The sequence below is a fragment of the Rossellomorea orangium genome, from assembly GCF_019334305.1.
Taxonomy (GTDB): domain Bacteria; phylum Bacillota; class Bacilli; order Bacillales; family Bacillaceae_B; genus Rossellomorea.
In genome coordinates this window covers 115,343-209,757 of sequence record NZ_JAHWGH010000015.1, presented here as the reverse complement: position 1 = coordinate 209,757, position 94,415 = coordinate 115,343, and the positions used below count along the sequence as shown (strand labels likewise).

General features: G+C 44.9%; 90 protein-coding genes and 2 riboswitches. Of the genes, 72 read left to right on the top strand and 18 right to left on the bottom strand.

Going from position 1 to position 94,415, the window contains the following annotated elements:
- The first annotated feature begins 979 nt into the window (after positions 1–979).
- From KYJ26_RS14285 to purD, 15 genes are all read left to right on the top strand, one after another.
- Complete coding sequence (locus KYJ26_RS14285; RefSeq protein ID WP_219168056.1) at positions 980–1,630, top strand: peroxiredoxin-like family protein; 651 nt, start codon at positions 980–982, stop codon at positions 1,628–1,630.
- A gap of 258 nt (positions 1,631–1,888) precedes the next feature.
- Complete coding sequence (locus tag KYJ26_RS14280) at positions 1,889–2,419, top strand: DUF2179 domain-containing protein (RefSeq protein ID WP_257475055.1); 531 nt, start codon at positions 1,889–1,891, stop codon at positions 2,417–2,419.
- A complete protein-coding gene (locus tag KYJ26_RS14275) occupies positions 2,416–2,616 on the top strand; it encodes an NETI motif-containing protein (RefSeq protein ID WP_219168054.1) in 201 nt (66 codons plus the stop codon). Before KYJ26_RS14280 ends, KYJ26_RS14275 begins: the two co-directional genes overlap by 4 nt.
- Positions 2,617–2,703: 87 nt before the next feature.
- Positions 2,704–2,805: riboswitch (purine riboswitch) on the top strand.
- Positions 2,806–2,966: 161 nt separating this feature from the next.
- On the top strand, positions 2,967–3,446 hold the full coding sequence (gene purE, locus KYJ26_RS14270) for a 5-(carboxyamino)imidazole ribonucleotide mutase (protein ID WP_219168053.1): 480 nt from the start codon (positions 2,967–2,969) through the stop codon (positions 3,444–3,446).
- Positions 3,433–4,593: a 5-(carboxyamino)imidazole ribonucleotide synthase gene (gene purK / locus KYJ26_RS14265; RefSeq protein WP_219168052.1), complete on the top strand. Its 1,161-nt coding sequence runs from the start codon at positions 3,433–3,435 to the stop codon at positions 4,591–4,593. Before purE ends, purK begins: the two co-directional genes overlap by 14 nt.
- A complete protein-coding gene (gene purB / locus KYJ26_RS14260) occupies positions 4,590–5,885 on the top strand; it encodes an adenylosuccinate lyase (RefSeq protein WP_219168051.1) in 1,296 nt (431 codons plus the stop codon). Before purK ends, purB begins: the two co-directional genes overlap by 4 nt.
- Before the next feature lie 108 nt (positions 5,886–5,993).
- Positions 5,994–6,719, top strand: a complete 726-nt coding sequence (gene purC / locus KYJ26_RS14255; RefSeq protein WP_219168050.1) for a phosphoribosylaminoimidazolesuccinocarboxamide synthase — start codon at positions 5,994–5,996, stop codon at positions 6,717–6,719.
- Positions 6,707–6,961, top strand: a complete 255-nt coding sequence (purS, locus tag KYJ26_RS14250) for a phosphoribosylformylglycinamidine synthase subunit PurS (protein ID WP_034760827.1) — start codon at positions 6,707–6,709, stop codon at positions 6,959–6,961. Before purC ends, purS begins: the two co-directional genes overlap by 13 nt.
- On the top strand, positions 6,958–7,644 hold the full coding sequence (purQ, locus tag KYJ26_RS14245; protein ID WP_219168049.1) for a phosphoribosylformylglycinamidine synthase subunit PurQ: 687 nt from the start codon (positions 6,958–6,960) through the stop codon (positions 7,642–7,644). Before purS ends, purQ begins: the two co-directional genes overlap by 4 nt.
- Positions 7,628–9,862, top strand: a complete 2,235-nt coding sequence (purL, locus tag KYJ26_RS14240; protein ID WP_219168048.1) for a phosphoribosylformylglycinamidine synthase subunit PurL — start codon at positions 7,628–7,630, stop codon at positions 9,860–9,862. Before purQ ends, purL begins: the two co-directional genes overlap by 17 nt.
- Positions 9,838–11,259 (top strand): amidophosphoribosyltransferase, encoded by a 1,422-nt coding sequence (purF, locus tag KYJ26_RS14235; protein ID WP_219168047.1) that lies wholly within the window; start codon positions 9,838–9,840, stop codon positions 11,257–11,259. The genes purL and purF overlap by 25 nt, the downstream gene beginning before the upstream one ends.
- A gap of 11 nt (positions 11,260–11,270) precedes the next feature.
- Complete coding sequence (gene purM / locus KYJ26_RS14230) at positions 11,271–12,299, top strand: phosphoribosylformylglycinamidine cyclo-ligase (protein ID WP_219168076.1); 1,029 nt, start codon at positions 11,271–11,273, stop codon at positions 12,297–12,299.
- A gap of 36 nt (positions 12,300–12,335) precedes the next feature.
- On the top strand, positions 12,336–12,911 hold the full coding sequence (gene purN, locus KYJ26_RS14225) for a phosphoribosylglycinamide formyltransferase (RefSeq protein WP_219168046.1): 576 nt from the start codon (positions 12,336–12,338) through the stop codon (positions 12,909–12,911).
- A gap of 421 nt (positions 12,912–13,332) precedes the next feature.
- A complete protein-coding gene (purH, locus tag KYJ26_RS14220) occupies positions 13,333–14,868 on the top strand; it encodes a bifunctional phosphoribosylaminoimidazolecarboxamide formyltransferase/IMP cyclohydrolase (RefSeq protein ID WP_219168045.1) in 1,536 nt (511 codons plus the stop codon).
- Between the two features lie 234 nt (positions 14,869–15,102).
- Positions 15,103–16,377: a phosphoribosylamine--glycine ligase gene (purD, locus tag KYJ26_RS14215; protein ID WP_219168044.1), complete on the top strand. Its 1,275-nt coding sequence runs from the start codon at positions 15,103–15,105 to the stop codon at positions 16,375–16,377.
- On the opposite strand, the gene KYJ26_RS24380 is transcribed toward purD, so the two are convergent.
- Together KYJ26_RS24380 and KYJ26_RS24235 are read right to left on the bottom strand one after the other, a co-directional pair.
- The gene (locus tag KYJ26_RS24380) at positions 16,355–16,468 is read right to left on the bottom strand and encodes an EYxxD motif small membrane protein (protein WP_324295670.1); all 114 of its coding nucleotides are present in this window, start codon (positions 16,466–16,468) and stop codon (positions 16,355–16,357) included. The genes purD and KYJ26_RS24380 overlap by 23 nt on opposite strands.
- A gap of 157 nt (positions 16,469–16,625) precedes the next feature.
- Positions 16,626–17,093, bottom strand: a complete 468-nt coding sequence (locus KYJ26_RS24235) for a YgaP family membrane protein (RefSeq protein ID WP_219168043.1) — start codon at positions 17,091–17,093, stop codon at positions 16,626–16,628.
- A gap of 125 nt (positions 17,094–17,218) precedes the next feature.
- Here KYJ26_RS24235 and KYJ26_RS14205 point away from each other — a divergent pair, with 125 nt between their 5' ends.
- The 18 genes from KYJ26_RS14205 to KYJ26_RS14120 all read left to right on the top strand — a co-directional run bounded on the left by KYJ26_RS14205 (position 17,219) and on the right by KYJ26_RS14120 (position 40,885).
- Positions 17,219–18,958 carry an adenine deaminase C-terminal domain-containing protein gene (locus tag KYJ26_RS14205; RefSeq protein WP_219168042.1) on the top strand — a complete coding sequence of 580 codons (1,740 nt, stop codon included), beginning with the start codon at positions 17,219–17,221 and terminating at the stop codon, positions 18,956–18,958.
- Positions 18,959–18,997: 39 nt separating this feature from the next.
- On the top strand, positions 18,998–20,032 hold the full coding sequence (locus KYJ26_RS14200) for a DUF3048 domain-containing protein (RefSeq protein WP_219168075.1): 1,035 nt from the start codon (positions 18,998–19,000) through the stop codon (positions 20,030–20,032).
- Between the two features lie 21 nt (positions 20,033–20,053).
- Positions 20,054–20,353 (top strand): YerC/YecD family TrpR-related protein, encoded by a 300-nt coding sequence (locus KYJ26_RS14195; RefSeq protein ID WP_034760840.1) that lies wholly within the window; start codon positions 20,054–20,056, stop codon positions 20,351–20,353.
- Positions 20,354–20,719: 366 nt separating this feature from the next.
- Positions 20,720–21,406, top strand: a complete 687-nt coding sequence (gene pcrB, locus KYJ26_RS14190; protein ID WP_219168041.1) for a heptaprenylglyceryl phosphate synthase — start codon at positions 20,720–20,722, stop codon at positions 21,404–21,406.
- Between the two features lie 83 nt (positions 21,407–21,489).
- The gene (pcrA, locus tag KYJ26_RS14185) at positions 21,490–23,715 is read left to right on the top strand and encodes a DNA helicase PcrA (RefSeq protein WP_219168040.1); all 2,226 of its coding nucleotides are present in this window, start codon (positions 21,490–21,492) and stop codon (positions 23,713–23,715) included.
- Between the two features lie 61 nt (positions 23,716–23,776).
- On the top strand, positions 23,777–25,783 hold the full coding sequence (ligA, locus tag KYJ26_RS14180) for an NAD-dependent DNA ligase LigA (protein WP_219168039.1): 2,007 nt from the start codon (positions 23,777–23,779) through the stop codon (positions 25,781–25,783).
- A 15-nt stretch (positions 25,784–25,798) separates the two neighbouring features.
- Positions 25,799–26,950 carry a CamS family sex pheromone protein gene (locus tag KYJ26_RS14175; protein WP_219168038.1) on the top strand — a complete coding sequence of 384 codons (1,152 nt, stop codon included), beginning with the start codon at positions 25,799–25,801 and terminating at the stop codon, positions 26,948–26,950.
- A gap of 132 nt (positions 26,951–27,082) precedes the next feature.
- Complete coding sequence (locus tag KYJ26_RS14170; RefSeq protein ID WP_219168037.1) at positions 27,083–27,358, top strand: DUF3949 domain-containing protein; 276 nt, start codon at positions 27,083–27,085, stop codon at positions 27,356–27,358.
- 351 nt (positions 27,359–27,709) lie between these two features.
- Positions 27,710–29,299, top strand: a complete 1,590-nt coding sequence (aceB, locus tag KYJ26_RS14165) for a malate synthase A (protein ID WP_219168036.1) — start codon at positions 27,710–27,712, stop codon at positions 29,297–29,299.
- A gap of 151 nt (positions 29,300–29,450) precedes the next feature.
- Positions 29,451–30,731 carry an isocitrate lyase gene (gene aceA, locus KYJ26_RS14160; protein ID WP_219168035.1) on the top strand — a complete coding sequence of 427 codons (1,281 nt, stop codon included), beginning with the start codon at positions 29,451–29,453 and terminating at the stop codon, positions 30,729–30,731.
- 200 nt (positions 30,732–30,931) lie between these two features.
- Positions 30,932–31,966, top strand: coding sequence for an N-acetyl-gamma-glutamyl-phosphate reductase (gene argC / locus KYJ26_RS14155; RefSeq protein ID WP_219168034.1), 1,035 nt, complete (start codon positions 30,932–30,934; stop codon positions 31,964–31,966).
- Between the two features lie 14 nt (positions 31,967–31,980).
- Positions 31,981–33,210: a bifunctional ornithine acetyltransferase/N-acetylglutamate synthase gene (gene argJ, locus KYJ26_RS14150; RefSeq protein WP_307513939.1), complete on the top strand. Its 1,230-nt coding sequence runs from the start codon at positions 31,981–31,983 to the stop codon at positions 33,208–33,210.
- Positions 33,173–33,982 carry an acetylglutamate kinase gene (gene argB / locus KYJ26_RS14145; RefSeq protein ID WP_257475047.1) on the top strand — a complete coding sequence of 270 codons (810 nt, stop codon included), beginning with the start codon at positions 33,173–33,175 and terminating at the stop codon, positions 33,980–33,982. Before argJ ends, argB begins: the two co-directional genes overlap by 38 nt.
- Positions 33,979–35,139, top strand: coding sequence for an acetylornithine transaminase (locus tag KYJ26_RS14140; RefSeq protein ID WP_219168033.1), 1,161 nt, complete (start codon positions 33,979–33,981; stop codon positions 35,137–35,139). The genes argB and KYJ26_RS14140 overlap by 4 nt, the downstream gene beginning before the upstream one ends.
- Positions 35,140–35,207: 68 nt before the next feature.
- The gene (locus KYJ26_RS14135; protein WP_219168032.1) at positions 35,208–36,272 is read left to right on the top strand and encodes a carbamoyl phosphate synthase small subunit; all 1,065 of its coding nucleotides are present in this window, start codon (positions 35,208–35,210) and stop codon (positions 36,270–36,272) included.
- Complete coding sequence (locus tag KYJ26_RS14130; protein ID WP_219168031.1) at positions 36,265–39,342, top strand: carbamoyl phosphate synthase large subunit; 3,078 nt, start codon at positions 36,265–36,267, stop codon at positions 39,340–39,342. The genes KYJ26_RS14135 and KYJ26_RS14130 overlap by 8 nt, the downstream gene beginning before the upstream one ends.
- Positions 39,342–40,292 carry an ornithine carbamoyltransferase gene (gene argF, locus KYJ26_RS14125; RefSeq protein WP_219168072.1) on the top strand — a complete coding sequence of 317 codons (951 nt, stop codon included), beginning with the start codon at positions 39,342–39,344 and terminating at the stop codon, positions 40,290–40,292. Before KYJ26_RS14130 ends, argF begins: the two co-directional genes overlap by 1 nt.
- Before the next feature lie 143 nt (positions 40,293–40,435).
- The gene (locus tag KYJ26_RS14120; protein WP_374939766.1) at positions 40,436–40,885 is read left to right on the top strand and encodes a YueI family protein; all 450 of its coding nucleotides are present in this window, start codon (positions 40,436–40,438) and stop codon (positions 40,883–40,885) included.
- On the opposite strand, the gene KYJ26_RS14115 is transcribed toward KYJ26_RS14120, so the two are convergent.
- Both KYJ26_RS14115 and KYJ26_RS14110 read right to left on the bottom strand, forming a co-directional pair.
- On the bottom strand, positions 40,882–41,946 hold the full coding sequence (locus KYJ26_RS14115; protein ID WP_219168029.1) for an AbrB family transcriptional regulator: 1,065 nt from the start codon (positions 41,944–41,946) through the stop codon (positions 40,882–40,884). The genes KYJ26_RS14120 and KYJ26_RS14115 overlap by 4 nt on opposite strands.
- A gap of 72 nt (positions 41,947–42,018) precedes the next feature.
- Positions 42,019–42,375 (bottom strand): cupin domain-containing protein, encoded by a 357-nt coding sequence (locus KYJ26_RS14110; protein WP_219168028.1) that lies wholly within the window; start codon positions 42,373–42,375, stop codon positions 42,019–42,021.
- 635 nt (positions 42,376–43,010) lie between these two features.
- Here KYJ26_RS14110 and gatC point away from each other — a divergent pair.
- The 4 genes from gatC to KYJ26_RS14090 all read left to right on the top strand — a co-directional run bounded on the left by gatC (position 43,011) and on the right by KYJ26_RS14090 (position 48,154).
- Entirely contained in the window at positions 43,011–43,301 is a 291-nt protein-coding gene (gene gatC / locus KYJ26_RS14105; protein WP_219168027.1) for an Asp-tRNA(Asn)/Glu-tRNA(Gln) amidotransferase subunit GatC, read from the top strand.
- 12 nt (positions 43,302–43,313) lie between these two features.
- Positions 43,314–44,774 (top strand): Asp-tRNA(Asn)/Glu-tRNA(Gln) amidotransferase subunit GatA, encoded by a 1,461-nt coding sequence (gene gatA, locus KYJ26_RS14100; RefSeq protein ID WP_219168026.1) that lies wholly within the window; start codon positions 43,314–43,316, stop codon positions 44,772–44,774.
- A gap of 12 nt (positions 44,775–44,786) precedes the next feature.
- Positions 44,787–46,217: an Asp-tRNA(Asn)/Glu-tRNA(Gln) amidotransferase subunit GatB gene (gene gatB, locus KYJ26_RS14095; RefSeq protein WP_219168025.1), complete on the top strand. Its 1,431-nt coding sequence runs from the start codon at positions 44,787–44,789 to the stop codon at positions 46,215–46,217.
- 308 nt (positions 46,218–46,525) lie between these two features.
- Entirely contained in the window at positions 46,526–48,154 is a 1,629-nt protein-coding gene (locus KYJ26_RS14090) for a M4 family metallopeptidase (protein ID WP_374939767.1), read from the top strand.
- Positions 48,155–48,227: 73 nt separating this feature from the next.
- Here KYJ26_RS14090 and KYJ26_RS14085 read toward each other — a convergent pair whose 3' ends face one another.
- On the bottom strand, positions 48,228–48,383 hold the full coding sequence (locus KYJ26_RS14085) for a hypothetical protein (RefSeq protein ID WP_206852436.1): 156 nt from the start codon (positions 48,381–48,383) through the stop codon (positions 48,228–48,230).
- Positions 48,384–48,484: 101 nt separating this feature from the next.
- Between KYJ26_RS14085 and KYJ26_RS14080 the strand changes: the two genes are divergently transcribed.
- The 7 genes from KYJ26_RS14080 (at position 48,485) to KYJ26_RS14050 (ending at position 53,811) form a co-directional block, all read left to right on the top strand.
- Entirely contained in the window at positions 48,485–48,913 is a 429-nt protein-coding gene (locus tag KYJ26_RS14080) for a DUF4257 domain-containing protein (protein ID WP_219168023.1), read from the top strand.
- Positions 48,879–49,043: a hypothetical protein gene (locus KYJ26_RS14075; protein ID WP_179884839.1), complete on the top strand. Its 165-nt coding sequence runs from the start codon at positions 48,879–48,881 to the stop codon at positions 49,041–49,043. Before KYJ26_RS14080 ends, KYJ26_RS14075 begins: the two co-directional genes overlap by 35 nt.
- A 393-nt stretch (positions 49,044–49,436) precedes the next feature.
- Positions 49,437–50,003, top strand: a complete 567-nt coding sequence (locus tag KYJ26_RS14070) for a thioredoxin family protein (protein WP_219168022.1) — start codon at positions 49,437–49,439, stop codon at positions 50,001–50,003.
- 181 nt (positions 50,004–50,184) lie between these two features.
- Entirely contained in the window at positions 50,185–50,565 is a 381-nt protein-coding gene (locus KYJ26_RS14065; RefSeq protein ID WP_219168021.1) for a helix-turn-helix domain-containing protein, read from the top strand.
- A 373-nt stretch (positions 50,566–50,938) separates the two neighbouring features.
- Positions 50,939–51,718: a class I SAM-dependent methyltransferase gene (locus tag KYJ26_RS14060; RefSeq protein WP_219168020.1), complete on the top strand. Its 780-nt coding sequence runs from the start codon at positions 50,939–50,941 to the stop codon at positions 51,716–51,718.
- Positions 51,719–51,732: 14 nt separating this feature from the next.
- A complete protein-coding gene (locus tag KYJ26_RS14055) occupies positions 51,733–52,530 on the top strand; it encodes an arylamine N-acetyltransferase (RefSeq protein ID WP_257475046.1) in 798 nt (265 codons plus the stop codon).
- A 366-nt stretch (positions 52,531–52,896) separates the two neighbouring features.
- Positions 52,897–53,811: a diacylglycerol kinase gene (locus tag KYJ26_RS14050; RefSeq protein ID WP_219168019.1), complete on the top strand. Its 915-nt coding sequence runs from the start codon at positions 52,897–52,899 to the stop codon at positions 53,809–53,811.
- A 556-nt stretch (positions 53,812–54,367) separates the two neighbouring features.
- On the opposite strand, the gene KYJ26_RS14045 is transcribed toward KYJ26_RS14050, so the two are convergent.
- The gene (locus KYJ26_RS14045) at positions 54,368–54,718 is read right to left on the bottom strand and encodes a hypothetical protein (protein WP_219168018.1); all 351 of its coding nucleotides are present in this window, start codon (positions 54,716–54,718) and stop codon (positions 54,368–54,370) included.
- A gap of 257 nt (positions 54,719–54,975) precedes the next feature.
- Between KYJ26_RS14045 and KYJ26_RS14040 the strand changes: the two genes are divergently transcribed.
- The 5 genes from KYJ26_RS14040 (at position 54,976) to KYJ26_RS14020 (ending at position 57,658) form a co-directional block, all read left to right on the top strand.
- Positions 54,976–55,281, top strand: coding sequence for an antibiotic biosynthesis monooxygenase family protein (locus tag KYJ26_RS14040; RefSeq protein ID WP_219168017.1), 306 nt, complete (start codon positions 54,976–54,978; stop codon positions 55,279–55,281).
- Positions 55,281–55,652 carry a hypothetical protein gene (locus KYJ26_RS14035; RefSeq protein ID WP_219168016.1) on the top strand — a complete coding sequence of 124 codons (372 nt, stop codon included), beginning with the start codon at positions 55,281–55,283 and terminating at the stop codon, positions 55,650–55,652. Before KYJ26_RS14040 ends, KYJ26_RS14035 begins: the two co-directional genes overlap by 1 nt.
- Positions 55,653–55,789: 137 nt before the next feature.
- Positions 55,790–57,166 carry a 23S rRNA (uracil(1939)-C(5))-methyltransferase RlmD gene (gene rlmD / locus KYJ26_RS14030; protein WP_219168015.1) on the top strand — a complete coding sequence of 459 codons (1,377 nt, stop codon included), beginning with the start codon at positions 55,790–55,792 and terminating at the stop codon, positions 57,164–57,166.
- 20 nt (positions 57,167–57,186) lie between these two features.
- Positions 57,187–57,417: an excisionase family DNA-binding protein gene (locus KYJ26_RS14025; RefSeq protein ID WP_034760887.1), complete on the top strand. Its 231-nt coding sequence runs from the start codon at positions 57,187–57,189 to the stop codon at positions 57,415–57,417.
- 43 nt (positions 57,418–57,460) lie between these two features.
- Positions 57,461–57,658, top strand: coding sequence for a YwbE family protein (locus KYJ26_RS14020; protein WP_206852419.1), 198 nt, complete (start codon positions 57,461–57,463; stop codon positions 57,656–57,658).
- 144 nt (positions 57,659–57,802) lie between these two features.
- Here the strand turns inward: KYJ26_RS14020 and KYJ26_RS14015 are convergent, their stop codons facing one another.
- The 3 genes from KYJ26_RS14015 to pxpB all read right to left on the bottom strand — a co-directional run bounded on the left by KYJ26_RS14015 (position 57,803) and on the right by pxpB (position 60,744).
- A complete protein-coding gene (locus tag KYJ26_RS14015; RefSeq protein WP_219168070.1) occupies positions 57,803–58,945 on the bottom strand; it encodes an NRAMP family divalent metal transporter in 1,143 nt (380 codons plus the stop codon).
- Between the two features lie 78 nt (positions 58,946–59,023).
- The gene (locus KYJ26_RS14010) at positions 59,024–60,028 is read right to left on the bottom strand and encodes a 5-oxoprolinase subunit C family protein (protein ID WP_219168014.1); all 1,005 of its coding nucleotides are present in this window, start codon (positions 60,026–60,028) and stop codon (positions 59,024–59,026) included.
- Positions 60,025–60,744 carry a 5-oxoprolinase subunit PxpB gene (pxpB, locus tag KYJ26_RS14005; RefSeq protein ID WP_219168013.1) on the bottom strand — a complete coding sequence of 240 codons (720 nt, stop codon included), beginning with the start codon at positions 60,742–60,744 and terminating at the stop codon, positions 60,025–60,027. The genes KYJ26_RS14010 and pxpB overlap by 4 nt, the downstream gene beginning before the upstream one ends.
- A gap of 544 nt (positions 60,745–61,288) precedes the next feature.
- Here pxpB and KYJ26_RS14000 point away from each other — a divergent pair.
- Positions 61,289–62,479, top strand: coding sequence for an MFS transporter (locus tag KYJ26_RS14000; protein WP_219168012.1), 1,191 nt, complete (start codon positions 61,289–61,291; stop codon positions 62,477–62,479).
- Between the two features lie 247 nt (positions 62,480–62,726).
- Positions 62,727–65,474: a GTP-binding protein gene (locus KYJ26_RS13995; protein ID WP_219168011.1), complete on the top strand. Its 2,748-nt coding sequence runs from the start codon at positions 62,727–62,729 to the stop codon at positions 65,472–65,474.
- Between the two features lie 60 nt (positions 65,475–65,534).
- Here KYJ26_RS13995 and KYJ26_RS13990 read toward each other — a convergent pair whose 3' ends face one another.
- A complete protein-coding gene (locus tag KYJ26_RS13990) occupies positions 65,535–66,401 on the bottom strand; it encodes an STAS domain-containing protein (RefSeq protein WP_219168010.1) in 867 nt (288 codons plus the stop codon).
- A 190-nt stretch (positions 66,402–66,591) separates the two neighbouring features.
- Between KYJ26_RS13990 and KYJ26_RS13985 the strand changes: the two genes are divergently transcribed.
- The 3 genes from KYJ26_RS13985 to KYJ26_RS13975 all read left to right on the top strand — a co-directional run bounded on the left by KYJ26_RS13985 (position 66,592) and on the right by KYJ26_RS13975 (position 68,955).
- The gene (locus KYJ26_RS13985; RefSeq protein ID WP_219168009.1) at positions 66,592–67,419 is read left to right on the top strand and encodes a basic amino acid ABC transporter substrate-binding protein; all 828 of its coding nucleotides are present in this window, start codon (positions 66,592–66,594) and stop codon (positions 67,417–67,419) included.
- A 160-nt stretch (positions 67,420–67,579) separates the two neighbouring features.
- The gene (locus tag KYJ26_RS13980) at positions 67,580–68,236 is read left to right on the top strand and encodes an amino acid ABC transporter permease (RefSeq protein ID WP_219168069.1); all 657 of its coding nucleotides are present in this window, start codon (positions 67,580–67,582) and stop codon (positions 68,234–68,236) included.
- Complete coding sequence (locus KYJ26_RS13975) at positions 68,233–68,955, top strand: amino acid ABC transporter ATP-binding protein (RefSeq protein WP_219168008.1); 723 nt, start codon at positions 68,233–68,235, stop codon at positions 68,953–68,955. The genes KYJ26_RS13980 and KYJ26_RS13975 overlap by 4 nt, the downstream gene beginning before the upstream one ends.
- A gap of 175 nt (positions 68,956–69,130) precedes the next feature.
- Here KYJ26_RS13975 and KYJ26_RS13970 read toward each other — a convergent pair whose 3' ends face one another.
- From KYJ26_RS13970 to KYJ26_RS13950, 5 genes are read right to left on the bottom strand one after another with little or no spacing between them, the layout of a single operon-like run.
- On the bottom strand, positions 69,131–69,661 hold the full coding sequence (locus KYJ26_RS13970) for an RNA polymerase sigma factor (protein WP_219168007.1): 531 nt from the start codon (positions 69,659–69,661) through the stop codon (positions 69,131–69,133).
- A gap of 17 nt (positions 69,662–69,678) precedes the next feature.
- On the bottom strand, positions 69,679–69,936 hold the full coding sequence (locus tag KYJ26_RS13965; RefSeq protein ID WP_219168006.1) for a hypothetical protein: 258 nt from the start codon (positions 69,934–69,936) through the stop codon (positions 69,679–69,681).
- A 51-nt stretch (positions 69,937–69,987) separates the two neighbouring features.
- Positions 69,988–71,634 (bottom strand): DUF6449 domain-containing protein, encoded by a 1,647-nt coding sequence (locus KYJ26_RS13960; protein WP_219168005.1) that lies wholly within the window; start codon positions 71,632–71,634, stop codon positions 69,988–69,990.
- Positions 71,606–72,508 carry an ABC transporter ATP-binding protein gene (locus tag KYJ26_RS13955; protein ID WP_219168004.1) on the bottom strand — a complete coding sequence of 301 codons (903 nt, stop codon included), beginning with the start codon at positions 72,506–72,508 and terminating at the stop codon, positions 71,606–71,608. The genes KYJ26_RS13960 and KYJ26_RS13955 overlap by 29 nt, the downstream gene beginning before the upstream one ends.
- Positions 72,495–72,890 carry a GntR family transcriptional regulator gene (locus tag KYJ26_RS13950; protein ID WP_219168003.1) on the bottom strand — a complete coding sequence of 132 codons (396 nt, stop codon included), beginning with the start codon at positions 72,888–72,890 and terminating at the stop codon, positions 72,495–72,497. Before KYJ26_RS13950 ends, KYJ26_RS13955 begins: the two co-directional genes overlap by 14 nt.
- Positions 72,891–73,087: 197 nt before the next feature.
- Between KYJ26_RS13950 and KYJ26_RS13945 the strand changes: the two genes are divergently transcribed.
- From KYJ26_RS13945 to KYJ26_RS13875, 15 genes are all read left to right on the top strand, one after another.
- Positions 73,088–73,873 (top strand): ABC transporter ATP-binding protein, encoded by a 786-nt coding sequence (locus KYJ26_RS13945; protein ID WP_219168002.1) that lies wholly within the window; start codon positions 73,088–73,090, stop codon positions 73,871–73,873.
- Positions 73,874–73,876: 3 nt separating this feature from the next.
- Entirely contained in the window at positions 73,877–75,496 is a 1,620-nt protein-coding gene (locus tag KYJ26_RS13940) for a hypothetical protein (protein WP_219168001.1), read from the top strand.
- 226 nt (positions 75,497–75,722) lie between these two features.
- Entirely contained in the window at positions 75,723–76,538 is an 816-nt protein-coding gene (locus tag KYJ26_RS13935) for a ZIP family metal transporter (protein ID WP_219168000.1), read from the top strand.
- 82 nt (positions 76,539–76,620) lie between these two features.
- On the top strand, positions 76,621–77,163 hold the full coding sequence (locus KYJ26_RS13930; RefSeq protein WP_219167999.1) for a histidine phosphatase family protein: 543 nt from the start codon (positions 76,621–76,623) through the stop codon (positions 77,161–77,163).
- 32 nt (positions 77,164–77,195) lie between these two features.
- Positions 77,196–77,522 carry a thioredoxin family protein gene (locus tag KYJ26_RS13925; RefSeq protein WP_219167998.1) on the top strand — a complete coding sequence of 109 codons (327 nt, stop codon included), beginning with the start codon at positions 77,196–77,198 and terminating at the stop codon, positions 77,520–77,522.
- 213 nt (positions 77,523–77,735) lie between these two features.
- Positions 77,736–78,278, top strand: coding sequence for an RNA polymerase sigma factor (locus tag KYJ26_RS13920; protein WP_257475043.1), 543 nt, complete (start codon positions 77,736–77,738; stop codon positions 78,276–78,278).
- Complete coding sequence (locus KYJ26_RS13915) at positions 78,259–79,413, top strand: IseA DL-endopeptidase inhibitor family protein (RefSeq protein WP_219167997.1); 1,155 nt, start codon at positions 78,259–78,261, stop codon at positions 79,411–79,413. Before KYJ26_RS13920 ends, KYJ26_RS13915 begins: the two co-directional genes overlap by 20 nt.
- Positions 79,414–79,599: 186 nt before the next feature.
- Positions 79,600–79,899 carry a hypothetical protein gene (locus KYJ26_RS13910; protein ID WP_219167996.1) on the top strand — a complete coding sequence of 100 codons (300 nt, stop codon included), beginning with the start codon at positions 79,600–79,602 and terminating at the stop codon, positions 79,897–79,899.
- A gap of 67 nt (positions 79,900–79,966) precedes the next feature.
- A riboswitch (TPP riboswitch) is annotated at positions 79,967–80,065 on the top strand.
- A 72-nt stretch (positions 80,066–80,137) separates the two neighbouring features.
- Positions 80,138–80,734, top strand: a complete 597-nt coding sequence (gene thiT, locus KYJ26_RS13905) for an energy-coupled thiamine transporter ThiT (protein WP_219167995.1) — start codon at positions 80,138–80,140, stop codon at positions 80,732–80,734.
- 144 nt (positions 80,735–80,878) lie between these two features.
- Positions 80,879–81,481: a DedA family protein gene (locus tag KYJ26_RS13900; protein ID WP_219167994.1), complete on the top strand. Its 603-nt coding sequence runs from the start codon at positions 80,879–80,881 to the stop codon at positions 81,479–81,481.
- Between the two features lie 177 nt (positions 81,482–81,658).
- Complete coding sequence (locus KYJ26_RS13895; protein WP_219167993.1) at positions 81,659–82,420, top strand: threonine/serine exporter family protein; 762 nt, start codon at positions 81,659–81,661, stop codon at positions 82,418–82,420.
- Between the two features lie 39 nt (positions 82,421–82,459).
- The gene (locus tag KYJ26_RS13890) at positions 82,460–82,915 is read left to right on the top strand and encodes a threonine/serine exporter family protein (RefSeq protein ID WP_219167992.1); all 456 of its coding nucleotides are present in this window, start codon (positions 82,460–82,462) and stop codon (positions 82,913–82,915) included.
- A 103-nt stretch (positions 82,916–83,018) separates the two neighbouring features.
- Positions 83,019–85,190, top strand: coding sequence for a beta-propeller domain-containing protein (locus KYJ26_RS13885; protein WP_219167991.1), 2,172 nt, complete (start codon positions 83,019–83,021; stop codon positions 85,188–85,190).
- A gap of 195 nt (positions 85,191–85,385) precedes the next feature.
- Complete coding sequence (locus KYJ26_RS13880; RefSeq protein ID WP_257475053.1) at positions 85,386–87,074, top strand: ABC transporter ATP-binding protein; 1,689 nt, start codon at positions 85,386–85,388, stop codon at positions 87,072–87,074.
- A complete protein-coding gene (locus KYJ26_RS13875; protein ID WP_219167989.1) occupies positions 87,067–88,848 on the top strand; it encodes an ABC transporter ATP-binding protein in 1,782 nt (593 codons plus the stop codon). Before KYJ26_RS13880 ends, KYJ26_RS13875 begins: the two co-directional genes overlap by 8 nt.
- 449 nt (positions 88,849–89,297) lie before the next feature.
- Here KYJ26_RS13875 and KYJ26_RS13870 read toward each other — a convergent pair whose 3' ends face one another.
- Entirely contained in the window at positions 89,298–89,720 is a 423-nt protein-coding gene (locus KYJ26_RS13870) for a pyridoxamine 5'-phosphate oxidase family protein (protein WP_219167988.1), read from the bottom strand.
- Between the two features lie 124 nt (positions 89,721–89,844).
- Between KYJ26_RS13870 and KYJ26_RS13865 the strand changes: the two genes are divergently transcribed.
- Positions 89,845–90,498: a uracil-DNA glycosylase gene (locus KYJ26_RS13865; protein ID WP_219167987.1), complete on the top strand. Its 654-nt coding sequence runs from the start codon at positions 89,845–89,847 to the stop codon at positions 90,496–90,498.
- A 27-nt stretch (positions 90,499–90,525) separates the two neighbouring features.
- Here KYJ26_RS13865 and KYJ26_RS13860 read toward each other — a convergent pair whose 3' ends face one another.
- The gene (locus KYJ26_RS13860) at positions 90,526–90,774 is read right to left on the bottom strand and encodes a small, acid-soluble spore protein, alpha/beta type (protein ID WP_219167986.1); all 249 of its coding nucleotides are present in this window, start codon (positions 90,772–90,774) and stop codon (positions 90,526–90,528) included.
- A gap of 179 nt (positions 90,775–90,953) precedes the next feature.
- On the opposite strand from KYJ26_RS13860, the gene KYJ26_RS13855 reads away from it, so the two are divergent.
- Positions 90,954–92,411, top strand: coding sequence for an alanine/glycine:cation symporter family protein (locus tag KYJ26_RS13855; RefSeq protein ID WP_219167985.1), 1,458 nt, complete (start codon positions 90,954–90,956; stop codon positions 92,409–92,411).
- 88 nt (positions 92,412–92,499) lie between these two features.
- On the opposite strand, the gene KYJ26_RS13850 is transcribed toward KYJ26_RS13855, so the two are convergent.
- The gene (locus KYJ26_RS13850) at positions 92,500–92,976 is read right to left on the bottom strand and encodes a hypothetical protein (protein WP_257475042.1); all 477 of its coding nucleotides are present in this window, start codon (positions 92,974–92,976) and stop codon (positions 92,500–92,502) included.
- A 181-nt stretch (positions 92,977–93,157) separates the two neighbouring features.
- Between KYJ26_RS13850 and KYJ26_RS13845 the strand changes: the two genes are divergently transcribed.
- Positions 93,158–94,318 (top strand): acyl-CoA dehydrogenase family protein, encoded by a 1,161-nt coding sequence (locus tag KYJ26_RS13845; RefSeq protein ID WP_374939765.1) that lies wholly within the window; start codon positions 93,158–93,160, stop codon positions 94,316–94,318.
- Positions 94,319–94,415: the final 97 nt, after the last annotated feature.

Here is a 94,415-nt window from a genome sequence, read left to right as displayed (position 1 = left end):
AGTTAAGCTCTTCAGCGCCGATGGTAGTTGGGGGATCTCCCCCTGTGAGAGTAGGACGTCGCCAGGCAAATAGATGAAAGAGTAGCTCATTGGGAGTTGCTCTTTTTTTTGTTTAAAAATGTTTCTAAGTTAAAGGCGAAACTACTGCCTGTTGCAGAATATGGACTTATTTGGATGAGAAGTGTGATGCCCCTTTTCAACATAAAGAAAATTCGACATCTTGGCATGATTATCTGATATCTCGCATGATAAATCACAATAGGGCCTTTAAAAAAAGAATTCCCGCACGATAATCAGGAATTCGGCATGATTTCATTCATATCCCGCACGATTCTTTTTCAGAAGCAATCTAAACAGAAGCACCAGGTGCTATCTAGGACGACTATACTCATCCAAACCATCAATTCTTCTAAAAGCGGAGTGGAGCCAGGAAAATGGTCAATACACTATCATTTATATCAGGGAAATACACAAATAAATTAGCCGCTCACTATTAATAGAATATGGTTGATTTAATAATGATTGACCAAGTGGACGAAAGGTACTAATTGGAAAAATACGCATAAAACAAAAAAATGACGCAATTATCTCTGGAAATGACGCAATAAATAAAAAAATGACGCGATCAAGCCTAAAAATGACGCAATTCTTCCAACACAACTGGCCTTTTCTATAAATATAGTCGCCCTTCCTGCCAATCTCTTCCCTCCATCCAAGACTTTCATCCAAAATGGTCTCAAATGTAACAAATCTAAAAGAAAAATAGACTCATTTTATAAAAACAGAATAGCAATCTAGCAATTATACAATATTACGTCTCATGGTAATGAAATTTGTTCAATGATTCACAATCATATCCATATCTAAATCCATACCCAAACGCACCAAACCAATCAAACCCACTCCCGAAGCACATCCCTTTCCTCCTCACCCACAACCCCTATATACTAAACCCAAACCCCAAAAGGAGGTCATCTAAATGACAACAACAAACATGCGCGAACAATACAACGAATACATCGCTAAATTCAAAGAGAAAACCCCTCAGGAAACGCAGAACAAAATGACAGAAGCCATCACGGAGCTCGAGAACTCAGAAGAAGGCAAAGGTCTCCGCGTAGGAGACAAAGCACCAGACTTCACATTACCCGATGCTTCAGGCAAAGAGGTGAAACTAAGTGAGATCCTAGGCCAAGGTCCAGTCATCCTGACGTTCTACCGTGGCGGTTGGTGCCCATATTGCAACATGGAGCTACGTGCCTACCAACAGCTGATGGAAGACATCAAAGCCACTGGCGCCGAACTTGTAGCAATCAGTCCACAAACGCCAGATGCTTCCCTTTCGACTAAGGAAAAAAATGAGCTCGATTACTTTGTGCTGAGTGATGAAGGTAATCAAGTGGCTGATGAATACAAGCTTGTTTACAAACTGCCTCCTTACCTCGTAGACATCTATAAGGAAAAGGGGCTCGATCTTGAGAAAGCGAACGACAGTGATTCCTGGACGCTTCCTGTTTCCACGACGTATATCATCCAGCAGGATGGAACGATCGCATACGAATATACGAAAGCCGATTACAAAGATCGTGTAGAACCTTCTGAAGTGGTTGAGAAGTTAAAAACTCTTTAAGTTTTGAAACGCAAGACGGCTTTATGGCTGCTTTTAATAAGCGGCCATAAAGCTTTTTTTGTTTTAACTCTTCCAAAATAGGAAAGACAATAAGTAGAACTTTTAATTTTCTAGAAATTGTCATCTAATATTCACTTATAATTCTTCCTGAAGTGGTTCATATTCTCGATTTTTTCTAGTAAAATAGGAACTTAATTTGAGCATACTACAGGTAGTAGTGAAGAGAGGAGCATCCAGGTGTTAGAGAACAGTGTGATGATGGTCATCATTATTTTATTGATTAATATCGTGTATGTATCATTTTTTACGATAAGAATGATTCTGACGTTGAAGGGGTATCGTTATTTTGCGGCATTTGTGAGTACGTTTGAGGTGGTCATTTATGTTGTGGGTCTTGGGCTTGTGTTGGACAATCTGAATGAGATCCAGAACTTGATTGCGTATGCAGTCGGATATGGTATTGGTGTCATTGTCGGAATGAAGATCGAGGAGAAGCTTGCTCTTGGTTATATTACGGTGAATGTGATTACGAAGGAGTATGATAAGGCGCTTCCGAATGAGCTTCGTACCCGTGGGTACGGGGTGACGAACTGGGAGGCGAATGGTCTTGAGGGGAACCGGATGGCTCTGCAGATCCTGACGCCTCGGAAGTATGAGATGAAGCTGTATGATACAATTAAGGAGCTTGATCCGAAAGCATTTATCATTGCCTATGAACCGAAAGCGATTCACGGCGGGTTCTGGGTGAAGACGGTGCGAAATATACGCAAAGGAAAATTAAAAGAATGAGTAAAAAGAAGTTATTATTCGAAGTGCAGGAAAATGAGAGTATTGCAGATTGCCTTGATCGTATGAAGGAAATGGGCTATATGCCGGTCAGGCGGATGGAAAAGCCGGTTTTTGAAGAACAGAAAGAAGGAAATAAAACGGAGTATGTCCCTATAAGGCAGACAATTGTCTTTGAAGGGAAGAGGATCGAGGAGTGAAGCGCTTCAAATCCGAACATTAATTTTCAGACTTTTATTATCGTTCGATTATTCGTTGACAGGGTCTTCATATCACGTTATGATGGAGACAAATAAACCGAATACCCTCATATAATAATGGGAATATGGCCCATGAGTCTCTACCTGACTACCGTAAATGGTCGGACTATGAGGGAAAGTAGATGTCTGGATGCAGATCTCATGGTGTGGACCTTACCCTGATCGATAGGACCATTCTCTGTAAAATACCCAGATCAATTGCTTTCTCTCAAGTAAAGTAGAGAACAATTGATCTGGGTATTTTTTGTTAGCGGGGATTCGGTAGACTACGGGAGGTGCCTGTCACCATTATGATTTCAGTGATCATGGGAAGTACATCGGACTGGGAAACAATGAAGCATGCGTGTGAGGTATTGGAGGAGCTTGAGGTTCCGTTTGAGAAACAGGTGGTATCGGCTCACAGGACACCTGATTATATGTTTGAATTTGCAGAAGGTGCAAGAGCCCGCGGAGTGAAAGTGATCATAGCAGGTGCAGGAGGAGCTGCCCATTTACCGGGAATGGTGGCAGCGAAAACCACATTGCCTGTGATCGGGGTTCCGGTACAATCGAAGGCATTGAATGGAATGGATTCACTGTTATCGATCGTGCAAATGCCGGGCGGAGTGCCCGTTGCGACGGTAGCAATCGGGAAAGCAGGAGCAACCAATGCCGGACTCCTTGCCGCACAGATCCTTTCAGTTGAAGATCAAGAATTGGCTGAGACGCTTGAAATTAGAAGGAACGCACTAAGGGAAAAAGTGATGGAAAGCAGTGATGACCTTGAATAAGAAGACGATTTTACCAGGACAGATGATCGGGATCATTGGAGGCGGACAGCTTGGCAGGATGATGGCTCTGGATGCGAAAGCAAGAGGCTTTCGAGTAGCTGTATTGGATCCTTCACCGGACTCACCATGTGCACAGGTGGCAGATCTTGTGATCACGGCAGGCTTCGATCAGTATGACGCTTTGTACAGGCTGGCGGAAGAGTGTGATGTGATTACATATGAATTCGAAAATATTGATTATGAAGCGCTGAAATGGTTGTCTGAGCGTGCCTATTTACCTCAAGGTGCAGAGCTGATCCGTATTACTCAGGACCGCATCATGGAAAAGGAAGCCCTTACGTTTGCAGGGGTGGAAGTGGCTCCTTATGCTGTGATTAAACAACAGAGGGACATCTATGATAATATAGAAAAGCTTGGCTATCCAGTAGTATTAAAAACAGCAAGAGGCGGTTATGACGGGAAGGGACAATATGTGATCCGGGAAGCGGTCGAGATAGAAGAAGCGGCTGCTTTATTGGAGAATGGCCCATGCGTGCTGGAGAAATGGATTCCTTTTGAAAAAGAGCTATCCGTGATCATGACGCGAAACCCCGATGGACAACAGACGAACTTTCCGGTAGTGGAAAACATTCATGTTGATAATATCCTTCATGAAACCATTGCACCAGCGAGGGTAAGTGAAGAAACAGCAGGTAAAGCGATCGAGATGGCAAAGAGAATCAGTGAGACGCTTGACCTTGTCGGGACGCTTGCGATTGAAATGTTTCTGACAGCAGACGGAGATATCTACATCAATGAACTGGCTCCAAGGCCTCATAATTCAGGTCACTACTCAATCGAAGCATGTGATTTCTCTCAATTCGCCCAGCATATCAAAGCTGTTTGCAACTGGCCGCTTGTTCAACCGACCTTATTAAAGGACGCTGTGATGGTTAATCTATTAGGAGAGCATATCGAGCCTATTATGAAGGCTGTTCCAAAGCACCCTGACTGGTTTATTCATCTGTACGGTAAGGATGTACCGAAGCCGAAACGCAAGATGGGGCATGTCACCCTATTATCCAACGATATCGAAGAGACATTGTCTAACATAAATGAAGCAGGGATTTGGAAGGTGCAAGAAAAGATCGGAGGACGACTGGTATGATAGAACGTTATACACGCCCTGAAATGGGAGCAATTTGGACAGAGGAAAATCGTTTTCAAGCTTGGCTTGAAGTAGAAATCCTGGCTTGTGAAGCTTGGGCTGAAATAGGGGACATTCCGAAAGAGGATGTTGCAAAGATCCGTGAGAACGCTGGATTCAATGTTGATCGCATTAAAGAAATCGAAGAAGAAACGCGTCACGATGTAGTAGCCTTCACACGAGCGGTTTCTGAAACGCTTGGGGAAGAAAGAAAATGGGTTCATTACGGACTGACATCAACAGACGTTGTGGACACCGCCCTTTCGTATCAATTAAAGCAGGCGAACGAGATCATTCTTAAAGACTTGGAACGCTTCGTAGAAATCTTAAAGAACAAGGCGATCGAGCATAAGCATACGGTCATGATGGGACGTACGCACGGTGTTCACGCTGAGCCTACAACGTTCGGTTTGAAGCTTGCCCTGTGGTATGAAGAGATGAAGCGTAACGTAGAACGATTCAAAGCGGCTGCTGATGGAGTGGAATTTGGTAAGATCTCAGGAGCGGTTGGAACGTATGCGAATATCGATCCTTTTGTTGAGTCTTACGTGTGTGAAAAGCTTGGTATCAAGCCTGCGCCGGTTTCTACACAAACACTTCAGCGTGATCGCCATGCTCATTACATGGGGACACTTGCCCTGATTGCGACGTCTATCGAGAAGTTCGCCGTTGAGGTCCGTGGTCTTCAGAAGAGTGAAACACGTGAAGTGGAAGAGTTCTTCGCAAAGGGTCAAAAAGGATCGTCAGCGATGCCACATAAGCGTAACCCAATCGGTTCTGAGAACATGACGGGAATGGCACGCGTGATCAGAGGATACATGATGACAGCGTATGAAAATGTGCCGCTATGGCATGAGCGTGATATCTCTCACTCATCCGCAGAGCGTGTAATCCTGCCGGATGCGACGATCGCCCTTAATTATATGCTGAACCGTTTCGGCAATATTATCAAGAATCTAACGGTCTTCCCTGAGAATATGCAGCGCAATATGGATCGTACACTTGGCTTGATCTACTCGCAACGTGTCCTTCTCGCTCTTATCGATAAAGGTATGACCCGTGAGGAAGCGTATGATACGGTTCAACCGAAAGCAATGGAAGCGTGGGAGAAGCAAGTGGCCTTCCGTTCACTTATCGAGGAGGATGAAACCATCACGTCCAAGCTGTCGCCGGCTGACATTGATGACTGCTTCGATTACAACTATCACTTAAAACATGTGGATACAATCTTTGAACGTTGCGGCTTGGTATAAGTCCTTCTGACAAATGAATAAGGCAGGGGTTTTTAACGGAATCCCTTCCTTTTTTTATGAAAATATAGACTGAAGATTGGCAATTTTCAACGAACAGGGGGATTTCATATGGAAAAAGGAACACTTTTATATGAAGGAAAAGCTAAGCAGATCTTCGAAACGAACGATGAAGAAGTTGTTTGGATTCAGTATAAGAATTCTGCCACTGCTTTCAATGGGGAGAAGAAAGCGGATATCGATGGCAAAGGGGTTTTAAATAATAAGATTTCAAGCTTGCTATTTTCGAAGCTTGCTGAAAAAGGGATACAGAGTCACTTTATTAAACAGATTTCAGAGGATGAGCAGCTGGTCAAACGTGTAAGGATCATTCCACTTGAAGTCGTGGTTCGGAATGTGATTGCAGGAAGTCTGTCAAAACGGCTTGGAAAAGAAGAGGGGACACCCCTTCAAAAGCCGATCATCGAATTTTACTATAAAGACGATGATTTGGGAGATCCACTGATCACCGATGATCATATTGATTTCCTGGAGATCGCGTCACGGGAAGAACGTGCCGAGATCAGAGAGATGGCACTCGGAGTGAATGAAGTCCTTCAAGGGATTTTCAAGGAAGCGGGAGTCACGCTTGTCGATTTCAAATTGGAGTTTGGTAAAGACCGTCATGGAGCGATTCTATTAGGGGATGAAATCTCACCAGACACATGCCGATTATGGGATGCAGAAACGAACCAGAAGCTTGATAAAGATGTTTTCAGAAGAGATATTGGCAGTTTAACAGAAGTATACTCAATCATTTTAGAACGCTTAGGAGGAAACAAACTATGTACAAAGTAAAGGTTTATATCACATTAAGAGAAAGTGTATTAGATCCTCAAGGAAGTGTTGTGAAACAGGCGCTGCATTCAATGGAATTCAAAAGTGTTGAAGATGTGCGCGTAGGGAAGTATATGGAGTTGACTCTTCCATCATCAGTTGAAAACGTGGAAGCGACGGTTGAAGAGATGTGTCATCGATTACTTGCCAACCCTGTCATCGAGGATTACCGATATGAAATCGAGGAGAGTGTCGCTCAATGAAGTTTGCAGTAATTGTATTCCCAGGCTCTAACTGTGACATCGATATGTACCATGCGATAAAGGATGAAATCGGTGAAGAAGTGGACTACGTTTGGCACGATGCTGATAATCTGGAAGACTATGATGCGATTCTATTACCAGGAGGATTCTCGTACGGGGATTACCTTCGTTCAGGGGCAATTGCCCGTTTCTCGAACGTGATGAAAGAGGTCGTGAAGGCGGCAGAGCAAGGAAAGCCGGTTCTTGGTGTGTGCAACGGATTTCAGGTTCTACTTGAAACAGGACTACTGCCAGGGGCCATGCGCCGGAATGACAGCTTGAAATTCATTTGTAAAACCGTGCCGTTAACCGTTGAGAATAATGAAACGATGTTCACCAATGGTTATGAGAAAAATGATGTGATTCAAATTCCGATTGCACATGGCGAAGGAAATTACTTCTGTGATGAAGAAACCATGAACACACTGAAGGAAAACAATCAAATTGTCTTCACGTATACGGATGAAAACCCGAACGGAAGCGTGGAAAATATTGCAGGAATCACCAATAAAGCAGGAAATGTCCTTGGAATGATGCCTCATCCGGAACGCGCCATGGACACTTTACTAGGTAGTGAAGACGGGAAGAAACTATTTCAATCGATTGTGAAACACTGGAGGGAAAAACATGTCGTTAATGCTTGAACCAACTTCAACACAAGTGAAAGAAGAGCAGCTTTATCGTGAGATGGGTTTAACAGACGAAGAATTTTCAATGGTGGAAAACATCCTCGGAAGAACGCCGAACTACACAGAGACCGGTCTTTTCTCTGTTATGTGGTCAGAGCATTGCAGCTATAAAAATTCGAAGCCTGTACTGATGAAGTTCCCAACGACAGGTGAACGCGTTCTTCAAGGGCCTGGAGAAGGAGCTGGGATTGTTGATATTGGCGATGATCAAGCAGTGGTGTTCAAAATCGAGAGTCACAATCATCCGTCAGCCATCGAGCCTTATCAAGGAGCGGCAACGGGTGTCGGGGGTATTATACGAGACGTATTCTCGATGGGGGCAAGACCTGTCGCACTCCTCAACTCTTTACGCTTTGGAGAGTTGGATTCTCCTCGTGTTCAGTATCTATTTAAAGAAGTCGTAGCGGGTATCGCGGGATACGGTAACTGTATCGGGATCCCGACGGTCGGCGGGGAAGTTCAATTTGATGCTTCCTACGAAGGAAATCCCCTTGTAAACGCCATGTGTGTAGGGTTGATCGACCATAAGGATATTAAGAAGGGTCAGGCACACGGTGTCGGCAATACCGTCATGTACGTCGGAGCGAAAACTGGTCGTGACGGTATTCACGGAGCCACCTTTGCATCCGAGGAGTTAAATGAAGGATCAGAAGAGAAGCGCCCTGCGGTTCAGGTGGGAGATCCATTCATGGAAAAATTACTACTTGAAGCATGTCTGGAGCTTGTTCAGAACGATGCCCTTGTCGGCATTCAGGATATGGGAGCGGCTGGTCTTACAAGTTCATCAGCGGAGATGGCAAGTAAAGCGGGATCTGGGATCGAAATGGACCTTGATCTTGTACCACAGCGTGAAAGGGGCATGACGGCGTATGAAATGATGCTGTCAGAATCTCAGGAACGTATGTTGATCGTGGTGGAAAAGGGTCGTGAACAGGAAATCGTTGATCTTTTTTCAAAATATGATTTAGAAGCGGTTTCCATCGGGAAGGTAACAGATGATAAACGCCTTCGACTTCTTCACAAAGGTGAAGTTGTCGCAGATGTGCCGGTCGATGCACTGGCTGAAGAGGCGCCTGTTTATCACAAGCCTTCTCAAGAAGCGGCTTACTATAAAGAATTTCAAGCAATGGAAACGCCTGCTCCAAAGGTGGAAGATTATAAAGAAACGCTTAAGGCATTGTTACAGCAGCCAACGATCGCAAGTAAGGAATGGGTATATGATCAATATGATCATCAGGTGAGAACGAGTACGGTTGTCAGTCCTGGTTCTGATGCAGCGGTCGTACGTGTACGCGGTACGAGAAAAGCACTTGCCATGACAACGGATTGTAATTCCCGTTACTTGTACCTGGATCCCGAGGTCGGAGGAAAGATCGCTGTAGCAGAAGCGGCCCGTAACATTGTGTGTTCAGGAGCGATCCCACTTGCAATTACAGACTGCTTAAACTTCGGAAATCCGGAGAAACCGGAAATCTTCTGGCAGATCGAGAAGTCGGTTGACGGGATGAGTGAAGCTTGTCGTGAGCTGTCGACTCCAGTCATCGGGGGAAATGTGTCCTTATACAATGAATCAATGGGGACGGCGGTTTATCCAACACCTGTAGTGGGGATGGTCGGCCTGATTGAGGACATCGATCATATTACGACTCAAAGCTTCAAGGAAGCCGGAGATTCTATTTATGTCATCGGTGAAACCCGTGAAGAATTTGGCGGAAGCGAGCTTCAAAAACTGACGGAAGGAAAAATCTTCGGTCAGGCACCTACGATTGATTTGCAGACAGAGCTTCGCCGCCAAATGCAGCTGTTAGAAGCGATTCAAAAAGGTCTAGTGGCATCTGCACATGATATCGCTGAAGGTGGGGTCGCCGTTGCTCTTGCAGAATCGACTTTTGGAACAAAAGGATTGGGAGCAAACGTTATGGTTTCTGGAGATCATTCTGTGGCTGACCTTTTCAGTGAAACTCAATCGAGATTCATCGTATCAGTTAAAGCGGAACACAAGACTGAGTTTGAGAAATTGGTTCCAGAAGCGAAAGTCATTGGTAATGTAAGTGATCTTGGAGCAATCAAGGTGACATCAGAAAATGGAGACGTCATTTTACATGCATCTGTAGAAGAATTGGAGTCAGCTTGGAAAGGAGCGATCCCATGCCTGCTGAAATCAAAGGTTTAAACGAAGAATGTGGCGTATTCGGGATCTGGGGACATCCCAATGCCGCACAAATTACGTATTACGGACTTCATAGTCTGCAGCATAGAGGTCAAGAGGGAACGGGAATTGTCGTTTCTGACGGTGATACGTTACGTTGCTTAAAAGGGGAAGGCCTCGTAACGGAAGTGTTCCAGGAAGGGACGATCGAGAAGCTTGAGGGGGATTCGGCCATTGGTCACGTGCGCTATGCGACGGCTGGAGGTGGAGGTTACGAGAATGTTCAGCCTCTTCTCTTCAATTCCCAGAGCGGAAGTCTTGCTCTTGCCCATAACGGGAATCTCGTCAATGCGAACGCCTTGAAGCATCAGCTTGAAGGTCAGGGGAGTATTTTTCAAACGAGCTCGGATACAGAAGTGCTGGCTCACTTAATCAAAAGAAGCGGGTACTTTAATCTGAAAGATCGCGTGAAAAACGCGCTGACGATGTTGAAAGGCGCATATGCGTTTGTCGTCATGACAGAAACAGAGATGATGGTGGCGCTTGATCCACACGGTCTTCGTCCATTATCTCTCGGTAAGCTTGGGGATGCTTACTGTGTTGCGTCAGAGACATGTGCCTTTGATATCGTTGGAGCTGAATTTGTACGTGATATAGAGCCAGGGGAGCTTGTGATCATCAATGATGAGGGATTGACCTCAGAACGGTTTAGTTTTTCAGGCGGGAATGCGATGTGTACGATGGAATACGTATACTTCTCAAGACCGGACAGCAATATCCAGGGAATCAACGTACATTCCGCGAGAAAGCGGATGGGGATGGAACTGGCGAATGAAGCACCAATCGAAGCGGACGTTGTAACGGGTGTTCCGGATTCCAGCATTTCAAGTGCCATCGGCTATGCGGAAGCTTCAGGGATCCCGTATGAAATGGGATTGATCAAGAATCGTTACGTAGGTCGCACATTCATTCAGCCTTCTCAATCTCTTCGCGAGCAGGGTGTGAAGATGAAGCTTTCTCCTGTAAGGGGAGTGGTTGAAGGCAAGCGCGTCGTTATGGTCGACGATTCCATCGTCCGGGGAACAACGTCGAAGCGGATCGTCACCATGCTGAAGGAAGCGGGAGCGAAGGAAGTGCATGTGTGCATCAGCTCACCGCCGATCAAGAACCCTTGCTTCTATGGCATTGATACTTCGACTCATGAAGAACTGATCGCCTCTTCCAACTCAGTGGAGGAAATGCGTCAGATCATCGGAGCGGACTCCCTGACATTCTTGAGTCCGGAAGGCGTGATCAAAGCCATCGGCCGTGAGGATTCATCGGAAAACCGCGGGCAATGCATGGCTTGCTTTACAGGAAAGTATCCTACTGAGATCTACCCGGATACACTTCATCCACATGAAAAAGAGTTAGTGAAATAGGGGGAATCATGATGGCAAATGCGTATCGTCAGGCAGGAGTAGATATCGAAGCAGGATACGAATCCGTCGACCGGATCAAAAAGCATGTAAAACGAACGGCCCGTGAAGGTGTTCTCGGCCAGCTGGGCAGCTTTGGAGGAATGTTCGATTTATCTTCCTTGAACTTGAGTGAACCGGTTCTCGTCTCTGGTACAGATGGAGTTGGAACGAAGCTGAAGCTTGCCTTCATGGCAGACAAACACGATACGATCGGGATCGATTGTGTGGCCATGTGCGTGAATGACATTGTCGTTCAAGGAGCGGAACCACTGTATTTCTTAGACTATATAGCGACCGGGAAAGCTCTCCCGGAGAAGATAGAAGGTATTGTAAAAGGAATTGCGGACGGATGTGAAACAGCGGGCTGTGCACTGATCGGCGGAGAAACTGCCGAGATGCCGGGTATGTACTCAGATGAAGAATATGATATCGCCGGCTTCGCTGTAGGTGCCTGTGAAAAAAAAGAGATCATCACAGGCGAACAAATTTCTGAAGGAAATGTGTTAGTCGGACTGGGGTCCAGTGGTATACACAGTAATGGGTACTCCTTGGTGAGGAAAGTATTCTTCGAAGATCAGTCGTTTTCTTTGGAAGAATCACTCCCTGAAATCGGGACCACATTAGGTGAGGCCCTGCTTACACCGACAAAAATTTATGTGAAGCCGGTATTAGCGGCGCTTAAACAATTCTCTATTAAGGGGATGTCCCATATTACGGGCGGAGGTTTCATCGAGAATATCCCACGGATGCTGCCCGATGGGTTGCAAGCAGAGATAAAGGAAGGCAGCTGGGATATTCCAAGCATTTTCCCTGCCCTTGAGCATTATGGCGACATTCCGCGCAGTGAAATGTACAACATTTTCAACATGGGGATTGGATTTGTGTTAGCTGTAGAGGAAGACCAAGCAGAAGACATTCTTCGATTCTTCAATGAACAGGGAGAAGACGCCTTTATCATTGGACGCGTTTCGAAAGGAACAGGGGTTAGCTTTGTTCGTTGAGAATAAGGATGAGCATGTCAATAACGGGGGCGAGTCATGAGACAGATTGCCATTTTTGCATCAGGAAGCGGAAGTAATTTTCAAGCACTAGTAGACGCTGTACAAAGCGGAACCCTGAAAGCGAATATCAGGCTTCTTGTATGTGATCAGCCGGGCGCGTTTGTCATTCACCGCGCCCAAACTGCAGGAATCCCGACCTTCGTCTTTCGGGCAAAGGACTATGAGAACAAGCAGGCTTTTGAACAGGAAATCCTAAATGAGCTTGCTCATTTGGGTGTTGATTTTATTGTATTAGCAGGGTATATGAGATTGATCGGTCCAACTCTTCTCGAAAGCTTCGGTGGGAGGATCGTGAATATCCATCCGTCACTCCTTCCTTCTTTTCCAGGGACGGATGCCATCGGACAAGCCATCGAAGGAGGGGTGAAAATCACCGGTGTCACGGTTCACTTCGTAGACGCAGGCATGGACACAGGTGAAATCATCGCACAGGAGATTGTCCGTGTCACAACGGGTGAAACCAGGCAGTCGCTGCAGGACAAAATCCAGCATGTCGAACACCATCTATACCCAAACACCCTGAACCACCTCTTCCTCACCACGGGTCACTAAACCCGGTGGGGAGAGGTTGGTTCTCGGTTGCTTTATCTTGGTAGTGTGGTAAAGTGATGAGGGACGGACCTTGGATTTGGGCAGGGTATGTGTAGAGATGCGGTATGAATTGGTGTGTAGCAGGGGTGTGATTGGGAGTAGAGGTTGGGAGTTGTACAAGTTTGTTCGAAAATGGCACGAGTTCGGGTGAAAGTGGCACAAGTCTGTCCGTAAGTGGCACGAGTTCGCCTTAAAGTGGTACAAGTTCACTCCAAAACGGCATAACAGCTACCAAACTGCCTATCAAAACACCATCAGATCAGGTGGAAAATCAAAACTACTAACCACCACCCAAACACTTTTACACCATAAAACCCTCAAATCCATCTCCAAACATAATGAAATAAAATCAGCATTACAACAGGCAGAGGAGGATCAGACATTGAAAAAGAGAGCATTGATCAGTGTTTCAGATAAAAGCGGAGTCATCGAATTTGCGAAGGAATTAAAGACATTAGGGTATGAGATCATCTCGACTGGCGGGACGAAGAAGCTTCTTTTAGAAAATGATGTAGAGGTCATGGGAGTGGAAGAAGTAACCGGGTTTCCAGAAATTCTTGAAGGGCGCGTAAAGACCCTGCACCCTAACATCCATGGTGGATTACTCGCAAAGCGTGGCGAAGAAAGTCATCGCAAGCAGCTTCAGGAACAAGGGATCGAAGGAATCGACCTCGTTTGTGTCAACCTTTATCCGTTCCAACAAACGATTGCAAAGCCGAATGTCGGTGTAGAAGAAGCGATTGAGAACATCGATATCGGCGGACCGACGATGCTGCGTGCGGCTGCGAAAAATCATCAATATGTGACGGTCGTTGTTGACTCATTGGACTACGATGATGTGATTGCCGAGTTAAAGCTTCAAGGTGAATTACCTCTTGAAAAACGCCGTAAATTGGCTGCAAAAGTATTCCGCCATACAGCTGCTTACGATGCGTTTATCGCTGAATATATGACAGACGTTTCAGGTGAAGAGAATCCTGAGCGCTTTACAAGAACGTATGAATTGAAGCAGACGCTCCGTTATGGGGAGAATCCACATCAGCAGGCTTCATTCTACCGCGCGCCACTTGGATCTGAATTTTCAGTGGCGATGGCTCGACAGCTGCACGGAAAGGAGCTTTCGTATAATAATATCAATGATGCGAATGCTGCTCTTCAAATCGTCAAAGAGTTTACGGAACCTGCGGCCGTTGCAGTGAAACATATGAATCCTTGTGGGGTGGGTGTCGGCTCTACAATCAATGAGGCATTCTCGAAAGCCTATGAAGCGGATTCCACTTCCATCTTCGGTGGGATCGTTGCCCTGAATCGTATAGTGGATGAGGAAACAGCTAGACAGCTTCATGAAATCTTCCTTGAGATCGTCATAGCTCCAGCATTCAGTGATGAAGCATTTGAAATCCTTTCAGGCAAGAAGAACATCCGATTACTGACGGTCCCATTTGAATCCACGAACAAAATCGAGCGTAAGTTAACAACGGTTGAAGGTGGATTATTAGTTCAGGCTGATGACACGTTCACCCTTGATGATGCAGACCTCCGGGTCGTGACAAAGCGTGAACCGACAGAAGCGGAATGGGACAGCATGAAACTTGGCTGGAAAGTCGTGAAGCATGTGAAGTCCAATGCGATCGTTGTGACAAATGCTCAAATGACCGTTGGAGTCGGAGCAGGTCAGATGAACCGCGTAGGCGCCGCCAACATTGCACTTGAGCAGGCAGGAGTGAAAGCCAAAGGAGCCGCCATGGCGTCCGATGCGTTCTTCCCGATGGATGACACCGTAGAAGCTGCTGCCAAAGCAGGCATCACCGCCATCATCCAACCCGGAGGCTCCATCCGTGACGAAGACTCCATCAAAAAAGCAGACCAATACGGCATCACCATGGTCATGACCGGCATCCGTCACTTCAAACATTAATAGGAGGGACGGACCTCAAGTTTTGACTATGTTCCAATGCGATAAACGGCAAAATCCTTATAGGTAAAGGATTTACAAGGGAGCTTAGCCGGTTCGGGAGAAGATATATGAGGGACGGACCTTCATTCCGATTCTCCTTTAAGTGAGAATCCTGTCCAATCAATCCATTTCACAACTAAACCTCTCCTCATCTGCACAACAGGAGAGGTTTTCTTTAAAGGGGGCTTTCTCAAGATGAAAGTATTAGTGATCGGCCGTGGTGGTCGCGAGCATGCTATATGCAAGAAATTAGCGGAAAGTGAAAGTGTGACAGAAGTATTCTGTGCACCGGGGAATGCCGGCATCGCTGGCGTTGCGACAAATCTTCCCTACGCTGAATCCGACGTAAGTGACCTCATTGAATTTGCCAAAACAGAGGACATCGCGTATACGTTTGTAGGTCCAGAGAATCCTTTGCTGGATGGGATCGTCAACCGTTTCCAGGAGGAAGGACTGCACATATTCGGTCCTACGAAGGAAGCGGCGATCATTGAAGGAAGTAAATCTTTCTCGAAAGAGTTAATGAAGAAGTACGCCATTCCTACTGCTGCGTATGAAGTATTCACAAGCGTAGAGCAGGCGATTGAATACGTGAAGGAAGTCGGCGCACCAATCGTCGTAAAGGCAGATGGTCTGGCGGCGGGTAAGGGCGTCGTAGTGGCTGAAACAGAGGAAGAGGCCATCAGCGCATTAGAAGAAATGCTCCTGAATGAGAAATTCGGGGATGCCTCATCAAAAGTCGTTGTCGAAGAATGCTTATTTGGGGAAGAGTTTTCACTCATGGCTTTCGTAAATGGTGAGTCGGTTTATCCAATGGTCATCGCACAGGATCATAAGCGTGCCTTCGATGGTGATCAAGGTCCGAATACAGGCGGGATGGGGGCTTATTCCCCGGTACCTCATATTCCAGACGAAGTTGTGCAAGAAGCGATTTCAACTGTGCTTCATCCGACGGCAAAAGCGATGGTCCAGGAGAATCGTTCGTTTACTGGGATATTGTATGCCGGCCTGATGCTGACAAACGAGGGTCCCAAAGTAATCGAATTCAACGCCCGATTCGGAGATCCGGAAACGCAGGTTGTACTGCCGCGTCTGGCGTCTGATTTCGGTCTTGTAGTGAAAGACATCATTGATGGAAAACCGGTAGAATTGGCCTGGTCTGATGATGCAGTACTAGGGGTCGTTCTGGCAGCAGAAGGATATCCGGGTGAATACGGAAAAGGCATTCCGCTTCCTGATCTTGAAAGCGTACTTGATCAAAAGACGCTGGTTTATCATGCAGGAACTGAATTAACAGAAGATGGTTCCCTTGTCTCAAATGGTGGAAGAGTGCTATTGGTCGCTTCCTCTGCGTCGACTGTAGAAAAAGCACAGTCCGAAGTGTACAAGGAATTAGGAAAGGCAGACTTCAAAGGCTTGTTCTATAGAAGAGATATCGGCCGGAAAGCTATCGAACACGTCTCTTCCTAGATTTGCGGACATACACATAAGCGATGGCAACGATTCCGCCGATAAGCGAAAACAGGACATACGACATATCCGTTAAATATTCCCAAAACATAACAAACAGCTCCTTTTTATCAATAGAGATACAAGATTGCCGAGGAATGTCCAACAGAGAGGGACGGACCTCGGCAATCTTGCTATTTCGCGGGTGCATAGTCAATAGAAATCCCGACGTTACGGCGTTTTAAGGGTCTACCAAGACTTCTGGAACCTTAAGAATGAAGGTCCGTCCCTCCAGAATTACCCCCATTTGAACCGCCTAGTGCTTCTTGGACTTCTTGGTTGGTGAGTTCTTCTGGGTTGAAGTTGGCTTCTTTTTTGGTGTTTTTCATTGGGTCTTGTTGGTGTTCGTTTGTTTGTTGGTGCTGGTGTCCGTGTTCAGTGTGATCTTTCTTGTCGGATTTCAGCATGTCTTTGAAGTTCATCATATCCTTCGCTTTAAAACCGCCGAAGCCGCCGTTTCCATTCCCGCCGTCTCCGCTTTTTTCAAACAGGGCAGTGACAGGACAATAGCGAAGAATCCCTTCCCCTACTTTCATGGCACCGATTACTGCCATGACGAGATAGGAATCTCTCCAAGGGCGTCGTGCAAGCTTTGACGTACTCCAGGCAAGGATTGTAAAACCAACCGTGATGCGAATCAATGCATTGATAATCCCGATATTCGATGATACTTTCATTTGTAAATTCCTCCTTAATCGAAAATTCACATAATTGTTGTAAACCTTTAATGCGTTAAATAGTAAAATATGTTAACATAAAATGAAACTTATACTAATACCATTCCACTAGAGGAGTGTTCACTTTGGAGCAGCGCTACAGATGGAAGAACAAACAACTGCGAGAACATGTACAAGTACTGAACGGAGAGTTGTCTCCCAGTCTTCTTTTAAAGAATGCAACATACCTTCACTCGACTTTGAAGAAGTGGGTGCAGGGCCATATTTGGGTTTACGGTGACCGTATTGTCTATACCGGCGACCAACTCCCGGAAAATCTTGAGCAATGTGAAATCGTGGACTGCGGGTCACAGTACCTCGTCCCTGGATATATAGAACCGCATGTACATCCGTTTCAGCTTTATAATCCCCAATCTTTTTCCAAGTATGCATCCCAAACCGGTACAACGACATTCGTAAATGATAACCTTATGATGTTTTTACAATTGGAAAAAAAGAAAGCGTTTACTTTATTGAAGGAATTTAACAAAATGCCGGTGACGATGTACTGGTGGACACGCTTTGATTCTCAAACCGAAATGATGAATGAAGAGGTCACTTTCTCCAATGGGGAAGTGAAATCATGGCTCGAACATGACTCCGTATTACAAGGCGGCGAATTGACTGCGTGGCCTAGACTTCTGGAGGGGGATGACTTGATCCTTCACTGGATGCAGGAAGCCAAACGGATGGGGAAAATTGTCGAAGGACATCTCCCTGGGGCATCTGACAAAACGATCGCCAAACTGGGCTTATTAGGTATCGATGGCGACCATGAAGCGATGACGGGAGAGGACGTTTACAAACGTCTGATCCAAGGGCTGACAGTCACTCTGCGTCATTCCTCGATCCGGCCTGATTTACCGGTCCTGTTAGATGGGCTAAACGAAAAAGGCATCGATTCCTATGACTCCCTGTTGTTCACGACGGATGGATCGACTCCTGGATTCTATGAAAAAGGTGTACTGGATTTCATGATCAAAATGGCGATCGATAAAGGCATCCCGCCTATCGAAGCGTATAATATGGCGAGTTACAACGTTGCCAATTATTACAATATCACCCATCTGCATGGGATGATTGCGACAGGCAGAGTGGCAAATATCAACTTCCTTTCGTCAAAAGATGATCCGACGCCACTTTCAGTGCTATCAAAGGGAACCTGGGTTCGTAAAAACGGCGAACAGATGGAGGAACACACAGAAATCAATTGGGGAGAAAACGGATTTACCCCATTAAATCTGGATTGGGAAGTAGGGTATGACGACTTGCAATTCTCCATGCCGTTTGGAATCGAAATGGTAAATGATGTTATCACCAAACCATATTCCATCTCGATCAATCCGTCAGAAGAATTACTCGATCCCGATCATGATCAATCATTTCTCATGCTCTTGGACCGGAATGGCAAGTGGAGGATCAGCACCATGATTAAAGGCTTCGCGAGAGGAGTCATGGGCTTTGCGTCTTCTTATTCCAATACAGGGGACATTATCCTGATCGGAAAAAGCAAAGCTGATATGATAGCAGCTTTCAATCGTATGAAGGAAATCGGAGGAGGGATCGCCCTTGCAGAAAATGGTGAAATCCTGCACGACATTCCCCTTCCTTTAAGCGGATTGCTCTCAATGAAAGAGATGCCAGAACTGATAGAAGAGGAAAAAACACTAAAAGGATTATTAAAAGAGAGAGGCTATCGCTTCTCGGATCCAATCTATACATTACTGTTTCTTCAGTCCACTCATCTCCCTTATATCCGGATGACACAAAAGGGAATCTATGATGTAATGAAGAAAACGGTACTCTTTCCAACAATAATGCGTTAAAATAGTAAAGTAAATAGGGGTGTCAAAAACATGCTGAAAATGAAAAGAGCTTTCATCATTGCGCTAAGCTCGTTTACACTTGTCGCATGTAGTTCAGATAAAGAGATAAAGAAAGAATCTGATAAAGAAGCCGCAACTCCAGTGGTGAAAGAAGAGACAGGCGTAGAAACAGAAGAAATGTATCAATCACCTTTGACTGGGGTAGGAGAAGAAAAGGAGTCAACGGCCCGTCCGGTGGCTGTGATGGTGAATAACCATCCGAAAGCCCGTCCTCAATCAGGTCTATCCAAGGCGGATATTGTATATGAAGTATTGGCAGAGGGTGACATCACCCGCTTCCTGGCCATCTTCCAAAGCCATATGCCGGAAGAAGTCGGCCCTGTAAGAAGCGCGAGAGATTACTATATAGAGCTTGCGAAAGGCTACGACAGTTTGTATGTCGCACACGGCTACAGCCCTGAGGCGAAGGAAATGCTGACGAATGGCTATATCGATGATCTGAACGGAATTCAATATGACGGGACGCTGTTTAAGCGTGCATCCTTCCGTAAAGCTCCGCATAATTCGTATATCACCTACGAACATATTAAAGAGGGAGCGGATAAGAACGGCTTTGAAATGAACCGGCCGCCTGAGGCACTTCATTTTAGTGATAAAGAAACGATAAACGGTGAAGATGCCAATTCCGTGATGATCTCCTATAATCAAAATCCCCTGTTCAACGTCGTGTATGAGTATAACGAAAAAGAGGGACGATACGAGCGTTATTCAGATGGTGAACAGACCATCGATTATGACTCGAAAGATCCCGTGTTGATCGAAAATCTTTTCATCGTAGAAGCTTCACATAAGATTGTCGATGATGCAGGAAGGCGCGACATAGATTTTGAATCGGGAGGGAATGCTTACTTGATACAAGACGGTAAGCTCCGTACGGTTCAATGGAAGAATGTAAATGGCAGAATACTTCCTTATGATAATGAAAAACCTGTAAGCCTGCGAAAAGGATCGACGTGGATCAATGTCATTCCAAGTTCACCGGGCTTGACCGGTTCCGTATCATATCAAGAATAGAAGGAAAAAGGAGTCTTTTTAATGCAAATAAATAAACTAAGAGGCAAGGAGCTGGATCAGTTATTCAACGCTGTTCTTTCTCTCCAGGATCTTGAAGAATGCTATCGTTTCTTTGATGATCTTTGTACCATTAACGAAATTCAATCGCTTGCCCAGCGCCTTGAAGTTGCACGCATGCTTCAGGATGGGAAGACCTATCATAAGATCGAAACAGAAACAGGCGCAAGTACCGCAACGATCTCTCGCGTGAAGCGCTGTTTGAATTACGGAAATGATGCATATCAGTTAGTATTGGATCGTGTACATCAGGAAGAAAAATAATAGAAGGACCGCTGTCTATGACGAGCGGTCTTTGTTTTTGTCCGGGTGTCATCCAGCTCCGGCGGCTAGCCCCTCGAGGTCATAAGTCAACCTGTCCAAAAAGGCAAAAAGCGCCTTTCCGGCCAGTTCGCCATATGCTTGTCGGGTCTGAGCAAGCCGCCTCCGCTTTCGGTGTCATCCAGCTCTGGCGGCTAGAGGCTCGAGGTCATAAGCTAAACCTGCCAAAAAGGCAAAGAACGCCTTTCCGGCAGGTTCATCTTATGCTCGTCGCCTCTGGGCGAGCCGCCTCCGCTTTTGTAGGTAATGCGACAGCCTTCCACAAATGATATAATACGTTAGATGGATGTATGAATGGAGGAACAGCATATGTATGATGTCCAAGAGTGGCGCCATGTATTTAAACTAGATCCGAATAAGACAATAGATGATGAAGATTTAGAAGCAGTATGTGAATCGGGAACAGATGCGATCATCGTAGGGGGTACGGACGGTGTAACCCTTGAAAAGGTTCTTGATTTGATGGCACGAGTGAGACGATATACGGTTCCTTGTATTCTGGAAGTATCAAATCTGGAGTCGATCACTCCGGGCTTCGATCTGTATTTCATTCCAATGGTGATGAACAGCTCGGATATGAACTGGGTGACGGGTTTGCATCACCAGGCGGTCAAGGAATATGGAGAAATCATGAATTGGGATGAAATCCTTGTAGAAGGATATTGTATATTGAACCGTGAATGCAAAGCGGCTCAGGTAACGAAAGCAAACACAGATATTTCAAGTGAAGACGCGGCAGCTTATGCCATGATGGCAGAGAAGATGTTCAACCTGCCGATTTTTTACCTTGAGTACAGTGGTACATATGGGGACATCGGAACGGTTAAAGAAGTGAAGGATTCGTTGGAGAACACGACTTTATTCTATGGCGGGGGTATCAAATCCGCACAGCAGGCGAAGGAGATGTCCGGGGTTTCAGATGTGGTCGTCGTTGGAAATGCTGTGTATGAGAATTTGAAAGAAGCGTTAAAAACGGTAAAAGCAGTTAAGGGGTAAAGATCCTGCTGGAGGTCAGTCCCTGAATAAGATATAATGGTAACACAAAATAGAACAAACGTTCGTTATGGTGGTGAGAGAGTATGCAATTTTTGACTGATCGATTGTTGAATGGAATGAATCCCGAGCAGGCGGAAGCGGTAAAGGCAACGGAGGGACCTCTGTTGATCATGGCAGGGGCAGGCTCAGGGAAGACGAGAGTATTGACACACCGTATTGCGTATTTGATGGTGGAAAAAGGGGTCAATCCTTATAATATTTTAGCGATTACCTTTACAAATAAAGCAGCGAGAGAGATGAAGGATCGTATCCATAACATCCTTGGAGGGGCGTCGGAGAACATTTGGATCTCTACTTTCCACAGCATGTGTGTACGGATCCTTCGCCGTGATATCGACCGGATCGGATTAAGCCGAAACTTCACGATCCTGGACTCGACGGATCAGCAGTCTGTCATTAAATCGATTTTAAAAGAAAAAAATATAGACCCAAAGAAATTTGATCCTCGTTCCCTTCTTGGATCAATCAGCTCTGCGAAAAATGAGCTGACCACACCAGAAGAATTATCAAAGCAGGTGGGGGGATATTACGACCAGGTCGTTTCGGACGTGTACACAGAGTATCAGAAGCGATTACGAAAGAATCAGGCGCTCGATTTCGATGATCTGATCATGACGACAATTCAATTGTTTCAACGTGTACCGGAAGTGCTGGAATTTTATCAGCGCAAGTTTCAATATATCCACGTGGATGAGTATCAGGATACGAACAGAGCGCAATATATGCTCGTGAAACTGCTCGCATCCCGTTTTCAGAACCTCTGTGTGGTAGGTGATTCGGATCAGTCGATATACAAATGGCGCGGTGCGGACATTGCCAATATCCTTTCTTTCGAGAAGGATTACCCAAGAGCTACAGTCATTTTCCTTGAACAGAATTATCGTTCAACGAAAAGAATCCTTCAGGCGGCGAATGAAGTCATACAGAAGAATTCAAACCGTAAACCGAAGAATCTTTGGACAGAAAATGATGACGGTGAGAAGATCTCTTATTTCAGGGCAGATACTGAGCAGACGGAAGCTCAATTCGTCACGGGTAAAATTAAAGAAATGATGGAGGGCGGCAAGAAAAAGTATTCTGATTTTGCCATCCTGTACCGTACAAATGCCCAGTCCCGTGTCATGGAGGAAGTTCTGCTTAAATCGAACATCGAATACTCCATTGTGGGAGGCATCAAGTTCTATGATCGTAAAGAGATCAAGGATATTTTAGCGTATTTAAGACTCATTTCGAATCCTGATGATGACATCAGCCTGCAGCGGGTCATCAATGTACCGAAGAGGGGTGTAGGGGCCACGTCTATTGATAAAATTGCCCGTTACGCTCAGGACCATGATATATCCATGTTCAGAGCGCTTGCAGAAGCGGACTTCATCGGACTCAGCCCTAAAATTACCAAGGCCGTGATTGAATTCATGGAGATGGTGAAAGGCTATACCAGTATGCAGGAGTATCTATCTGTAACCGAACTGGTAGAAGAAATCCTCGAGAAATCAGGCTACACAGACATGCTGAAAGCGGAAAAGTCCATCGAGTCTCAATCAAGACTCGAGAACTTGGACGAGTTCCTGTCAGTAACGAAGAGCTTCGAGGAAACCAATGATGATAAGAGCCTCGTGGCATTTCTGACAGATCTTGCCCTGGTCGCCGACATCGATAAGCTTGATGAAGATGACCAGCCGAAAGATTCCGTCATCTTAATGACCCTACACGCAGCCAAAGGTCTTGAATTTCCTGTCGTATTCCTTATGGGGATGGAGGAAGGGGTATTTCCTCACAGCCGTTCCCTTATGGAAGAGGATGAAATGGAAGAAGAGCGCCGTTTGGCGTACGTAGGGATCACCCGTGCAGAAGAACAGCTCTTCTTGACAAATGCGCAGATGAGGACACTCTTCGGTCAAACGAAGATGAACCCTGTTTCCCGATTCATCAACGAGATTCCGGCGGACCTGCTGGATGACGTCATGGCAGAGAAGAAGACTGCCTTTACGCCGTTCGGGAAGTCAGCTTCGAAATCACCGTCACGCCCTGCACCGAGAAAGCCGGTTGCACGTCCGGTCCAAACCACGACAGGTGGAGAATCCGTTGCGTGGCAGGTCGGGGATAAGGCCCAGCATAAGAAATGGGGAACGGGAACGGTTGTCAGTGTGAAAGGGTCTGGAGACAGTGTCGAGCTTGATATTGCTTTCCCTAGTCCAATGGGAATCAAGCGTCTCCTGGCTAAATTTGCCCCAATCGAAAAAGCATGACGTGTCGGGAGGGTAATTCCTTCCGGCTTACTGAATATATAAGCAAGAAAGGATTGTGGAAATGGATCGACAATCAGCCGAAAAGCGTATCAATGAACTGCATGAATTGTTAAACCAATATAATTATGAATACCATGTACTCGACAAGCCTTCTGTTCCTGATTCCGAGTACGATCAGCTTCTCAGGGAACTGATCGGGCTCGAGGATCAATATCCGGAATTGAAATCTGCGGATTCTCCTTCTCAGCGAGTAGGGGGCACGATTCTAGAATCTTTCGATAAAGTAGAGCACAGAACTCCGATGTTGAGTCTTGGGAATGCCTTCAATGAAGAAGATCTTCGTGACTTTGATCGCCGTGTCCGCCAAGCGGTGGGAGATGACTTCTCCTATGTTTGCGAGCTGAAGATCGATGGTTTGGCCGTCTCCCTCAGATATGAAGAGGGCGCGTTCGTCCAGGGGGCAACAAGGGGTGATGGTTCCATTGGTGAAGATATCACATCGAATCTGAAGACGATCCGTTCCATACCTCTAAAGATCTCAGAGAAGATGTCCTTTGAGGTACGGGGCGAGGCCTTCATGCCGAAAGGATCATTCGAAGCACTGAATAAAATCAAAGAAGAAAAAGGGGAAGAACCCTTTGCCAATCCGCGCAATGCGGCAGCAGGTTCCCTGCGCCAGCTTGATCCGAAGATCGCAGCTTCAAGGAATCTCGATGTTTTCCTATATGCATTAGCTGATATAGGAAATACAGGGATCGACTCTCACAGTGAGGGACTGGATACGTTAGACAAACTCGGTTTTAAAACGAATCCTGAACGGAAACGTTGTGCGACGATCGAAGAAGTCCTTGATTTTGTCGGAAAATGGACAGAAGAGCGCCCCAATCTTCCATATGACATAGACGGAATCGTTATTAAAGTCGACTCCCTTGATCAGCAAGAGGAGCTTGGAACGACAGCCAAGAGCCCGAGGTGGGCCATTGCCTTCAAGTTCCCGGCAGAAGAAGTCGTCACGGTGCTGAAGGACATTGAATTGAGTGTAGGACGTACGGGAGTCGTCACGCCAACGGCCATTCTGGAGCCGGTCCGTGTAGCGGGAACGACCGTACAACGTGCCTCGCTTCATAATGAAGATCTAATCCGCGAAAAAGATATCAAAATCGGTGACCATGTCGTCATTAAAAAAGCGGGTGACATCATCCCTGAAGTCGTCAACGTACTGGAAGATAAGAGAACAGGAAGCGAACAGGAATTCCTAATGCCGACTCATTGTCCGGAATGTGAAAGTGAGCTGGTGAGACTTGAAGGGGAAGTGGCTCTTCGCTGTATCAACCCGAAATGTCCTGCGCAAATTCGTGAAGGTCTCATTCACTTTGTATCCCGGAATGCCATGAATATCGATGGACTGGGTGAAAAAGTGATCAGCCAGTTATTCAGGGAGAAACTGATCGAAGATGTCGCCGACTTATACAGATTAGAGCGGGATCAGCTTCTCAAGCTTGAGCGGATGGGTGAGAAATCCGTTGATAACCTTTTGGAAGCCATTCAAACGTCGAAGAAGAATTCCTTGGAGAAACTGTTATTCGGTCTTGGTATCCGTCATGTGGGTGCCAAAGCGGCAAAGACCCTCGCACAGGAGTTCGGCTCGATGGACAGACTGATGGAAGTGGGGAAAGAAGAGCTGACGAATGTCAATGAGATCGGGGATAAAATGGCCGATGCTATCGTTGCTTACTTTGAAAATGATGAAGTAAAGGAACTCATTCAGGAGCTGAAAGATGCTGGTGTGAACCTTGAATACAAAGGACCAAAGCCTGTAGCTCTGAGTGACGTCGACTCGTATTTTGCAGGGAAGACCATTGTCCTCACGGGGAAAATCGAGCGTTTGAGCCGGAATGAAGCGAAAGAAAAGATCGAGATGCTCGGCGGGAAAGTAACCGGCAGTGTCAGTAAGAAAACCGATCTTGTCATCGCAGGGGAAGATGCGGGATCGAAGCTTGCAAAAGCAAATGAGTTAAATATAGAAGTCTGGGATGAGGACAAGCTGATGGAAGAACTTAACCGATAAGAGGTGTAACGAGGAATGAAAAAAGGGATTTCGGTCGCTCTCTCCGCGCTGTTGTTATTGGGAGGCTGTGCTCCGACATTTGAGAAACAGGATCAGGTCGTTCAGGAAAATCAGGATAGCGAAGCAAAGAAAGCCATCATACCAAGCTTCCAAATATCGAAAGAATACTACAAGACGATGCTTCCCTATGAAACGAGCAATACCCGGGGTGTCGTCGTGAATGATCTTGGATCAAGATACGATATCAATGAAATCGAAAAAGGTTTATTAAGAGTGGCTCAAAATCGGTTTTCAACCGATGATTACTACTTCAAAGAAGGACAATTCTTGAATAAGAAAACGGTGGACAGCTGGCTGCAGCGAAAGTATACAAGTGAACAGCTGAAGGAAAAGGGCCTTCAGGAGTCTCAGAATGTGGGTCTGAATCCCATGCAGTCAAGCGGTGAGAATGCACCGATCTACTTGGCCCATGTGATTGAACATAATTACTTGATGAAGAAAGAAGACAATAAGGTGCGACTGGGTGGGGTGGCCATCGCCTTATCCCTGAATTCTGTTCAATATGAGACCAATATGTCTAATGGGACAAGAACAGTAAAAAAGATCAGCAATGAGGTTCTGAAAGAGCAGGGAGCGAAAATCGCCGGTGAAGTTCTGAACCGCCTTCGTCAGAATAAAGAACTTCAAAACGTTCCGATTATGATCTCTCTATATAAACAGGCTCCGAAAGATCAAGTCGTGCCCGGGCACTTTTTTGCCTATACGTCGGTGGAGCCTGATGAAAATGGTATTCAGGATTGGAAAGGAATCAATGAAGATTATTATCTATTCCCTTCCCCTGAAGCCCAGGAGAACCATCCGAACGATTATAAAGTCTTTAATGAATTCAAAACAGATATCGAAAAGTATTTTCCAGTCTACACAGGACTGACAGGACAGGCACTCTATCAAGATCAGAAACTGTCCAAAATGGAATTCGAAGTGGCTCTTTCCTTCCAGGGAAAAGCTGAAACGATCGGATTCGCCCAGCACCTCACCAACATGATCGGCAAACAGACCCCGGAAAGCTGGGACGTAGAACTCCTCGTCTCCTCTTCCTACGGTCCGGAAGCCCTCATCGTGAAGAAAAAGGGCAGTAAAGAAACATACTTACACATCTATGAATAACGAGAGAAAGAACTAATCCACACAGTGATTAGTTCTTTTTTTTGAGGGACGGACCTTGCTTTTTCCAGGAAAATGAAACCATCACGCCTTTGCACTCGTAGAAAGGGTAAAGACTAATTGAGGTGATACAGTATGAACGGATATTATCTATTCGGACTCATCGTGGCTCTTGTATTATTCGTTGTCACGCTCAACATGATCCCGATACAGTATCGTTATATTAAAGCGATGGATGAGGAAAGAAGAAAGAATGTGTCCCAGGGGAAGATGTTTGAGGATATGCCTGTGCAGGAGCAGGTGCTTCATCACAATGCCCAGTCCAACCCTCTCTTCATCCCTGCCAACATCATTGCCCATATCCTCTACAAGATGAAAAAGATGCAAAACAAGGGAGGTGGAAAAGGATGATGAGTTTTATTGCCCTTGCAGTGGCGGGAACCTCTCTAGTTTTTGCCTCCTCAGTCCTCGAGCAGAACAAAAAGTTAGAGAAGAGAATTAGCGAATTGGAGCACAAACGTTAACCCATTCAGGTTCCTGGATTGAATTGAAGGTCCGTCCCTCACCGCTTTAACGCGATGAGGGACGGACCTTCGTTTTTATTTAGGGAGCGATTTAGTAAACTTGCGAAAATTGTCGAATGAAAATTCTGAAAAAAGTGTTCCAAAACAGATGCTTCTGTTATACAATACAAACATGTTAAATAATCTGTATTATAACAATAAAGATTTGTTAAGTACAATTAAGGAGTGAATGGGTTCTATGTCTACTCAGATGGTTGGTATCAAGGTAACCGGGGAAATACGACCGGGCTTTGCTGACATTTTATCTCCGGAATCTTTACAGTTTTTAGAGCAGTTGGAACGGAGATTCGGAGACAAACGCAAGGAGCTGTTACACAACAGGGACGAAAAGCAGGAACGGATCAATGGAGGAGAGCTTCCCCATTTCCTGCCTGAAACAGAATCGATTCGACAAAGTGATTGGAAGGTGCGCCCGATACCAAAAGCGTTACAAGATCGCAGGGTGGAAATTACAGGTCCTGTCGATCGGAAGATGGTCATCAATGCTCTGAACTCTGGAGCGAAATGTTTCATGGCATGTTTTGAAGATGCCACCTCACCAACATGGAAGAACCTCATAGAAGGACAGATCAACCTCAGAGATGCTGTTCACCACAAGATAGACTTCGAGACGAACGGGAAGCGTTATGAATTAAAAGAAGAACATGCCGTACTTATCGTGCGACCAAGGGGGCTTCATCTGGAAGAGAAACATATCGAACTGGATGGAAAACCACTATCGGGAAGCCTTGTAGATTTTGGCTTATTCTTTATCCATAATGCAACTCAATTAACTTCTTCAGATAAAGGCCCTTATTTTTACTTACCTAAATTAGAAAGTCACCAGGAAGCACGGTTTTGGAATGATGTATTCGTCTTTGCGCAGGAGTATGTCGGGATTCCCCAAGGGACGATCAAAGCAACGGTACTGATCGAAACAATTACAGCTGCGTTTGAAATGGATGAGATCCTTTATGAATTAAAAGATCATTCAGCAGGATTGAACTGTGGAAGATGGGATTATATTTTCAGCTATATCAAAAAGCTTCGGGAGCAGGATGATGTGATTCTCCCGGATCGTTCGTCGGTCACGATGACAGCGCCATTCATGAGAGCGTACTCACTGCTTACGATTAAAACTTGTCACAGAAGGGGAGCTCCTGCGATAGGCGGGATGGCGGCACAGATTCCTGTAAAGAACGATCCTGTAAAGAATGAAGAAGCGTTCAATAAAGTAAAAACAGACAAAGAAAGGGAAGCTCGTGATGGTCATGACGGTACATGGGTCGCGCATCCGGGATTAGTACCGGTTGCCATGGACGTATTCAATCATGAAATGAAGATGGCGAATCAGATCGAAGTGAAGACATTGGATAGTCTGGACGTGTCTGAACGGGATCTGCTAGAAGTCCCTCAAGGAGCGATAACGGAAGAGGGTGTCCGCTTGAACATCAATGTGGGCATTCAATACATTTCTTCCTGGCTGAGCGGCCAGGGCGCGGCGCCGATCCACAACCTGATGGAAGATGTGGCGACAGCAGAAATCTCACGTGCCCAGCTATGGCAGTGGATCCGTCATCCGAAGGGAATCCTTGACGATGGCCGGAACATCAGCATGGAACTCTATGAAGTGTTGAAACAGGAAGAACTGACGAAACTCAAAAGTCAATTAGGAGAAGAGAGATATAAGGAACGTCGATTCGCGGAAGCCGTCGAACTATTCGACCAGCTCATCCAAAATGATGAGTTCACAGACTTCCTTACGATTCCGGGTTACAAGATCCTTTAAAGAAACATCTGGAGGGACGGACCTCAGGGTGAATGGCGACCTCAGGCACCACTACTGCTTAGATGGGGCATCAGGGACGGACCTCAAGAACTGACGCAAGATCATTTTCGAACATATAAAATCCAAAAACAAAAAAAGGGAGAGATTTAACATGGTAAAAGCGAATAACGAACGTGTAACGTCACTACAGGAAAACTGGGAAATGGATCAGCGCTGGAAGGGGATCACACGCCCGTACTCGGCTGAAGACGTTATTCGTCTAAGAGGCTCCATCGACATTGAGCACACCCTTGCCCGCCGCGGTTCTGAAAAGCTGTGGAATCTACTTCACGAAGAAGACTATATCAATGCCCTTGGCGCTTTGACAGGAAACCAGGCGGTCCAACAGGTAAGAGCCGGACTGAAAGCCATCTATTTAAGCGGGTGGCAGGTTGCAGCGGATGCTAACCTTTCAGGTCATATGTATCCCGATCAAAGTCTGTACCCTGCTAACTCCGTCCCATCTGTCGTAAAGAGGATCAACCAGGCCCTGCAACGTGCCGACCAGGTTCATTATGTGGAAGGGGATGAATCCATCGATTGGTTCGTGCCGATTGTGGCCGATGCGGAAGCAGGATTCGGAGGCCAGTTAAACGTGTTCGAATTAATGAAGGGGATGATTGAAGCAGGAGCTTCTGCCGTCCACTTTGAAGATCAGCTTTCGTCTGAGAAGAAGTGCGGTCATCTGGGAGGTAAGGTTCTTCTTCCTACTCAAACGGCAGTTAAGAATCTCATTTCCGCCCGTCTTGCTTCGGATGTAATGGGCGTGCCGACGTTAATTGTTGCACGTACGGATGCGAATGCCGCGGATTTGATTACGAGTGATGTAGATCCGTATGATGCAGAGTTTATTACGGGCGACCGCACGCCGGAAGGATTCTTCCGCACGAATGCCGGGCTTGACCAGGCGATTGCAAGAGGTCTTGCATATGCTCCTTATGCAGATCTTGTATGGTGTGAAACGTCTGAACCGAATCTTGAAGAAGCGCGCCGATTTGCAGAAGCGATCCATGCTGAACATCCAGGGAAATTGTTGGCATATAACTGTTCGCCGTCGTTTAACTGGAAGAAGAAATTGGATGATGAAACGATCGCCAAATTCCAAGTGGAGCTTGGGAAAATGGGCTATAAATTCCAGTTCGTCACACTTGCAGGTTTCCACGCACTGAACCACAGTATGTTCGAGCTTGCGAGAGGGTACAAAGATCGTGGTATGGCTGCTTATTCACAGCTTCAGGAAGCAGAGTTTGCGAGCGAGAAGCACGGATATTCAGCTACTAGACATCAGCGTGAAGTAGGAACAGGTTATTTTGACGAGGTATCCATGGTGATTTCAGGTGGCACATCCTCCACGACAGCCCTGAAAGGTTCAACCGAGGCAGCCCAATTCTAAAACAGTATTAAAATACTCATAAAGGTCCGTCCCTCAACGTCGAGGGACGGACCTTTATTTGTGTTTGTTTCTAGTACTATCGAAGTGAATTTGTGAATAAAGTAACTTTAGTTAAAAATTTATAAATATACTATTGATTTTATTAATATACACTCATATAATTAGACCTAATTTAAATTTAATGTCTGGAGTGATTGGTATTGGATGTTGGTATTGTTGGTAGTACTGGGTATGGAGGCGTGGAGCTGTATCGTCTGTTGTCAAATCATCCGAATGTAAGTGAATGCATTCTGTATTCATCATCTTTAGATGGGACTTCCTATGCGGAGGAGTATCCGCATTTATCCGGCCTTTCCGGAGAAAAAGTGAAACCGATCTTGTTGGAGGAAATGCAGCAGTTGGATTTCGTTTTCCTGGCCGCTCCTTCCGGCGTATCAAGGGAGCTGGCTCAGAACCTCATCGGGAAAAAGGTGAAAGTGATTGACCTTTCCGGTGATCTTCGTTTAAAGAATCCCCGTGAATATGAAGAATGGTATAAAGGAGAATCGGCGCCGAAACATATCCTGGACAAAGCCGTTTACGGACTGACTGAACTCAATCGCGAGACCATCCGGGAAGCGGACCTGATTGCGAACCCCGGGTGCTTTCCGACGGCAACACTGTTGGGTCTTGCCCCGCTCTTTCATCACGGTCTCACAAAGCCCCATTCCTTGATCATCGATGCCAAAACGGGATTGTCCGGAGCGGGGAGAAAAGCGACTCAGTCCAGCCACTTCTCGGAGACACAGGAAAATCTACGAATCTATAAAGTCCATGAGCACCAGCACACTCCGGAAATCGAGCAACAGTTAAAGATATGGGACAGTGAAACGGGACCAATCACTTTCTCCACCCATCTCATTCCCATGACCAGGGGGATCATGGTGACGATGTACGCAGAATTAAAGAACACCTCAACCACGGGGGAGTTACACAGCCTCTATCACAGCTTTTTTGAAGGAAGTCCTTTCATCCGGGTACGCCGGGAAGGTCAATTCCCAAGTACAAAAGAAGTGTTCGGTACCAACTTCTGTGATGTATCCATCAAAGCCGATCCACGGACCAACCGGGTAACGATTGTGTCAGTGATTGATAATCTGGTGAAGGGGGCGGCAGGTCAAGCCGTGCAGAATATGAATGTGATGCTGGGGATAGACGAAACGACGGGACTTCACTATTATCCAATTTATCCATAAGAGGGGGAGAATCTATGAAACTGGTTAAAGAAAAGGGTGTTCAACGGATCGAGGGAGGAACGATTCTGTCGCCCCTTGGGTATAAGGCAGGTGGACTCCATGCGGGCCTTCGATATGCAAAGAAGGATTTCGGAGTGATTTACAGCGAGAAACCTGCTCACTGCGGAGCGGTCTATACACAAAGTCATTTTCAAGCGGCACCCCTCAAAGTCACTCAGGAAAGCATCTCTCAAACTCATAAATTGCAAGCCATCGTCGTGAACAGTGCGATTGCCAACGCATGTACAGGAGAACAAGGACTGAAGGATGCGTATCAAACAAGGGAATGGATCGCTGATCGGTTTCAAATCCCTGAAGAGTATGTTGCCGTGGCATCAACTGGTGTCATCGGCGAGTGGCTTCCGATGGAAAAAATGAAAAAGGGCTGCACGGAAATCAAGGTCGATGGGAATCCCGAAGATGCCCACGCGTTCCAGCAGGCCATTCTCACCACGGATACAGTCGAGAAAACGTCCTGCTGCCAGGTGCTGATCGACGGGAAAACGGTCACCATCGGAGGATGTGGGAAAGGTTCCGGAATGATCCATCCCAATATGGCGACGATGCTCGGTTTCATCACAACGGATGCCACCATACCATCGGACGTTTTACAATCCGCCCTAAAAACCGCCATTGATCAATCCTTTAACCAAATCACCGTAGACGGGGAAACATCCACCAATGACATGGTCATCAGCATGGCAAACGGGATGGTGGAGCATGATGCCCTTGGCGAAAGTCATCCTGATTGGCATCACTTTCAAGCAGGGTTGAACACGGTATGTGAAGATCTGGCCAAACAAATTGCGCGGGACGGGGAAGGGGCAACCAAATTGGTGGAAGTGAGTGTCACTGGGGCGAACTCCCATCAAGACGCCAATATCGTAGCAAAAAAGATTGTCGGATCCAACTTAGTGAAAACGGCCATCTTCGGCGGGGACCCCAACTGGGGAAGGATCGTCGGAGCCATGGGACACAGCGGAGTGGATCTAAACCCTCATCAATGTGATATCTCCATAGGGGACATCACCGTATTTTCAAACGGAACGCCTCAACCATTCAATGAGGAAGAAGTGAGTCGGTATATGCAGGCTGAGCAAGTAAACATTAACGTCTTCCTGTACGACGGCGAAGGAAAAGGAAAAGCGTGGGGGTGCGATTTAACGTATGATTATGTCAAAATCAATGCAAGTTACCGAACATAAGAACGTTTTGGTGGTGAAGCTTGGCGGCAGCGTCCTTTCCAAGCTTTCAGCCCCTTTCTATCAAAGTATAAGAGAACTTCAGCGGAGCTATCATGTCATCATCGTTCACGGTGGGGGGCCAGACATCACCGCCACACTCGGGATGCTTGGGATACAGTCCACCTTCATTAACGGGCAGCGAAAGACCACGGAGGATGTTTTCGCCATTGTTGAACAAGTTCTAAAAGGCAAGGTGAACAGTGAACTCGTCCATCGACTCAACCTGGAAGGAGTCAATGCCATTGGACTGAGCGGTTACGATGCCCAGTTATTAAAGGCGAGTTTCATAGATGAAGGCTCTTTGGGATTGGTCGGAAAAATAGAGGAGGTCAACCTCACGTTGATGCACAATCTGCTCTCCTTGAACTATTTACCGGTCATCGCCCCCCTTGCAGCAATAGCCGGAGGAAATCGGGTGAATATAAATGCCGACCTGGCCGCTTCAGCCGTTGCCAAAGCCCTGAATGCAGAAAAATTGGTGTTTGTCACGGACGTACCGGGAATCCTGAAAGATGGTGAACTTGTTTCACGTGTAACAATGGAGGTCGTTGACCAATATATCGATTCCGGTGTGATTTACGGAGGGATGATTCCGAAGGTTCAGGCTGCTTTATCCGTTTTGAATGAAAATATTCATGAAGTGATGATTGTCGGATGTCAGGACTCCATCATTCAGGACGGAAAAATGATCGGAACACAGATAACAGATGGAAAAGAGGTTCAAGCGATATGAGGCATATATTTCCTACGTATAATCGATTAGACATCGAATTGGTGTCAGGAAAGGGTACGGAGGTTCAGGAACGTAATGGCGAGTCTTATTTGGATTTTATTTCGGGTATCGCCGTATGTAATTTGGGTCATTCCCCGTCCGGTGTCAAAGAAGCGGTGAAAAAACAGATGGATGAACTGTGGCATGTGTCGAACCTGTTTCCAATATCAAAGCAGGAAGAAGCAGCTGCGCTTCTCGCTTCTGCAAGCGGTCTGGATGCGGTGTTTTTTTGTAACAGCGGAGCCGAAGCAAATGAAGCGGCAATTAAATTAGCGAAAAAACATACAGGGAAAACGAAGATCCTCACTTTCAAGCAGTCCTTCCACGGCCGTACCTTTGCGACAATGAGCGCAACAGGCCAAGAAAAGATTCATAGCGGATTCGGGCCCTTACTACCGACATTTGAGTATCTTCCATATAACGATGAAGGGGCACTGTTGGACGTGAAAGATGGGGATGTGGCGGCCATCATGCTGGAAGTGATTCAAGGAGAAGGGGGAGTCAATCCCGGGACCCAGTCATTTTTAAAGGCAGTAGAAGCCAAATGCCGGGAGCTGGATGCGCTCCTTATCATCGATGAAGTCCAGACAGGTGCAGGAAGGACAGGGAGGCCATTCGCGTATCAGCACCATTCACTGGACCCGGATATCGTCACGGTTGCAAAAGGAATCGGCAGCGGATTCCCTGTTGGAGCCATGATCGGGAAGGAAACACTCATTCCATCCTTTTCACCGGGCACTCACGGATCGACTTTCGGAGGAAATCCGTTAGCTATGGCGGCAGCGAAGGCGACTATGGAAACGATCTTTCATGAGGACTTTTTGCAGGATGTTCAGCGTAAGTCTGAATATTTCATGAATGAACTGAACGACCAGCTGAATGAGTGTTCAATTGTGAAAGAGGTGAAAGGGATCGGTTTTATGATAGGGATTTCATTCCATCATGAGGTGAAAGACATCATCACGGAACTGCGGAAAAATGGGTTATTGACTCTTCCTGCCGGCACACGGGTCATCAGGCTTTTGCCACCGTTGACAGTTACTTATAAGGAACTAGACCGGGCTATTCATATTTTAGTCAGTACGATCAAACAGCATCAATCAGCCGGAGTATACTAATTTTTTTAACTATTAATGTATAAAAATACTTAATTATAACTATTTATTCATAGTTGGGAGTGCATCTCATGACAGGTTATTTATGTTTGGAAAACGGAAGCATCTTTAAAGGGGAAGTCATTATGGAAGGAAGTGATCCCATTCAGGGTGAGATTGTATTTTTCACGGGAATGACTGGGTATCAGGAAGTACTGACGGACCCTTCTTACAAAGATCAGATCGTTGTTTTCACTTACCCTCTCATCGGTCAGTACGGAGTGAATGAGGATGATTCAGAAAGCGATGAGCCTCAGGTGAAGGGAGTGATCATGCTCAATTTGCCAGACACATACTCCCATTATCATGCGACTTCTTCCTTGAAGGATTATCTGGAGAAGTGGAAGATCCCGTTCATGACAGGGGTGGATACGAGAGAGGTTGTCAAGGCGATCCGTGAAGGAGGAAGCCAAAATGCCTGTATATCCTATACAGAAATGGTTCCCGAAAAGGAAAAACTGACAGGGCAGATCGAAAAGGTAGCGCTAACGGAAATTCGTCAGATGGGAAGTGGGAGCAAGCATATTGCTGTCGTCGATTTCGGTGTGAAGAAATCGATTGTAAGCAGTCTTTTGGAAATGGACTGTCTCGTTACAGTCATTCCGTTTCGCCAATTGGAGATGTTGGACCAGTTGAGCATCGATGGCCTGGTGTTATCCAACGGCCCCGGGGACCCGAAGGAAATGATGACATTGCTACCCCGACTGAAAGAGAAAATCATGGGAATCCCGACCCTCGGCATCTGCCTGGGTCACCAATTGATCGCCCTTGCCCTCGGCGGGGACACGGAACGACTATTATTCGGGCACAGGGGAGCGAATCATCCCGTCATGGACCATCAAACGGGTGAGGTGTTCATCACTTCGCAAAATCATAATTATGTGGTGAACAAGGAAAGCCTGGTCGGTACCGGCCTTGAGCCACGTTTTATCAACGTGAATGATGGCTCACTTGAAGGACTTCAGCATAAGGATAAACCGATCCTATCCGCTCAATTCCATCCTGAAGCGCGTCCGGGACCTGAAGATGCATCGTGGATCTTCAAGCAATTCTATCAATCGATTAAACAACCAGGGAGAGAGAAACTATATGCCTAAAGATTCCAGTATACAGAAAATCCTGATCATCGGGTCGGGACCCATCATCATCGGGCAGGCCGCTGAATTTGATTACTCCGGTACACAAGGGTGTCTTGCCTTGAAGGAAGAGGGCTATGAGGTAGTCCTTGTAAACAATAATCCCGCCACCATCATGACGGATACCGCTTACGCCGACAAAGTGTATAGTGAGCCGCTTTCGGTCAAATCTGTGACGGCCATCATCGAAAAAGAACGCCCCCATGGGTTGGTGGCAAGCCTGGGTGGGCAGACTGCCTTGAATCTTGCCGTCAAACTGGATGAGAAAGGCGTTCTTGCCAAGAACGGTGTAAAGCTTCTTGGTACCTCGGTTGATTCCATTCAAAAGGGAGAGGATCGAGAGAAGTTCCGTTCGTTAATGGAGGAGCTTGGGCATCCGACAGCTGAAAGCAGCATCGTTCATGATTTGGAAGGGGCACTGACTTTCTCTGAACAGACTGCCCTCCCAATCATCGTCCGTCCTGCCTATACGTTAGGGGGAAGAGGCGGAGGGATCGCTTCTACGATGGAGGAATACAGAAAGCTCGTCTTATCCGGACTGAAGGCAAGCCCCATCCATCAAGTCTTAGTGGAAAAAAGCATCGCCGGCTTCAAAGAGATCGAGTATGAAGTGATGAGAGATTCGAAAGGAAATTGTATATCGGTCTGCAATATGGAAAACTTCGATCCGGTAGGGGTCCATACAGGGGATTCCATCGTCGTCGCTCCGTCCCAGACCTTGACCGATCTGGAGTTCCATATGCTCCGTACAGCGGCATTTGATATTATCAGTGCTCTTAAGGTAGTGGGAGGATGCAATATACAATTTGCTTTAGACCCTAACAGCAAACAGTACTATGTGATTGAAGTGAATCCCCGTGTAAGCAGGTCTTCTGCCCTTGCATCAAAGGCAACGGGCTACCCCATCGCCAAGATCGCGGTGAAGATTGCTGTCGGCTACACATTGGATGAGATCATCAACCCGTTGACAAGGACCACCTACGCAAGCTTTGAGCCTGCCCTGGACTATGTCGTGGTAAAGTTTCCGAGGTGGCCGTTTGACAAGTTTCCTGAAGCGAACCGGGTGCTCGGGACAAAGATGAAAGCAACGGGTGAAGTGATGGCGATTGAGCGTTCACTGGAGGCAGCTTTTCAAAAAGCTGTTCAATCATTGGATATATCAGTAGAGAACATCTATAGAAGACTTAGTGATGTGTCGGTCAGAGGCTTGGAGGAAAAGATTGAAGTGCCGACGGATTCACGGTTCTTTGAACTGATGGAGCTGTTAAGAAGAGGCAGTTCGGTTGCCGATCTTCATGATAAGACGGGAATCGATAAACTGTTCCTGTCGGTTATGAGTAATCTGGTGTCTGTAGAAAAAGGGCTTCAGGGCATGCCGTTTACTTCAGAACTTTTGAAAAAAGCAAAAGAATTCCGATTTGAGGATAAAGTCATCGCCGGATATACGGGGAAGTCAGAAGCGGATATCACCACGATGAGAGTGGAAGAGGGTATCGTCCCTGGGTTCAAAATGGTGGACACATGCGCAGGAGAATTTGAAGCCATCACGAACTATGCTTATTCGACCTACTATGGCTCCAATGAGATAAATCCTTTGGCTGGAGAGAAAAAAGTCCTGATCGTCGGGGCGGGGCCGATCCGGATCGGCCAGGGAGTCGAATTCGACTACAGTGCCGTCAAGGCGATCCAGCGTCTGAAAAAGCATGGATACACGACGATCATGGTGAACAATAATCCAGAGACCGTCAGCACCGATTATGAGACGGCGGACCGATTATATTTTGAACCGATTACGTTTGAATCCGTCATGTCGATTATCAAACATGAGAATGTGGATGCTGTCCTTGTCCAATTTGGTGGGCAGACGGCGTTGAACCTGGCAGGAGTGCTTGAAGAAGCAGGTGTGAAATTACTCGGCACCTCTAACGATAAAATTGATACAGTGGAAGACCGGGAGCGATTTTATCAATTGCTGGATGCTAAAGAAATTCCACGTGTGAAGGGAGAGATTTGCCACAGCAGGGAAGAAGCCCTGCAGGTGGCACGTCATCTAGCCTTCCCTCTTCTGTGCCGCCCTTCCTACGTCATAGGGGGCAAAGGCATGGTGAAGGTGAATACACCGGAAGAAATGAAACGTTTCATTCAGGAAGCAGAGAAAGAGTATTTTCCTATATTAATAGATGAATTCAAAGAGGGACAGGAAGTGGAGATCGATCTTGTCGGGGACGGTGTCCATGCATATGTTCCCGGTGTGATGGAGCAGATTGAACGGGCTGGTGTCCACTCGGGCGACAGCATGTCCATCTTCCCTTCGGAATCCCTTTCTGAGGAAATGAAAGAGATCATCGAAGGATATGCCAATAAGATCGTCTCCGCGCTTCAGTACAAAGGGATTATGAATATTCAATTCCTGCTGCAAGATGAACAGTTATATGTGTTGGAGGTGAACCCAAGGGCTAGCCGGACCGTCCCGATTGTCAGTAAGATCCTTGGCTTTTCACTGATGGATATGTCCATCGATTTGATATGCGGGGAGAACCTGACGATCGACGCTTTTGAGACTCCTTCCAAGGTGGATGGGGTTGGAGTGAAGTATCCCGTATTTTCATCCCACGCCATGCCGGAAATTGATCAAACGCTGGGCGCAAATATGAAGTCGACTGGGGAAGGGCTGTGTCTGGGTGAAACCGTCGAAGAAGCTTTATATAAAGTGTTCGAAGAAGCTCATGAAGGTGTGGAAGCCGGCGGGACGATCTACGTCGACAGCCCCCACGCAGAAATAAGTCAGTATCAGACAGCCCCGGATGATATATTCAGTGATTGGATCGAAACAGACACTGCCTGTATCTATTACAGTGATGGGGAATCCGAAGTAATGAAGAAGAGAAGGATCGTTGCCTTAGAGGCAGGGATCATTGTCATGACCGAAGCGGAAACCTTGTACGCCTTCATTCGGAGTAAGAGCGCAGTCAATGTTAAACCTAAGCCTTTAGTCCATTCAAAAATCTTGCAGGGAGTGAACGGAGCATGATGAAATCAAACATCGCATCGATACCATATAAGCTGTCTTTAAAAGGAAGAGATCTTGTCACATGGCTGGATTACACGGCGGAAGAGGTACATGAGCTTTTGAACGTTGCTCAGTATTTGAAGAAAAACCCACGATCCAAGAGCCTGGAAGGAAAGATCCTCGGAATGATCTTTGAAAAGTCGTCCACGAGAACACGGGTGTCATTTGAAGCGGGAATGCTTCAAATGGGTGGGCATGCCATCTATCTGAATTCCCGTGATATCCAGCTTGGAAGAGGGGAGTCCATTGAAGATACGGCGAGGGTCCTGTCCTCCTACGTGGATGGAATCATGATCCGTACGTTTGAGACAGAGAAAGTGACTCAGTTGGCTGCAAGTTCAAGCGTCCCCGTCATCAACGGGCTCTGTGATACGTATCACCCCTGCCAGGCGTTGGCGGATGTGTTGACGATCCTTGAAACAAAGGGGACGTTAAAAGGAGTGAAGGCAGTGTACATCGGGGACGGAAACAATGTGGCACACTCCTTCATGATCCTTTGTGCAAAGCTTGGAATGGACGTCGTCGTTTCTTGTCCGGAAGGGTATGAGCCGAAAGCGGATATTATTGGTAAGACGGTTGAACTGGCCGCCAACAGCGGAGTGAGTTTTACGCTTACTTATGACCCGATCGAAGCGGTCAAAGGGGCTGATGTCGTCTACACCGATGTGTGGGCAAGTATGGGGCAGGAAGAAGAAGCGCTAAAGCGTCTTGAAGATTTTAAAGGGTATCAAGTCAATGAAGGGCTGCTTGCACACGCTGCACCCGATGTGACATTCCTCCATTGCCTTCCTGCCCATCGTGAAGAAGAAGTGACGGCAGACGTCATCGACGGAGCACATTCCGCGGTGTTTCAACAGGCGGAGAATCGACTGCATGTCCAGAAAGCGATCTTGCAATCTCTATTTGTATAAAAGCAAAGGGTTCGCTCACTTTGAAGAGCGGACCCTTTTAGTTGCCTGAAAGTATCTCCTTAAGAGAAAATGGGACAGAACCAAATGGACACATGTAAACATATAGTGTAGGGGAAACTGTATTAAGACGTTTTGGAGGTGCAGTGTTTTTGAGTAAACCAAGCATAGATGATTATCTGGAAAACGGAATGTACGGTCAGAAGCAAACCAAGCCCGATGAAAGAAGGAAGTTTCTTGGTAGCCTCAGAGAGCGGATCGTCATCGCTCTGACCCAAAGTCAGGTGAGGGAAAAGGGAGTATATAAGGAAGTTCAGGATCGGATGAAGCAGCATCCTGATGCGAAGCTTTTATTGAATGGAAATATGAGCTATACCTTTTTATCAAAATACATCAAGCTTGCCGATGCGCATCATATTCCGTTTTCCATGGTCACCAATAAGGATATCGAAACGGAAATCGGCCTCGTTCTCGCCTATGATCATGCCATTGATCTAGAAGAGATCTATGTACAAAAACAAAGTGAAAAAGTCAGCGAATCTAAGCCGAAGCAAAAGAAAAGCCTACTTTCATCAATTAAAAATAAGCTTTTCTAATTGTGTTTGCCCTTTTGGAAAATGGAAAGCTTGAACAATCCTTTCAACATGACCGGGATGACGAAAAGAATGAACAGGATACGGAATAAATGATACCCCGTAATGATGGAAAGGTCGGCATCGACAGCTTGCCCGACCAGTGCCATTTCGGCCATGCCACCGGGGGCCAGGCTGATAAATGCGGTCAGGAATGATATGTCATGCCATCGGCTTAATAGCACACTGAGACCTGCACAGCATAAAAGCAGGCAGAGAGAAGTAAATAACGACCATATGATAAACTTGCCCATCGATCCCGATGACGAGAAATTCATCATGAAGCTAAAGTAAATGCCTAAAGATAGCTGTGCCAGGATAATGAGAAGACCTGGCATATGGGGAACCGGCCATTCAGCCACCATGAAGCCTCCGATCACCAATATCGGACCAAGTAAGGCAGGGGTGGGCAAGTGAATTTTTTTAGCCAAAATGCCTGCTGCGACAGCGATCGTGAAAAAAAGGACGAACCCCCATTGAATAACAGGTAGCTCAAACGACTGTGCGGCAGTTCCGGTCCCTGCTCTTTCGCCGGCCAGGAGTGGACTGAACACAAGGAACGGTACGACAAAGATGACAGACAGAAGTCGGATGACCTGTAGGATCGTGACGACCGTCAAGTCGATATTCCTCATCTCTTCTCCAAGAGCCACCATTTGTGAAAGTCCACCGGGAATGCTGCCGGTAATGGTCGAGGGCAGACCGATCCCTGTCATGTGCGATGTAATATAAGCCAGGATCATGCTGAAAACGATAAGGGTAACCGTTGTTGCCAGCATGGACGGTAGCTGAGTGAAGATTTCAATCATGGTTTGCTTGCTGAAGGACTGCCCGATGGTATAGCCGACAATGACCAACCCAATATCCCGGAAGTATGATGGCCAGGCAAGTTCAAGCTTTGTCCATTTGTTGATTAGAAAGACCGAAACCATCGAACCGAGCAGCCATGAGAGGGGAAGATGGAGGAGGGTGAAAACCGCTCCGCCTATGATCCCTGCTATTAAGGCTGATAGAATAGGATACATGTAGACAACCCTTTCGATATATGTACTCTATTTAAGGGTAATCAAACGGGAGAATGGAAGCAACTGGTCCGCTTATCCCAGAGTGAGATATCGTTCGGGATCAAGTCTGCTGCCCTCAGCTACAATGGCTGTCATACCTGTATCTGAGCCGGATTCATGCATTTCGCCTTTCTGCCAGAACACGGCCATTCCCGGTTCGACCTCAATCTTATCTTCTCCTTCAATCCTGACCCAACCACTTCCCGACGTAATCATCAGAAGCTGATCGCACATGGCGGGATGCATTCCCAGTACACTGTTTGCTTCTAAATAAAAGTATCCGATCTGAAATGGCTCATCAGGCTTTAGTAAAGGATGGATCGTCACATTTTGACTGTTGAATTTTTGAACGGATTTTCCGGTATTTTGTTTGAAGCTGTATATTTTCATGGAATCACCTCTTAAAGTATAGGTTCGATATGGGGTTGGGAAATCCTTTATATTGAAGGTTAGATTTATCCATTTTATGGGAAGTTACGCAATTATACATAATAATGACGCAATAAATAAAAAAACGACGCAATTAAGCGTGAAAATGACGCAATCAAAGCCTGAAATGACGCAATCCTCCTCGTACTGGACCATATTGACAGTCTTCCTTTCATTAATTCTCCATAAAGTCTCTTCTGCATAAGGGATTTCATCAATATTTGGATCGGAGTTACTCAAATAGACGTTTTTTTCATCCTATTGCAGGAGTAGGAAGCTTTATAAAAAAAGAAAATGTGAAATCCGGCACGATCATTTGCCCTCCGCATGATTCACCCAGGAAAAAGTTCCGAATCACGGGACCGGACCATCATCAGTATGCGTGACCGACCCACACATCGAGCTCAACTAAATGTTTATCATTTATTCAGATACTCCCACCCAAGGTCCGTCCCTCATAAAATCACACCCTTCACTGATTTCGTGGTAGAATGGAGGGAAGTATGGACAACCCGTATCATAGTTGCTTTCATGAAGCGAATTTTGGTATTATCAATAGTATTGTGAGTGTTCGAACATATACGGAGGTGAAGAAGATGTCTAGAATTTCTGAAGAGCAGGTGAAGCATGTTGCGCACCTTGCACGACTAGCCATCACTGAAGATGAAGCGAAGAAGTTTACGACCCAGCTGGATGCGATTATCGGGTTTGCCGAGCAGCTGAATGAATTGGATACATCGAATGTGGAAGCAACAAGTCACGTACTGGATATGAAGAATGTGATGCGTGAAGATAAGCCTGTTAAAGGCCTGCCACGTGAAGAAGTATTGAAGAACGCACCAGACAAACAAGATGGACAAGTTCGCGTTCCATCGATCTTGGACTAAGGAGGGGACCTCATGTCATTATTTGACCATAAATTATCAGAGCTTCATGAGCTTTTACATAAGAAAGAAGTTTCTGTCACAGATCTGGTAGACGAGTCGTACAAACGAATCGACGCCGTTGAAGATAAAGTAAAGGCATTTTTAACACTGGATGAAGAGAATGCCCGCAGTAAAGCGAAGGAAATGGATTCCAAACTTGGGACGGATGAAAGTAAAGGTCTTCTTTTCGGAATGCCGATCGGGATCAAAGATAATATCGTCACAAAAGGTCTTCGTACCACTTGTGCAAGTAAAATCCTTGAGAACTTCAATCCGATTTATGATGCGACGGTCATCAATAAATTACATAGTGCCGATACGATCACGATCGGTAAATTGAATATGGATGAGTTTGCGATGGGTTCATCTACTGAAAACTCCGGTTTCCAGAAGACGAGCAATCCATGGAATCTTGAAACGGTCCCAGGTGGATCTTCAGGTGGTTCCGCAGCATCCGTTGCAGCAGGGGAAGTACCATTTTCATTAGGTTCCGATACTGGTGGATCGATCCGCCAGCCGGCCGCATTCACGGGTACTGTCGGATTAAAACCGACATACGGACGTGTATCCCGTTTCGGGCTTGTGGCATTTGCTTCATCTCTTGACCAAATCGGACCAATCACTCGTAACGTTGAGGATAACGCGTACTTACTGCAAGCCATCGCTGGACTTGATCCGAATGATTCGACTTCAGCCAATGTGGAGGTTCCGAATTATGCGGAGGCTCTTACAGGCGATGTAAAAGGGCTTAAAATTGCTGTACCGAAAGAATACTTAGGTGAAGGTGTCGGGGAAGAAGCCCGTCAAGCTGTGCTTGCTTCACTTAAAGTATTGGAAGGCATGGGAGCGACATGGGAAGAAGTTTCTCTTCCGCATTCTAAATTCGGTGTGTCTACTTACTACTTGTTAGCTTCTTCTGAAGCGTCTGCCAACCTTGCCCGTTTCGACGGTGTTCGTTACGGCTACCGTACGCCGAACGCAGAGAACCTTCTTGATCTTTATAAGAAGACACGTGCGGAAGGCTTCGGGGACGAAGTGAAGCGTCGTATCATGCTTGGAACGTTTGCTTTAAGCTCCGGTTACTATGATGCTTATTATAAGAAAGCTCAACAGGCGCGTACGTTGATCAAGAAAGACTTTGAAGATGTATTTGCGAAATATGACGTCATCATCGGACCTACAACACCGACGCCGGCTTTCAAAATCGGTGAAAAAATCGATGATCCATTAACGATGTATGCGAACGATATTTTAACGATTCCAGTGAACCTTGCAGGGGTACCGGGAATCTCAGTACCTTGTGGATTCTCTTCAACAGGACTTCCGCTAGGTCTTCAAATCATCGGAAAGCATTTTGACGAAAGCACGATTTATCGCGTCGCTCATGCATTTGAGCAAGCGACAGATTTCCATACAAAAAGACCACAACTGTAAGGGGTGAAATCAATGAACTTTGAACCAGTAATCGGACTAGAAGTCCACGTAGAATTAAAAACGGACAGTAAGATGTTCTCTCCGGCGCCGAACCACTTCGGAGCAGAGCCGAACACAAATACAAACGTGATCGACCTTGGCTATCCCGGTGTTCTTCCGGTGGTAAACAAGCGTGCCATTGAGTTCGGAATGAAGGCGGCCATCGCATTGAATTGTGAAATCGCCACGGATACAAAGTTTGACCGAAAAAACTATTTCTATCCGGATAACCCGAAAGCGTACCAAATCTCTCAATTTGACAAGCCGATCGGTGAAAATGGATGGATCGAGATCGAAGTGAATGGTGAGAAGAAACGAATCGGGATCACCCGTCTTCACCTTGAGGAAGATGCAGGGAAACTGACTCACTCAGGTGACGGTTATTCCCTTGTCGACTATAACCGTCAGGGAACACCTCTGATTGAGATCGTATCTGAGCCGGACATCCGTACACCGGAAGAGGCATATGCGTATCTTGAGAAGCTGAAATCCATCATCCAATACACAGGGGTTTCCGACTGTAAGATGGAAGAAGGATCACTTCGCTGTGACGCCAATATTTCCCTGCGTCCAATCGGTCAGGAGAAGTTCGGAACGAAAGCCGAGCTTAAGAACCTCAACTCATTTAACTTTGTAAAAAAAGGATTGGAGTATGAAATCGTCCGTCAGGAGAAAGTACTTCTATCTGGAGGGTTGATTCAACAGGAGACGCTTCGTTTCGATGAATCAACGGGTAAAACCATCCTTATGCGTGTCAAAGAAGGATCGGATGATTACCGTTACTTCCCTGAACCTGATCTTTTACATCTTCACATCGATCAAGAATGGATGGACCGCATCCGTGCTGAGATCCCTGAGCTTCCAGATGAGCGTAAAAAGCGTTATGTGGAAGAAATGGGATTGCCTGCATATGATGCCATGGTTCTGACTTTGACGAAGGAAATGTCTGATTTCTTTGAAGAGACTGTTGTAGCAGGTGCAGATTCGAAGCTAGCGTCCAACTGGCTGATGGGTGAAGTGTCTGCTTACCTAAATGCACAGCAGAAGGAGCTTGAAGAGGTCAAGCTGACACCTCAAGGCCTTGCCGGAATGATCAAGCTGATCGAAAAAGGCACGATTTCTTCCAAGATTGCGAAGAAAGTGTTTAAAGAATTGGTGGAAAACGGTGGAGATCCTGAACAAATCGTGAAAGATAAAGGTCTTGTTCAAATCTCTGACGAAGGTGCACTACTCAAGATTGTGACGGAAACATTGGATGCAAATCCACAATCCATCGAAGACTTCAAGAACGGGAAAGACCGTGCCATCGGATTCCTTGTCGGTCAAATCATGAAAGCGACAAAAGGCCAGGCCAACCCGCCGCTTGTCAATAAATTATTGCTTCAGGAAATTCAAAAACGTTAATGATAGAATAGCAAAGCCTTCTGAGAACTATGTGCTCTCAGAGGGCTTTTTTAGGGACGGACCTTGAAAATTTCAAGGTCCGTCCCTCTTTTTGTTCAAGTTTTCCTGATTTGAGTGATTATTAAGGGTTTTGTATAGGACGTTTAACCCGAGGTTGAAAAATATGAGTTATAGGTCTTTGGGCTCGTTCGAAGTGGATAATGCTTGTATTATAGTATATGTAATGTTTTAAATAGTTTGAAAATTCTTATAAAGAGGTGTTGTAATTGAAGAAAAAAGTCGTTGCATTAGGATTAACAGCAGGATTGATGATGAGTCCGGTATTGGCACAAGAAGCATTTGGAGCTCCGAGTGTGAGTGAGAAAGTGAATTTCAATTCACAGGTGGGGACTCCTCAATTTATTTCAGGTCAATTAACGAAGGCATCTTCAAAGGCTCCGGAAACCATCGTATTTGACTACTTAACGGAAAAACAAAAAACTTTCAAGTTTAAAGGGGATTCAAAATTATCCTTCAAAGTAATAGAAAAGCAGAAAGATGACTTAGGATTTACATACCTTCGCATTCAGCAGGTGTATAAAGGAACTCCCGTTTATGGATCTGTTCTGACTGCCCACGTAAATAAAAAAGGAGTTCTCACAGCATTATCGGGGGCACCTGCGGCGAACCTGGATGAGAAACAAAACCTGAAACAAACGAAGAAACTATCTAAAAAAGAAGCCGTGTCAACAGCTGAAAAGGATTTGATTAAGGCAGTAGGCAGTCAGCCTGATTATGAATACGCCCCTAAATCTGATTCAGTGATCTATGTGAAAGACGGGGAAGCGCATTATGCCTATCTCGTAAACTATAATTTCCTTGCACCTGAGCCAGGAAACTGGAACTATTTCGTGGATGCTGTCACAGGTGATATCCTTGGCAAAGTGAATGAGATCCATGAAGCAGGTAAAGGAGCCGGTAAGCCGGGCGGCGGTGGGGGAGCCGCTGGAGGGACGGACACTGTCGGTTCTGGTAAGGGAGTATTAGGAGATACGAAATCACTCAATACGTACCTTTCTTCTTCAACCTATTATTTACAAGATCGTACGAGAGGGAATGGGATTTTCACATATGACGCATCAAACCGCACACGTCTTCCTGGCTCACTGTGGGCAGACAGCGATAATGTGTTTAACGCCAGCTACGACGCAGCCGCTGTCGATGCACATTATTATGCGGGAACCACGTACGATTATTATAAAAATACCCATAACCGAAATAGCTATGACGGAAATGGTGCAGCGTTGAAGTCAACGGTCCATTATGGCCGAAACTATAATAACGCATTTTGGAATGGGCAGCAGATGGTATACGGTGATGGGGATGGTTCTACATTCGTATCATTATCAGGTGGACTTGATGTCATTGCCCATGAGCTGACGCATGCCGTAACGGATACGACAGCAGATCTGATCTATCAAAATGAGTCAGGTGCCATTAATGAATCCATGTCCGATATTTTTGGAACATTGGTAGAATTCGATGCCAATAATAATCCTGATTGGGAAATCGGGGAAGATATCTATACACCGAATAAAAGTGGAGATGCACTTCGCTCCATGTCTGATCCGGCTAAATACGGAGATCCAGACCACTATTCTGTAAGATACACAGGGACGCAGGACAACGGAGGAGTTCACATCAACAGTGGAATCGGAAATAAAGCGGCTTATCTGTTAAGTCAAGGTGGCACACATTACGGTGTGAAGGTGACAGGGATCGGAACGGCTAAGACAGGGAAGATTTATTACCGTGCCCTGACTCAATATTTAACACCAACATCAAACTTCAGTCAGCTTCGTTCGGCGGCAGTACAAGCGGCTACTGATTTATATGGAGCAGGAAGTGCCGAGGTGGCAAGCGTGAATGCTGCGTATAACGCGGTAGGTGTCAACTAAATGTGGCGAGAGGAAGAAGGGCTGTAATGGCTCTTCTTTTTCTTTATATGAACCTCGATCCAAAATGACGATGTTAGACTTGCTTCCTTTTTGCCTTCTCAAGGATCTGTTTAGCTAAGCGGTAATACGTATCGGCTTCAACCTTTGATTCAGCTCTCTTTAACTGCATCATGTAATTTTGGAATCGAAGTTTGTCGACAGACGAGACTTTCATCACAATTTTTCTCATAATGGCGCTCCTTTAGTGGACAAAATTGCGTCCAATTATCTATTCTGAATTTTCTGTAAATAATATATAATATTAGTAAATGATTCCAGAGGGTGGATAGAATGTCCTTATTCGAAGTGATCTTGTTGCCAATGTTGATGGGTGGTATTGGAGGCTTAGGACATATTCTGGTTTTCAAAAATGGTCATTTCACTTTTCCAAGAAAATTTATTGATGATCAAGGTGAAAAACATTATCTCTTTGGCTCAACGAAGGATATTATCATAGGGGTCCTGGCAGGGTATCTGTCCGTGTTACCGGTAGTGGATACAGTACCGATCTGGTATGTGATCTACATTAGTTTATTATCAGGGATCGGGGGAAGTTCCGTTATCACCAGAAAAATTGAACAGAATTTAGCAAGTACCAAAGCAACCTATATTCAAGAGCTATCTCATTATCAGCTCGAACCGACCTCTAAGGGAGGATCTACAAACCATAATGAGGTGAAACCTGTTGGCGAAGTGGAAGAAAAAAAGAATCAAGGTTGAACTGCCACCAGAAGACTATGAAAAAGCGAACCACTATCTAAAGAGACTGAAGGAGGCAGATAGCCTAGTCGAGCTGAACTACTACTACAATAAAGTGGCAAAAATAATTGAGAAATCACAGGATGTTTAAGATGGTTCAATGGAAAGAGTCGTCCTATAATCATTTATTTTAACCGAAAAATGTGAGGATGAAACTGACAATTGAGTCAGCTTTTTTTCTGTCAAAAAAAGATGTATGAAAGATATATCTCTTTTCCATACTTACCTATTTCCGCCCCCTCTGGAAGATAGGTTATAGGAGTAGCGTAACGCAGCTATTCCTTTTTTCATGAGCTTCGTCAGGGAGCAGTTCATTGGCACCTGTTCACAGAGTTGCTTTTCTTATATTATATTCCTACAGGCATAATCGTACAATTGAAATTTTAAGCGGATTTCCCTTGTGGATGAAAAGAAATATGAATATGCTAGAGAGAGTAGCGGATAGTGATTCACCGTTATGTGAACCTCTGGAGGAGGAAGAAGAATGAACTTGGAACAATGGTTTGAAAAAGGTATGACATCAAGTGAATACATAGATAATATGAATGTGCATAAAGAAAATACAGAGACCATCCGGAAGGGCTTTAGAATTCCCGTGGAGGATGTAGAAGTGTTGAATCAACTTGGAGGGCACTCATTACGTGTCTTAGTGATAACAGAGGATTGGTGTGGGGATGCCATGCTGAATATCCCGATCCTTCTGAACGTGGCGGAGGCGGCAAATCTGGAGGTTCGAATGATACTGCGGGACGAGAACCTCGAATTGATGGATCAGTATTTAACCAACGGAACGTCCAGGGCGATCCCAATATTCATTTTCATCGATCAAGAAGGAAATGAAAAGCTGGTGTGGGGCCCGAGAGCGCCTATGGTGAAGAAGATCGTGGATGATGAGCGGGCCAAGCTTCCACCGAAGGATCATGAGCTTTTCCCTGAAAAGCAGAAAGAAATGATTCAACGCCTGACCTCTCAATACTGTAAGGATAGAGGGGTATGGCAGGAAGTGTACGATAGCTTGAAGACAAGTCTGGTTCAAAACGTATTGATGTAAGTCGTTTGAAATAAAAGGAAGGCTTCGGAAGATTCCGAGCCTTCTTTTTTTAAGGATAGGGTGCTTCAATCCTGTACTCAAAATGAAATGGTAATAAATACCCGTTGGCATGGTATTTATTGCCGGTTCACGAATGTCTATATTCACGTTAATATGGTATAGGATGAGGAGTTGAAGCATCATGATTCACCAAAAGACAAATACGATAGTAATAGAAGCGCTAAATAAATTTCCCCATAAAATTCACATTAAATTGGGAGAGATCCTGCGCGAAAGAGGATTGACTCAAGGCGATCTCCATCGCTTAACAGGATTAAGAGTAGCGACGATCAATGAGTTAGTGAACTTCAAGAAGAAATCCTTAACGGTCGCTCATCTTGTATCCATCATGATCGCCCTTAGAATTACAGACATTCGTGAACTTATTGAAATAGAATTTGACCAGGAAGTACAAGACTACTTCAATGAAGAAAATCAACGGATGAAAAACGGATTCACTCCAGACCTGACCAAAACCGCCGAACAAAACGTAAAGCGGATCGCAGCAGGAGCAAACAACTAAAGAACACCACATACCAAACGGTCTTCTCAAACGGTCATCTCAGATGACCGTTTTTTTTAGGGACGGACCTCTGTTTCGCAGCTATTCCCCCGGATTAAATGATAGAAATATAATATCCAACAAGGTTTAATACCGTACATAATAGGATAATTTCATATAGTAAACGTTAGTTTAATAGAAGCAATATTATGACGATATAAAGAGCATCAAGGTCCGTCCCTCTGCAGGAATTTCTCTCGGGGATACAGAATGTAGTAGGTATGCATGGCAGCAGGTATGATGGCTGTTCGGGCAGTCGGATTTGTGATGGAGTTGACATGAAATCGTAACGTTCAGTAGAGTGAAAATCAATTATGATAGGGGAAGAGAGTGAATGACAGTGAATTTTGGTAATGTGACCTCCCGTTACGCTGCGTCTTGTGATGATATTCCACACCGTTTCTTTGATACGTTGAAGGTAAGGGGAATTGTGTGGGAAGGTAGGAAAGTGGCTGAAATCGGTTCGGGTACGGGCAGCCTGACCAGAAAGCTTCATAAGCGTGGAGCCGAGGTCATAGGTGTCGAGCCTTCGATTGACATGAGGGAAACAGCCAAGACGTTGGAAAGTAAACTTTACTTGGAAATCCCATATCTGACGGGGACGGCTGAATCAACGAATTTGCCGGACAACTATTATGATATTACGATGATCCACAGAAGCTGGGATTTATTCGATCGGACGAAAGCAATCCATGAAATCAAGCGGATTTTGAAGGATAATGGAACGTTCATTGTAAGTGATTCAAGCTTCCTTATGACCCATGAAGTCGTGCAGGACACGATGACATTCTTAAATGAACATGTCGATATGACACTCCCCGATACAAAAGCTGATCCTGCGGGTCAGGTAAATGGATTTCCCGTGGAGTGGTTGTTAGAATGGCAGCAGGCTGATTTTACGATTAAGGATTTTTATACCTTTTCCTATATGGTCGATTTTACCTTGCAGTCCTGGTGCGATCGTGTGGGATCCCTTTACTGGCTTTCTCACTTGGATGACACGGAGAAAGAAGGATTACTGCAATCATTACATACCTTCTTATCCAGGCGTTACGATTCCCTCCAGGAGTTTACTCTTCAGCACCAGTTTACAGTCTGCCTGATGAAAAAGTAGAAAGAGTGATCGGATTGGAAGCAGTAAAGAAATATGTAGATTACTTAAATATGGATATTGAGACCCCGACTTTAAACTATTTGCAGCGGCTGATCCAACAGCATTTAATACGGATTCCCTATGAAACGTTCAGTAAGTTTTATTATTTTTCCAAAGGGGAATCCTTCGTGCCCTCGTTAGAGACATTCGCCGAAAACCTTCACCTGAAAGGGTGGGGAGGAACCTGCTTTACTTTAAACATCAACTTCGGCAGGCTATTGAAAGAGTTAGGCTTTCACTGTCAATTTGTCAGAGTGAATCCTGGTCACCTGGGATTGATGATATCGATTGATAACCGGAAGCTGTATGTTGATGTGGGATACGGTTCTCCCATCATGAAGCCTGTCGAGCTTGAAGCAAGGCAGAGGCATCTTCTTCACGGGTTTGGGGAGGAGATCATTTTCACCCAGAAAGATATCCGGGAATTTGAAGTGGATCGCCGTTCAAATGGGAAGACGTTTGTGAAAAAGACCATCGAGTGGGTTCCGCTTGAGGAAGACGAATTGGAATCGGATATTCAAGCTTCCTACATGGATTCAGATGATAATATCACCATGAGGAGGATCACGGCCGTCCGTTTTCAGGGTAATCAGTGCTACTTCCTGCGTAACCAGACGTTGAAGGTGATGACCTACCGGAATATTCGGGAATATCACATGAAGGATATCGATAAATGGAAAGATGTCATCGGTGAAGTCTACCATTTTGATATGCATTCTCTCGAGGAATCCATCCAGTTCTTACAAAAGCGGAACATTAAGCTATTTCCATAGCCGTACAGAATATCGGGATGATATTCTGTACGGCTTTTTGGTTGTGTTCATGTTTGGGGCAATGGGACTACTCTAATTCAGGATCCCATATCATAAAATAGTATAAAACGCGCGGGTTTTCGCCCTGATTCCATTTATGTATTATTTTTGACAATCTCATCGAAAGACCATTATCTGGATGGGGAATTTCATATTTCATTAGATTTTTCCACTGAAAAGAGTTATGATATTGACCGGTGGACGATTTGAAATAATCCTGCCTTTACAACACATTTTGCATGAATAATTTAATTTGGTATATGATGTTAAAAGATGTTATATAAATGGACGAGTTTTTCTGAATTAATACAGATTAGGATGATGGGTATGAAACGAGCACGAATTATATACAATCCTACTTCGGGACGGGAGCTTTTTAAAAAGCACTTGGCTGAAGTATTAATCAAGCTTGAGCAGGCAGGTTATGAAACCTCTGTACACGCGACCATATGTGAAGGGGATGCGACCGAAGCGGCACGCATTGCTGTTGAACGGCAATATGATATCGTTGTGGCTGCCGGTGGGGACGGTACGTTAAACGAAGTCGTCAATGGATTGGCCGAACAGGACTACCGTCCGAAGCTTGGAATCGTTCCGATGGGAACAACCAATGACTTCGCCCGGGCCCTGCACATTCCAAAGGATATCAGTTCTGCCATAGATGTGATTACGAAAGGTGAAACCATCCCCGTCGATATCGGACGCATGAATGAACGTTATTTCATCAATATCGCAGGCGGTGGAAGAATCACTGAATTGACCTATGAAGTGCCGAGTAAGCTGAAAACCATGATGGGACAGCTTGCTTATTACTTAAAAGGGATTGAAATGCTGCCTTCCATCAAGCCGACAGACGTATCGATCGAATATGACGGAAAGCTATTTGAAGGAGAAGCAATGCTCTTCCTGATCGGACTGACCAACTCGGTGGGGGGGTTCGAGAAACTGGCTCCGGATGCTTCAATCAATGATGGCTTATTTTCTCTCCTGATTCTGAAGAAAACGAATCTGGCAGAATTTATCCGTATCGCGTCCCTGGCAGTACGCGGCGAACACGTAAATGACCCGAACGTCATTTACACCCAGGCCAATCGAATTAAAATCAAGGCGAAAGAAAAGGTGCAGCTCAATGTAGACGGTGAGCTTGGAGGAGTCCTCCCTGCAGAATTCGAGAACCTCTATCGTCATCTCCAAGTATTCGTTCCACTTGATAAGATCCGCCCGGAAGATAAAGCTGAATAATATAAAAAAAGGAATGCCGTGGTGGCATTCCTTTTTTTATGTTAACAATGACTATGATTTGCACCTGCTCTGTCATAGAGTGTTTGCAGGAGAGTGAGGGGAACTGCTCCTGATTGCAGCTACCGATCGACCACGTCTTCTAAGCACAGTGCGCTTCCGGGAACTCGCCATGAGTTTATGCAGTTCTCCTCATCCTCTATACAAGTTTGCCGTAACAGAGCTAAATGAATAGACATAAAATCAAGCAATTTAGATAAAAAACTCCGTTGATTGGAGCGGAAGGTGCTCGACTCCTGCGGGAAACAACGAAAAGCGGAGGCGGCTTGCTCAGCCCCGACAAGCATAAGATGAATGGGCTGGGAAGGCGTTTTTTGCCTTCTTGGACCATTTAGCTTATGACCTCGAGGGGCTAGCCGCCGGAGCTGGACAAGGGAAGGACACCTCTTCTAGCCGAGGAGGCTCAACTCACGCCCCGCGGAAAGCGAGCACCTGGAGCGGAAATCAACTGCTACTCGCTGCTTAAAAACCACGTTTAATCTATATATTCGTCCTGAAATCAATTGACAAGTAAAAACACAAAAAAAGTCAAAGGGAATCCAATTAAAAATCCCCACCCAATTTGCTGCTTATGACGGAAAGGAACCTTCCTGACAACCCATGATAAGATGTGGGCGATGATCACAAAGGCAAAGACCCAGATCAATTGCCCCACCACGAACACGAATAAATAAGCCAGGATCGATTCTTTATTAAGCAAAAGGGATATCCCGAATCCAAAGGTTAAAGTCAAAAAGGTGAGTCCGATCAATATATAAGGAAGCCACCATCTTCTCGACTTGAGAGCAAATAAAACTCCAAGGAAGACATTTCCGACGAGTATAAGGTTCACTATGATGTCTGGGTTCATATTTATCTACCTTCTCTTTCTAGAATTGTTGCACATACCATTGTACCCTTTGTAGATCGGATGAAACGCGGTAAGTTTTAACATACTATCAAGTAAAATGAAATACTACTTGAATCTGTTTAATTTCTAAATCGATTGTCTTATAAGGTGAGAATCAGTAGTTGCCTGTTAAATTTTGTATTCCCTGGCACGGAAGGATTGTGTTACAGTGAATAAAAAGCATATCGGATAATGTGCCACTAAGAAGGGTGAATTCAATGTATATCGTACATTCAACATTTGTAGTTCCTGATGAAAAGGCGGAGGAAGTAATTTCAATCTATCATTCCCGTTCAGGTCTTGTGGATGAGGCGGAAGGATTTCAGAGGTTCCTTCTCCTTCAAAATGATAAAAAACCGGGAGAGATCACGGTCCATATGGAATGGGATACGAAGGAGCACTTTATGACCTGGGTGAAGAGTGAAGACTATAAGCGTATTCATGATCTGGAAAAGAAATATCCTGATCAAGAGCTGGCTTCTATCATTCCATCCATCGATCGTTACAAGGTGGTGGCGTACTAATGGATAATAAGTATAAAAATGTCATAGATATAGCAGTTGAAAAGTTGTATGAGCGCTATCCTGAATTGGACGAAAGGTTCGGGGAAGCCGGAAGAAAGAAGTGCTACGAGGATAATATCCATCACTTCAATTATCTGGAGTCCGCTGCAGATGTAGGTGAAGCGAAGGTATTTTCCGATTATGCCCTTTGGCTGAACAGTGTGTTGGTCAGCAGGGGGATGAAATCAGATCACCTCATTGATAATTTCAACTGTATCATGGAATCCCTAGACGAGACCGATGTTGAAAAGGGTAAGACCTTCGAGCTTTATCTGAAACAGGCAATCGAATCCATCCGTACCGCAGACAGAGAAAATCTCCCTTCAACATGAAAGCAGAAGCATCGGACCACAGTGTTCGATGCTTTTTTTACACAGAGAGGGACGGACCTCCAACCATTTCATTCTCCTTCCCCATTTATGGTACAATCAGTAGAGTCTTAAAAAGGAATTCGTAAAGGAAGATAACCGTGAGTAAAAAAGCACCCGTTCAAAAAAATGATTATATAGATAAAGCCGTATTTGAAGATCTGACCCATGACGGAAATGGTGTCACCAAAGTAGACGGTTACCCATTATTCGTTCCCAATGCCCTTCCAGGAGAAGAAGGTCAGGTAAAGGTCGTGAAAACGAGCAAAGGATACGGTTTCGGGAGAATGTCAGAACGCACGAAGGAAAGTCCGTTTCGCCAGGAACCTCCATGTCCGATATACAAGGAATGCGGAGGATGCCAGATCCAGCATATGACCTATGAAGGTCAGTTGGAAGCGAAGGAAAAGAATGTCCGTGACGTGATGCAGCGTATCGGGAAACTTCATGATGTCAGCGTACACCCGGTCCTTGGAATGGAAGAACCGTGGCGCTACCGCAACAAAGCCCAGGTCCCTGTAGGGGAAAAGGACGGGCGGTTTGTAGCCGGGTTCTATCAAAAGCGGAGTCATGAAATTATCGATATGGATAAATGTATCATTCAATATGAAAAAAATGATGAAGTGATCCAACATGTGAAGGATATATGCGAGAAACTTGAGGTCCGTCCCTATGATGAAAAGAGCCATAAAGGGACGCTGCGCCATATTATGACCCGGACGGCGTATACGACGGGTGAAGTTATGGTGGTACTGGTCACGCGGACGCCTGAGCTTCCTCATAAGAAGGCCATCGTTGAAGCTCTTACCGAAAATATTGAAGGATTGAAATCAATCGTTCAAAATGTGAACCCTAAAAGGACAAACGTGATCATGGGAGACAGCACCACTGTTCTATGGGGAGAAGACGTCATCCACGATTATATCGGGGATGTTAAATTTGCGATCTCCGCAAGATCTTTCTATCAGGTGAATCCGGAACAAACGAAAGTGCTTTATGATAAAGCATTAGAGTATGCGGATTTACAAGGAGAAGAAACGGTCATTGATGCGTATTGCGGAATTGGGACGATCTCCCTTTTCCTCGCTCAAAAGGCCAAGAAGGTGTTCGGAGTCGAAATTGTCCCTCAGGCGATTGAAGACGCAAAGCAAAATGCTGCGTTGAATGATATGCAGAATGTGGAATTCAAAGCGGGCCCTGCGGAAGTGGTTATTCCCGATTGGTATAAAGAAGGGGTTAAAGCGGACGTTCTTGTTGTGGATCCTCCACGAAAGGGCTGTGATGAAGCACTTCTGGATACAATCCTTGCCATGAAGCCTAAGCGTGTCGTCTATGTATCGTGTAATCCTGCGACACTTGCCCGGGATCTTAGAATCCTGGAAGATGGGGGATATAAAACAACAGAGGTTCAACCTGTTGATATGTTCCCTCAGACCATGCACTGTGAAGCCGTTGCGAAGATCGAGTTAGTCGAATAACAAAGTGAGGGATTAAACCAATGTATCTCACCATTAAAGAAACAGCTGAATATTTATCACTTCCCGAATCGTACATCGAAAGCCTCGTCCAACAAAGAAAAATACGTGCGGTTCATGACGGGGAACAATATTTACTATACCGGGATCAATTCAATCAGCATCTCGAGCAAATGGAAAAAATGAAGCGGCAGCTCGCAGAATATCTAAGTGAACCGATCCCTGAAGATATCGATGTTAAGGATGAAGACTAATCCTTTGTGATTCAAGAAATCAACTGAAGAAATGGAGAATACAATGAGCGGACAACAGCGTTCCAATATTAAACCGGGTCTTGAAGTGGACATCGTCCTGAAAAAAGACCAGCGAACAGATAAACTGACACGTGGGATTGTGAAAGATATTCTAACCAATTCACCGAATCATCCACACGGAATCAAAGTCCGATTAACAGATGGACAGGTTGGCCGTGTGAAACATATTATCCAGAAATAAGAGGCCGTTGGGGTCTCTTTTTTTCTATGTCTTGAAAAGTGATGTACCTGGTACATTTTGATTGGATTGTACCGGGTACAAAAAAGTCAGCTGACACAAAAAAGACCTCGATCTCCTCATGGGATTGAGGTCTTTCCATTTTGCTTAACTAAATAACTTCGGAATGCCTTGAATCAACGAGTACACACCCATATAGGACATGGCTACGACGATCAATACACCGAATATAGTCATCCAAACCGGATGCTTGTAGTCACCGACGATTTTAGCTTTATGAGCGGCAATCAGCATGACGCCCAATGCGATCGGAAGGATCAATCCATTAAGAGAACCGACCAGGATCAAGATGGCGACCGGTTTACCAACAACCACGAATACAAGGGTAGATACTGTGATGAAGCCGACAATCAGCCATTTATGATACTTTTCCAAAAGGGGACTGAATGTCCTGATAAAGGATACCGATGTATAGGCTGCTCCTACGACGGAAGAAACAGCGGCAGACCACATGACTATTCCGAACATCTTGTAGCCGATATCCCCAGCAGCCAGCTGGAATACAGAGGCAGGGGGGTTGGACGGATCCAATGTGAACCCTTGTGCTACGATTCCCAATGCAGCAAGGAATAGGAAGATTCGCATGATGGAAGCAATCCCGATAGCTGAAACGGAGCTTTTCGTGATTTCAGGAAGTGCTTGTTTCCCTGTTACCCCCGCCTCTAACAATCGGTGACCCCCGGCGAATGTAATGTATCCCCCAACGGTCCCGCCGACCAGTGTGATAATGGCAAGGAAATCAATGGTATCCGGAGCAAATGTTTTCGTTACGGCCTCCCCGACAGGTGGATTCGCAGTAAACATGACGTATACCGTAAGAATGATCATCAAGAATCCAAGGATCTGGGCGAACCGATCCATCAATCTGCCAGCTTCCTTCACAAGGAAGATCCCGACAGCGACGATTCCACTGAACAATGCGCCCATCTCAGGAGAAATACCAAACAGGACGTTCGTTCCGAGGCCCGCTCCTGCAATGTTTCCGATGTTGAAAGCCAAGCCGCCGGCGACGATTAGAATGGCAAGGAAGTAGCCCAATCCAGGCAAAACATCGTTGGCGATATCCTGTGCCCTTTTTTCCGAAATGGCAATGATGCGCCAAATATTCAACTGAGCACCGATATCGATGAGAATGGATACTAAGATGACGAAACCGAAGCTTGCGGCAAGCTGCTCGGTGAACACGGTTGTTTGAGTCAGGAAGCCTGGCCCGATGGCGGATGTCGCCATCAGGAACGCGGCTCCTAATAAAAGACTGAAGTTCGATTTTTTCTTCAAGTGTTTCGCTCCTTTGCTGTCATGGTTATATTAAGAGGTGAATTTCAAGGCGATTCCTTGCTTCAAATGGCTTAATTGTCGTTCGCGGTCTATGTACAGTTCTTGAGCCTCTTCATGGGAGACCATAGTGAAACTGATCTCTTCCCCAGGCTTTGTTTGAGCAATGAGGGGAAGATCCACCGAAGCAATATATCCTATCCTCGGATAGCCGCCTGTTGTTTGTCGATCAGCCAGGAGAATGATCGGCTTACCATCCGACGGAACCTGAATCGTCCCAAATACCACCGCTTCCGATATTAGATCGAATTCTTCTTGAAGCTTTAGGGACGGACCTTCCAGTCGGTATCCCATCCGGTCTGATTGAGAAGAAACCTTAAAGGCTTCGTTAAAAAATCGTTCGCGGCTTTCTTCAGAGAATAAATGATATTCCGTACCCGGGATCACTCGAATGACTTTCTTCTGATGATAGGACGAGATGAATTCAGATGAGATCGACCAATCGATCTCTGTGAAGTCACTGTGTTCTAGATACGGTAGTAAATAGTCGATCATATTGGCGGATTCTTTGGTAATTGTTCCTGCTTCCAGGGTATCGCCTGGCTGAAGGGGACGTCCATTCAATCCTCCGATACCGGCCCTTACATATGTGGATTTACTGTTCATGACGGTGTCAACATTAAATCCGCCTGCAACCGCCAGGTAACTGCGGCACCCGTTTGTGCATGCCCCGAATTTAAGGACACTGCCGGCTTTGATCAACAGCGACCTTCTTAAAGGAACGGGATTCCCATCAATGGTTGGAGAAAGATCTCCTCCACAGATTGAAATCAGGGTGGTTTCCTCGAATTTAAGGACTGGTCCCATCAATGTAATTTCAAGGACAGCTTCGTCCACCCCGTTCCCGACAAGAAGATTCGAGATTTTGTGGGCGAGTGGATCCATGCTTCCGCTTACGATGACACCATATTTTTGAAAGCCGAACCTTCCTGAGTCCTGGATGGTGGATAGGAGGCCGGGTTTGATGACATTAATCATTGTTCCTCCTCCAATGCTTTATATTCTTCAAGTGTGATCGGCTTGAAACGGATCCGGTCTCCCGCTTGGAGTAAGCTTGGGGAGTCGTCGTGATCCGGTCTGAATAGGTTTAAAGGTGTACGTCCGATCAGCTGCCATCCACCAGGTGTTTCGATGGGATATACCCCGGTTTGTTCCCCTGCGATTCCCACTGAGCCAGCCGGTATTTTCAGGCGAGGCGATTTCTTTCGGGGGGTTGCGATTTCCGGAGACATGCCTCCGATATAAGGGAAGCCGGGAGCGAAGCCGATCATATATACTAGATAGTCTCCATTACTATGCTTTTTAATGATTTCTTCAGTGGACATTCGGTGATGATTGGCGACTTCTTCAAGGTCTGGTCCGAAGTCGCCACCATAACAGACGGGGATGTCGATGATTCGGGCTTCGACTTGTTCTGTCAGCGTCAAGTGAGAAAGCATGTGTTCGATTTCAGAACAGACGACTGTATAGGGTAACGTATTCTGAAAGGGCTTATGGGATTCGATGATTTTTATCGGGTCATAATAGAGTGTGACAGTCGTAAAGGCAGGGACGTATTCCACAAGCCAGTTTGGTGTTTGGTTTTCGAACAGATTTGTTACCGCTTTCACATGTTCGTGAGTTTCTTGCTGTATTGAGCTTCCTAATTGGATTACGACTGCGTGATCGCCTGATGGGCGTATTGTATGATTCACAGGATTACCTCCATTCTTGTTTTGTATGATTATTAATACTGAAAAATAATTATGTAAGAGTGGCCGCGCAAATAAGATTATTCAGAAATTTTGGCCATGTTGTTATTATAGTATAATTCTTTGTGTTTTCAATAAAAGGTTGGGAAATAGCAGATGGATTGGGTGAGATTAAGACTTTGAACCTAATGTGACTGTAGTCATTTTTTGGCTCATTCGTGTAAAACGTACGTTTTACACGCCTTTCAGCTTAAGCTGAAAGGCCGGGTAGAGAAGGGCAACCGAAAGGAGCAAATGAATTTGCTCTTTCGGTTGCCCTTCTCTACCCGGAATGAGCCAAAAAACGGTTAAGAATAATTTTCCTTATAATAATGATTTTAAACGCAGCGATTCAGGAAATATTGTTTCTCATATTTTGTCAGAAACTTACATCATTCCGTTGTTTTAAATCGTATCGCAATTGTGTTTTGTGTGCTATTATTTAGTAATCCGAAATAATAACTTCATTAAATAATGAAGTGTGATAGATGGGAAGGGAGGTTTTTTCATGAAGGTGAAGGATCCTTTATGGACGAGGTCTTTTATTATGTTGATGGTGGGGAATTTGTTTGTGTTTATGTCGTTTCAGATGTTGATTCCGACGCTTCCGCCTTATATTAAATCGATTGGGGCTTCGGGGCTTGAAATCGGGTTGGTGACGACGTTATTTTCGATCGGTGCTGTGCTAAGCCGGCCGTTTATTGGTTTTATGTTGGAATACAGGGATAGGAAGCCCCTCGTATTAATCGGGGTCATCTCCTTATTGGCGATCACGGTGATCTATCCATTATCCAGTGTGGTTTTTATCTTCTTATTATTCCGTTTTGTCCACGGACTTGCGTGGGGCTGGTCGACAACGGTCAACGGAACGGCAGCGGTGGACGTGGTGCCCAAATCCCGTTTGGGTGAAGGGATGGGGTATTATGGCTTGTCGATTACAATCGGGATGATCATTGCTCCGAGTCTCGGAATCTATTTATTCCAGGTGACAACTTTCACGAATTTGATCATCACATCAAGCGTACTTGGTGTCATTGCTATCATCTTGTTGGGCATCGTGCATTACCAGACGCCGCAAGTGGTTGAAGAAACAAAAAAGGAAGACTTGAAATTTTCTTATCTTGGCTCTCTAATCGAGAAATCGAGCTGGTTCCCGGCTTTCATTACGATCATGGTGACGTTTGGGTATGGGTCGATCGTGACCTTCATCGTCATCTTTGGGGAAGAGCGTGGCATTCAGCATATCTTCTTATTCTATTTGTGTAACGCAATCATGGCCTCTTTATCAAGGCCGATTGCCGGTAAATGGTTTGATGAACGGGGACCTAAGGGGCTTGTGCTATTCTGCATCGCGGTAACCTTCATCGGGATGTGGACGCTATCCTATGCTCATTCTGATTTCCTGATCGTCGTATCCGGCATTTTGTTTGGGGTTGGATTCGGGTCACTGATACCCACTCTTCAATCGTGGACATTGTCCATGACTCCCGATCATAGACGGGGAGTGGCGAACGGCATGTTTTTCTCCTCCATTGACCTTGGAATCGGGTTGAGCGGATTAGTATTCGGCGTCTTGGCTCAGTATGTCGAGACAGGCGTACTGTTCCAAATCTCTAGCCTGTTCTTACTGATTGCCATGGCAGTGGCCATACTCGAAGGGCGTAAACACAAAAAGTTCTCTCACCAGACCTCCTCTTAGTTTGAGGGCGCCTGAACGGTGGTAAGTATAAAGGACTATCTGTTTTGAATGGGCATCAAAGCCTTTCGTAACGGATGGTCCTTTCTTCTGTAATGGATGTGATTCCATTGAATCACAGTAGAAAGTAACAATCGGAATTTGAAAAGGAAATGAAATTTTATCACCGTGAATTTCTGTTAGAATGATAGCAATAGACAAGTCTGTGAGGTTCCTGAAAATGAGGGACCCACATATAACGGAGGCCATTATGACAGAAGAAAAATTACTGATGGAGAAGTCATTTTATCGAACTTTCTTAGTAGATGAGAATACGAACCGTCATCCAATTGAAGTACTTGGAGGAGCATTTGTCGAAGAACAGCAAAATGAACCATATGATTTAACGTTCATCCGCTATGCTCAAGGGGAGGTCTATTTTCACAGCAGGGACTATGAAGCGGCCATCTTCAAATGGGAAAGCATCCTCAATGAACTCGAGCCATGGGCAAAGAAGAACATTGCGGATTCTTACTATGAGCTAGGAATGCTGTCTTCAGCTGAGGATGTTTATACTGCCATTCAAGCGGAAAGTACCGTTTTGACAATGGAGGTTTCCCTTCAACTATTCTCCTTGTACATTGAGCGAAATAAGATAGAATCCGCCTACCGTACAATCGAAAAAGCCTTATCGATCCAACCGGATTATCCGAACGTCACTGAACTTGCGAGGGCTTTTTATGAAGATCAACAGGATTGGAATAAAGCAGTGGAACTCGCGGTTCAGGAATCCATCCGTACCAAGGACCCTATATGGTTCATGATACTGAAGGAATACGGGGATCTCGGCTATACGAATTCATTTGCGCCTACTTATTTCTACGATTTGATGATAGCGGTGTATGAAAAGGACCGTAAACAATTCAAGGATTTAATAGATGCCCTGTGGTCAAGCTATAGGAGCCAATCCTCTGCACAATTGATCGAATGGATGCAGACAGTCAATACGATTTTTGAATATGTGGAAGTCCTTCCGAACGAGTCATGGCAGGACATCCTTACCCAGTTCCAGGAAACGTACATCGGCTTTCTCGAAGGCGATTACCTGGTGAAAGATCTGGAAGGCTTCATGCCGAATATGCTGACCAATTGGCTTAAAATAAGCCGGGACGATCAGCCTCTATTCCCTGCAGCCGCCGTATTAGCCTGGAACGAAGTCTTCTCTTACAGCATGGAACCAATGGTGAAGGAAGAAGCCGAAATGATCCTGTTAGAAGGTGAGTCCTATCATGCGCGTTTCGAAGACATCGTCCTGTTCTTGAATAAAATCATCCAGTGGTCCGAACGAAACGAGGCGCCGGTTGGTTACAAAACCCAATGGATTGCAGAACAATTGATGGATCTGAGTGAGCATCATCTATTGATTGCAGGAAGTGCCTCCAGCGGGAAATCTTCTTTCGTTCAATCCGTCCTGGGTGAGAGTGTGGGAGAAGCTGAAGATTCAACCATCATTTACAGCTATCATGATCAGCAGGTAGAAGTGAAGGAGATTCATGATCAAGGTGTTCATCAAGTCGAAAGCATCGCTGATTTTGAAGAATTGATGCAAAGGGAAGCATTTGTCGAGTATAAGCTTCCGTCTGAATTCCTTAAGAAAAATGGAACGGCCATCATTGATGTTCAAACAGGAAAGAGAAAGCTGGATGATCTGACTGCCTTTTATCCTGCCGCCGATGGACTGCTCTATGTGTTGAATGCAGATGCTCCATTTAACGCAGAAGATCGTCAGACCTTACGGAAATTAACAGAGATCGGCCAGCCGGTGAACGTTCATTTCCTGCTGAATAAAATGGATAAAGTATCCCACACAGAACGCACAGAGGAGATCATTGAATCGGCAAGGGAAAAAGCCCGTGAATGGTTCCCTGATGCTGAGGTCTTACCATATTCATCCCTGGAAGCTGTCCATCTGCAGCGAAAAGATGTAGAAGCATTCATCAAGGGGCAGTATATGGTGAGCAGCAGTGCCCTTAAAAACGAACGGGGAAGCAAACTGTTCTATTTAGTGAGAAAAACCTTAAGGGATTTATATTCCAAGCGAAAGAATCGTGAAAATGAATTAAAAGAGAGCATCGAGAAGAATGAAGATATCCTTTCACGTCTGAACGGATTTGAGAACTATTTGGGAGATATGCAGAGCGAGAAGGTGTCTATCATCAAGGATTCTTTCCATAAAAAGAAAGAAGCGATGAAGAAGGAAGTCTATGAGAAAATCCCATCTATCCTTAGCGGCTGTTCCGAATTGATTAGCGAAGAGAGTGACTTCAAACAGATTCATACGGAATTGAACGAAGCGATGAATACAAGGATACAAGAGTATATCCAAGAGGACCTCATGCCCCGTTATGTTACATCACTCGAAGATTGGCTTCTGTTCTCCAGACAGGAGCTGCAAGATAGTCAGAACTATTTGCTCGAAATGAGTGAAACGTTTAACGGTCTATTCGGGAGAGATAAAGTCGTTCTACAATGTGACTTTCAGGTAATCGATGACTGGAGACGGGACGTCAGCAGGATGGGGACAAGAGCACAGATCGATAAGGAAAACATCCTTCTGCGATTTAAACCGGCTCAGTTCCTATTGAAAAGCGCCGGGAAGCTTCTCGGTGTCCTGCCCCAGAATAAGACATTATTGTACAATCAGTACAAACGTTATTTAGAGAACGAAGACTATCAGGACATTACCGAATCCGTTGTGAATAAGTTCTTCCTTCAGTTTGATTTGTTCGAGAAATCACTGCAACAGGACGTTCATTCATTCTTCCAGGAGCCTTTCACTCAATTGAAAGTAACCATCAAAGATACAGAAACCGAGATTTCAACTGACCAGGATTCACTAGCGAAAATGAAAGCAAACCCAGAACGATATTTCGACCCAATCACTTTATTCGAAGTGAAACTGCTTCAGCATGAATATATGGTGAAAGCAAGCTATAAAGCATCCCATCATTATTCATAAGGAAAAAGACTGATTCTTAGGGAGTGATTTCCCTTTAAGAATCAGTCTTTTTTATATTGCCTACACGTGCATGGTGACTGTGTTTTCCTGAATGACGCTTGCAATGATCCGCTCCAGTGAATTTTCAGTTTGGATCTGTGAAAAATCCAGTCCCAGATGAATGGCCGTTTGGGCGACTTCCGGACGGATGCCGGTGATGACCGATTTCACGCCCAATAAGTTTAACGCATCGATCAGGCGGAAGATTTGCTGAGCCACCATGGTGTCCACCAGGATCACCCCCGATAGGTCAATGATCAGCATGGATAGATGGGAATCGGCGCTTTGCTGTAATGTTGTTTCTACGATCAATCGTGCCCTGTCCGTGTCGATATCCCCGATGATCGGAAGCAATCCCACTTCAGAGGTTAAAGAAATGACGGGTGCACTTAATTCTTTGATTAAAGTAGACTGGGCCTGCAGCCTGTTCATCAGGATGGACAGAAACCTCGAAGTGAACGTCTCCAGTACATAGTCCAGGGCGAAGTTAATCTTACGTTCCCATTCGAACACCTCTTTCAATTGAATGTTCAAATCGGTTTTCTCTTCTGTGAACTTTTCTACATATGTCCAATATACCCTTCGAAAAACACCTCCATTGCGAACCACCTCATCCAATGTTGTGGTGGATTTACTGCGGTCGGTAGCGGTTTCCTTCGTCCAATTGTAGATCAATTCCTTTGATTGCTCGTTCGAAAGCAACAGACATTGTGCAAGGATCTTTACATAATTGGAGTTTTGCTCTTTCACTTTGTTCAGAACCTCAGGTGCAGAATCTGGAGAATAATGCGATCCCGTTTTAATATTTTGTAACTTGAGCCAGTCTTCTGTAAATTCTTTCGCATGGTCAACTAAGTATTCATATAAATGAGACGAATGAGTATTCATAAATGCTCCCTTTGTCATTGACTTATTCTTCTATTTTGGAACCTTCAAGAAAGCCTGTCAATAAATAAGGGTGGAAACAATAGTATAGAATATTCATAATACTATCAATTTTCTAATTAATGTTTGTTTTCTAGTATAATATATGTATAATTATAAATATTAGAAAAAACAAAAAATTAGGGGGTCGACCATGAAGAAGAAAGTCAGGGGAATTTTTCTAGTATTATTAATGAGTATGGTAGGATTCATGACTGCTTGCGGCAGTGATGAAGCAAGCGGTGGAGGAGACGGAGGCAGCGAAAAAAAAGAAAAACTGGTGGTTGGAACCGATGCAGCCTTTGCTCCATTTGAGTATATGGATAAAGGAGAGGTAGTCGGGTTCGATATCGATTTCCTGGATGCGGTGATGAAAGAAGCCGGTTATGAATACGATGTGAAAAACATTGGGTGGGATCCGCTTTTCGCAGCTGTTCAAGGCGGTAAGGAAGTAGATATGGGAATTTCCGGGATCACGATCAATGATGACCGGAAAGAAACATTCGATTTCTCCAATCCGTATTTTGAATCCACTCATATGATCATGTTTGGTGAAGGTGTGGATATTAAAAGCGCCAAAGATCTAAAAGGACTGAAGATCGGGGTTCAAAATGGAACGACCGGTCAAGAGGCAGCAGAGAAAATTGTCGGACAGAACAGTCCTGATATTTCTAAATATGAAAACAACGTAGTCGCTATCACAGCATTGAAACAGGGGCAAGTGGATGCTGTCGTGACGGATAATACAGTAGTGAATGAATATGTGAAGAACAATCCACAGGATAATTTCAATACAGTGGAAGATCCGGAGAATTTCGAGTCTGAATTCTACGGCCTGATGTTTCCGAAAGACAGTGAGTTAAAGGCTGATTTCGATAAAGCCGTTAAAGAAGTGATCGAAAATGGGACATATGCAGATATCTACAAAGAATGGTTTGGTACAGAGCCGAACACTGACGCTTTATTAGAGCAAGCAGAATAAGATTAAGAGGGGCGTAGTGAAGGGAATATCAGATCTTCTCAAATAATAGGGAGGTCATATTCCTTCTTCACCCGCCCCTTTTATATGAGTCTAATTACTTACTACTTGAAAAGGAAAGCGGAATATTTGCCGCCGACCAGACAAAAGGAGTTATCGTATGCTGGATTTCAGATGGGACATTATCGGGGAATACTTACCCTTCTTTTTAAAGGGAGCGCTATTAACAATCGGTTTATCTGTAGGGGCCATTGCTCTTGGATTGATCTTTGGACTGCTTATGGGGATCTTTCGGATTTCACCCTATTTGCTCGTCCGGACACCTTTCATTTGGTACATAAACTTTTTCAGGGGAACGCCGCTATTTGTCCAAATTCTCCTGATCCACTTTGGTGTCATGCCGGCATTAATGTCAGAAATCAATCCTGCTGTGTCTGCCCTGGTGGCTTTGACGTTGAATGCGACAGCTTATATTGCTGAAATTTTCCGCGGGGGCATCCAGTCCATTGACAGGGGGCAGATGGAAGCGGCCCGTTCCCTGGGGATGACCAATATCCAGGCCATGAGGTACATCATCATCCCTCAGGCATTTAAACGGATGATCCCGCCACTTGGGAATGAATTCATTGTACTACTGAAAGACTCATCCCTGGCAGCGGTCATCGCAGCACCGGAGCTCATGTATTGGGGACGTGCCATGCAGGGGCAATATTATCGCGTATGGGAACCGTATCTAGCCGTCGCAGTGATCTATTTAATCCTTACTCTATCTCTTACGTATCTACTAAACTATATTGAGCGGAGGATGGCAACCGAATGATTAAAGCAGTGAATCTTAAGAAATCCTTTGGAGAATTAGAAGTGTTAAAAGATATCAATGTCAAAATCGACCCACAGGAAGTGGTCGTGGTGATAGGGCCTTCCGGATCGGGGAAATCAACGTTCCTAAGGTGCCTGAACCTGCTGGAGTCGATTACCGATGGACATGTCTATATTAAAGACAGGGATATCACTGACAAACAGACGGACATCAATAAAGTACGGACAGATGTGGGAATGGTCTTTCAGCAATTCAATCTGTTCCCTCATAAAACCGTGATTCAAAACATCATGTTATCACCGATGAAAGTCAGGAAATGGTCAAAGGTTAAAGCGGAAGAGAAGGCATTGGAGCTTCTTGAAAAGGTCGGTTTGGCAGAGAAAGCCTATGTATATCCCGATTCTTTATCTGGAGGACAGAAACAGCGGGTGGCCATTGCCAGGGCGCTTGCCATGGAACCGGAAATCATGCTGTTTGATGAGCCGACTTCAGCCCTTGATCCCGAAATGGTCGGAGAGGTTCTCGAAGTCATGAAGCAATTGGCGAAAGAGGGGATGACAATGGTGGTCGTCACTCATGAAATGGGATTCGCCAGGGAAGTGGGGGACCGCGTGATTTTTATGGACGGTGGATACATCGTCGAGGAAAACAGGCCGGCAGAGCTTTTTGGAAGTCCAAAACACGAGCGTACACAGGCGTTTTTGAGTAAAGTGTTGTAAAATTCGTCGAATGAGGGGCGAAAGTTCATAAAGGATGAGCCCGATTGGCCAGTTTGTTTTCAAAATCGGAGGCTTTTATTTTCAAAAATAGAAAAATATTTTCAAAACCAAAGCATTTATTTTCAAAACCCATTTTCCATTAAAAAAAGGAGCCTTCTCACCGAGGCTCCTTTTATTATGCCGATACTTTAGTATAAATGACTGAATACAACTGCTTCCTTCCCCGGTGAAAGCGGGTTTTGACCGTGGAGGCAGACAGATTCAGCTTGAGGGCGATTTCACTGTCGCTCATGTCTTCTGTCACTTTCAACGCCATGACTTCCTGCTGAGTTCTCGGCAGGGTCTTTATATGATCTTGGATGCAGCTCTTGAGGAAGCGAACTTCGATCGCACTTTCCAATGAATGGAAATCCTGAATGGAATGAAGTTCTTCATGATCTTCCATGAAGACCTCCTGACATTTAGACCGTTTTCGTATGACATCGATCGCCGTACACCTTGCAATGGATGTGAGCCATGACTTCGTTTTAGTCACATCCAGTAATGTATCTATTTTTATATATGCTTTCAGGAAGGTTTCCTGGACGATATCCTGGGATAAATGTATGTCCTTCGTTATGTTGTAAGCAATGTGATAGATCAGCTTATGGAATTGTTCATACATCTCTTCATAGGTGAGAGGAGATGGCGATGCTAGAGTGTCCATATGGTCACCTCGACTTTCTATTCTTCAAATTTTTCTTTGATAAAGGAAGGTGCATTTTCCTTAGATAAGCCATACGTATCGATTCTTCCTTCGTTTTGAAACTTGAGGATGAGGGTGTAATCATTCGGATCATATTCGAGCTGATTCATGATGGATTCGATCTGTCCGCTCTCCTTTACTTCAATGGCCTTTCCCTCTTTTTTGAGCTCTGCAACGGCCTGTTCAACGTTTTGGCCAGAAACCACATCGTAAGGGTTCTGCTCGGTAACATACATCCATTCAATATCAGATGCCTTGAATGTCAGTTCTTCTAAATACCCTTTTTTCTAAAGCCATGATATAAATTCTTTGTTATGACGTTTCACTTCAGCATGGGCCCACATATCATCAGACAAAAGGAGTTCAACGTTATAAAGGTTGACTTTGCGACGTTCTTCAAATGACTCATCGTAAGTTTCTTCTTTCAGGATGGCGACGGCTTCACGAATTTCATCTGGATTAGAAATGGTAGCGCTGTGGGTATTGCCCATTTCGTTATAAATCGTGAGTTTATCGACCTGACTCGAATCAACACCATAAATTTGTTCGGTTTTCTCTTTATAGCTCTTCATTTTGTAAAGAGAAGCATATTGAGATTCCACATTTTCTGTATTAACCCAGTAATTCCGTACAAGCTTATGCCCATTTTTCAACTTGTAATAAAGAAAAACCTGGGTCTTCCTGTCTGACTGTGTGTAGTGAGCTTGATTGTCCAGTATTTCCTTATGAAGATCCAAGACAGCCTGAATCGTTTTCGGATCCTTTATGAAGGGATCCTTGATGAGGTTTTCAGGGGTATCTGTCAGGGAATAAAAGGTATCACTTACGTGGACAGTCTCTACATCCGCCATATCAGGGACTTTCTTTTCATAGTTAAATAGATCGAATCGTATGCCGATGCCAACTAGAATCATGCAAATGGCGAATCCTGCATATCCCTTCCAGTGACGGAATACTCTCCAGTGCTTCTCTAATATCATTTGTCCAATATAGTAGCCGATGAGTGACCCGAAGAAATAACCGAAAATGGTCCAGAACGGTGATTGGTATACCCCATTGAAGTACATTCCCCCGAAGAGCATGAAGCAGAAGGAAATTCCGTATTTGAACAATGGTCTCAGGATAGGGTGAACGATTGCCTGAGAAGCAACCTCCACTTTTCTTGATTGATAGAGAAGATAGGATAATCCATAGAATACGAGTGTGATCACCGTGAACATCAAAACGTCTGTACCGGTGAATAGGTTGTCTTCCAAGTACGCCGCTTTGATGAGAGGGGAGTATTCCTCCATTTGTACACTAAAGAAATAGTCCTCCGGAAATCCGTACAGGAAATTTTTCAGGCTGTAGCAAATCAGTACAAACATCCCTGCCGGCAATAATAGCAGGATATATGTCAGAGCACCTTGAACGGCGGTCAGCCCCGTGATCATAGCCACAAAGGTAGAGAACGTGAACAAGAGGAGGTTCACGAGAATCGTGGTGCCGCACCAGATGAAAATGTCATCGATCCCAATGAATTCATGAAGATCCGTGAGTGTATAGAGAGACAGCAAGATGACCGTATTCAACAGGATAGGAATGATGAGAAGTCCCAGTCCCGTCCCTGTAAAATGGAAAAATAGCTTTCTGCGATGAATCGGGAGACTATGTATGAAATCCCCGGCTTGTTTCACATGCAGATAACGGAATAAGAACAGTGAGAGAATAACAGGGATAAACAGCATCAGTCCCACTTGTATCGGGTATTGAATCATAAATAGATTGTGTTCAATTGTAATGGGATAGGATTGATCGTCACTGGACAACCGGCCAAGAATAGCGATCGGTAACGAAAAGAGTAGTCCAAGGAAATAGACAATACCCACCCAACCAGCATTGCGAAGACTCAGTATGATGACTTCCTTATTGATCCATGATGTTTTGGATGGCATAGCCGACGTCCTCCATTTCATAAACAAAGATTTCTTCCAGTGTCAACGGCAGCATATCGAAGATGACCGGCTGATAAGGTTGAATGATGCTTCTCACATGATGTTCTTCACCGCGGACGATGCAAAGGGAAACACTTCCCCGGGTCTCTGAATGCAAGAGCTCGAGCTTACTGAAGAGATTCTTCGGGATTTCCCCTTTGAATGCCAGCTGCACTTTATGAATGCCGGACTTCAAATCATCAAGTTCCTTCTCCAATATGAATTTCCCTTGATGCAAGATACCGATATGATCACAAATGTCCTCCACTTCCCTGAGGTTATGGGAAGAGATGATAATGGTCATGTCCCGATTGGCCACTTCAGAGATAAGGACGCTTTTGACCTTTTTCCTGACAACGGGATCAAGCCCGTCCATCGGTTCATCCAGGATCAGGACTTCCGGTTGTGTGGAAAGGGCAAGGATAAAAGCGGCCTGACGCTGAACACCCTTTGAAAACTTATGAAGCTTTTTATGGGGATCGATCCCGAATACGCTGCTTAAAGACTTGTATTGTTCTTCATTCCATTTTGAATATGTGTTCTGATTGAAACGGGCCATCTGATCAAGCGTATAATGAGCAAAGAAAAATGGTTGATCGGGTATGAAAAACAGAGTCTCTTTCTTCGGGATATTTTCATAAACAGGCTGGGAATCAACTGATATCTCTCCGCTTTCGGGCCTCAACACTCCTGAGATGGTCTTCAGTAATGTGGTCTTTCCGGCACCATTGGATCCAAGCAGGCCGTAGATCGAACCTGTTTGAACGGTGAAAGAAATGTCATGGATGATTTTCGTGCCTTCAAAGGCTTTATTTATGGCTTTAATCTCTATCATCGGCTTGATTACCTCCAACCGTTGCTTCAATTTCTGAAATCATCTGTTTTAAATCTTCAGATGTGATCCCCAGATAAAGGGCTTCCGACAAAAGTTTCGACAACTCTTCTTTTACTTTCATGATCTTCTCCGCGTTTTGAATGTGACTTGAAGGATTAACAAAGCTACCCCGTCCTTTCACCGAATATATAAACCCTTGGGTTTCCAGTTCCCTGTAGGCTTTTTGGATTGTGTTTGGATTTATCGTCAGCTGCTGCGCCAGGGCACGAACGGAAGGTAATTGTTCGTCAGGCTTCAGCACTTCATTGATGATGAACTCTTTCAGTTTCTCCACTAATTGTTCATAAATAGGCTTACGGCTTCTTAAATCAAGCTCAAACATATCCACCCTCCAAACTGTATGTAGTGTACTAGTTATCTTAATACAGTTAGAGTATATATCAGGTTCTACCAGTTTGGGAAGGGGGAAATGAAAAAAAGATAAAATCCTTAAAATCTGAGAATACTTCATGCATAGATGACCATAAAATGGAATTTATGTTAGCATATAGGCATATCTAAAGAAAAAAGGGGATTTCTATGGACGTTCGAGAACCGATTTTATCCATCAGGGATTTAAAGAAGAGATTTGGGAGCAAGGAAGTATTGAAGGGCGTCCAACTGGATGTGTATGAAGGACAGATCATTGGCTATATCGGGCCGAATGGTGCCGGGAAAAGTACGACCGTCAAGATCATTCTTGGGCTGGAAGAGGGGTATTCGGGTCAGGTGAAGCTATTTGGGAAAGATATATCTGGTAGTTCCGTAGAATACAAGAAACGGATTGGCTATGTGCCGGAGATGGCGGACCTTTATGATAATCTGACGGCAAAGGAGTATCTCACATTCATCGGAGAGCTGTACGGAATGGAGCGGGAAAAGGCACAAGGGAAAGCGGAGAAACTGATTAAGTTGTTTAGTCTTTCCGATGTGTATGAATCGAGAATCGCATCGTACTCGAAAGGGATGAAGCAGAAAATCCTGATCATCTCGAGCGTATTACATAATCCCGATGTTTTATTTTTGGATGAGCCCATCAATGGGCTGGATGCCAATTCCGTCATGATTTTCAAAGAACTACTCGCACAGCTTGCAGCACAGGGAAAGACAATATTCTATTCCTCCCACATTATGGATGTGGTTGAAAAGATCAGTAATCGCATCGTCCTTTTACATAACGGACAAATCGTCGCAGATGGCAGTTTTGAAGAATTACAGAATCAGAACATGGAAAGTTCTTTGGAGGAAATTTTTAACCAACTAACAGGATTCAATGAACATAAGGAAACAGCGGCGGAAATTGTTTCTGTTGTCCAAGAGGTGTAGGGCATGAAGGAATTTCGTACGCTGCTGTTTATGGATTGGTTTCAAGGGTTATTTACAAAGCTGGGGTTCGATTACCGTTTATTGAGAAGCATTCTTCAAGTCAAACTGACGATGGATCAAAGACGTGTGCCGACGATCTTTCAGCAGCAGGGGAGAAAGCAAGGGAAAGATGAAAACCGCTTTATTAAATCCCTTTGGGTGTATGCCCTGTTTGGATTATTTGTTCTCCCTTTCATTCTGATGGGAGATAACTATATCTTTCAGATGAGCATCACCTTTACTGTACTGATTTTCATCGTCATGACCTCCATGATATCCGATTTTTCTGTGGTCATACTGGACATCAGGGATCATACGATTCTCTTTACAAAGCCGGTCGAAAGAAAAACCATCAGCCTGGCTAAAACGCTTCATGTGTTTATCTATCTGTTTTTCCTGACAGGTTCTTTGACCGCGATTCCTTTGATCGTAGGGTTGATCAATCAAGGATTTGTATTCTTTATGATTTTCCTTGCGGGGATCATCCTGATGAATATTTTGATTGTCGTGTTGACGGCCATGCTTTATTATTTTATCCTGCAATATTTTGACGGTGAGAAGCTGAAGGATATCATCAACTATGTTCAGATTGGTTTATCCATCGGCCTTGCCGTGGGGTATCAGATTGTCGCCCGTTCCTTCGAGTTCGTTGATTTAACGGTTGCTTTCACACCAAAATGGTGGAATATCTTTCTGCCACCAATTTGGTTCGGTGCCCCGTTTGAATGGTTGTTAAACGGTAATCACCAGATGATGATCCTGATCCTTTCGGGTATCGGCATACTGTTTCCATTCATTGCTCTTTTCGTCTACGTGAAAGCATTGCCGACCTTTGAGAAGAATCTTCAGAAATTATCTTCACATGGCGGGAAAAAGAAGAAAGCTCCTGTCCATTTCGGGGATGGTCTCGTGAAGGTTTTGTCCAAATCGAATGAAGAAAGGGCGTTTTTTCGATTTGCCCATTATATGATGAAAAATGAGAGGGAATTCAAGTTGAAGGTGTACCCGGCCCTCGGGTTTGCGATCATCATGCCGTTCATCTTCATTTTCAACGGGTTGATGGATGGGACGAGGGAGGATTTACTGACTTCAAGTATGTATTTATCCATTTATTCAAGCTTCATCGTCATCCCGACAGTCGTGATGATGCTCAGCTATTCAGGGAAATACAAGGGATCCTGGGTGTACAAAGTAGCACCTGTCAAAAGCAGGGCTTCCATCTACAAAGGTACGTTGAAGGCGTTTCTTATGAAATTGTTTCTACCTTTATATGGGCTATTGAGCATTGTATTTATCTTTCTATTTGGTTTCCGGATATTGTCCGAAATCATTCTGGTCTTCATAAGCGCCTGCATCTTTACCGTCATCTGTCTAGGGTTGATGAGGGGGACACTGCCATTTTCCGAAAGCTTTGAAGGCATACAGCAAAGTGACAGCTGGAAGGTACTGCCGTTCTATCTGATTGTTGGAGTGTTTTTGGGGCTACATTATCTGGCCCTGCAGCTTCCGTTTGGTATTTTGGCTTATCTCATTGTATTATTCTTTACCAATCTGATCTTATGGAAAAAAGCCATCAGGGATTGATGGGATAAACACCCTTGCCGTATAAGGCAGGGGCGTTTTATTGGTATACACTATATGAAAGTATGGAAGAATAAGCGATACAAACACATTTCGATTCGGATGACATATATATAGAAAAATAATGGCCCATGGTAAATAGGTCGTATAGCATTTCCTTTGACAAAGAAAGTTTCCTTGATGCAAGATGATAGTATTCAACATGTTTGATCGGAGGAGAGTGGTTCATATGTTCATAGACTGGTTAAGTGGATTTAATCCCACTGTACAGGCGCTGTTCGGGGGTCTCGTCACATGGGGATTGACTGCACTTGGAGCTGCCACGGTTTTTTTCTTCACTAAAATTGAGAAGCATACGTTGAATATGATGCTCGGGTTTGCTGCAGGTGTCATGATTGCCGCGTCGTTTTGGTCCCTGTTGGCCCCTTCGATAGAGTTCAGTGAGCAAAACGGTCAGATTCCATGGCTGGCACCTGCCATTGGATTTTTACTAGGTGGACTTTTTATCAGACTTTTAGACTTTGTCGTACCCCATTTACATTTAGGGAACGAATCTGAAAAAGCTGAAGGCCCCCCAACAAAATTTAAAAAATCGACCTTATTATTTTTAGCGATCACTCTTCATAATATTCCGGAAGGGCTAGCCATCGGCGTTGCTTTTGGAGCTGCATCGCTCGGACTTGGAGATGCGACGTTAGTGGGAGCCATCGGGCTGGCGATTGGAATCGGTATTCAGAACATGCCTGAAGGGGCTGCGCTTTCCATCCCGCTAAGGGGAGAAGGGATGTCCCGTCTGAAATCCTTCCATTACGGCCAGCTTTCAGCCATCGTAGAACCGATTGCAGCCGTTATAGGAGCTGCAGCCGTCCTGATGGTACAGCCGCTACTGCCTTATGCACTCGCATTCGCAGCCGGTGCCATGATATTCGTCGTCGTGGAAGAGTTGATACCGGAATCGCAATCCTCAGGAAGTACGGACCTTGCTACGCTAGGATTAATGCTTGGCTTCGTCGTGATGATGATTCTGGATGTTTCTTTAGGTTAATACGATACATGTAAGCATGCGTCCAAAACGCATGCTTTTTCTCTTCCCAAAACTTGTATAATGGATCTGGGAGGGGATGCGTATGAAGATTGGTCTCATAAGGCATTTTAAAGTAACAAGGGGATATCCGGCTTCGTTTGTATCAAGTGAAGAGCTGATGAAGTGGGTGGAGGAATATGATGCGTCAGAAGTGGTAGAAAACCTGGTTGATCTTCAAGATATTGTTTGGAAAGGCTGTTATTCCAGCGACTTATCAAGGGCGAGGGTTACAGCTGAATCAGTTTATGTAGGAGAAATCTCTTATCTAAAGGAGCTGAGGGAAATCAGATTATCTCCGCTCTTCAAGTCTAAGAGGAAGCTGCCACTACTTCTACATTTGACATTCATTCGATTGGCCTGGTGGTTCAACCATCGTTCCCAGCCGGAAAGTAAAAGGGAAGTCAAGGAAAGAATCAGTGGCGTGGTCGATCGGATCATTCGTGAAGGAGAAGATGTACTCATTGTGGGTCATGGGGGAATCATGATGTATATGAGAAAAGAATTGCGTAAACGTGGATTTACCGGACCCTCCTTCAGAAGGCCATCTAATGGAACGTTGTATGTGTACCAAGACAGGACAGGATGATTCATTTATTCACAAAGAAAGGAGAGTGGAAAGTGGAAGATATCCATTCTTTAGAAGCCATCAAGAAAGTGCTGGAATCTGAAAAGCTTGTATTGCTATACATATCAAGACCTAATTGCTCGGTCTGTCATGCACTCCTCCCGCAGGTTGAGAGGTTGTTGGAGGATTTTAAATCGGTGGTATCCATTCATGCAGATGCAGAAGAAATCCCGGAAATCGCAGGAGAATTCTCCATCTTCACCGTACCCGTCCTGATAATGTTTGTAGAGGGGAAAGAAATGTTCAGAAAAGCACGCTTCGTGCCAATCGACGAACTCCAAAGCCAAATGTCCCGCCTCACGAAGATGTTAGACAACTAAACAAACGTTTGATTAAGAGAGGAAAGGATTGAATTTACAGGCGTAAAAGAGCTAAACGGTCGTTTAATAATCAAAAAAATAATACATTATTTAAAGTAAGAGCCGAAGTAATTATGACGGCTCTTTTTCTTTTTGAGTACAGATTTTTAGAAGTTATTGAAACCATTTAAGCACCAGTAACGACTAATAGATACAGTAAAGGGGGGACGCCCATTGAAAGAAGATCACGATCAACTGGAAGAGTTATATGAAACATATTTCCATGATGTATACCAGTACTTATTTTATTTCACTAATAATTCATCCGAAGCAGAGGATTTAACTCAGGATACATTTATGAGAGTCTTCAAAAGTTATCACAGCTTCAAGCATCAATCTTCAAAGAAAACATGGATCATATCCATTGCACGAAGAACAGCCATTGATCATTACCGAAAGAGGAAGCTTATCTCCCTTCTTCCCGACGTCCTTCTGAATTTAAGGAAAAGTGAGGAGGGCCTGCCGGAAGAAGAGATGGAGAAGAACGAAGAGTGGGAAATGGTTCAGGCTGCCCTTTCAAAGCTGAAGCCTGATTATCGAAATGTGGTCATTTTAAGGGGATTAAGAGAATACTCCGTCAAAGAAACAGCTGAAATCCTCGATTGCAAGCCTTCTAAAGTAAAAGTAGATTATCACAGGGGTATGAATCTGTTGAAAAAATTAGTGGGAAATTCCAATGACAAGGCGGTGCTGGTAAATGAACGAAAAATCCAATGATGACGTATTACAATCTTTGAAAAACCGACCAGTCCCTGCTCCGCGCAAAGAGTTTAAGAGAGAGTTGAAATCGAAACTATTTAATGAAATGAATAGTCAAGAAAAGAGTGCGAAAAAGTGGGGGAAGTTGGTTCCGAATTTAATGGCTGTTGCCTTTATATTGGCAGGGATATTCTTGACAATTGAACTGATTGGCGTTGGAAGGGACAGTCAAAACGCTTCGCAGGAGCAAGACGCCATGGTGGCTCCAGCTTCAAATGAACCCACTGAGTTGAATGAACCGACGGCCGATAAACTGATGGTAGCAGCGTATAATCGATATGATTCGATCCTTAACGATAAAGGGACTGCTGAAACCTTTGAATATAAAGGGGAGCGCTACCGATTTATGAGTGAAGAATTTGACTCAAGAGATAAAGTGATCCATTTCCTGGTAGAGAGCTTTACACTGGATGCGGCTAAACAGCTGGCGGAGGATCTCCCCTTTATAGTCTATAAAGGAAAACTGGCACAGCCCGATGTATCTTATGAAACCAGTTATCAATGGAGCAATACTACTGCCATTAAGGTGAGGACATCAGAATCGATGAGTGATGTAACTTACGAAATACCGGTTTCGGAAGGTTCCCGGGAAGTGAATGTCCAAAGGTTTAGGTTGATTTATGATAATGGATGGAAGTTCAGTGTGGTGATGCCCTTCTCTTTTAGAGAAGTCAAGAAAGAGACCAGTGAGTGGAACCTCAGTCTGACATCAGAAGAAGAGTCGGTCTATCAAGTGTTTTCCCAAGATCCAAAGGAAGAACATTTACACGGGTTATCCCCCATCAGCATAGCAAAGTTGTATGTCCAGGCATCACTGGACGAACGACATGACCTTGTCTATGAAATGTACACAGACAGACCGGATTATATTCGATGGACAAAGGAAGAGGACGAGAAGTTTCCCAGAGCGGACAGGGTGACGAAGGAAAGTATATTACGTGTCTTCAAAGGAATCGATAACGGTGAATTTATTCAAACAAGCGATATGGATGGATATATTAAGTATGATAATGGTGGTGAGGGAGATATGGGCTTTCAGATGGTAAAGGATGAAGACGGCTATTGGAACGTAGGATTCATGCCAATTCAGTAGATATTTTAAGAGGACTCCTTCTAGAAAGAAAAAGAACAAAGTAAATAACAAAAATAGAGCTGCTAAAAATGGGTATTATGACACACGTCCATTAGAGTAGCTCTTTTGTCATGGTTCAGTAAATAGGTATATAATAGAGAGTATACGAGTATAGTAGTCATGAAGAAATAAAAGGGGGCTAGATGAATGATCAGATTGTCCAGGACAAAGAAAGTCATGTTACTCGGTATCGCAATCATCCTCATAATAGTAGCCAACCGGATTTCCACTGTGCAGCACCTGACAGCAAGGATCGCTACCAAACTGTATGTGAGCCTTAAGTATCAGGACCTTGATCTTGAATATCAAAACGTTGAATTCTCCCCTCAATTTGGAGATTATTCTGTAGCGTATAAGGACAAGGATGGAAAAGTATATGGATTCATGGTCACCCCTAAGTCAATGCCCGTCATTATCCTTCATGATCCTCTCAGAGAGACACCTTAAGGAAAGAACCTTTCATACTTTAATTCTATCAATCTTCATGTATAATAAATCTTAACAACTTTATAAACGTTACCACAAGGGGAGCGAAAGCTGAGAGTGAACAATCTGTTCTGACCCTCTGAACCTGTTAGTTAGGACTAGCGTAGGGATGTGGAAAATAAGCCTATTTATGCTTATTTCAATGCATGCACTCAGCCTCCTTATGGTTTCGTTTCATTACCGAAGGGGGATTTTTTATATGAAACACACTCGACTCATTGTATTACTTGAAGCATCGTTGATGGCAGCCTTCGCAGTCATCCTTGATATGCTGCCTTCTATTAAGCTGTCACCGAGTATCTCTATTTCAATTGCCATGGTTCCGATCTTTCTATTATCTTATCGACGTGGATGGAGAGCAGGACTAATGGGGGGATTTCTATGGGGAATATTGCAGATTGCCCTTGGAGATGCCTGGATTGCGACACCGGTTCAAATGGTAATAGAGTACTTCATCGCCTTTGCCTTCATTGGTTTTGCCGGAATTTTTGCGGGGAAGATACAGGAAGCATTAGGAAAAAGCAGACGATCCAAAGCCATTCTGTGGGTAGTGATTGCGACATTTGCGGGAAGCCTCGCCCGCTATTTCTGGCATTTCATCGCAGGGTTTGTGTTTTTTGCCGAATACGCCCCTGATGATATGTCGCCGCTGCTCTTCTCTCTCATAGTAAACGGCATCACCATGCTGGGTTCGGCTGTTTTATGTTCCATTGTATTGATGATCATGGTCAACATGGCGCCAAGACTGATCAAAGTACGGACGCACCAGCAGGAAATCAGCCGAAAGGCATCATAACATTACTGGGACTGGTCTGATACATGGCCGGTCTTTTTTTGTCAATACACCCCAAGTCTTAGAGGGAATTACTTCCGCGGTTTCTGTTGGAATTTCAAGATCTTTATTATATTGAAGATACGATAATATGCAGGAGTGAGTGGGATGTCGGAATGGATCATACGTATTGCAGAAGAATGGGGGATATGGGGTGTATTGTTTTCTCTATTTATTGAAGGAAGTGCTTTTCCTTTTGTTGGAACATTTTTCATCGTGACGATGGGATTCATCCTCGATTTAACCTGGGTGGAAATCGGAGTCATTTCAATAGCTGGAAGCTTTTTATACACTATGGGAAGTTATATACCATACTATATCAGTTTTAAACTGGGGGAGAAGATAGAGGGGAAGCTCAAGCCAAAGAAGCTGGAGAAGCTCAGATTGGGCCAGGAAAAGTTCAATCGATACGGAATTTGGAGCGTAGCGATCGCAAGTCCACTTCATTTAGGGAATGTCATCCCCTTCCTTGCAGGCATGGCGAAAATGGATGTGAAGGCCTATTCCCTCCTGACGATGCTCGGTATTGCTCCTTCCACTTTCCTGTTTTTGAGTATAGGAAAGTTATATGATGGGGAGAAAGATGTGATACTTGAAGTGATTGAAGACTATCAAGTGTTGGTCCTTATTGGTTTTGTGGTGGTAACGGGTGCGTATATGATGTTAAAAAGAAATCGCAAGAAAAAGGATTATTCGAGAAGTCTGGATTGACCCGAAAGGAATTCCGGCTCATAAAAGAAAAGTTTCAGAACATATTTCGATAAAATCAACCTCCCCCTGTTTTTTTGTATATTTATATCCACGTAAAATCTTCCTCTTACTCATTGCTTACACCACTGCTTTCCTATACACTAGACCTATTCAAAAAAGCGCGTGTGGAGAGATCATATGGAAGCAAAAATGATAAGAAGATACGACATTATGGAGGTCAGCCTGCTGGCAGGGAAGATCATGCTGCAAAGCGGGGCGGAGACGTACCGCGTCGAGGATACGATGATGCGGATCGCTGCTTCGTATGGGATATCCGAATCCCACAGCTATGTGACGCCTACGGGGATCATTTTCTCGATTGAGACCTCAGAACCGACGAAGACAAAGCTGATCCGGATTAATGAGAGGTCAACGGATCTTGAGAAAGTGACTCTCGTAAACAGTATCTCGAGGCAAATCAGTCAAGGTCATTTGACCCTTGAAGAAGCGTACAATGCCCTTGAGAAGTTGGATCAATCCGATTTATCCTATTCCTTCCTGATTCAGGTGGTGGCGGCAGCAATCGCAAGTGGATGCTTCCTCATCATGTTCCAAGGGGGATGGAATGACTTCCTGCCGGCCCTGATCACTGGCGGGATCGGATTCACAAGCGTGATCTATTTACATCGTCTCGTTCCGATCAAGTTCTTCGCCGAGTTCCTTGCCTCCTTCATCATCGGCATGGTGTCATTCGGGTTTGTCCATCTCGGGATGGGGCAGGAGTTGGATAAAATCATCATAGGATCCGTCATGCCCCTGGTTCCAGGCCTCCTGATCACCAATGCCGTCCGGGATTTAATGGCAGGGCATTTGGTATCGGGCCTGTCAAAGGGCGCGGAAGCCTTTTTAACGGCATTTGCCATCGGGACGGGTATTGCCGTTGTGTTTACTTTAACGTAAGAATATATTGTCAATCTATAAAGATAGGGGTGAAAAGGGATGCTCATCATCGAACAATTAGTGACCAGCTTCATTTCCGCCGCCGCATTCGGGATTATCTTCAACGCTCCAAAGCAGTCCCTCTTCAAATGCGGAATTGTTGGTATGCTGGGTTGGATCATCTACATACTCATGAGTTTAAATGAAACCGACACGGTACTTGCCACATTACTTGCCTCCTTTGTCGTGGCGGTGGTCAGTCAGGTGTTTGCGAAAATGTATAAAACCCCGGTCATCATCTTCTCTGTCGCCGGGATCATCCCCCTCGTACCCGGGGGACTTGCGTACGATGCCATGAGAAACTTCGTACAAAACGACTACAATGCCGCCATCAATCTGGCAGCCAAAGCCTTCATGATCTCCGGATCCATCGCCATCGGACTCATCTTCTCCGAAGTCATCAACCAGGTCATCCGCAACGCACGCCTGAACGCAAGTGCGAGACGAATGAGATAGAGGGACGGACCTTGCTTTTTTGTGAGGTCTTTTTTTTATGCATGTAACCATTCGTGATCCTTGACGTCTAATCAACAAATAAGACATATAGGAGGGTCATGCTATGAGTAAGAAAACGTATCTGCTCATTGTTCTTGGGGTTGTTCTTCTTGTCGGTATCGGAACCTTTCTGTACACTCAAAGACCTGTTGTGAAGGCGGAGGGAAGATGGGCGGAAGATCTCCTTATAATGGAGAATGACTCATGGAAACTACAATTTTCCACGCCTCTTAAAAAAGAAACGGTAACAGCGGAAAATATTTATGTGAAAGACTCCGATGGGCGTGATGTCAATGTCACTCTAAAGCTCAGTGAAGACCGCAAATCATTACAGGTACATGCACCGAATGAAGGGTATCCCCTTGAACCTCTAAGCTTCACGCTTCATATTTCTCCAAACGTAAAAACCAAGTGGGGATTATCCTACTCCGGGGATACAGAGATCCCTTTTGCAGTCACTTCTCAATTACCGGGCATTCAGTCCCGGGAAGCCCTGGCGGAATACTTCAAGAAAGTCCTGAAAAGGAACAAGGAAAATACGAGGTTTTCTCTGTTTGGAAGGGAAGAGAAAATGGAGTCAAAGTCTTCAGAGGACAGCGCTTCAGGTGAATCTTCCCAAGCGGGTTCAGATTTTTCTACAACGAATAATCAGGTTCAAGGCGTAGACGAAGGGGATCTGGTAAAGACAGATGGGGGGTATATCTATCAATTGACCGACCGGAGACTGTTGATTACAAAGGTTAAGCCCCGGATGGAGGTTGTATCCACCATTACCTTCAAAGAACATGTGCAGCCGCACCATCTTTTTTTGAACGGAGACAAAGTGCTTGTCATTGGAAACAACTGGTCACCGCCTTTTAAAGAAGGTGATCAAGGAACACGATCTAAGATTATGCCGGTTGAGGGCATGACGGTGGCGTTCTTGTATGATGTTTCGAACAAAGATAAGCCGTCCTTGCAAAGAAAGGTGGAGCTTGAAGGACAGTATCATTCGTCCAGGAAAATGGATTCTACTGTCTACTTGATTTCCAGTATGTATCCAAACTACTGGATGCTTGAACAGGATGATGAGCTTGATGTAAGACCAAGGGTGAGGGATAGTTTGAAGGACGGTGAGTCAGAGCCGATTCCATATGAGAACATCCGATACTTCCCAAAATCCACTTCTCCCAACTATACCTTAATGACGGCTTTGGATATGGAAAATCCGAAAGCGCCCCTTACCGTCGATTCCTATCTTGGTGGAGGAGATGCAGTTTATATGACAAAAGAGAACTTGTATATCGCTGCAGAACAATACGAGGAGGACGGATGGGCTTCTCCTGATACAGATATTTATAAATTTAGAGTAGAGGATGGGGAGATCACATTCACCTCATCAGGAAGAGTAGAAGGAAGAGTATTGAACCAATTTTCCATGGATGAGCACAGAGGGTATTTTCGGATTGCCACGACCGATGGAGAGGCTTGGAACAATGACTCACCTTCTTCCAATGCACTATATATACTGGATGAAAACATGAAAAACGTAGGAGAAGTAACGGATTTAGCCCGTGGGGAGAAAATCTATTCTGTCAGGTTCATGGGAGACAAAGCGTATATAGTGACCTTTAAGCAAGTCGACCCATTATTCGTCATCGATACGGAAGATCCAACCGATCCAAAGGTGTTGGGGGAATTGAAGATCCCGGGTTTCAGTACGTACCTTCATCCGATTGACGATCGGCACCTGATCGGATTCGGGTATGATACGAAAGTGGTTAACGATGGTAAGGAAGCAAATATCGAACCGAGGATCACAAGGAAGGGGATGAAGATATCGTTATTTGATATTACTGATTTTCATCATCCGAAAGAAACGGACACCGAAATCATCGGAGGGGCCGGGACCCATTCTACCTTACTGGAGGACCACAAAGCCTTGCTTCATGAGCCATCAAGAAATCTATACGGTTTTCCAATCTCTGTTTACAATGAAAAGGAGGGAAGCCAGCATGAACTGGACTTCGACTATCAAGGTGCCCTTCTTTATGAAATCACTCCTGAAAAAGGGATTGTGTTGAAATCGAAACTCGCAGAAGAAGGAAACAGAGACAAAGAGTACTATGAACAGTGGGAAGACCAGATTCAAAGACTGATCTATATTGATGATCTGCTCTATACTGTTTCGAATCGCTCTATTACTTCTTACTCTATGGACGGTTTCAATAATATCGACACAGTAGATCTTAACTAAAACATTGACAGAAGAGGCCGCAGAATATCGTGGTCTCTTTTTTTGATCCATGGTTTCCGTAAGGCACGGACGGCACTTCCAACTACCACCCAGAATAAAAAAACGATATGATGATACATATAAATAATGGCAGATAAAGTTAAGAGGGGTGTTCGTTTGAAGGTCATACGTTTCTTAAAGCCTTACCGGGCTGCCATGGCCGTTGCCTGGAGTTTAATGCTGGTAGAGCTTGCCGTAGAATTATTGAATCCGTTGTTTATGGCACGGATTATTGATGAAGGGATACTGAATAAAGATTTGGACGTCGTGTTGAAATGGGGCTTCATTATGGTAGGCATGTCCCTCATTGCCTTTATTTCAGGAGTGACGAATTCCTTTTTTGCTGCATATACGAGTCAGGGGTTCGGCTTTGACGTACGTGAAAGCTTGTATAAGAAGGTTCAGTCGTTTTCATTTGCAAGTTTTAGTAAGCTTCCAGCCTCTTCTCTCATCACGAGGATGACGAATGATGTAAGGCAGCTGCAAAACACGATTTTCATGAGTCTCCGGATTATGCTCAGGGCTCCGCTGCTTGTAGTGGGATCAACCATCATGGCACTGATCGTCGATGTCCGGCTTGCTCTTGTATTAGTCATCGTCATTCCAGTGTTGTGGCTATTTCTGTTATGGGTTCTGAAACGGGGATGGAACCTGTTTGAACGAGTTCAGTCAAGACTCGATAAAGTGAATGAGGTCATGAAGGAAAACCTTTCGGGAATGAGATTGATTAAAGCGTATACGAGAAGTAAATATGAAGAAAGCCGTTTTCATGATGCGAATGAAGATTTGAAGGATCGAACGGCCGCTGCCCTTCGTTTCATGGAAATCATCATGCCTCTCTTGATGCTTGTGATGAACCTTGCCCTTCTCTCCGTTCTATGGTTTGGAAGCATTGATGTTGCCTCAGGGGGAACGAAGGTCGGGGAAGTCGTGGCAATCGTAACGTATGTAACAAGAATCTCTTCTGTTTTTTCTATTTTCTCATTCATCATCACCAGTTTTTCAAGAGCGAGGGCTTCGGCTGAGCGGGTAGAGGAGGTGCTTGAAACGGAAATCGATTTGAAGGATGGAGCGGAAGTAGATCAGAATAACAAAGTGACCGGTGGAGAGATCACGTTTAAAGATGTATCATTCCAATATCCATCCACTCGTGAAAAGGTGCTCCGACATCTATCCTTTCATGTGGGGACGGGTCAAACCGTTTCCTTACTGGGAGCTACTGGATCGGGTAAAACCTCTCTGTTTCAGCTAATCCCCCGTCTTTACGATGCAACGGAAGGGACAGTGGAACTGGACGGACACCCTATCAGGTTGATTCCTCTCGATGAAATCAGACAAAATATCGGATACGTGCCTCAGGAGGTCATTCTGTTTTCCGGGTCGGTTGCTGAAAATCTCCTCTGGGGGAAAGAAGATGCCACGAGGGAAGAGATGATCCAGGCGGCCAAAGATGCCCAAATCCATGAGACCATCCTGAAGCTTTCAAATGGATATGATACGGTCCTTGGTCAAAAAGGGGTCAACCTTTCAGGTGGCCAGAAGCAACGCCTTTCCATTGCCAGGGCACTTATTCGAAAACCGAAGATCCTGCTTCTTGATGACAGTACAAGCGCCCTCGATTTGAAAACAGAATCAAGACTGCTTCAAGCCTTGAAGCGATATGAGTGCACTACCATGATCATCACTCAAAAAGTCAGTACGGCGATGGAATCCGATCGTATCTTGCTATTAGAAGATGGGGAGCTGATCGGCGAGGGCACCCATCAATCCTTATTAGAAGATTCCAGCCTTTATCAACACATCTACCATTCTCAATTCGGAGAGGGGGAAATCCACCATGTCTAGGCATGTACGAAAGAAATTGGGGAAGAGCGATAAGGCGAAAGATGCAAAAGGAACGTTGAGCCGACTCTGGAGCTATCTTTCTGAAATGAAGGTGATATTGTACCTTGTCATTTTAATGGTATTCATCAGTTCCGCGGCAGCCCTTCTTGGACCGTTCCTTGTCGGCAAGGCGATCGATGAGTATATCGTCACGAAGGAAGCGTCAGGATTGGGTGTCTTGGTCATGGTCCTGATTGGGATCTATATCCTGCATTCTATGTCCGTATGGTTCCAGAATTATTGGATGATCGGCGTTGCCCAGGATACCGTCTATCGGCTGCGGAAAGACCTCTTCCATCAATTGCACCAGCTCTCCATCCCTTTCTTTGACAAACGGAAGCACGGGGAGCTGATGAGCAGGGTGACCAATGATATTGATAATGTGAGTTCAACGCTAAATAGTTCATTCATTCAAATCATCTCAAGTGTCCTTACCCTGGTGGGGACTGTCTCGATCATGCTTTGGCTGAGCCCGCTCCTTACTCTCATCACCCTGATCATTGTTCCCCTCATGGTCTTCGGCATGAAGTGGATCACCAAACGGACAGGTCGATTGTTTAAAGAATATCAGCAGAATATCGGTGAGTTAAACGGATATATAGAGGAGACGATCTCTGGCCACAGCATCATTAAGACCTTCTCCCGTGAAGAAACGGCCATCAATGATTTCGGTGAAAAAAATCAAAGGCTGAGAACGTCTGCGTATTGGGCGGATACTTACTCGGGATTCATCCCGAAGCTGATGAATGTATTAAATAATCTTAGCTTTGCCGTCATTGCCGGAGTCGGAGGGATATTTGCCCTCAATGGAATGATTACGATCGGTGTCATCGTCATTTTCGCTGAGTATGCAAGGCAGTTTACACGACCGTTGAATGAACTTGCCAATCAGTATAATACGCTTCTGTCAGCGATTGCGGGTGCCGAGCGTGTATTTCAAATCCTGGATGAAGAGAAAGAAGAGAAGGACGAGGGAGATGCTGTGGAGATCGATTCGGTAGAGGGGAAGGTCGAGTTTCAGCAGGTTTCGTTTTCATATGAAAAAGGAGAGCGGACGCTTGAAAATGTATCCTTCTCCATCCAGCCGGGTGAGACAGTTGCTCTGGTTGGACCAACTGGAGCGGGGAAAACGACAATCACCAACCTCCTATCCCGTTTTTATGAGCTGAACGAAGGCAGTATTGAGATCGATGGCCGGGATATCCGCACCATTAAGCGGCAGAGTTTACGGCAGCAAATGGGCTTTGTCCTGCAGGATAGCTTTTTGTTCCAGGGAACGATTGCAGATAACATCCGCTACGGAAGGCTCGATGCTGGGGATGAAGAGGTAAAGGAAGCAGCCAAACTTGCGAATGCCCATACTTTCATCGAAAAGATGCCTGGGGGCTATGATACCATGCTAAGAGCTGATGGAAGCGGGATCAGCCAGGGGCAGAAGCAGTTATTATCCATTGCAAGGGCAATCCTTTCCAACCCTTCGATCCTGATACTTGATGAAGCGACGAGTAGCATCGATACGATTACGGAGCTGAGGATTCAAGAAGCCCTCAAACGGTTGATGGAGGGGAGGACGAGCGTAGTGGTGGCTCACCGCCTTAACACCATCCGACAGGCGAATCAGATCCTGGTCCTTGATCAGGGCAGGATCATTGAACGTGGCTCTCACGATGAACTTCTTAAAGAAAAAGGGTTTTATCATGGGTTGTATCATAGTCAGTTGAGGGAGAGTATTTGATGTAAGCGATTGTTGATCAAAATGAACCTGCCCGGAGTAGTTAATCATCCAGAACATAAAAAAACACCTCAAAAGTCATTCCTTTTGAGGTGTTTTTCCTATTAAAAGGGGCTAATCATCCCGTTAGCGATCCCTTGGATGTTGCCTTAATCGGATAAAGGCAACTCTGTAACTTGCAACATCACAAGTAATATATTTATATCTTGAACGTTGTTTGCAGATAATAAACAGCCGCGGGCAATTCCTTTGTGTCGTTTGATATACCTAAACGACGTAAGCCCTACCTCTCTTACATCCTAACGGCTCCGAAGCCGATCCAGTGTGAATAAGTTGTTAAATCAAAACGGAATAGAATTACGAATTATCTTCTCTATCGTTTCAATGTATGTTACAAGATTACAATAAATAATCATAACACTAACCTTGTATCATGTCAAGGAAACATTTAATTATAATTCAAGCGACTGCGGCGAATCTTCTTCATCATTCATAAGGCGGATGGATGTTGGCTGGACCTTCAGGACGATATAGTCGGGGTCGTCAGGACCTTCAAACCATCTCTTCATATGATCGTTCCAAAATTTTTCTTTATAGTGGGCAGAGTCCTCGATGGAAGCGCGCCCTTCAATTTCGACGAAGGTATCACCGTATCCTTCACCTTCGTAACCGAGAAGAATGTGGACATTTGGATTGTTTTCGATCTCATCGGTTTTATGCGTTTCACTGCTTGTTGGTGTGTATAAAGTCAGGTCATCATGGGAGAACGTCATATAGCGGGAATGGGGCTTGTTATTTTTCACGGTGGCCAGTGTCCCCACCTTACTCTCATCAAGAACCTTTAAAATTTGTTGTTTTAGTTCAGCTTGTGACAAGAAATCCATCTCCTTTATTAAATCTTTTAACCATACTATTCCTTTTCTAATGACGAAATAAACATGGGAATGTGTAGAGCGGTTGATTAGGGGGAATAACGAAAGAATGAACTGATGAAGGGTGATGTATGTGATTCCGGAAACACTGGTCGATCTTTGCAAAAAGAGGATGGAACCCTATAATTGTGAAGGATTCGTTTATGGAAAGGGACCGTCTACTCCTGAAATCATGATCGTGGGGGAAGCTCCGGGTGAAACGGAAATTCATAATGGAATGCCTTTTAGTGGAAGAGCGGGAAAAGTGCTGGATGAGTTCTTAAATTATATAGGTGTCTCCCGGGAAGAAATTTATTTCACTTCTACCGTAAGAAGCAGACCTTACAAAATCGTACACAAGAAATCCAATAATAATGATACCATCATAAAAAAATACAACAGGGCTCCGACTATGAAAGAGCAGCTGGCCCATGCTCCGATTCTCGATTATGAATTACAGCATATTAAACCGAAACAGCTTGTCACACTAGGGAATATAGGATTGCAAAGATTGGTGGGGAAGGATTATTCCATTTCCGATGTACATGGGAAGGTAATTCACTCAAAGGTCAGGAAGTTGAAGGATATGGATTCGACTGAATGGATAGTGAGTGATGAAACGTATTCAATCTTTCCAACCTTTCACCCGGCATCGATTTTTTATAACCGTTCTCTGGAAAAAGAGATCTATAAGGATCTGGATAAATTAAAAAATCTCCTTGAACCAATGAAAAAGAGCTGACACTACATGCAGGTGTCAGCTTTTTTACTATTTCTTAGGCATATTTTCCCGGGCCATCTTCACAAGCTCCTTCACCATATTCCCGCCGATCGCTCCTCCTACTTTGCCTGCCTGTTCAGACGTCAATTTTCCGTTATATCCCCTTTGCAAAGGGATACCTTGTTCCTTTGCCATCTCATACTTGGCTTCCTTTGGATCATTTGTACCTGATACTTTCGCTTTCAGCATATCCATCGCAGCTCTTGATTCTGGGACAAGAAGTTTCCTTTTCGACATATTTTCACCCCTTTACTAGCTTTCCCAAAAATTTTTTTGTAAGTATGAAGACTTGTCATATAAGGCTTTTTAAACGTTTGGAGAAAATTCGTCACAAAAAAAGATTGTCTATATTGTGTCAAATAAAATATAATTCTTAATAGTTAGAAAATTTTTATGCAGAAAAAGGGGGAAATGCCGTGGAAGAATTCGTTGGCAAGTTGGTGGGGATCCTTTGGTCTCCTGTCATGATTTACTTTTGTTTAGGCGTAGGCTTACTATTTTCTATTTTAACGAAGTTTTTACAGGTACGGTTGATTAAAGATATGGTGGTTCAAATGTTCAAAGGTGGAAGCTCCAGTGCGGGGGTATCTTCATTCCAGGCTTTGGCTCTTTCATTATCGGGACGTGTCGGAACAGGTAATATCGCCGGTACGGCGACGGCGATTGCCTTCGGTGGTCCGGGAGCCGTTTTCTGGATGTGGACGATTGCCTTCATCGGTGCGAGCAGTGCCTTTATTGAATCGACGCTTGCCCAGATTTATAAAGTGAAGCAGGACGGGGAATACCGTGGAGGTCCTGCGTATTATATTGAAAAAGGGATCGGCTGGAAATGGTATGCGGTATTATTCTCATTCGCGACATTGTTGGCGATGAGTATCTTAATGCCGGGGATTCAGTCGAACTCCATTGCACTGGGACTTGAAAATGCATTCGGGCTCAGCACGACCGTTACGGGTATCGGGCTTGTCGTGTTAATCGGGGTCATCATCTTTGGCGGGGTTAAACGTATTGCCGGAGTGGCTTCGTACGTAGTACCTTTCATGGCTGTGGCGTACATTCTTCTTTCCCTGATCATTGTCGGAATGAATATCGCCGAAATCCCGGCTGTTTTTGCCCTTATTTTTAAAAGTGCATTCGGTGCCGATTCCATTTTCGGTGGAATCATCGGTATGGCTGTTTCATGGGGAGTGAAACGCGGGATCTATTCCAACGAAGCCGGTCAAGGGACTGGACCCCATGCAGCGGCAGCGGCTGAAGTTTCTCATCCTGCAAAGCAAGGACTGGTACAGGCATTCTCGGTTTATATTGATACCCTTCTTGTTTGTACGGCAACGGCATTCATGATCTTATTTACGGGATCTTTCAATACGGAAGCTCCAGATGGGACGATGCTTGCGAACAATTTAGATGGGATCGAGGCGGGACCTGGTTATACGCAGGCGGCCATTGAGTCTGTCATACCTGGGTTCGGAGCGTCATTCGTTGCGATTGCCTTATTCTTCTTTGCCTTTACAACCATTATGGCTTACTATTATATGGCAGAAACGAATGTAGCTTATTTATTGAGAGGGAAGAACACAAAGGCAGCCATGGTGGTCCTGAAGGTGGTCCTTCTTGGTGCCACATTCTACGGTGCAGTGAGAGAAGCGGCACTTGCCTGGGCTCTTGGTGATATCGGTCTTGGGCTGATGGTTTGGCTGAACCTGATTGCGATCCTGATCCTCGCTAAGCCTGCCCTTAAAGCATTGAAGGACTATGAGGAACAGAAGAAGCAGGGGCTGGATCCAGTCTTTAACTCCAAAAAGCTCGGCATCAAAAATGCAGAGTTCTGGGAGCAGGAATACAAAGTGGAAGATAAAGAAAATGCATCATAATCTATAACGAAGAAACCTGCTGCCAGAGAGGCAGCAGGTTTCTTATTGTCTATGGAGAAGTGAATTGCTGTTTACGTAGCAATCGTGTTTACGAAAACATCCTGGAGTAGATCCGGTCTCCAATATATTTCTGAAAAGCATACATAAGCAAAGATTTAACGAAAAACATAGCCGATAACTGGTATTGCTTTAAATGAATCAGTCTCCACACACCGAACTTTTTGAACAATGAATAAAAGGGGTATGTAAAGAATGTATCAACGAGAAGATTGACGAATATATAAAGGAATATATTTTTATATGTGAATTTAAGGATCCATACTGAACCTGTCAGAAAAACTCCGAGGACAAAGGGCATGATGCCATTTACATTAGGGAAGATCTTTGTCGATATAGTCCACCATTTGATCCTTTCTGCCAGCACATTCTCACAATAAACAAGGAAGGACATGAACATGGCAGCTGGTAGATATTTTTTTAACGTCTCTTTTCCTGCCAATAAGAGAAATACCCAGGAAACGAGCATCAATGTAAAAATGATCCACTTACTTCTTTTTTTGCTCAAGCTGACTTCCCCCTTAATGGATGATCTTATTTATAGGATGGTTCAAGGAGAAAATAATTATGCAGGTAAAGGTAATCTTGTAATCCGATCAGAATAGTAAACAATATCTTTGAGTTGGAACACAGAATTGATTATGATAAACGGAGAAGACTGTCATTCAATCACGGGAGGTGCTCTTTTAGTGGATTTATATAAACCATATGTTCAGAATGATCGGCAAAAGAAATTGGTCGATGCTGCCGGAGAACTCGCTGATATGTTTTCTGAGCGGGGGGAGAAGTATGACAGGGAAGATCAATTCCCGTATCAGAATTTCGACGATCTTAAACAAAGTGGATATGGGAATCTTTCTCTTCCGAAAGAGTATGGGGGAGAAGAGATAAACCTGTATGAACTGGTGATGATTCAGGAGAGGCTTGCAACCGGTGATGCGGCAACGGCTTTATCCATCGGCTGGCATCTGGGGGGCTTAATGGAGATCACGGAGACGAGAGCGTGGGATGAACACATCTTCAAAGATCTTTGCAGGAAAATCGTGGATAATAAAGCCCTTATAAATCGTGCAGCAACAGAGCCCGCCACCGGGAGTCCGACGCGTGGAGGGCTGCCTCAGACCAAGGCCGTCAAGACAGATGGGGGCTGGACCTTAACGGGCAGGAAATCCTTTACGTCCATGGCCAGAGTGCTCGACTATTCCTTAATATCGGCCACGATCGATGATACAGACGAGAAAGGTTTCTTTCTTGTGGATCATAACCTTAAGGGAGTAAGCATCGAGGAGACGTGGGATACGATTTCAATGAAGGGGACTGGAAGCGACGATCTCGTCCTGACGGATGTCCATTTACCTGCGTCTTCACTTGTTGAAAGAGACAGCTCTGCCGTGGGGAAAGACATTCCTAAAGCGTGGCTGCTTCATATTCCTGCCTGCTATATCGGAGTGGCAATTGCAGCACGCAATTATGCCATCCAGTTTGCGAAGGACTACTCCCCAAACAGTCTGCCTGGACCGATCAAGGATGTTCCAGAAGTTCAACGGAAAATCGGTGAAATGGAATTAGAGCTGTTTAAAGCCAGACAGATATTATATTCAGTGGCGGATAAGTGGGTGAGGGAACCATCCAAAAGGAGAGACATGGCTTCAGAACTTGCTTCTGTCAAGCATGTGGTGACGAACAGCGCCTTTCAAATTGTCGATACCGCCATGAGGATTGTGGGTGCCAGAGGACTTTTCCGGGATAATCCCATGCAGAGATATTATCGTGATGTGCGAGCGGGGCTTCATAATCCACCAATGGATGATATGGTCATCGGGATGTTAGCGAAAAACGCATTGGAATGATCGCGAAAAGAATGGGAACAGGCTGGTACAAACATGTTTTAGTAAAGTGAAATCCGAACATTTTAAATTCTTTTGGGGAATTCTAAATGTTCGGATT

Coding starts and splice junctions, on each gene's coding strand:
- KYJ26_RS14025 (WP_034760887.1), top strand. CDS start 57,187: ATGTATCTCACCATTAAAGAAACAGCTGAATATTTATCACTTCCCGAA.
- purK (WP_219168052.1), top strand. CDS start 3,433: ATGACCTTGAATAAGAAGACGATTTTACCAGGACAGATGATCGGGATC.
- purC (WP_219168050.1), top strand. CDS start 5,994: ATGGAAAAAGGAACACTTTTATATGAAGGAAAAGCTAAGCAGATCTTC.
- pcrB (WP_219168041.1), top strand. CDS start 20,720: ATGTATGATGTCCAAGAGTGGCGCCATGTATTTAAACTAGATCCGAAT.
- KYJ26_RS13895 (WP_219167993.1), top strand. CDS start 81,659: ATGGAAGCAAAAATGATAAGAAGATACGACATTATGGAGGTCAGCCTG.
- KYJ26_RS13915 (WP_219167997.1), top strand. CDS start 78,259: ATGAACGAAAAATCCAATGATGACGTATTACAATCTTTGAAAAACCGA.
- KYJ26_RS13990 (WP_219168010.1), bottom strand. CDS start 66,401: ATGAATACTCATTCGTCTCATTTATATGAATACTTAGTTGACCATGCG.
- KYJ26_RS14090 (WP_374939767.1), top strand. CDS start 46,526: ATGATGAGTCCGGTATTGGCACAAGAAGCATTTGGAGCTCCGAGTGTG.
- purQ (WP_219168049.1), top strand. CDS start 6,958: ATGAAGTTTGCAGTAATTGTATTCCCAGGCTCTAACTGTGACATCGAT.
- purF (WP_219168047.1), top strand. CDS start 9,838: ATGCCTGCTGAAATCAAAGGTTTAAACGAAGAATGTGGCGTATTCGGG.
- KYJ26_RS14015 (WP_219168070.1), bottom strand. CDS start 58,945: ATGGCGACATCCGCCATCGGGCCAGGCTTCCTGACTCAAACAACCGTG.
- purB (WP_219168051.1), top strand. CDS start 4,590: ATGATAGAACGTTATACACGCCCTGAAATGGGAGCAATTTGGACAGAG.
- KYJ26_RS13875 (WP_219167989.1), top strand. CDS start 87,067: ATGTCTAGGCATGTACGAAAGAAATTGGGGAAGAGCGATAAGGCGAAA.
- KYJ26_RS14085 (WP_206852436.1), bottom strand. CDS start 48,383: ATGAGAAAAATTGTGATGAAAGTCTCGTCTGTCGACAAACTTCGATTC.
- argB (WP_257475047.1), top strand. CDS start 33,173: ATGATTATGTCAAAATCAATGCAAGTTACCGAACATAAGAACGTTTTG.
- KYJ26_RS13930 (WP_219167999.1), top strand. CDS start 76,621: ATGAAGATTGGTCTCATAAGGCATTTTAAAGTAACAAGGGGATATCCG.
- KYJ26_RS13865 (WP_219167987.1), top strand. CDS start 89,845: ATGTATGTGATTCCGGAAACACTGGTCGATCTTTGCAAAAAGAGGATG.
- KYJ26_RS13880 (WP_257475053.1), top strand. CDS start 85,386: ATGGCCGTTGCCTGGAGTTTAATGCTGGTAGAGCTTGCCGTAGAATTA.
- purN (WP_219168046.1), top strand. CDS start 12,336: ATGAGACAGATTGCCATTTTTGCATCAGGAAGCGGAAGTAATTTTCAA.
- gatA (WP_219168026.1), top strand. CDS start 43,314: ATGTCATTATTTGACCATAAATTATCAGAGCTTCATGAGCTTTTACAT.
- argJ (WP_307513939.1), top strand. CDS start 31,981: ATGAAACTGGTTAAAGAAAAGGGTGTTCAACGGATCGAGGGAGGAACG.
- gatC (WP_219168027.1), top strand. CDS start 43,011: ATGTCTAGAATTTCTGAAGAGCAGGTGAAGCATGTTGCGCACCTTGCA.
- KYJ26_RS14115 (WP_219168029.1), bottom strand. CDS start 41,946: ATGTATCCTATTCTATCAGCCTTAATAGCAGGGATCATAGGCGGAGCG.
- purD (WP_219168044.1), top strand. CDS start 15,103: ATGAAAGTATTAGTGATCGGCCGTGGTGGTCGCGAGCATGCTATATGC.
- purL (WP_219168048.1), top strand. CDS start 7,628: ATGTCGTTAATGCTTGAACCAACTTCAACACAAGTGAAAGAAGAGCAG.
- KYJ26_RS14080 (WP_219168023.1), top strand. CDS start 48,485: ATGTCCTTATTCGAAGTGATCTTGTTGCCAATGTTGATGGGTGGTATT.
- KYJ26_RS14045 (WP_219168018.1), bottom strand. CDS start 54,718: ATGAACCCAGACATCATAGTGAACCTTATACTCGTCGGAAATGTCTTC.
- KYJ26_RS14280 (WP_257475055.1), top strand. CDS start 1,889: ATGGTCATCATTATTTTATTGATTAATATCGTGTATGTATCATTTTTT.
- KYJ26_RS13940 (WP_219168001.1), top strand. CDS start 73,877: ATGAAGGAATTTCGTACGCTGCTGTTTATGGATTGGTTTCAAGGGTTA.
- aceA (WP_219168035.1), top strand. CDS start 29,451: ATGGTAAAAGCGAATAACGAACGTGTAACGTCACTACAGGAAAACTGG.
- KYJ26_RS14140 (WP_219168033.1), top strand. CDS start 33,979: ATGAGGCATATATTTCCTACGTATAATCGATTAGACATCGAATTGGTG.
- KYJ26_RS14285 (WP_219168056.1), top strand. CDS start 980: ATGACAACAACAAACATGCGCGAACAATACAACGAATACATCGCTAAA.
- KYJ26_RS14040 (WP_219168017.1), top strand. CDS start 54,976: ATGTATATCGTACATTCAACATTTGTAGTTCCTGATGAAAAGGCGGAG.
- KYJ26_RS14070 (WP_219168022.1), top strand. CDS start 49,437: ATGAACTTGGAACAATGGTTTGAAAAAGGTATGACATCAAGTGAATAC.
- KYJ26_RS13885 (WP_219167991.1), top strand. CDS start 83,019: ATGAGTAAGAAAACGTATCTGCTCATTGTTCTTGGGGTTGTTCTTCTT.
- KYJ26_RS14065 (WP_219168021.1), top strand. CDS start 50,185: ATGATTCACCAAAAGACAAATACGATAGTAATAGAAGCGCTAAATAAA.
- purS (WP_034760827.1), top strand. CDS start 6,707: ATGTACAAAGTAAAGGTTTATATCACATTAAGAGAAAGTGTATTAGAT.
- KYJ26_RS14170 (WP_219168037.1), top strand. CDS start 27,083: ATGAACGGATATTATCTATTCGGACTCATCGTGGCTCTTGTATTATTC.
- KYJ26_RS14110 (WP_219168028.1), bottom strand. CDS start 42,375: ATGAAAATATACAGCTTCAAACAAAATACCGGAAAATCCGTTCAAAAA.
- KYJ26_RS14060 (WP_219168020.1), top strand. CDS start 50,939: ATGACAGTGAATTTTGGTAATGTGACCTCCCGTTACGCTGCGTCTTGT.
- thiT (WP_219167995.1), top strand. CDS start 80,138: ATGAAACACACTCGACTCATTGTATTACTTGAAGCATCGTTGATGGCA.
- ligA (WP_219168039.1), top strand. CDS start 23,777: ATGGATCGACAATCAGCCGAAAAGCGTATCAATGAACTGCATGAATTG.
- KYJ26_RS13960 (WP_219168005.1), bottom strand. CDS start 71,634: ATGCCATCCAAAACATCATGGATCAATAAGGAAGTCATCATACTGAGT.
- KYJ26_RS14130 (WP_219168031.1), top strand. CDS start 36,265: ATGCCTAAAGATTCCAGTATACAGAAAATCCTGATCATCGGGTCGGGA.
- pcrA (WP_219168040.1), top strand. CDS start 21,490: ATGCAATTTTTGACTGATCGATTGTTGAATGGAATGAATCCCGAGCAG.
- KYJ26_RS13935 (WP_219168000.1), top strand. CDS start 75,723: ATGTTCATAGACTGGTTAAGTGGATTTAATCCCACTGTACAGGCGCTG.
- KYJ26_RS13900 (WP_219167994.1), top strand. CDS start 80,879: ATGTCGGAATGGATCATACGTATTGCAGAAGAATGGGGGATATGGGGT.
- KYJ26_RS14175 (WP_219168038.1), top strand. CDS start 25,799: ATGAAAAAAGGGATTTCGGTCGCTCTCTCCGCGCTGTTGTTATTGGGA.
- purM (WP_219168076.1), top strand. CDS start 11,271: ATGGCAAATGCGTATCGTCAGGCAGGAGTAGATATCGAAGCAGGATAC.
- aceB (WP_219168036.1), top strand. CDS start 27,710: ATGTCTACTCAGATGGTTGGTATCAAGGTAACCGGGGAAATACGACCG.
- KYJ26_RS14050 (WP_219168019.1), top strand. CDS start 52,897: ATGAAACGAGCACGAATTATATACAATCCTACTTCGGGACGGGAGCTT.
- KYJ26_RS13965 (WP_219168006.1), bottom strand. CDS start 69,936: ATGTATGTTACCGAGCAGAACCCTTACGATGTGGTTTCTGGCCAAAAC.
- KYJ26_RS14200 (WP_219168075.1), top strand. CDS start 18,998: ATGAAAAGAGCTTTCATCATTGCGCTAAGCTCGTTTACACTTGTCGCA.
- gatB (WP_219168025.1), top strand. CDS start 44,787: ATGAACTTTGAACCAGTAATCGGACTAGAAGTCCACGTAGAATTAAAA.
- argF (WP_219168072.1), top strand. CDS start 39,342: ATGAAATCAAACATCGCATCGATACCATATAAGCTGTCTTTAAAAGGA.
- KYJ26_RS14000 (WP_219168012.1), top strand. CDS start 61,289: ATGAAGGTGAAGGATCCTTTATGGACGAGGTCTTTTATTATGTTGATG.
- KYJ26_RS14195 (WP_034760840.1), top strand. CDS start 20,054: ATGCAAATAAATAAACTAAGAGGCAAGGAGCTGGATCAGTTATTCAAC.
- KYJ26_RS13955 (WP_219168004.1), bottom strand. CDS start 72,508: ATGATAGAGATTAAAGCCATAAATAAAGCCTTTGAAGGCACGAAAATC.
- KYJ26_RS13985 (WP_219168009.1), top strand. CDS start 66,592: ATGAAGAAGAAAGTCAGGGGAATTTTTCTAGTATTATTAATGAGTATG.
- KYJ26_RS14010 (WP_219168014.1), bottom strand. CDS start 60,028: ATGATTAATGTCATCAAACCCGGCCTCCTATCCACCATCCAGGACTCA.
- KYJ26_RS13890 (WP_219167992.1), top strand. CDS start 82,460: ATGCTCATCATCGAACAATTAGTGACCAGCTTCATTTCCGCCGCCGCA.
- KYJ26_RS14275 (WP_219168054.1), top strand. CDS start 2,416: ATGAGTAAAAAGAAGTTATTATTCGAAGTGCAGGAAAATGAGAGTATT.
- KYJ26_RS13945 (WP_219168002.1), top strand. CDS start 73,088: ATGGACGTTCGAGAACCGATTTTATCCATCAGGGATTTAAAGAAGAGA.
- KYJ26_RS24380 (WP_324295670.1), bottom strand. CDS start 16,468: ATGTTTTGGGAATATTTAACGGATATGTCGTATGTCCTGTTTTCGCTT.
- KYJ26_RS14135 (WP_219168032.1), top strand. CDS start 35,208: ATGACAGGTTATTTATGTTTGGAAAACGGAAGCATCTTTAAAGGGGAA.
- KYJ26_RS13995 (WP_219168011.1), top strand. CDS start 62,727: ATGACAGAAGAAAAATTACTGATGGAGAAGTCATTTTATCGAACTTTC.
- KYJ26_RS13975 (WP_219168008.1), top strand. CDS start 68,233: ATGATTAAAGCAGTGAATCTTAAGAAATCCTTTGGAGAATTAGAAGTG.
- KYJ26_RS14035 (WP_219168016.1), top strand. CDS start 55,281: ATGGATAATAAGTATAAAAATGTCATAGATATAGCAGTTGAAAAGTTG.
- KYJ26_RS13970 (WP_219168007.1), bottom strand. CDS start 69,661: ATGGACACTCTAGCATCGCCATCTCCTCTCACCTATGAAGAGATGTAT.
- KYJ26_RS13950 (WP_219168003.1), bottom strand. CDS start 72,890: ATGTTTGAGCTTGATTTAAGAAGCCGTAAGCCTATTTATGAACAATTA.
- KYJ26_RS14020 (WP_206852419.1), top strand. CDS start 57,461: ATGAGCGGACAACAGCGTTCCAATATTAAACCGGGTCTTGAAGTGGAC.
- KYJ26_RS24235 (WP_219168043.1), bottom strand. CDS start 17,093: ATGAAAGTATCATCGAATATCGGGATTATCAATGCATTGATTCGCATC.
- KYJ26_RS13910 (WP_219167996.1), top strand. CDS start 79,600: ATGATCAGATTGTCCAGGACAAAGAAAGTCATGTTACTCGGTATCGCA.
- purE (WP_219168053.1), top strand. CDS start 2,967: ATGATTTCAGTGATCATGGGAAGTACATCGGACTGGGAAACAATGAAG.
- KYJ26_RS13860 (WP_219167986.1), bottom strand. CDS start 90,774: ATGTCGAAAAGGAAACTTCTTGTCCCAGAATCAAGAGCTGCGATGGAT.